Origin of the sequence: Mesorhizobium sp. AR02, from assembly GCF_024746835.1 — a bacterium.
GTDB lineage: Bacteria > Pseudomonadota > Alphaproteobacteria > Rhizobiales > Rhizobiaceae > Mesorhizobium.
In genome coordinates this window covers 115343-230685 of record NZ_CP080530.1, presented here as the reverse complement: position 1 = coordinate 230685, position 115343 = coordinate 115343, and the positions used below count along the sequence as shown (strand labels likewise).

The following is a 115343-nucleotide window of genomic DNA, read 5'->3' as shown; positions in this document are numbered from 1 at the left end:
AGACGCATGTTGCGGCCGACAAGGTCGCGGCAGACGACCAGGAGAACGGCACCATGTTCGCTCATCACTATAGTTGGCTCTGCGCCCGCCAATGGCCGCGGATCGAGTTGAAGAGTGGGTTCGATCAGCATGTGCTTGCCTGTGTGCTTTCGTGTGCGCTCGAGGAGGTCGAGGCCGGCGAGGCGACGGCGACGGAGTCGACTGGCCTTTCGCGCGCAGAGCTGCGCGACGTGCTGACCCACAGTTTCCCCGCTACCGCGATGAACGCCTTCGCCTTGGACGAGCTATGCGACCCCAAGCCGGAAATGGAAGAAGAACTTCTGCACAGCCTGCTGCTGGCGCATGCCCGGCCGGGCGACCCGGCGAGCGCCTGCTTCGCTAAGATCGTCGCCCGGCGTGCCATGCGCAACAACCATCTCTGGCAGGATCTTGGCCTTCTCAATCGGGCCGAGCTCAGCCGCCTGCTTTCCACGCATTTTCCGACCTTGGCAGCCGGCAACACCCAAAACATGAAATGGAAGAAGTTCTTCTACCGCAAACTCTGCGAGGCCGAAGGTTTTTCGCTATGCACCGCGCCCACTTGCCGGGAATGCAATGATTTCGAAAGCTGCTTCGGCCCCGAGCAAGGCGAAAGCCGCCTCGCACACATCAAGAACGGGATCGCTTTGGATTAAGCGCCGCTTTCGTCAGCGCTGCTAGGCCGCGGAGCCTTGATCGCCCTCTAGCCATAAGCGCTTTTCCCGTCGCCGTTGCACAGAGGAGGGGATGTTCATCGCTTCGCGATATTTTGTGACGGTGCGGCGTGCAACATCGATGCCGGTTTCCTTGAGCCGGGCAGCGATATCATCGTCGGAAAGCACGTCAGCAAGCGATTCTCCGGCGACTATCGCTTTGATCCGATGACGCACAGCTTCGGCGGAGTGCGCGTCGCCGCCTTCGCAGGAGGCGATCGCGACAGTGAAAAAGTACTTCAGCTCGAAAACACCGCGTGGGGTAAGCATGTACTTGTTGGATGTCACCCGGCTTACCGTCGACTCGTGCACGTTGATCGCTTCAGCGACAGTCCTGAGATTGAGAGGCTTCAGGTGGGAGACGCCATGTTCCAAAAAGGCCTCCTGCTGGCGCACGATTTCAGTCGCAACCTTAAGAATCGTGTTGGCGCGCTGATCGAGGCTGCGGATTAACCAGTTCGCGTTTTGCAAGCATTCGTGGAGAAATGCTTGATCTTTCGAATTTTGGACGGCCGCGCGCGAGACTTCGGCGAAGTAGGTATGGTTGATCAGCAGCTTGGGTAGCGTGTTCGGATCAAGTTCGATGTGCCACCCACCGCCAGGCGAGGGCATGACCAAGACTTCGGGCATGACGCATTCCGGCCCTCCGGTGTGGAACTGATTTCCAGGCTTGGGGTCGAGAGCACGGATTTCATGCAACATGTCGAGAAGGTCTTCTTCATCGACGCCGCAATGCTGCTTCAATGCCTGAAAATCGCGTCTCGCAAGCATCTCAAGGTTGGCAACCAACGCTGCCATCGCCGGGTCGAACCGGTCTCGCTGGCGCAACTGGATCTCAAGGCATTCGCTGAGCGTTCGCGCAAAAAGTCCCGGTGGATCAAAGTGCTGCAAGATTCCGAGCACCCGTTCCACATCGTCCGCCCGGACGTTTAGGCTGCTGGCCAGTTCCACAAGGCTTACCTGAAGATAGCCAGTATCTTCCAAATGAGTGGCAAGCTGGCCAGCAATCAGCCTCTCCTGCGATGTGAACGCAGTCAGGGCGATCTGACGCGCGACGTGGTCGTGCAATGTTTCGGCGGAGACGGAAAAATTGTCGACTGCATTGCCCGCGCCCGGCGGGGCGTTGGCTGTGTTGCCGGTCGAGTTGCCGGTCGATTTCGATTGCATGAACCTTTCCGGGGCCTCGGCACTGATCGGCTTGTCAAAGTCCTTTTCACGTACGCCGATGTCGGGAACCTCTTCCGGAATCGACCAATCATCTCCAGACGGCCCTTCCTCGCTTGGCGCCAACTCCAAAAGCGGGTTCTTTGCGATTTCCTGCCCCACGTACTGATGCAGCTCGGTATGCGCCAGTTGCAGCAATCGGATCGACTCAATCAGTTGAGGCGACGCAATCATAGATTGCTTCTGACGTTGAAGCAGGCTTGCTGAGGATTGCATGGTGGGCGCGACTCCTGTCGAGCGTTGCTCTGGCGGTGGCCAATGGGATCTGCGAGGCTTTGACGCTGCTAGGTCATGCGGCAGCCTTGAGGGTTTCAAGAACGTTCTGCGGGGATGATACGCCATAGGGGTCGGCCTCGCAGTTGTCGGAGAAACCATCCTCCTCAAACCACTGCTCCACCACGCCATTGTTGATAAGGGCGGCGTAGCGCCAAGAGCGCATACCGAAGCCGAGATTGTCCTTGGCAACCAGCATGCCCATTTTGCGCGTAAACTCGCCCGATCCATCCGGGATGAGCCGTACCTTCTGCAGGCCCAAGGATTTCCCCCACGCATTCATGACGAAGGCATCGTTGACGGAAAGGCAGTAGATGGCTTCAATTCCCTCCTTCTCAAACTCGTCATAGAGGTCTTCGAATTTGGGCAGTTGGTAGGTCGAGCAGGTCGGCGTGAAGGCGCCAGGTAGCGAGAACAGGATGACGCGCTTGCCGGCAAAGTAGTCGTCGGATGTCTTTTCTTCCCAGCGATATGGATTGGGCCCCTGAACTGACTCATCGCGCACACGCGTGAGAAAGGTGACGAAGGGAACCCTCTTGTGCACGGTCATCAGCTTGCTCCTTTAAATGAAAACTTGTGCACGCCTTCTGGGCGTGCCGACATTTGTCGGCCTCGGCGCCCCAGGCACCAGATAAGCCGACCCGCTTTGATTCTCGTGGGATGGGAGCATCTTGGCTTCTGGTCTTCATTACCCGAACGACGTCGACATAGGTGATCTTGGTGGCTTCGGGCGGCGCCGACAGCCTTTTGCGGCGATCGCCTGAAGGGGACATCGACGACCCGCTGCTCGTCATCGAGGAAACAGGCGTGGTGATTAGAAGGGTCAGTTTCGAAATAGGGCTGTGACGCGCCAACTGTTGGGTTGCGAGAGAAAGCCCCGATTTCGGAGTACCGAAGGTGGTTGGCAGTGATGCCCCGACGTCAGCTTGGGCATCCCTTTTTGGGAGTTCTTTGACACTCACACGTTGATCAGGACCGGCCAGCAATTGGGGGAGCGCCATGAATTGGCGCGTCGGTCCCAGAACAGCCATGCGCAAGACAGCTACCGAGCACGGAGGTCTGGAAGGGATGATACTTCGATGTATAGCCGGAATGGGCATAGTTTCCTCAGGCGCTTGCATGCAGCTTCGCGTATAGGCCATGGTTCGTTCGTGGCTTTCATATGTGCTGGATGCGTTCTAGGGACTACATCGCAAGCGCCATGCCATTTGACTTGAAGCAGGGGTTCACTGCTTCGCAGGCAACCGTTCAGCGCGAGCAGGAGCGGGGCGCGCCTTTAGTCGCTTACTCGCCCCTCAGCAAAGGTACTGAGCTCGACCAGGTCACCGTATCAGCGTTCCCTGGATCGAAGTGGTATCGATCGGCTATGTCGTAAAGCTCGGAAATCCGCGGGCTCGCAAGACAGGCAGTTTGCGGTGGGCGTCCAATCACACCCCGAAGGTCGCACAACGGGCGCGTACTGTCAGGCGGTCACAACTTCCGCTCTGGCTCAGGTGGCTGCCGCGTTCGTTCAGGGCAGGTCGGTCCGTTTGCGCGACTGAGGTGGGGTGAGGTGAGGTATCTACCAGCAAACCATGTTGTGTCTGAGACTGGACGAGAATGTCGAAAGCCCGACGAAATCGTGACCTGGCCGGGCCGCGCGCACGGAGAAGTGGTGCAGCATCATCGGCGCAAGTCCGGCACGCAACTTGCTTCGATAATTCTGCCTGTCGGCCGCGCGTCGCGGAGGGCCCAAGCTGCTTGAATTCGCGACCGATCTCATCCGCGCTTGTGGCGGGTGGACTGCCTCCGCAACAGCCGCCTCCGGCGGGACTGTACAACCTACTGGTGACCGACTGTGTGATCTCAATCCGGTGCATGAACACTGACCTCCGAGATAAACCAGATGGCGACCAGACCGGTTTCAGACCATGTTGGGTTCGAAGTAGCGATGGACCCCGACCTGTTTATGTCGCCAGGCATGCCACCGACGCGCAGGAACGCAGCTGGTCGGCGGCGTCCGTGCCCGCCGCCGCCCGTCGCCTTTTTTGTTCGCCGTATAACACGCGCCATCGTCGGGGTGACTAGATCATCACATGCTCCAAAGAGACCAGCGCGGGGTGCTGCAGAACACCGAAACCCATCTTCGCCTCCGCATCCGCCGGATCCTCGCTGCTCATCCGCCGCTGCCGCGGCATTGGTAAGCAGAAAGGCGAACGCGACATCAAGATATCCATCCCGTAAATGTGCCCCATCCAACCAATCGATTTTCCAAAGCTCCGCTGAGAAATATATGAAGGCGCTTGGTTTTGGTGGGCCGTATCACAAGTAGTATTTGGGATAACAATGGGTATTCGGTTAGCTCAAGTTCCGAAACCGTCGGCAGCGAGGGTCACGACGTGCTCTTGGATTTCAAGGGCAATGTCTGGAACGACGTTAGTCGAGGCGATGACGCCACCTTGGCTTGCGAGGGCAAGGATCAATCGGTCGCGAACAAGGCTGGGACGCACTCTCCCGTGACAACGGCCGCGACAAACCGCGTAGTTTCTGTGAGGAGAATGAGAAGTTCTACGATCCCGGCGAAAAAGTCCCCTACGCTGGTGACGGCTGCCGTGGGCGCCATGTTCCAGTTCCACGATCGAATGTCGAAGCACTTTTGCCTCTGCCGCCGCGAATAGCGAGAACAATTCGCAAGATTGTACGCAACCCTAGATGGGGTACCGCCGCGAGTTATTGGTGTGTCACCAAGTTCAGGTCTGCTCAATGTCAATCTGTAATCGGTTAGCCTAAATCAGCGCGGTTGCGGGGTCGAAGCCGCCAGTCTGCTTCATGGACGGAAGCCAAGGCTTGCGCCAGGCGTCGCCCCGCACTTGACCACATGCGTCGCCCTATTGGCGATCAGGGGCCTGCTAGGACAGCCGCAATCGGAAACATCAGTTCGCATTAAGGAGCAAAAACAATATGCATCGTCGTAATCTGATTAAAGGGTTCGTCGCCCTCGGAGCATGCCCGGTTTGCGTTCAAGCCGCGCATGCGGCCAGCACTCATTGGGGATATACAGGCCCGGACGGACCGGAGCACTGGGCCGATTTGGACAAGAAAAATTTCGCCTGCTCGGCAGGCACGCAGCAATCACCGATCAATATCAAGAGCGCAGTCAAGGCCGAGATTCCACATATCGCCATCGGTTGGGGAAAAGGCGGCGGCAAGATGGTGAACAACGGCCACACCATCCAAATCAATATGCCGGAAGGCAGCACGCTGACTCGCGGGGATCGTGTCTACGAACTGGTACAATTCCATTTTCATGCGCCGAGCGAACACCAGATGGCGGGCAAGACCTTCCCGATGGAAGCGCATTTCGTTCATAAGGACACACAGAGCGGTGGTCTGGGTGTGCTGGGCGTCTTTTTGAGGCCGGGCGCGACAAATGTCAGCTTTGCCGGCCTTGCCGCGGCCTTTCCCGGAAAGTCAGGCGAGGAGATCGCGGTCGACGAGGTCGATCCCAACGGGCTCCTGCCGGCGTCGCTTGGCTACTGGACCTACGAGGGGTCATTGACGACACCGCCATGCACCGAAAACGTCGAGTGGATGGTGGCAATGGAGCCGGTCGACGTCGACCCCGCAGACATCGAGCGATTTACCTCACTCTATCCGTTGAACGCGCGGCCTATCCATTCACCTAATCGGCGCTTCATTCTAGGCCTCGGTTGAGTCGGCTCTGTTGCGGTTCCATCCAGCAAAGCTCAGCAAATGGCACGAGCTTTGAAACTTAAGTGCGAGTCGGCGAGAGCTGCCGACCCGCATCACTTCCAACCAGGAGAACGGCCTTGCCCTTTGGAACTTTTTATCGCGTCTGACGCGTCACTGGTCCTATGCAGTAACGCTCTAATTGTCTCGTCCAGCATTCCATCCGCAACAGTCTGCACAACGCTGCGGTTTCGGGCGGCGCATATTCAGCTGGTCGTTTACCCACCCTTTCACCGTTCACGATTATGACCGCACCCTCAAACTGGCAGGCTTCAATAGTCGCTTTCTCGATTGACCGGATATCGTGAACGTGAGGCAAAATCACTTTTGCTGTGAGATCGGCCTGGCGGGCAACACTAATGATCTGCTTATCGGGGAATCGTTCTCTAAACATTTTGGCCGTTGCAACTTGGTCTGAGTCTGCCGTGAGCAGATACCCGACCCGATCACGAACCTGCTGCCCGTTGGTTTGACATAATTTCCTTCTGGCACGTTCGATGCAGGGGACATTCAGAACGCCCCAGCGGATGTCCTCCTATGATCAGCCTCATCGAAAAATACTGTCGCTGCATTCAACACCGCAGCCTTGACGGTCACCAAGCCGGTCGAAGGTCGGCGCATCATGGCCAAGGCGGGCGACTGCGCCGATTAGATACGGGAGGCTTGGAAGCATGTCGCTGACGGCGACGTGGCGGACATACGACAATCCGCCCAAGCGCGACATGTCGCCGGCATGAGTTGTTGATCTTATCACTGGGCTGGATCCACGGGCTTCACACCCGACAACACGAACGCGAGGACAAACTGCTGCAAATCCAGCGGCACCAAGGTCGAGAATCCCTGCTGGAGGGTAAGCCCAACAGCCATGGCCGATACTTGCCGCGAACATCCCTTATTGGGAAACGCTATAGGAGCAAGACAAGTGGAGCACTCTTGCATTGGGGTCGGTGCTGGCCCGTCTAATTTGAGCCTTGCGTGTCAGTTACACGAGGAAATCGGGCAAGGGGCACTGTTCCTGGATCGGCAAGTCGACTTCCGCTGGCATCCAGGCAGCGCATTCGATTCCTCGGAGCTCCAGGTCAGCCACTTCAAGGATCTGGTCACGCTGGTGAATCCGCGATCGGCCTACACTTTCGTAAACTACCTGCACGAGAACGGGCGTCTGTACCACTTCCTGAACGCACAGTTCGAGGCCGTGCTCAGAGCTGAGTTCGAGCAGTACCTGAACTGGGCTTTCCAAAAAAATCCGCTTGTCCGCGGCGGAGAGACGGTGCGCGAAATCCGCTTTGACGGCGAGTTTCGGGTGCGGACGGACGACGCGGTTCTTGGCGCCAGAAACGTGGTGGTCGGCATTGGCAAGCAGGCGCAAATTCCGCCTCAGTTTCAGGGCTGGACTGGGGCCAACCTGTTCCACTCATCTGATGTACTGCACATCCATCCAGAAGTGCGGAAAAAGGATGTCTGCGTGGTTGGCGGGGGACAGTCGGGAGCCGAGGTGCTGTTGCATCTTGTCAGCCGGCCGAACGAACAGCGGCCTGCCTCGATCACTTGGGTCTCACAGCGCGAAAACTACCTGCCCATCGACAACAGCCCGTTCACAAACGAGTTGTTCATGCCCTGCTTTTCGGATCGTTTCGCGGCGATGAGCGAGTCGCAGCGCAAGCTCTTCCTTCGGCGTTTCGTGCTTGCCTCGGACGGCATTTCGGAAAGCACGCTGCGCGCTGTGTATCAGGCGCTGTACCGCCACGAATTTCTCGAGCCAAACCAATGCGACATCGCACTGCGGCCGGGTTGCAACGTCTCGCGCTGCATCAACGCTGGCGCGGGTCACAGGCTGACCCTGCAGCGCGGCATTGACGATATCGAAGAAGTCACGGCCGACATCGTCATCCTGGCCACCGGTTACGAGAACGCGGTGCCAGGCTTCTTGGAACCGATCGCGGACCGGCTGGAACAGATCGACAAAGACATGGTTATTGGCGAGGACTTTTCGGTGTCCTGGGACGGACCGCGTGACAGACGCATCTTCGTACAGAACGCGAACCTCGGCCAGCGCGGGCTGGCCGATCCGAATCTTAGGCTGCTGGCCTGGCGCGCACGTCGCATCCTCAACAGCCTTCTTGGGCGCTCGCCATACGCGAACCCCGAGCATCCTGGATTCATCAGTCGTACCTCCCTCGAGAGCTGGTGCGACACCGCAGGCGAAAAAATGGGCAGCGGGATATGACTCGTCGACTCTTGGTCATTGGCGGTGGCATCCAAGGAATGATGTCCGCCGCGGTTGCGGCCAAGGCCGGCGCCTGACCGAATCGACATGGTTTACCCCCCGGACCACGTACTCACCTCGGGTGATCTGGCTCTTGAGCGCGCCCGTCCGTCCGTCGAACAGGTACAGGTGCTCGTGCCCGTCGCGCTCGGACACCCAGATGATCTCCTTCCCGTCATCGACATCGTGACGAAAGGTTTTTCCGGTACCTTCCTGATCACGCCGCCAGCGGCCGGTAATCGACGGAGGTCTCACTGGTTTCATCGATCAGGCAGCGCGCGCGGCAGTGGCGGCGTCTACCTCGACGAGACTATAGAGCTGATGCCCGCGCTGGTTATATTCGAAAGTGAAGCCGCGGCCGTCCTCCCACCATTGGAGAGAGGAAACTTCGAAAGGGTTCGAGAACAGCGCGTTGTCAATCGCGACCTGGCGCTGGCTGGCAATGTCGAACAGGTCCGGCTGGGGCAGCGGAAGGACATAGCCCGGCTTGGGATAGACCATCGTTGAATATTCGCGCTGCAACTGGTCCGTCGACGAATTGAGGTAGGGGATCTCCCGCTTGTAGCCGGGGCGAACGCGGTAAGCCGCGAGGTGGCGCGAGTCCGGCGACCAGCTCAGTGTCGAAAAGACGTAGTAATTGCCCTCGGATCCGTCCCGGCTCAGCGCAACATCCTGCAATCGATAGAGGCGATCCATTTGCCGTCCGGCGAGACGCTCCTCTGGTCGGGGTTATTCTCAGCCGGTGGCGTGTAGTCATGGCTGAGCTGCGTGTCCGGGGCCTCCACATCCCATGTTGTGCTGGTGCAGGCATAGGTCGCATATCCGACAGCTCGGACAACCTGGGGGGACGGCTGGTTGACAAAAGTGGACCGGCGGGCCGACGGCAAAAGGGCGCACGAGGCGCCCTTAATGTCAGATCGGCTGTCGGAGAGCCACCTTCGCCTTCCGTATCAGAAGCGGTAAGTGACACCTGCGCCTATCAACCATGGATCGAGCTCGGCCTTGCCCGTCAGTTTCGCCCCGGCCACGGTGACGTCGAAGTCTGGCTTCAGGAAAAGCTTCTTCACGTCGAAGTTGACGCCCCAGTGCTGATCCACCATGTAGTCGAACCCGACCTGCAGCGCGGTGCCGAACGTGTTCTTAACCTTGAGAGCATCGGCGCTGCCGGCATGCTGGTTATAGAAGATCGTGTAGTTCACGCCGGCACCGACATAGGGCTTGAAGGCGCCGAAATCGGTAAAATGATACTGCACTGTGAGCGTAGGCGGCAGCAGCCAAACCTTGCCGATGTTGCCCAGCCCCCCGAGCGTTCCTTGGCCGTCGATGTTGGCATAGGTGGTGCCGAGGATCAGTTCGGCGGCGATGTTGTCCGTGAAGAAATAGGTGATATCGAGTTCCGGGATCACGGTGTCCGAATAGGAAAGACCGGAGCCGGGCACTCCGTTGACGTAGCCCGAATCCTTAGTGATGACCCCCAACCCACGCAGGCGGATCTGCCAAGGGCTTGGCGCTTCCGTGACCGAGACCCCTGCCTGCGGGATGCTTGCGGCTACCGGAGGCTCCGCCGCGACGGCCTGCTGTCCCACCATCATCAGGACGACGGCCGCTGTTACTCCCCGCGCCACGCCCATTCGCTTTCTCGCCATGATATTCTTTCCTTTGCCTTCAGAAATGATGAACTGCACTACTAAGAATCTCCTCTGATGAATGTACATTGAAGCAATCTCTCATGCTAACTTGCACGAGACTGTGCCGACATTACTTGCGCCTTCGCGCAATCACCGATCTGTGCTCACTTTTGTTTGACACGTTGCCTTGTTCGGGTTGCGCGCCCACCTATCGAACGCCATCGGCGTGCCAGCCGATGGCACTGCGAAGGAAATTGTTGCCCAGGGCGATGAATGCGGCCCGCTCCCGGTTGTCCTTGCCGTGGCTGTGCCCACCCGCGCTGGGCTCGTAGAAGTAGGCGGGATAGCCAAGAGCCTGCAGCTTTGCGGCCATCTTACGCGCGTGGCCCGGGTGGACGCGGTCGTCCCGCTTCGTGGTGGCGAGCAGGATCGGCGGATAGGGCTGCCCTGCCGTCGCGGCGTGATAGGCGGAGATTTCCTTGAGGAAAGTCCAATCCTGCGGCTTATCGGGATTGCCATATTCGTCAATCCCGCTTGCGCCCAAAAGCCTGGTGTAGCGGCGCATGTCGATAAGCGGGACTGTGCAGAACAGCGCGCCGAAACGCTCAGGATAGCGGGTAAGCATGTTGGCGATCAGCAGGCCGCCATTTGAGCCCCCCTCGGCGGCAATCCGCCCCGGCCGCGTAATGCCCCTTCGCACGAGGTCGGCCGCAACGGCGGCGAAATCGTCATGGGCGAGACGCTTGCCCTGTCTGCGCCCGGCGTCGTGCCAACGGGTGCCGAACTCGCCGCCCCCACGGATGTTCGCCACCACGCACGTGCCGCCGCGTTCGAGCCACAGCTTGCCCAGCGCGGAGTTGTAGGAGGGCAGGAGCGATATGCCGAACCCGCCATAGGCGGTGAGATGAACCGGGGCATCGCCGTTCCCGTTCGCCGGGCCGACCTGCGTATAGGGGATCATCTCACCATCGATCGAGACTGCCTCGTAGCGCGTGACCGTCAGTCGGGATGCGTCGAAATTCTCCGGGTTGAGCTTCAGGATCACTGGCTTACCGAGAGGCGGCGCGGCATTGAGGTCAAATAGGAGAAGCTGCGGCGGCGTGATCGGGTCCTGAGCCGAAACGAGGATCTCTCCATTGGTCTCGTGATCTTCCGCATCGAGGGACCACAGGTGGACAGTCCCTTCGGCGGGCACGGTGTCCAGGGCTCGACGCGTCCATTCCTGCCGGCCCGGAGTGAACGCCTCGAAACGCGGAACGAGGTTCGCCAGATAGGAGATGATGAGCTTCCCGTCGTTCCAGAAAAATGACTGCAGAGAACGCCTGTCGCCAGGTTCGAACAGGGTGACAAAGCCGCGCTCGCCGGCGATGAATGAGGAAAGCGAGATGCCGATCAGTACGTCGGAGGCATAGGTCGTCCCTCCCACCGTCCAGGGTTTGCCCGGCTTTACCGCCAGCCAATCGCCGAAGACACCCCACCAGGCGTCCCGAGGAAAGTCGATTTCAATCTTCGGCCCGCTCTTGTCGCCGGTTCGGACTATCTGCTCGAAGAAGCCAGTATTCTCGATGAACCAAAGGCGCTCGCTCTCGGCGGTGCGGTCCACATGACCAGACACGCCTAGGGATTCGGAACAGCCGGTCTCGAAGATTGCCGGCGCGGTGAGGGGATCCGCGCCACGCTTCCACAACCGCACGGTACGCGCGAAGCCGGAGCGGGTGACCATGCCATCACCAAGCGCACTGGAAAGCAGAAGCGTGTCAGGGTCGAGCCAATCAATGGAGCCCTTGGCCTCCGGGAGATTGAAACCGTCAGCGACAATGCTCAGAGACATCAGGTCGAATTCGCGATGTACGACCGCGTCGCTGCCACCGCGCGATAGGCGCAGAATGGCTTTTTCCCGTCTCTGCGGCTCGGTCGACGCGCCACTCCAAATCCAGTCCTCTCCGTCGCTAGCCGCGAGGGCATCCAGATCGAGCAGTAGCTCCCACTGGGGATCCGCCTTCATGTAGGCGGCAAGGGTGGTCCGGCGCCACAATCCGCGCGGATTTCCGGCATCTCGCCAGAAATTGTAGAGGTACTGACCGCGGCGCGTAATCGCGGGAATCCTGTCGAAACGGTCGAAAATCATCGTCAGAGCCGCGCGGTCGCGCTCGAACCGCGTTCCCCCGCAGTGCTTCAGCGTCCTTGCCGACTGGCTGGCGGTCCAGTCAAGGGCCCGTTCGCCTTCCACATCTTCGAGCCAAAGGTAGGGATCGTCGTCGGGAGCATTCAGAGTTGGACGGACATCGAATGCGGTCATGTCCGGTCAACCCCAGGAATGAAAGCGCAGAGGCTTCCGTCGGCTCGGGAACGCTCAGTGTTCGCGGCGGCGACCGCATGTTCGAAAAGCGTAATCATCAGGTGGGTTCTTCTCAGTCGGTGGGGCGTCGCAGTGCTTTTGCGCATAGGGTTGCATCTGTCGTGCCAACTGGGAAAATCGTTTCAGAGCAATGCGATCACGCTGATGGCGCTGTGTCTCATGTCCGACATCGTCGGAAATCCGACAACGAGTGGGTAACGCCTGATCGGTCTCCTGCGCGAGCTCGTTGGGCATTGCGGAAGACTCAAGCAGTGAGGCTCATCGTGAACTTGGTTGGACGCGACGTCTTGGTTTAAGACGAGCAACTCATCGTCAACTGCATTGCCCACGCCGTCATCCCCGCCGGCATGGCTGGTGGACCGCTGACACCGCCAGCGTACCATCCAGAACTCCAGCACGATCGCCTGGCGCGGCTCGTCGGCTGCCGCTCCTGTCTCAAACCTTGATTATGAGCTACCTATGCTCTACGCTGCCCTATTCAGCCGCACGGCGATCCAGGTTTGGCGCCGGAGATCGTCGCGAGTTCATTGAGCCCGATCCGCTTGCCATTACCTTTGATCCGGCAATCGGGTCATGCTGGTTCCCCCCGGACAACCACACCTTGATCAAGCCATCGCTTTGTCCGGGCAGTATATCGGCACGGCCGTCATGCGCGTCCCTGCCACGCGGTATTCGGATGGGGTAGGTGCTTCCTTGGAGCTGAAGCCCGACCTGGCGGATGCCTGCGCCAACATCCGTATGGCATGGAGCTTTCGGCAAGGCTACGGCATCAACACAGATGGTACGGCAATACGATCGATGAGGGCCTCGACGGGAAAAGACGGCGGAGGGAGCAACGAGGCGATGATAGGCAGCCGTTGCGGTCGACATGCGCGACGAATTCTTGAAGGGGGCGCCGAGATCTGTCTCGTACGATCCGCTTATGAGGGAGTCATGCGCAGCACTTGCCCATTTGAGACCCGCGGCCGAGAAGGCGCAAAGGGCTAAGGCGGGCTAGCTGAAGGGCGTAGCGCCGAGACGCAGCTATCTCGCGAACTGCCCTGTGTCGGTCCTAACTATTCAAAAAGGAAGAACAGGTCGACCGCGAGGGATCGGTGCGCGATTTCTGTGGGTGTTTTAAACCGCCCGGCCAGAATCTGGCACGGTGGTGCCAAAGGAGAACTGAAGCACGGCTCCGGCGCCAAGGTTTCGCTTTGCCCAGCAGCAACTCTCTGCCTAAATCCGATTGAGACGAGGCTTGGCTCTGCCGCCGCGAAGACACGATGGAACCCAGATATTATCCCTCTGCTGATCTGGACGCAGACGGAAAGCCGCCGCCTATCGGGGATCGTGGGGTTTCAATTTACCCGCGGTCCCTGGACAGCCTCTCAACGGGAAGGCGAGAGCCAGCGATTGGAACGTGCGGATGGACGAGTCGCGCCTGCTCGGCCTCGCGGCGCAGGTTCTGGCGCGGGCGCGGGCCGATCTGCTGGATCACCAATCCGGCCGCCAGTGAGCCAAGATCGCCGCAGGTCTTGAGGTCGCGGCCTTGCGTGTAGCCATGCAGGAAACCGGCGGCATAGAGGTCGCCGGCGCCTGTCGTGTCGACCAGTTCCTTGATCGTGGTCGCCTGGATGACCACGGTCTCGTCGCCGCGCACGATGACCGAGCCCTTTTCCGAGCGGGTGACGGCGGCGATCTTGCAATCCTTGCGGATCTGCGCCAGCGCCTCGTCGAACGACGATGTCTGGTAGAGCGACTTGATCTCGTGGCTGTTGGCAAAAACGATATCGACGGTGCCCGAACGCATCAGGTCGAGGAACTCGTCGCGGTAGCGGTCGACGCAGAACGAATCCGAAAGCGTCGTCGACACCTCGCGGCCCGCTGCGTGCGCCAGCTTCGCTGTCTGCCGGATCGCTTCCTTGGCACGCGGAGGATCCCACAAATAGCCCTCGAAATAGGTGACCTTGGCGCCGGAAGCCTTGTCGGCCTCGACATCTTCCGGCCCTAGCTCGACGCAGGCGCCGAGATAGGTGTTCATCGAGCGTTCGCCGTCGGGGGTGACGAAGATCATCGAGCGCGCCGTCGGCGGCAGGCCCTTGAGCGGCCGGGTGTCGAAGGCGACGCCCTGGGCATGGATGTCGTGGATATAGATTTCGCCGAGCGGATCATTCGACACCTTGCCGAAGAAGGCGGCACGACCGCCGAAGCTGGCGACACCCGCCGCCGTGTTGCCGGCGCTGCCGCCGGAGGCCTCGATCGCCGGGCCCATGCGGCTGTAGAGCAATTCGGCGCGCTGGGTGTCGATGAGGTTCATCGCGCCCTTGATGATGCCGTTGGTCTCGAGGAATTCCTCGTCGCACTGGGCGATGATGTCGACAATGGCATTGCCGATGCAAAGCACGTCATATTCCGGCATCAAAGTCTCCGCTTAACGGTCGCTGGCCTTCTGCCATGCCGGCCGGGCGCGGGTCTCGGGAGTTGGAATGGGTTGCCGCATGTAGCTGGATCCAACATCGGCGCCTCACGCAGCTGCCGGTCCTGCCTCACGCAGCAAGTCGTCAGCTCTGTCCGTCTTCTCCCATGTGAACTCAGGCTCTTCACGGCCGAAGTGTCCGTATGTCGCGGTCTTGCGGTAAATCGGGCGCAAGAGATCAAGCATCTTGATGATGCCTTTCGGTCGGAGATCGAAAAGATCGAGAAGAAGGCGCTCGATCTTTTTTTCCTCGATCTTTGCGGTCCCGAAAGTGTTGACGAGGATAGACACCGGGGCAGCCACGCCGATTGCGTAGGCAAGCTGAACCTCGCAGACCTCTGCAAGGCCGCTGGCAACGACATTCTTTGCGACGTACCGCGCGGCATAGGCGGCCGAGCGGTCAACCTTGGATGGGTCCTTGCCCGAGAAGGCGCCGCCGCCGTGACGACCCATCCCACCGTAGGAATCGACGATGATCTTGCGTCCGGTGAGCCCGCAGTCGCCGCGTGGCCCACCGACCACGAACCGGCCGGTTGGATTGACCAGGAACCTGATCCCCGTCGTGTCCAAGTTGGGAGGCAGGACCGGCTTTATGATCTCCTCGATGACGCCTTCGCGGACTGTTTCTTGTGAGACTTCCTCCGCATGCTGCGTCGACAGGACTATGGTATCCAGCGCCACCGGGCGCAAACCTTCATAGCGGACGGACACTTGAGATTTTACGTCCGGGCGCAGCCAGCCAAGCTGTCCCGCCTTCCGCACCTCCGCCTGCCTTTTCGTCAGACTGTGGGCGAGTTGGATCGGCAAAGGCATGAGTGTATCGGTCTCGCTGCATGCGAAGCCGAACATGAGGCCCTGGTCCCCCGCTCCCTGGTCGAGATCCTGCCCTCGTCCCTCGTCAACGCCCTGGCTAATGTCGGGCGACTGCTCGGTGAGAGCCAGAACGACGGCGCAACGGCGACCATCAAAGCCGATGGCATCGTCATCGTATCCAATATCGAGTATCGTCTCGCGGGCAACTTGGCTGTAATCGACCTGCGCATCGCTAGTGATCTCGCCAGCCAGAACGACCATCCCTGTTTTCACCAACGCTTCGCACGCGACGCGCGCCTTCGGATCGGTGCGGAGGATCGCATCCAGGATGGCATCCGAGATGTTGTCGGCCATCTTATCCGGGTGTCCCGCGCCGACGGATTCGGAAGAGAATACGAACTGCCTAGTCATTGAATGTCCTCGCTTCAGATGTTGGAGTTAGGTGGCGACCTTCGATTTGCCCGCCTTACCTGTCGGTGATGCCAGGGACCTCGAACGCAGCGCAGAAGTCGGCGACCTCTCTCCGCACGCAGGCATGGACATCCGGATCATTGGGCTGGCGGCAGACCAGGTCGATGAAGGCGGCAATCTGCACCATTTCCGCCTCGCGCATGCCCATGGACGTCACTGCTGGCGACCCCAGGCGAATTCCGCTTGTGACCGCCGGATGGCGCGGGTCGCCCGGCACCATGTTAAAATTCGTAATGATGCCTGCCTTTGCCAATCGCTCCGCATAGGCTTTGCCTGATAGTGGTCGATCGCGCATATCCAGGATCAGCATGTGATTGTCAGTCCCCCCGGTGACCAGGTCATACCCTCGCTCCAGAAGCGCCTGGGCCAGCGCCTTGGCATTCTTGACGATCTGCTGACCGTAGACACGGAAGGACGGGTTCGCGGCTTCCTGCAAAGTGACAGCTAGAGCGGCGATGATATTCATATGCGGTCCGCCCTGCAGGAGAGGGAACACCGCACGGTCTATACGTTTGGCGAGATTGTGTTTGCTTGTCGGATGATAGAGCGCCTGGTAGCGATCTTCATTCCTTGACAAAATGAAGCCCCCGCGGGGACCGCGGATTGACTTGTGAGACGTGCTGCTGACGACGTCGCAATGGCCGACGGGGTTCGGGTGCGCTCCTGCGACAATCAGGCCACTGATGTGTGCGATGTCGGCCACCAGATAGGAGTTCACCTCCGAAGCGACTTCGGCCATTGCCGCATAGTCAAAAACACGCGGATAAGCCGTTCCGCCGACCCAAATGAGTTTCGGCCGTTCCCGCTTGGCCGTCTCGCGCAAGCGGTGATAGTCAATCTGCTGCGTCTTTTCGTGCAGCCCATAGGGGACGCGTTTGTAGTCAGCGCCGGAGAAGTTGACGGCCCATCCATGTGTCAGATGACCCCCACCGGGGAGAGACAAGCCCATCACCTTGTCTCCCGGGCTCAAAAGCGCGCGATAGACAGCCTGATTGGCCGGCGATCCGGAATAAGGCTGGACGTTGGCGTGTTCGCTGCCAAATAGTGTTTTCAAGCGCTCAATGGCCAGGTTCTCAAGCTCATCGACGATCTCGTTTCCCGCGTAGTAGCGCGCACCGGGGTATCCCTCGGCGTACTTGTTCGTGAAAATCGAGCCGGTCGCTTCCAGCACGGCCGAAGAGGCGAAGTTCTCAGAAGCGATCAGTTTGAGCGTCGTGCGCTCCTGCCGCTCCTGTCTTATAAGCAGTTCGTGAACGCGGCAATCGACCGCGGCTAAGGGAGACCAGGTGTCGGGCCGCGCGATGGCGCCGTCGGCGGAGTTGTCAATGATAGTTTCGCGCTCCGCTTTTTTGGGTTGGTCTGTCTCGACGATTAAGCAGGAGGTCCCCTTCGCCCGAGCGTCTTGCATCGTCGCTTCGAGGCGTTGTAGGTCTCGTTTATGATGGCCATGGTTGGGGGGCAGGAGATCGACCAAGAATTGAACCAGCCCGCCGTCCTTGCCTCCTGCTTTCAGATAGTAGGACCGACGTTGATCGTCGCACCAAAGAAAATCGGCTCTGGCGAGCAGCCTAAGGTGTCGCAGAACGTGCTCGCGACGCAGACCCATAATCTCGGCCAGCTCGCAGACAGTTAGGTCTGCATGCGCGCAAAGGCCCAGGATTCGAAGGCGATCAAGATGCGCTGCCGTCCGCAGACGTCTGACCAGTGTCATCATCGGTCAGCACCAATCCGGGTAGCATAAGCAAACATTGCCACTTCCATCTCCTTCAACCAGGATGAGATCTCTTCTTGGCATTCGCTCAATCGAAGACTAAATGCTGCGCGGCGGCCGGACATATGAAACAAGTAAGGGTTTTGCCGCCAGGGACTTGGATGTTGTGGCGAGCGTATCATTGCCGACAATTTTTTGCACTAAGTCTCTGTGAATTTCGTTGAAGGATATATTTCAACCCCAGAAAATGGACATTGCGATATGCTGGTCAGGCAGTGGCCGGCGAACTGCTTGGCCAGGCAGGTATGCGGAATCAAACGTCTACCTCGTCTGTCGTTTTTGCACGACTGGATCAGTGTTTTTGGAAGCGCCGGCCGGTAAACCTTTCGATGCCGTCCTTAGCCCGGCCAGTAGGGGGCGCCGCGCTGTTTGCGAAACGTCCTGTCACGTTGAGGGAGTGTCTGTTGGGATTGGTGACAATGTGACACGGTTTCGCCACAATTTAGCCGCGCCGATGCCCCAATGTTTGACGAGATACGCGGCGTTGCCTGAGACGGTTCGGTCCGGCACCGGCTCGTAGCCCCCCGCCCACGGGTCAGCGTCGGATCGAACCTCGGCTTTCCTGGAAAATGAAACTACTCCCCAGAATAGCCCTCCCGAAATTGCAGAGGCTTCTTCTGGAGATAATTCGGTCAAACCGTAAGCATATCCGCCCTCATTGTTGTCTCCTTTCTAGAGCTCAAATAGGACGATGAATCCGTGATGCCGGTCCGCGGCAGGTGCCGCCGCACAATGAGAACCTCAAGAGTCATGCCAACCCGCGCAGGAAGCGCCTCAGAACAACCGTTCCGAATGTCTATTCAATGGCTCAACTGAGAGTGCGGCGGCACGCCGACTGAAACATCACCCTGTTTGGGACGCGACAAACCCGACAACACGGAGCGCGAGGTGCGAGAACGGCAACGAGTAGATTGTGCAATCGGGCGAGCCGCTGACGCTTGTGCTGAACCGCGCGGCCCGCGAAGTCAGTCTGTCGTCCGGATGCTCGACCGCAGTTGCCCCCGCCCAGAGGGCCAAATCACCGCGGCCCTCATTGGCCTTCGACGACCTTCGACTCGTCGGCTTCTCGAAAGCGCCAGTTGTCAGAGCAATGAGGAAATTCATGGCAGGGTGGCAATTTACGAGCCTTGATCAACAGAGGGGCCATAACAGTGTCGGCTGTGAGTCCTGCCGGAACGCACACGCCAGACAGTGACCCGCGCAGGGCTGCCGGATCCGCTCCCCCGGAGTGCGCCACCGAACCGGTGGATCTCGGTTCCGGCGGCGACAGGCGTGCCGATCTCGACGGCCGCCACCTCGTTGGCCTCAAGCCCCCCATCTGACCTGCTACCACCACGCGACAAGCGCCCCCGCCATGGAAGAGATCGTCTCGACATCAGGTGCAGTTCCGGCATCCCGCTCGAACACATGCGGTGCTCGCCTCAGCGCCATCGCTTCTCGCGTGCACGCCTCGTGAGGCTAGCAAAGGGGATGGAATGTGCCCGACGGCTCGGCCGCAGCATACAGGAGCAGGAACGACCATGGCTGCCGCGCCCGCGATCGTGCCAGTGCACTCCGCTCGACTTCCCGGAGTGCAACGTCTCTGTTTCGAGAGCTTGCCAAGATAGCGCTTGTGCGCGCCATGTCGCATCATAGATGCGCCCCGCATAACCACCAGGGCGGGGACGCCGCAGCAGATTGCCGCTTCGATGCAAGAGCCGCCGCCCCGCGCTGCAATACCGTCTCAAATACTTTGTCGATCATCGCCTGCTCAGTCGTCGAATGTACTCGATCCGGAACTTCCTGACCCAACGACGGATTGTCTCGTAGGGGACCACAATGCCGCGCTCCAGCAGCATTTCGTCAACCAGACCCAAGCTCAGCGGAAATCGGAATAAAGCCGGACCGCGTGAGCAATGACCTCGGGCGGCGGTGGCGATTGTAGCTAACGGGCGATCCGTTCATACCGTCGCCCTATGCTCCAAAAGCTGACCGCCAGTTAACGTAATACCGCCTGCATACCTGCTGTGTCTGCTTGTGTAGGTCCAATGCCGTCACAGCTCGCGTACAGCGCTCCCGCTATGCCTCTATCGCGATGGTGCCAACGCACTCCGTTTGGACTTCCCGTCAAACGCTAGCGACAAGTCGAGATTATGGTGCAACATCTGATTCTCTGGCTCTGATTCGAGAGCTTGGCGGTATAGCGCTTGTGCCGCGTCATGCCGCCCCTCGTTATCCAAGACAACTCCCTTCGCATTCAATGCACGCAAATTTCCTGGGACGGCAACTAAGACGCTGTCGAGTACCTGAAGCGCCTCATGCGCGCGTTCCTGCGCCAGCAAGGCCTTCGTAAGACGGATTGCCGCATCGACATTGTCCGGATGCTGCTTCAGATCATCCCGCAAAGCCTGCACTTGAGAATCCTGACTGACTGCGCGCCAAATGCGTTCGCGCATAGCCGGATCGATGTTATTGGCGCCCAGCAACTCGGGTGGCGATGTCTCCTTCACTGAAAGACCCGGCTTATTCCAGCTAGTGCAACCCGCGAGAGGCAGAATGGCGAGCACTGCGAAGAGAACTGAGTACGGCGCAGCGACTGCATTCTCATGTGAATTCATGCTTGGTTTTCCCTATCATCGAGCGCTTTGGCTGTCAGTTGGCGGCAACGCCGATATTGCGCGGTTTCCGTGACGTTCCAATATTGGTTCCAGTCGGAGCTTGATCGATCCGGCGGGCTGAATCGTGAAGTCGGAGGCGAGGTCCTGATAAGACAGAACAGCAAGATCGATCCCGTTTCGGCTTAGAAAACCGCGGACGAAACGCCGGACATCCATTGAAGTCAATACGACAGGGAGGGTCTGACCCGGTGCTGCGCTGGAAAGGATCTGACGCACCTGTGACAGCAGCGCTTCGCTTTGCCGATCCTCTAACACGAGATATGGGCCTGCAGCCGAATCCCGAACGGCGCTGCGCATGAAATCCTCAGTCTCACGTTCGATAACGAAGGCGGGCACGATTCCGTGTGTGGCATAGCGGTGACAGATCTGCCGCTTCATGCCAGAACGGACGTATTCCGTGAGCAGTGCGACGTTTTGCTCACGTTCGCTCCATTCGGCCAATGCCTCCAAGACGAGTCGGGTATTGCGGATGGGGATACCTTCATCCAGCAGGCGGCGCAGCACTTCGGCAATCCGAGGGATTGGCGTGGTGCGCAGCACCTCCTTCACCAGATCAGCGTATTCCTGCTCCATGCGACCCAGCAAATGGCGGGTTTCTTGGATGCCCACCAAGCGCGGTGCATAGCGGGTCAAGGTCGCATGGATACGCAACGCGAGGCGTTCGCTGGGACGGTGATGCCCGATGCCGGCGGCATTGAGAGCCGGCGCATGGCTTTGTTCAACCCAGATTTTGTCCATTTCTGGATCATGCCGAAATGGGATGCCGCTCGATTCAATGCTCGCCAGATCGTCTGTGAGGGTGAGCTGTGTCGGATTAATCAAATCCTGTTCGACTGGCACGCCCTCGACATCTATCCTGAATTGCGACTCGGGCAGCTGCTGGTCGACCGCGACTGGGATGCGCGGAACGACAATGCCGAGATCGGCTGAGACTAGTTGCGAAACGCGTGCAATGTGCTGTTGCAATTCAACTTGGTCGATCGCATGCGTAAGGCTCGGCGCAAGGAAGAAGGCGATCGGACATGCCTCTGCAGGGACGGTTTCCTTCTCTACTGGCGCTGCAGTTGCAGCATCGACCTTGCCGGCGCCCGGCACATCACCCTTGACAATGCTTGCCGCGGCGAAGACTGCGGCCAAGATCAGAAAGACGGGCAGGGGGAAACCAGGAACGAACCCCATCACAACCAAGACGCAGGCCGCCAGCCGCAATGCTCGCTTACTGGCGGTGAGTTGCTTGACTATGTCCGTACCAAGGTTGGAACTTGCAGCCCCAGTTACGCGAGTGACGATGGTCGCCGCCGTAATTGAGAGCAGCAGGGCCGGAATCTGCGAGATCAACGCATCACCTATCGTCAGCAGAGTATAGTGATGCAGCACCTCGCCGAACGACATGCCCTTCGAGAGCAGGCCGATCGAAATCCCACCCAGCATGTTGATGAAGATAACCACCAGCCCGGCAATGGCGTCGCCCTTCACAAATTTCATCGCGCCATCCATCGCGCCATAAAGTTGGCTTTCCCTCTCCAATGTGGCGCGCCGCCTGCGCGATTCGTTGGCATCGATGTGGCCGTTGCGTAACTCTGCGTCGACCGCCATTTGCTTGCCCGGCAGAGCGTCTAGCGTGAAGCGCGCCGCCACTTCTGCGACACGTTCGGCGCCCTTCGCGAGGACCATGAATTGCACCATGGTCACGACCAGAAATATGACAAAACCTACGACGATATTGCCTGAGATTACGAAATCGCCGAAGGTGTGGATGATGCTACCTGCCTCCCCCTCGGCCAGGATCAGTCGCGTCGTTGCGATGGTGAGCGCCAGACGGAATACCGTGGATATCAAAATGACGCCGGGCAACGACGAAAAATCGAGTGGCGTGCTGACATACAGGGCGACCAATAGCAGCAGTATGGCCAATCCCATATTGAATCCGATCAGCGTGTCGATCACCATGATCGGGATTGGCATGACCATCATAGCTACGGCTAGAAGCAGCATCAACGCGACCATTAAGTCCGGGTTGGCCGGCGCACGCTCGATGAAGTTACGCAAAACGTTGGCCATCCGAGGCCCCTCTATGATGGTTTGAGAATTGCTCTGCTGCTACGCAGCTTTCGAAGACCCATCAGAGGGCATCGCTTGCGCTTGAGAACGAGAGGCAGGCACGAGGACGGCTTGCCAGGAGGTGTACCCAGTCTGTCCAGAACCGTAAGGGCCTCACCGCCGATGACCTTCGAGATGAACGCATACGCGAAAAGCCGCAGCAGCTGAATATCCCGAGAACTACCGTGGGCAGCGAGCCACAACCGGAGCAGCTAGCCTTTGATCAAGCTGCTCCGGTTCTGCCGGAGCAGCACAATTCGCCGTAACTCGTCCCTCGGGACGACGATGCCTTCACGCAGCGCACGATAGCGAGGCGACAGGATAGGTGGGGCAGCTTGACCATGGCGTTCTCCTTAATATGGCCTGCGAACTTGGAAATCATTAATACGGGAGAGTAGCAAGGCGGCCATTTCGGCTCAGCAGCACACGACGGTCCTCGATCCGATCGACCATCCACCCATCATCCAAAATGGCGCCGACAAAATACTTCTCACCAGCGATTACAACATACGGCAGGGGCCCACGCCAAACAGCTTCAACGGCGATTGCGGATGGCGCCTTCTCCTCTTTGATGACCACTCCATTGACCAGTGTTAGAGCGCCCTTCGTGCGATGATCGAACCACTGCTGAACCTTCTGCCAACCGATGACCGATGCAGACGTGACGGTCCCTTCAGCGGTCACAACACCCTTTGCGGAGCCGATCTTAATATTGAGCAGGCCCGCTTTGTAGACTTCCTGTTGCAGGTCTTTGGCCGCTGCCACGTTAGTCTGATCGTCAGCGCGGTTACTGCTCAGCTTGGACTCAAGGTCGGCACCAGGTGAATTGGTGCTCAATGCCCCAGCGTTGCCGTAGTAGGAGAAAATGGCCGAGAGCGCGCCGATCCCGAGAGAGCCGAGTAACACCAAGGCAAGCACGGAGATGGAAAGACGTGGTATGCCGATCCCACTGGCTGGCGCAGCATCCTGCACTGACCAGAGAATGGACATCGCGCCTGCATGAATGACGACCGGAAGGGGCACCACAACGCACTCCCCTGCCGCAATATTCCTGTTGTCTTCCATCCTGAGGCCGGCTGCAAGCGCCTCGACCTCGATCGAATTGCCAAGAAGAGTCATACGAAAATGATGCGGCGCGAGTCCTTGCTCGACGAAGATTATATCCGCATCGAGGCCACTGCCGATCAAGCCCGTTTCTAGAGCCGCCTTACCGGTCAGTCCGCAATAGAGCCCCGACAGAACTTCGAAATGAAGGGAAACGGCGTCATTCAAGGATGATCTCCCGAACAAGAAGATAAGCCGCACGGCAATTGCCATGCGGCTTATCTTGGTTCCACATCGCGCCACTTGGGGACACGTTCGGGGCTACTCTAGAGCCCCGCTTCCGACACTACTGAACGCGCTCGTCGGCCGCCTTCTTGATTGTGTTGAGGTTGGTCGTAAGAGTGCGCAGCTGTATACTCCTAGCCGTAGCCTCCAAGCTAACCGCCGTTAGCTCCGCGAGTTGCGCCTGGAACGCGGCAGCCCCAGCAGCTTTGGTAGCTACGTCTACAGCACCTGAGGCGGCAGTACCAGCCGCACTAGTAGCAGTACCTACTTTACTCATGTTGTTTTCCTTTCTGTTCAAACTGTGCCGTCAGCAACAGCACGCACGTCCTGACGCGGACCATCCAACGTCAGGCATCCTCTTCAGTTTCTGCCATAGCATCCTCCGCTTCATCCATGGCATCGCTCGCAATTTGCAGCGCAACCGCACGAAGAGTGCTTTCGAACTCGCTTTGAACTGCAGCTTGGTCAGAAATGGTTGGACGATCCGCCGGTTCGCTCCCGCCAACCGGCCTGCTCTGACCAGAAGACCCGGAGGATCCTTGATGCGGCTGTCCATTCGAATGTCCATGGCCCTTTTGGGCCAAGGAAACACCGATGTTGCCACCTCCACTACCAATTGCTGCGACCATCAGTTACTCCGGCATCTGTTTCCATTGGCGGCGACGCGTAACAAGCTCAATCTCCTCAAGCTATGAGCGTGAGCTTTCGAGAAGCTGACGAGTCTCAACAAAATGCGGCGCTACCTCAAAAATAGATGGTCGTGCACGATCTGGCCTTCGTGCGCGGCAAGGTCATGATGTGGACAGTCGGTTCTAGCGCGGCAGTTGTAGTGACGCGAATGATGTTGTCGCCTTAAGAACGCGCAAAGAAAGCCAGGACATGTCATGCCGTGACTGAGCGCCCACCGTCGGTGCGGTCCTCTTCACAGGTGACGCGGTTGCCGCCTGCCATCAGCTGTGCTGTGGCCGTACTCCTGCTCTCCGCTCCCTCTTAGTCACCGATTGCACGCACGCGACGCCTGTTTGTGCCAATATTAAACGTCTTCGATCCGTGCGTCGGCCGCCCAACCTACGGTGCTACTGCGTGCGCATCACCTGGATACCCATTCGGTCGTCCTACGCTTCCGGCGCGTCCAGGCTGCGCCACTGCGCTATCAATAGCCGCTGCCGGTCAGTGACCCGCCGGCCTGAGCGCGTTTGTGCTCCCCGCCTTCGATGCGAAGTTTTTTCAGCGGGCCACCAACGCAGCTTCGGGGAACTAAACGCGGTGTCCACTGGATCATTGCCATCCTTCTTGCGCGAGAGCGTTGACATCAAGCAGGGCACCACGCCGGAATCGACGTGGCACGAAGAGAAGCGGCGGTTGCGTTCATTTGGGCCAGGCAGCGCTCGACGACCAAGCGTCTAAGGATCACCGACAACGCTGAACGTATCTCCTCTGCATCGGAGCTAGACCATGACCGGTATTGGCCGAACCGGGAAATCGGCCATTTGGGAACCTGCAGTCGACCGCATCAGGGGAGGGCACGGCTCTCGCGCTGATCTTGTGAGGAGGCGCTGGGGTAGACGCACGTTCATGGGTTGTGGCGGGCTGTCGAGCAGGACTGATATGTTCTCGACGGGAACGTCCAGGATCGCCACAGTACCAAGGGCGCTAGGCGCCTGCTCATCGTCTGCTGAAGAACAGGCCTGGCACCAACGCGCATCATTACCGACAACTGCGTTCCTACAGAGCGACGAAACGGCAGGTCATCCCGGATGTCGAGCACCGCGCGCACAGGGGCCCTAACATTGGGCCAAGAATTTCCACGAGCCGCTGCGAAAGCGCACGAGCAAGGCTTCCGTTCGCTGGAAAACCTGCAGCACTTCTTCGATCTTCTCAACCTTCCGTAATCTGTTCGCGCGGCCGGCTCAAAGCGCTCCATCGCGTCAACGCTATCGCGGAATGGAAAGTTATGGCCCGAGCCCTCGCCTGACATTTCCGTCTGCGCTCCCTTCACGTCCAACTAAGATACCCCAATCGCTAACGCATGAGCCAGGTCGGTTTTTGCGTCCCGAGGAGCCCTTCGTCAGCTAATCGTCAGCTAGGCGGTCTAGACTTGCCACGCCAAGCCAGCCTGAACTCAATGCGAAACATAGGAGTGCGAATCGTCATGTATGGTCAACTGGTGGCTCGTCCGATGTGCACTACCCCCACTTTGGCTAAGCTGACCTTGGTAACCGCCCGGCGATCGGACGCAGAAGCCAAAGGTTTGCAGACATGGCTGCCCGGATGCGCTTAGCCGGAGCAGGTGCCAGCGGCAGCTCATTTTCGGCGTAAGTGGGCGAACAACCGTGCCGGTGAAGGCAGCAAGCAAGCCCACACTAGTCTCTGCTGAGGACAAAGAGCAGTGGTACAGGGCGCACCAAGCTCCTGCAGGTCAGGGGCCAGATCCACTACGGCTGAGCGACATCAGACCCAACACAATGGGCGCATTCTTGCCAATATCGGAGACATAATATGACGGGCATTGGTCGATCTGGCAGATCGCGCATAGGGAATGCTGGAGCCGACAGCACGTTGGGGGCGAGCAGTTCGCGCTCGCAATCCAGTGTTGCTCCTGGGGAAGCCAGTCAATTGTTCGGATCCGTTGTCGAGCGGATCCGCTCTGGGGCTCAAGATAGAGGGACATCCTCCGCGCGCGGTGCCGATGATGCCTTGGGCGACGGGTCTTCCGGCCACTCCGTTGGCGAACATCGAACCCTGACTGCTGCGCCACGTGAAGCCGCTGCGCCACCTGCAGCGATTGCGCGGCAACGCGATTTTCCCTCAGTCTCGGAGGGTGGAGCCACGGCGTCCGAGGGCGGAGCTACGGCGCCGGTCGCCAGCCAGCCTGCAAGTTCGAGTGTGGCAGTTCCCATTTCTTTGACAGGCGAAGAAATCAACGCGGCAAAGCTACGAATGCTCGGCCTGCTTAACGAGCTTGACGGTTGCCGTGATGCGGCTCTGCGCGGACACAACTCGTGGGAGGAGGCGCAAGATCAGATGGATCGGCTCATCAATGCAGGCTCGACAGTTCTGAACTACTACGCAAGCCTGCCCCCGGCAGTGGCGCGTAGCATTCTGTCCGACGATCGGGCGCGTGAATTCCGCGACGAAACGCTCAATCGGGCGAAGCAATGCAACACGTTGGCCACCAATATACTCCACGACTTGCGCGAAAAAAGGGAGGCTGCGGACGCGGTACTCCACAAGTTGCGCGCATCCAACACTCCCCGCGACCAGCTGAGCCGAGCAGTTTCCAGTGTGGCGAAGCACTATGTGGCCCTCATGGAGTGGTGGGAAAAGAAGCTGCGGCGCTGCGAACGGATGCGGTCCGTCTGCGCCGCCACTGCCAACTTACCGAGCGCAACGGCCGAGATGCGAGAGGGCGAACAGGCCGCACTGCGCCTGCACACCGGCTGGGCAGCGAATTTGAAGGTCATGGTGCTGCAATCGCGGGTCGCTCTCGCGCAGCTCAAGATTGAGCCGCTGGCGAGCACATTCGAAACAGCCGTGAGGGAAATCCTCATAGGTGAGGACCGGAAGGTGCGTCTGCTGGGGACCTTCATCAGCGACGTTTTTCCGGCATTCCACTCGACCCGCGACGCTGTGATGTCCAGCGAAGGGCGCCCACTCGACGCAGAGCACCGCGCCGTGCTGGAAGGAGTCATGGAGCGGCTTTCGGAATTTGGATTGGCGTTGCACGACATGCTTGCCAAGTTAGGCGATGACCGAACAGGTGCCGGCCTCCCATTGGAACTGTTGGGCCAGATCGTGGACGACGCATGGATCACTGCGCACGAGGTCATGCACTTCCTGGAACTGCAGCCGAAGTCGCCAGCCATCATTGCATCGCCGGCAGCCGCTGGTGCTGCAAAACCGGCCGGCACTGCCGGCACGGCTACAATCGCCGAAACCTTGGCACAACAACTGCAGACCAAAGCCATCATTGCACCGCCGGCCGACGCTCGCGCTGCGATACCGGCCGACACTGCCAGCGAGGCTGCAGGGGCCCAAGGCACTGCAGTGGGCAAGAAACGGAAAGCGAACGGGAAAGGGAAAGGGAAAGACAGGCAGGCCGCCGGTGCTAGCTCTTCAGCCGCAGGCCAGCCGGAGCCGCAAGTCGTTGCAAACGACGGCGACCCGGCGCCAGCAGCCAAGGTTGTCGTGCTTTCCGATCTAGGTACGAAAAAGCTCGTGAGTGCGGAGGAGGCGCCGGATGCGAGTGCGTCGGCGGCGGCACGCTTGGCGATCTGGCAGGCCCCGGCTTCGGAGCAGATGCTGGCACGGTTGGCCGAACTCCTGAAGTTCGATCTGGCTGGTCAGCAAAAGGCCGTCTCGCAAGCGCGCAAGATGAAACCCGAGAACGCCGAACACGTCGTGGACACCGTGGTCGAGCGTCTGCAGACCCAGGCCGCCGAGATGCAGGCCTGTCTGGCCGCGTTTAAGCAGCATGATAGTCTCCTCCGACTCTCGCCTTCGCAAGTACCCAAAGTGCACGAAGACACAGAACAGCTCAAGAGAATGTTGGGCCAGGCGCAGGGACTGGCAAAGGCTTTGAAAGAGCAAAAGGCCACGATTACGATCGAATGCATGAAGACCTACGCATTTCCGTCGCAGAAGTACCTTGAACACTTGCGGCAGGCCAAGGAGTTGACGCCTGCGGATCCACCGCAGCCGTTGAGGGGGGAGCCAGGGACGCTGTTCGAAATCCGGCTGCAGCCCAAGGCGCTGCGCAATGGTGCAATGCCGAAACCGATGTGGGTGCACATCCATACGAAGGAGTCGGTACATGCGGGGCAGTTGGCGACGCTGAATGACGCCGACTTCGTCGCTTGCCACGTCAAATCCAATGAACAGCGCGGCCACAATCGCCAGTGGCAGGACGCCCGGGCTGCGATCGGTCACGAGAACGTCGTAATCCACCGCGGCAAGCTCACCCCTGCGTTCTGCAAGTCCCTGTTGACCGGAGGGCTCAGCGGCCACCCACGCCATCCGCTTGCCGCGGTGGAGCACCGGTCGACACCGGCCGCTCGACACGCGATATAGTCGGGGGCTCGCAGTAAAGTGCCGCTTGTGGTGACACCATGAGTCATACCTCCGAAATCTGGAGGCCAGAGGGTCGTTGGTCCAGATGCTGGCAGTTGAGCCTCTCTGGTCTTGAGCCAAACAGCGTATGCCGCGAACTGCACGGGTGGCCGGCCCCGCACCTCAACTATCGCAAAAAGGGCGAGCGGCGCTGGTGCGCGGAACACTCCGGCCAAAACTTGTCTGAAGCGGACGCCCGATTTGAGCTGTCGCGTCGAAGGAATTGCAGATGACGCTTCATGACGTTGCGCTCGACGACAAATTCGACCTTTCCAAGGAGCGCATCTTCCTGTCGGGCGCGCAGGCGGTCGTGCGTATGCTCCTTATGCAGCGCGAGCGCGATCGCCGCGCGGGGCTTAACACCGCCGGCTTCGTTTCGGGCTATCGCGGCTCGCCGCTCGGCGGTCTCGACCTCCAGCTCTGGAAAGCCAAACGCCAGCTTGCCGACGCCAGCATCGTTTTCCAGCCCGGGCTGAACGAGGAACTGGCCGCTACGGCCTGCTGGGGTACGCAGCAGACGGAACTGCTCGGTGAAGGCAAATATGACGGCGTTTTTTCGATCTGGTACGGCAAGGGTCCGGGCGTCGACCGCTCCGGCGACGTTTTTCGCCACGCCAATCTCGCCGGATCGTCCAGGTATGGCGGTGTGCTCGCCCTGATGGGCGACGACCACATGGCGGAATCATCCAGCAACGCGCACGCCACCGAGTTCGTGTTCGTCGATACCATGATCCCAATCCTCAATCCGGCGGGCGTGCAGGAACTGATCGAATACGGCCTTTACGGCTACGCCATGTCGCGCTTCGCCGGTACCTGGGCGGCGATCAAATGCGTCAAGGACAATATCGAATCGACGGCTTCGGTGGATGCGTCGCTTGACCGGCTGAACATCATCATCCCCGAGTTCGACATGCCGCCCAGCGGTTTGAATATCCGCCACGAGCTCGACCAGCTCGGCCAGGAAGCGCGTCTGCACGAACACAAGCGTGCCGCAGCGGCGGCCTTCATCAAGGCCAATGATCTCAATCGAATCGTCTATTCGGGCGGCCGAAATCCGAAGATCGGCATCATCACCATCGGCAAGAGCTATCTTGACGTACGTCAGGCGCTGGAGGATATCGGCGTCGACGAAGCCCGCGCCAACCAGCTCGGCGTGCGGCTGTTCAAGATAGGCTGCCCGTGGCCGCTCGACTTCGAGCACATTGCGGATTTCGTGCGTGGCCTGGAGAAGGTGATCGTCGTCGAGGAGAAGCGCTCGCTGATCGAAGTCCAGCTGCGCGAGAGCCTCTACAACACGGCCATGCAGCCCATGGTGATTGGCAAGAAGGACGAGCGCGGCGGCTGGCTTTTCCCGGCCAAGGGTTCCCTCGACCCTAATGATATCGCGATCGCGCTCGGCGAGCGCATCGTCGAGACGATCGGACCGTCGGAGGAGATTTCTGCACGGGTCGCTCGGCTAAAGCAGTTCCAGGCGATGCTTGCCGACAAGAAGGACATTGGCTCGCGCACCCCCTTCTTCTGCTCCGGTTGCCCGCACAATTCCTCGACCAAGGTGCCGGACGGCTCGATCGCCGCAGCCGGCATCGGTTGCCACTTCATGGCGCTGTGGATGGACCGCAACACCCTTGGCTTCACTGCCATGGGCGGGGAGGGCGCGCAATGGGTCGGCCAGGCGCCGTTCTCGAAGCGCGACCACATCTTCCAGAACCTCGGCGACGGCACCTACAACCATTCCGGCACGCTGGCGATCCGCTTCGCGCTGTCGACCGAGGCCAACATCACCTACAAGATTCTCTACAACGACGCCGTCGCTATGACTGGTGGCCAGCCGCTCGAAGGCAATCTGACCGTCGACATGATCGCGAGCCAGGTGCACGCCGAGGGCGTCGAGCGCATCGCCATCGTCACCGACGAACCCCGCAAGTATGCCGCCGCCGGGATAGGGTTTCCCGCCGGCTCCACCATCCACCATCGCGATGATCTCGACCTGGTGCAGCGGCAGTTGCGCGAGGTGAAGGGCGTGTCCGTGCTGCTTTATGACCAGACCTGCGCGGCCGAAAAGCGCCGCCGCCGCAAGCGCGGAACCTTTCCGGACCCCGACAAGCGCGTCATCATCAATGAGCTCGTCTGCGAAGGCTGCGGCGATTGCGGCGTCCAATCCAACTGCGCCTCGATCCAACCCGTCGAAACTGAGTTCGGCCGCAAGCGCCGCATTGACCAGTCGAGCTGCAATAAGGATTTCTCCTGCGTCAACGGCTTTTGCCCATCCTTCGTCACCGTGCATGGCGCGAAGATTCGCAAGGCCGAAGGCATGGCAGGAAAATCCGATCCGCTCGAAGGCGTGCTGGAGCCACAGCTTTTTGCGCTCAATGGCGACGGCTGGTCATCGATCATCGACGGCGTCGGCGGCACCGGCGTCGTCACAGTCGGCGCCATCCTCGGCATGGCGGCGCATCTGGAGGGCAAGGGCTGCGGCATGATCGACATGGCGGGCCTGGCGCAGAAGGGCGGGGCGGTCTTTTCACATGTCCGCATCGCAAAAACCCCTGAGGATATCCACGCCATCCGCGTCTCGGCGGGCAAGGCCGACCTCGTTCTCGGCTGCGACCTGGTCGTGTCGGGCAACAAGAAGGTGCTGGCGGCGGTGCGCGAGGGCCATACGATTTTCGTCGCCAACACCGCCGAGATCATGCCGGGCGACTTCGCGCGCTCGGCCGATTTTTCGCTGCCCGTGGAGCGGCTGAAGGAGGCCATTCGCGAGGCTGCCGGCGAAAAAAAGGCGCATTTCTTCGACGCCACGCGCACTGCGTCGGAGCTGTTCGGCAATTCGCTCGGGGCCAACATGTTCATGCTGGGCTTCGCCTACCAGCATGGCGGGCTGCCGCTGCCGGCGGACGCGATCGAACGCGCCATCGAACTCAATGGCGAGTCGGTCGCCATGAATATCGCAGCTTTCCGCTGGGGACGGCGCGCGGCGCATCAGCCGGATTTCGTCAAAGGAATGCTCGGCCGGCCTGGCCAGGCGGCGGAGCCCGGTATCGCACAGACGCTTGACGAGATCGTCGCGCGTCGAGTGGAGTTCCTGACCGCCTATCAGAACGCCGCCTATGCGAAGCGTTACGCCGATCGTGTCGCGGCCGTCCGCAAGGCCGAGCAGGCAGTCTTGCCGGGCTCCGCCCCGGTCGCTGAGGCCGTGGCGAAAAACCTCTTCAAACTGATGGCTATCAAGGACGAGTATGAAGTCGCCCGCCTCTACACGGACGGATCGTTCCAGCGCCAACTGGCGGCGCAATTCCAGGAATACGACCGGCTGGAATTCCACCTCGCGCCCCCGATCATGGGCCGGCGCGGCGCGGACGGAAAGCCAAAGAAATCAAGTTTCGGGCCGGGGATGATGAAGGCATTCAGCCTGCTTGCGTCGCTGAAGGGCCTGCGCGGATCAGCGCTCGATCTGTTCGGCTATTCGGCCGAGCGGCGGACGGAGCGCGGCCTGCTCGCAAGCTACGAGGCCGATGTCGACCGCATCGCCCGCATCCTGACGCCAGCGAAGTTAGAGGCGGCTGCTGCCTTGGCGTCAGTCCCGGCTCTCATTCGCGGCTACGGCCACGTCAAGCAGGCCAGCGTGGAAAAGGCTGCGGGAGAGCGGGCCCGGCTTCTGGCGCGCCTTGAAAGCGCAGAGGCGAAACCGGAGCCGGAACGGCGGAACAAGCCGCTTTCTGTGGCAAGTATATCCCTGTACAATCCGACCTTAACGTAAAGATTTCCCTGGTACGCGCATGGTCCTCTTCTAGGCGATTGTGGCAAAGCTTGGCTCCCGGCGAGCTCGAACAATTTGCGCGCGCATTCGCCCTGCTTCGAGTACCGGCGGCGCGTAGCGTTCGCCATAGCCGCCATAGGCGTCGGCCTGCAGGATCGCGGACCAGGTGCCAAGATGGGCCCGTGGATGTTCGGCACGCCGGTAGCGCGAACAATGAAACAGCCCGGCGGGCGGATCGACACCGCCGAACTTGGACATAGACCCGCAGCCTGCCAGTATCGGTCTTGCCCTTGGCGAGGACCGGCACGTTTGTATCGCCGCCGTGCCAGCGGTCGGCGAGGAGGACATGAGGCTCGATCGACGATGGATGGGCACGAGCGCGAATGTGGCCGCGCCAACCTGGTCGGCGAGCGTCGGCAGGCTCAGCGGCACTCCTTCACGCGCAAAACACCCGGTCCTGGCGGTCTAATGGCCAAGGTCTCTCAAGTCGCCGCGACCGAGGTCGATCCGGTGATTGCCCTTCCTGCATCCGTCTGCCCGGTGGCACTACGCGTGCAGGGATATCGGACGAGCCACCAATTCGACCATACGAGGCGGTCGCCTACTAGGCCGGCTTCGGCTACAAGGCGAAAGCCTTCGCGAGGATTGCCGCATCCTTGGGCTCAAGCCCATCCGCATCAAACCTACACGCCAAGACCAACGCAAGGCCGGGCGCTTCATCAAGCGTGGTCTTGGGGAATAGGCCTATGCCGTCCCATGCCCGACTTCCCAGCGCCGTCGAGCCGCCTGCCTGGCTTAATGGCTAGCCCGTCTTATGCACGACGATGGGCTTTTGAGGCTGGCGGATGTAGCTTAAGCGGTTGATTTGGCGTAGGATTCGGTTGCTTAGGCCAACCCTTCCACCTCATTTCGCGAGCCACACCCGCCATGACCGAGAATACGTTGCTGCCGCTGTCTTTTCCAGCCGTCGGACGCAAGAAGATCACAGCTGCGTTTGACGGCGGCCGCATCACCTCGGATGGCGGCGTCATGCTTCTGGCCGCAGCCGAGCGTCGCCTGCAACTGGCCGACAGGCTGGCCGCGGTGATCCACGATCGGCGCGATCCAGAGCGGGTGACGCACGCCATGGCCGACATTCTGCGCGCCCGCATCTTTGCGATCGCGTGCGGCTACGAGGACGCCAATGATCTCGACCGACTGCGTACCGACCCGGCCTTCAAGCTCGCCTGCGGGCGGCTGCCCGACAGCGGGATTGATCTGTGCTCGCAGCCGACCTGCTCGCGGCTGGAGAACCTGCCTGACCTGCGCACCGTCATCCGGCTCAGCTGGGTGCTGGTCGATCTCTGGCTGTCGAGCTATGCCGCGCCGCCCGCAAGCGTCACGCTCGACATCGATGATACGCTGGATGTCGTTCACGGCCATCAGCAGCTCTCGCTCTTCAACGCCCACTACGACGAGCGTTGCTTCCTGCCGATCCACATCTACGACGCCGCGACAGGACGCCCGGTCGCCATGATCCTGCGTCCTGGCAAGACCCCGGCGGGCAAGGAGATCCGCGGCCATCTGCGCCGTCTCGTGCGCCGCATCCGCGCCCGCTGGCCGACCACCCGCATCCTGATCCGTGGCGACAGCCATTACGGCCGGGCGCAAGTCATGGCCTGGTGCGAGAACAATGCGATCGACTACCTCTTCGGCCTACCCGGCAACAAGGTTCTGCAGCGGCTCGTCGACGAGAGCGCCGACGACATCCGCACCCGCCGCGCGCTCGAGCGCAAGCCTGTGCTGCGCGGCTATGCCGAGACCCGCTACAAGGCGAAGTCCTGGAAGGCCGAACGCCGCACCTGCGCTCGCATCGAGGCAACCACCCTCGGCCTCGACATCCGCTTCGTCGTCACCAATCTCGACAAAGGCTCCGCCGAGCACATCTACGACGTGATCTACTGCGCCCGCGGCGGGCCGAAAACCTGATCAAGATGCACAAGAGCCAGCTCGCATCCGACCGAACCTCCTGCCGCTCACCGATTGCCAACCAGGTCCGTCTTGTCCTGCACACCGCCGCATACTGGTTGATGCTCACCCTGCGCGAGGCGGTGCCAACGACCCATCATCTGCGCAACGCCGAGTTCGCTACGCTGCGGCTCAGGCTGCTCAAGCTCGGCGCCCGCGTCATCGAAACCGTCTCGCGCATCCGCCTGGCCTTCGCCGCCGCCTGTCCCGAGGCAAGTCTGTTCCGGGCGATCGCCAGCAATCTGCTACCAACAGGACCATGACCGCCGGGGCAGCAGGCCCCGCCGAAACCACACAGCTTCCACCCTCCAGCGCGTTCACAAGTCCAGACACAGCCGCGGTGAAAAAGACGCCGAGCCGCCACCTGTCCGCCGCTCAGCGGCAAACAAACCCAGATCCGTCAGTAGAGTCGAGGAAGGGCGCGGTGGCTTGGGCCGTGTTGGCATCGCTCCGTTTCCCTTCCCCGCTCATCAAACCGGACGTGCGGATTTCCCGCATCAAATGTGCTCAAACACATTTGATGCGTAATGTGGCTTCGGTAGAGATGTGGCGTCGGCCGCCGCGGGCCAGAAGCGGCAGGCCGGTGAGGATGCCGAGCGCCACATAACAAAGCGGGTTACAGCGACCGAAGGAAGTCCATCAGCGCCGGTTGGTCACGCCATCGTTTTGGGATTTTGCCGAGACTCGGCGCCTCGCATTTTTCGAGCGCCTTAGCCTTGGTCTCGAAGTCGACCTCTGCATAGACGTTCGTGGTGTCCAGCGAGACGTGCCCGAGCCATCCGCGGACTGTGTTGATGTCGACGCCGGCGCGCAGGAGATGGGTCGCCGTGGTGTGGCGGATGGAGTGAGGGCTTACGCGCTTTGTCGCCAACGATGGCATTTTGGCGACGACCTTGAGGCCATAACGCTCGACGGCGGTATGGATCCCGAAGCGAGTGATGGGTTGGCCGCAGCGATTGAGGAAGACGGATCGAGAAGGGGCTCCGTCAGCGACGAGTGCCCGTAACTCGACGACGGTGGCGGTCCACAATGGGCAGTATCGCTGCTTGCCGCCCTTGCCATGGATTTTGACGCTGGGGGCGTTCAGGTCCAGGTCCGCCACCTTGACGCCGACCGCCTCTGACGCTCTCGCACCAGTGTTGTAGAGGAACAGCAGCAGGGCGTAGTCGCGCCGACCCTGCTCCGTCCGCCGATCTGGAGCGGCGAGCAAGGCGTCGATCTCCGCCTTTTCGAGGTAAGGAACGACCGCCTGATCGGTCTTCTTGAACGGGATCGAACGGATCTGGCCCGACCATTCGATGTGGACGGGGCTATGCTCGCCGACAAAGCCAGCGAACGCCCGAACGGCGGCAAGACGTTGATTTCGGGTGGCGATCGAACATCGACGCGTCACTTCGATATCGGTCAAGAAGGCGCGGATTAGCTCGGCCGATAAATCGACGACATTCAGGCGATCAATAGACTTGCCGACCCGCTTCGCAACGAACGGGAGAAGCTGACATAAGCCGTCGCGGTAACCCTGCTGGGTGTTGCGGGCGAGATTGCGCTCGGCAACCACGTGTTCGAGTAGGAACCGCCGGATCCAGGGGCCAAGGAGCGCCTCGTCACGCATTGGGCATCTCCATGGCGTAATGCTCGAAGCGCGCGCTGGCCTCACGCAGAAGGTCCGGGGTTAGGGTTAGGTATCGCTGCGTGCCCGAGATGTTGACGTGGCCAAGGTAGGTGGAGAGCTTGGGCAGAAGCCGTTGGACGTCGGCGCCTTGGCGATACCAGGAGAGGAGGCGGTGAACTGCAAAACTATGTCGCTAATTCCGGGTTCGGAATTAGCGACATAACTCCGAGTGCCGGATTATTCCGAGTGACGCCATCGCCGCGGCGTAATTTTCTCATGATTGCAAGTAATTGGATCAGCGTCGGCCGTTGATTGCGCGACATTATTCGGCTGCTCTTTCTGAGCGTGAACTTTCCCACGATATAGGGAGACAGACGATGATTGATCTGAATGAGGCGCTAGCCAAAGATCGCTGGATAGGCCGATTGGCTAGCCACCTGGATGGTTTCGAGGCTTTGCTCGATGGCCAGGGATACCCCAAAACGACTGTTCAGCAGAAGATTAAGCTCCTGGCTGGTTTCAGTGCTTGGGTGGAGAGGCAGGATGTTCCGCTGAGCTTGCTCGGGGAAGAGGACGCAGATCGATTTCTGACGGAACTTGGTCGGCGCCCGAGGCGTGGCGATGCCTGGACCATTCGGCAGTTGCTCCGATATCTGCGCGACACGGGCGGCGTGCCGGTACCGCTGCTGGAGGTCGATACGAGCGCCAAGGGTAAGCTGATCGACGCATTTGGGGAATTCCTGCGCACCGAGCGTGGTCTCTCGGCATCGACATTGACGAACTATCTGCCGATTGTTCGTGGGTTCCTGGACGAACAGTTTGGCGGCAACGATCCGGATTTTGACCGCTTGCGAGTGGGCGACGTTCATCGGTTCATCGTGCGGCGCGCCCAGGCCGGTTCGCCCGGCCGCGCCAAGTTGGCGGTCACGGCGCTGCGTTCGTTTCTGCGCTTCCTCCAGCAACGCGGGTTGCTTGCCACCGATCTCGCTGTCGCGGTGCCTGGGATCGCCGGCTGGCGCTTGGCACATCTGCCGAAGGCGCTGCCTGCCGAACAGGTCGAACGGCTCCTTGCGTCTTGCGACAGGAGAACACCGGCCGGCCGCAGGGACTACGCGGTTCTGATGCTGCTCGCGCGCCTCGGCTTACGGGGTGGCGAAGTCTCGGCCTTGACCCTGGACGATCTCGACTGGGATTGCGGCGAGATCGTCGTGCATGGCAAGGGTCAACGGCTGGCGCGGCTGCCACTGCCGGCGGATGTCGGTGCCGCCTTGGTCGACTATCTGCGGCAAGATCGGCCTGCTTGCTCAACACGCCGCGTCTTCATTCGCATAAAGGCGCCCAGACGGAGTTTTGTCAGCCCGTCGACTATTTGCTGCATCGTCCATCGTGCGCTCAAGCGCGCCGGTCTGACGCCGGCGTTCAAGGGTGCGCACCTGTTGCGTCACTCACTCGCCACCGATCTGCTGCGCCGCGGCGCCTCGCTCGTTGAAATCGGTCAACTTCTCCGCCACAGCCAGCCGAACACGACACAGATCTATGCCAAAGTCGACATCGCGGCGTTGCGTGCCATTGCGCTACCCTGGCCAGGAGTCGCATCATGAGCGCGTTGCAAGCGGCGCTCGAAGAGTACCTGGCCGCGCGCCGCGCCCTCGGCCATAAGCTGCGTCTTTCCGGACGGTTGCTGCAGCGCTTCGTTGTCTTTGCCGAATCTTCCGGCGCCACCGTCATCACCACCGAGATTGCCCTGGCCTGGGCCATGCAGCCGGCAGAGGCACAGCCCGCCCAGTGGGCCAACCGGTTGGCGATGGTTCGCCGGCTCGCGCGCTATTGCAGCGCCATTGACCCGCAGACCGTCGTCCCGCCGCCCGACCTTCTTCCTCACCGGTATCGTCGGCCATCGTCGCCCTATGTTTACCGCGACGAAGAGATCACCCGACTGATCGACGCGGCAAAGCGCTTGCCGTCGACAGTCGGCCTTCGCCCGCAGACCTATGCCACGCTCTTCGGCTTGTACGCGGCGACCGGCATGCGCTGTAACGAACCGCTGCGTCTCGATCGCGGCGACACCAATCTCGTTGATGGCGTGCTGACGGTTCGCGACACGAAGTTCGGCAAGTCGCGCTACGTGCCGCTTCACCCCTCGACGCAACACGCTCTCAAAATCTATGCGGCCAGCCGAGACCGGTCATGCCCCAATCCCCTGAGCTCCAGCTTCTTCCTTTCCGAGCGCGGCATGCGTTTAACCGAATGGGCCGTGCGGTGGACGTTCGTCAAGCTGTCGCGCGAGGTCGGCCTCCGCGGCGCCAATGACTCCCGCGGGCCACGCCTGCACGACCTTCGCCACCGACTGGCCGTGACAACATTGCTGCGCTGGTATCGCAACGGCATCGATGTCGAACGCCACCTGCCCGAGTTGGCGACCTATCTCGGCCATGCCCACATCACCGACACCTATTGGTATTTGACGGCAACGCCGGAGCTGCTGCAGCAAGCGCTGCTGCGGGCGGAACAATCTCAGCCGGAATCCCGCCCATGAGCGCCGCCCCAACGTTCCCCGCTCTTCTTGAGGCCTTCTTCACCGATCGCCTCATCAGACAACGACAAGCAAGCCCGCATACGCTGGCGAGCTACCGCGATACCTTCTGCCTGCTGCTGGCCTATGCCCAGCGGCAGCTACGCAAGGGGGCCTCGCACGTCACCTTGCCGGATCTCGACACCGCCTTCCTTGGCGCCTTCCTCGATCATCTCGAACACGAACGCGACAACTGCGCCAGGAGCCGCAATGTCCGTCTTGCCGCCATCCATTCCTTCTTCCGCTATGTGGCCTTGCATGCGCCGGAACACAGCGCATTGGCTCAGCGCGTGCTCGCCATTCCGAGCAAGCGTTACGTGCGCCGGCCGGTCGCCTTCCTCAGTAGCGTCGAAGTCGCCGCCTTGCTCGCCGCCCCCGACCTCGGCAGCTGGATCGGGCGCCGTGACCGGGCGCTTCTGTTGCTGGCCGTGCAGACCGGCCTGCGTGCTGCCGAAATCGTCGGCCTTCGCTGCGAGGACATTGTCCTTGGCCCGGCCGCCTATGTGCAATGTCAGGGAAAGGGCCGAAAACTCCGCAATACCCCGCTTCGCAAGGATACGGTCACGGTGCTGCGTGCCTGGCTTGCCGAGCGACGCGGGCGGAGCGCCGATCCTGCCTTCCCGACGATAAGCGGCACGTCATTGAGTCACGACGCACTTCAATATCTGCTGAACAAGCACCTCGCCGTCGCACGTCGCCACTGCCCATCGCTGGCCAGCAAGCACGTAACGCCGCATGTCCTGAGGCATACCCTGGCAATGGACCTGCTCCAGCACGGCGTCGACCGCTCGGTCATTGCTCTGTGGCTGGGCCACGAGTCGGTCGAAACCACCGCCATCTATCTTCAGGCCGACATGAAGCTCAAGGAGCAAGCTCTGGCGAAGACCGACACGGCCGACATCCGGTTGGGCCGCTACAAGCCCGACGACCATCTCCTTGCATTCCTGAAGAGCCTCTGATTATGCCGACCCAACAGCCACAGATCGCCCGCACTCTTTGGCCTCCCGGACCGTCACTCGGAATAATCCGGCACTCGGAGTTATGACGAAGATCATGCAAGCGAGGCTGATGTCGCGGCCCGGCGCCGGCGCACACGACATTCGCTTTGACGCGTAATCGGCAGAACTCCCTCTCAGCGTGTTGCAGGGTCACAGGGGCGCCCTGGCGCGTGAGGAACCAGAGGGATTCTGCAGACTGGCCTTCGCGGCGGCGAGAAGCGTGCCGGGATAAGATGCGCACGAGGTCGTGGCCGATCGGAGCCAGTCTGGTCTTGTAAAACTTGCTCTCGCGGACGCACAGAATCCCTTCCTCGAGGTCGACGTCGGCTAAGGTGAGGGACAGTGCCTCGCCAAGGCGAAGGCCCGCGCCGTAAAGGAGAAGCAGGAGCGTTCGGTATGTGTCCGGATCAATAGGACAGCGAGGATGGTCGATCAGGACGACGGCGTCGAGTAAACGACCGATCTCCTCGCGGGAGTAAATGTAGGGAACGAAGGCTTCCGTCGGCTTGGGGACGGCGCGTGGCAACGGCCATATGTTTGTATGCCCCCGGGCCATCGCGAACCGATAGAAGCCCGCCAGAACAGAATGCTTTCGTTCCCAGAAACGGGTCACCGGGCCGCGTCCCGCCAGAAAGGCCAACACTCGGTCGGCCGTCACCTCCGGCAGAGGTCTGTCGCCGACGAAGCGACAGAACGACTTGAGCGTGCGCACCTCCGTGCGGAAGCGCATTCCGATTGCTTGCCGGTGATCGACAAAGCTGGCGATAATTTCTGAAAGGATCATGCCAGTCCTCCCAGATCGAACGCCCCGACCTCGCGCAGTCCGGCAAGGTCGACCCTGGCGTAGGTGCGGGTCGCAAAGGCGCTGCGATGGCCGAGATGGTCCCCGATTTCCTTCAGGCTCAGACCTTGCGCAACAAGGTGGGTGGCGCAGGCGTGGCGAAGTCCATGAGGGCCAAAATGCATCGACTGAACCCCCAGGGCGCTCAGTCGGCTTGCAACCACATGGTACACTGCGCTCGCCGACAGCGGCCGGAACGGGGCCTTGAGGGTGAGGAAGACCTCATGGCGACGGCAGCGGGGGCGCGCCAGCTGAAGGTAACTCACAACAGCGTCGCCGACGGAGGTCACCAGGGGGTAGTATTGCATCTTGCGCTGCTTGGACCGGGTCACCTTGATGACCTCTCTCGTCCAATCGATGTCTTCGAGACAAAGACCGCGGACTTCGCCGCTTCGCAGTCCGTAGATCGCGAGCAGCTTTAGAATCGCGTGGTCACGGACGTCACGCGCGGTCCTGTCCCTCGTGCTCTCAAGGAGCCGCTGGACATCGGGCCATGCCGGGCCCATCGGCAAAGCTTCTTCCCTGAACAGTCGCGGCGCGTCGATCGCTGCGGCGATTCCGGGGCAACACCATTGTCGACGCTGAGCATGGCGGAAGAACGCGCGCAGGGCGTGCGCGCTCGTCGCTACCGACACCCGAGACCACCCGCCACGACCCTTCACGTCGAGGAAAGCGTCTACGTCTGCAACGGTGATGTCGGCGATCGACGATTTTTCGACGCCTAAATGTTCGAGGAAAGTCTCTACCTGCCAGCGCTGGTTGGCTAGGGTGCTCGCCGACAAGCCACGCTCATCATGTTGATAGGCGATGAAGTCGTCGACCTTTTCACAATGGGCCTTCGGTTCGTTGGGAGCCGGTTCGTCAAGCTGGCCAAGAAAGCAAAGCCACGCTGCGGCGACGTCATGGAACAAACGCCGTGACCACTTCTCACCGCAGGCTCTGTTTCGCGCGTGCTGGTATCGGGCCCAAGATTGAGCGGCCGCGTCGATCTCGGCCTGCCTGACGCACCTGCCGCCGGACAGGTCCAGCCGCTCCGCAATGACCAGCAGTTCGCGGGCCGTGCGCAGCAAAGTCTCACGAGCCGCACGCTGATCGGCGAGATGCTTGAGATAGCGCAGCCGCTTCGAGGCCTCGGGCCCGTCATGGTGACGCGCTACGACCTTCGGGTAGGCGAATAAGTCCTCGAACATGCCTCGGATCTCCAGTGAGGTGGGAAATCCGATCACCTATATCCAGTTTGTTATGTGGCGCTCGGCATCCTCACCGGCCTGCCGCTTCTGGCCCGCGGCGGCCGACGCCACATCTCTACCGAAGCCACATTACGCATCCGGCTTTCCGACTGGTTTCATCGTGAGGCACACGGCGGCGGTCCAATGTGCACGCGTCGAAGACGCAGGACACCAAGTTTTCCGAAGACAATGTCGTCGGAGAAACGCTGTGTGCCGCGTCCCTGCACCTTGTGCCGTTTGCGCAGGAAGGTGCGAACACGGTCATAGACGTGGTTGTCGACCGCTCGATAGGCCGGCAAGCGTGTTCCATAGCCAAAGTAGCCTGACCAGCCGCGCAGAAGCCTGTTCAGCCGGGTGCAGACCACGGGCCACGGCTCTTTGTTACCGTTTACCAAGTGATCGCCAATCTTCGTTTTGATCCGTTGCACGCTCTTCTTGGATGGGCTCGCACCCAGGTACCAATGGCCGTCTTTCCGGTAGCGGTGAGGTCCGAACGTATAGCCAAGGAAGTCGAAAGGCTCCGTGCGGGCATCCTTCACCGAGGTCTTGGCCTCGTTGAGTGTCAGCCCGAGTTTCGTCATCACCGTCCGCGTCCACGCCAGCGCCTCGACCGCGTGCCCGCGGCTGAGGATGACGAAGTCATCGGCATAGGAGATGACATGCGCACGGAACGCCTCGCCGCGTCCGGTGAGCCGCCAATGTTTCAGGAACCGGTTCATGTAGATGACCGAGAGCAGCGGGCTTGCGACCCCACCTTGCGGCGTGCCGCGCGTGCTGCTCTTACCACCGCTCACGTGCCGTTTCCCGTCACCGTCCCGCTCTTCGATCGGCGCTTTCAGCCACAGCTTGATCAGCCGCAGCACGTGCCGGTCGACAATGCGTCGGGCCACCGATTTGAGGAGGTCCGAATGCGGAATCGTGTCGAAGTATTTCGACAAATCGGCGTCTACCACGTCCGTGTGGCCCCGGCAGACAAGCCGGTGCACTTCCTTGATTGCGTCGGTCCCACTGCGTCTGGGCCGATAGCCATAGGCACCATCCTCGAAGTCCGCCTCGAATATCGGTTCCAGCACCAGCTTCGCGACGGTCTGAACCACCCGGTCCCGAATGGTCGGGATGCCGAGCGGACGTTCGCCGCCCCCCGGCTTCGGGATCATCACCCGTCGCACCGGCTGCGGCCGATAGGTCTTCGAGACAAGTTCCTCGCGCAGGCCCGCCAGCCACCTCTCCGCGCCTTCCGCCTCGATCTTCGCGAAGGTCACATTGTCCACGCCCGGCGAACCCGCATTGGCGCGGGCCAGCGCATAGGCATGGCGCAGCATGTCCTCACGGCAGATCTTGTCGTAGAGCACGTAGAAGCGGAAAGCGGGCTCCGCCTTCGCCTTACGGTACAGCTTCCTCTGAAGGTTCCTGATCTTTTCGGGTGTTTCGAGGCTCATCGCCAATCACCCCCTCCTCACCAACGTCAAAAGCACACCAGAAGTCAGGGCCCTTCCCTCCACCGGCATTACCCGGCTTCAGCGGTATTATGACCCTGTCCGACTCCCACCGGCACCGCCGCCCTGACGGCTGCGTTGAGGCCGCTACCCTCATGCCGAGCGGGTCTCCCCCTACCCGTATCACCCTTCCGACGTGCCGTGCCCATTACCCCGGCGGATCGAACGGGTGCACATGTCGATTGCTTCCCCGTTCGCGCGGCCTTCCCCGAAATTCAGGCGGGTCGGCATCCACATCATCACTTTCGAGGCCTGCTCAGGCTTCACTCACGTTACGGCCCATCGGATTGCTCAACCGCCCAAGGCGGCCTTTGTCACGAGGCTTCGACCCGGCCAGTTACCCGACCGAGCCGCTCGTCAGCTACCAGACCAATCGACTACTATCTGGGTGGAACCTTCCTCCACTGGTGATACGCGCCATCGGGGCGCACTGAATAGGACGGGTTAGTGGAACAGACCCGCAGCCTAAACCCACAACGCCAATCAGCAGACTCGGCCTCACCGAGGACAGCCTGTTGAGGCGCCACATCTAGGCTAAGCCTGCGGCGAAGAGTGCTCTCGCGACGGGCTCGAAATGTTGCCTGGGAACGGCGTTGCCCAGTTTCGTCGCGCTGATGAGCCGATGCGCTAGGACATGATCATCGACAATAGTGAGATGTAGCGCCTGCGCCTCACAGAACATGTGCGAAGCGGCCTCGCCCTCGGCGCGGCAAACTAGGACCGGCACCCCGGTCTCACCACGAATGTAGCGAAGACCGACCAGTATCGCCTTTCCTCTGAAGATCAACGTGGCGCGATTCAACCCAAGCGGAGGCTCGCCAGCCGTCTCGTCGCGGATGCGACGCCGTTCACTCTTCAACTCTGGCGTCCCCTGCTGTTCCTTCAACTCGCGCGTCACTTCGGTCTTAGTCATGCGCATTTCGCGCAGAAACAACGAACGCTGCAACAGGAGATCGATCAGCCCGCCCACCAGAAGTGCACCGGCGCCAATCCCCATCAGCAGTTTCGCCTCCGTAAAGACCAAGCCGAGACAGCCCATGCCGCAGACTGGCAGATAGATCACCGTCTTCCACATGCCGAAAAGCAAGATAAGAAAGGTGGTGCTGAGGACCACTACCTTAAACAGTGTCTTCCCAAGCTCGACTGCTGAACGCGCAGACACCATGCGTTTCAGCCCTTGAAAAGGGTCAATCTTCTCAAACTTGGGCTTCATAGGCTCGAGAGAGAAGACAAATCCACCATTGGCTATCAATCCCGCCAAAATTACCGCGGCGACGAGAGCTCCAAGCAGCGGGCCAACGGCCCCCAGGGTGAGTTCGATCAGCAGGACCAATGCCTGGCGGACCGCGATATCGAAAGGAAGGTTCTGCAGCTTGTCGACCAATAATAGCGCTTCCTGGCATTTGTCTTCGATCACGCTCCCTCTCAGCCAAAGGTAGCCGAACCCAGCGCAAGTGCCGGCCGCGCGGACGAAATCGGCGCTGCGCGGTATCTGCCCGTTTTTGCGCGCTTCCCTTAGCTTCGTCGGGGTGGCGGCGTGATTCTTTTCTTCACTCGTGTCGCTCATTTCAGCAACTTGCCGAACCACTCAAGCGCGCCATTCGCTTGTGCAATCTCCAGTTTCATGCCCTCGACCAGATAGGCGGTGTAGGTGACCATGATAATCGGAAAGCCGATATTCTTGAGCGTCGGGGACAGTTGGCTCGACTTGAATTGCGGCGCAAAGCGACGGAGTATCATCATTGATACATCCACCAGCAGCAGGAAGATCACTACAGGGCCGGAGACCAATAATGTCGTGCGCATAATGTGGTCGAGGAGCCCTAATAGCTCCATTGCTCCTTGCGGGCTCAATGTGGGGTGAAACCGAAAAACGGGCCAGATCAGGTAGCTGCCATAAAGAGCACTGATGACAGCCTCCATACCTCCTGATGCGACGAAGATCGTAATTGCAGTGATCCCGAGAAAAACGCCCATAGCGGAAGCCTGGCTGTTCGTCGCGGGGTCGGTCGGAGCGGACGGGCTGGTGATGCCACGTTGGTTATCGATAAACTCACCAGCCGCCTGAAGGCCCCATAGGGGGATGCCGAGCAAAGTGCCAAGTAGCACGCCGACAAAAACCTCCTTCAAACCGAGCAGAGTTACATGGATTAGAACCGTTTCAGGATCCAGCGCGTGCAGCCCGTCGCTCACCTGTGCCAAGCACGGCAGTCCGAAGGCAACAGCCAGGCAGCTGCGGATCAGCCCACCGACCTGAGATCGTGTAAATACAGGAAGTACCAGCATAATGCCTATCGCGCGGGCTGCGCCAAGACTGGCCACAACGACGAGCTCGAGAGCCGCATGGATCAGGATTTGAATCTCGCCCGATGACGCATACATGGCGGAGGCTAGTAGCTTGGTGTCATTGCGGGAAACTCAGTAAAGATCTGGTCGGCAAGCTCTATGAGCGGGGCGCTCAGCACAGGGGCAAACAGGCCAATTACCGCGACAACGACCAGAAGCTTCACCGTGAGCGGCAAGCTTTCATCCTGAATCTGCGTTGCCGCCTGGATGATGCCAATGCCCAGGCCAACAACCACCGATGCAATGAGCGGCGGCAGAATCCAGATCATGAAAACCATCAAAGATTGGCTCATAAGTGTGACAATAGTCGATTCAGTAATAGTTAACCTCCCGGTATCGTGTAACTCAACACAAGTCCGTGCATCAATCTCGACCAGCCATCAATAGCGACAAACAAAAATAGTTTGAAAGGTACAGATATAACCGTCGGGGATACCATTGACATGCCCATCGCCATCAAGATTGTCGTTACGATAAGATCGATGACGATAAAGGGCAGATAAAGGAGAAAGCCGATTTCGAATGCACGCTTGAGTTCTGAAATTAGAAAAGATGGTACGAGAATGGCAAAATCATCAGGTGTGGCTTTGGCGCGCATTTCCTCTGGCCAGACTTTTTCAGTCGAGGAAAGGAAAAATCGCCGCTGCTCTTCGTTCGTGAACTTCTTGAGATGATCGCGCAAGGGTTCACTTCCTTCTTGAGCGGCGCTTATCCAGTCATCGATCGTCTGATAACGCAGTTTCGGATCTGTGAGGCGATCATAGGTCTGTTCAATAACAGGCGCGCTCACGAACATGGTGAGGATCAATGCCGCGGCGTATAGTACCACGTTCGGTGGTATCGTCTGGGTCCCGAGCGCATTGCGGACGAGGAATAGAACAACCGATACCTTTACGAACGCCGTCGTCGTGACGACTGCTAAAACCAGCAGCCCGAGTCCGGCGGTAACCGCAAGAAGCGTCAGGACGGCCGGCTGAATCTCAGTCATTGCATGCCAATCTGCCGCAGAGTCTGATGCCCAGCTCATCTCCGATGCGCACAATGTCGCCACGCCCGATACGCCGACCATTAGCAACTATGTCGACTGGACCATCGATCGGCCGACCAAGTTCGAAAACATGCCCTTCGCCGGCACTCCTCAATTCTCCTAGAGGGATAGGCCAGCGACCGCATTCAAAGACAAGCACGATCTCGATTTCGTCGAGATCGGCTTCCGACGGCCCTAGTTGAGATTCGGGTTGTTTCATATGCGCATTCTCCAACGGGCACGATCGCGGGCGGAAAGGCGCCCGCAGGATTAGGTGGTCGCCCTCATGATCTGCCTCGGTCCATAACTGACCCACTGATAGGGTGATCTGGCCACGGCCGAACGGCGCTATATCTGGTATCAGAGCATCACCGGCACATGCTCTTCGAAGAAGCGCCGCCGGAACGCGAAGCGTGCCGATCTCTCCTGCAACTATGACCGGAAGCTCTGTGGAAAGCCCGCGCGGCTGTCGCGGCAACTGCCCAATCAGTACGCCCAAAGCGCGGAACGAAGACGGCACCAAGCCATCAAGAGGCGAGAACAGGGACAGACGACCCTTGCCACTGACGGGACCGAAGACGATATCCAGCTCGAGATAAGGTGCCGGTGTCATGGCTTCACGCACGCAAAGGAGGTGCACGCTCCGCTGTGTCCTATGCTCCAGGCGAGCTATCAGCGGCTCGAGTGCAAGTTCGAGAATGAGCGAAGCAGTTGGCTCGGAAGGGAAAGCAAGGCCACTCTGCACTGTCGAGACGAGCGCCTCTACAAGCGGTCGGGACAGCGACAAGACGACCATTTCACCTCCCACCCGCCAAATGCAGTCAAGCATCGGAATGGCATTAGGTTCCTGCTGCCACACAACTCCGCCCATCCGCAGCGATAGCGACTTGTCGCCGATCCGGCTCTGAAACGGCGTGCGGGAAGTCGCTATATCATTGAGCCACGAGGCGACCTCGTGGGACAGTGTTAGCGCTGGTTCGAGTATAGCGGGTCTGACCACAGTGGTTACCAAAGCGGCTCTAAACTGCACGAGCGCGTCATTCACAGAACCTGCGGTTATCGGATCTGGCTGCGCGACATCTGGGCGAGAGAAACCCTCCCATACCGAAGCAACATTTCATCGTCGGCCTCTATCTCGCCTGCGGCATCCGACTGAATATCGACGGCGCGCCTGACGTCATCGTCGATTTGTTGCCATTTGTGCGTTGCCGCCGAACATCTGACCCATAGCTCCCTCTTCTCAGATGCCGCTATCTCGGCCTTTTCTTGAGCAAGGCGTGCATCATCAAGCATCTGGCGTTTGAAAGCGATCTCAGCCGCAAGCCGGTCAATACAAAGGTCGTGACGGTCGAGTGCTGCGCTGGACAAGCTGTCGAGCGTCATCAGCTCTTGGTAGAGCGCTGCTTCGGCCGAAGCGCAATGTTGCTGTGCGATTGCAAGCCCCTGCGAGGCATTGTGTACGGCTAAGGTGGCCATATGGCGCTCGGTTTCCTTCCTGGACAGCTCCCTACGGGCACCACGCTCTTGCATTTCCTTCAGGAGCCGTAACCTTGAGGCCTGAACACGATTCACGCGGTCAGACGCGACATCCATGCGACCGTCTCCTCGAAATGCGACGCCTCGCCTTCGGTCTGGCACAAAAATTCCCTCAGCTCGCCAATCGACGCGACAGCCCGGTCAGTTAGGGGGTCGCCGCCTTGCTTGTATTCGCCGACATTGATCAAAAACTCGTTCTCGGCATAGCGCGACAGGAGATCGCGGAAGAAGGATGCTGCCTTGCGATGTGTCCCAGAAACGACCGCATCCATCACGCGGCTGCGACTCTGCAGCACATCGATGGCGGGGAAATGCGATCGCGCCGCGATAGCGCGTGAGAGGACGACATGGCCATCGAGAATGCCGCGCGATTCCTCGGCGATTGGATCACCTGTGCCATCACCTTCGACAAGCACAGTGTAGAAGGCCGTGATCGAGCCGCGCTCACCCATGCCGGCCCGCTCCAGCAGGCCTGGCAGCATGCCAAACACGGAAGGAGGAAAGCCCCGTCGGGTCGGCGGCTCACCAGCAGCGAGGCCTATTTCTCGCATGGCGCGGCAGAAGCGCGTCAGCGAGTCCATCATGAGAGCGACGCGTAGTCCCTGTTCGCGAAAATATTCGGCTAGCGCAGTCGCCATCGGAGCACATTGCGCCCGCTCCACCGCTGAGCGGTCGGACGTTTCAACGACAACGACCGTACGGCGCAGGCCGGCCTCCCCAAGATGCCGCTCGATGAATTCACGAACTTCACGTCCGCGTTCGCCTATGAGGGCGACTATGACAACGTCAGCGGCGGCACCTTTTACGATCTGCGACAATAACGTCGACTTGCCACAACCAGGCTCGCCATAGATCCCGATTCGCTGGCCCTCGCCGCATGTCAGGAGACCATCCAGGGCACGGACTCCGAGCGGGAATGGCCGCTCAACAATGCGCCTTGTCATCGGATTGGGTGCCCTGCCGCGCAGCGGACGAGTTTCGGCCGTTTTAACTTCGCCTTTGCCGTCAAGTGGACGGCAACGGCTGTCAATCACGCGGCCGAGCAAATCGGGGCCGACTGGCACTTCTCGCATTCGTCCGGTGGCCACGACTTCTGTTCGGCTGGACAGGCCGACCAAGTCGCCGATCGGCGTAAGCAACACCCCATCATCCAACAGGCCGATCACCTCGGCTTCCAGCGACAGTCCGGTTCGCGGATCCTGTAGGAGACAAAGTTCCCCAATACGAGTGTCCGGCAAGACAGCATGGACCAGTGTACCGATAGCCCGCGTGATCCGTCCGCGCACCACACGCGTGTCGATTTGCTTTGCTGCAGACCTCAAAGACGAGATCGCCGGATCGGGAGCCCGGATGCCAGCGAAATTACTATGCTCTGGTACCGGTGTGGTCACGGTTCGCCTTCCTCAGACAGCAACCCGAAGCCGAGACGCAGCGCGCGCATCTGTGCGTCAAGTCCCAGATCGACATTGCCATACTCGCTCCACAGCACGCACTGTTGAAGCGACAACGTCGGATCCGGATCGATCCGAACCCTCGGCCGACCCTCCCTTCCGTCGCATCCAGCAAACTCGCGCGCGAGCATATCGACTTGCATGGGGCATACATGAAGGCAAACTTCCGCGCCGCTATATTTGCGCTCAATGGCGTGACGAACAGCCCTCACCAACAGCTCACCCGGGTCGAAAGCGCCCAGAATATCGCTTAGGACCTCCATCACGAGCTGTGGCAGTTCCCGCTCCAGAACCGCCTTTCGTTGCGCCACTTCGGAGACTGTCCCCGCAATCAGCCGTGCCAATTCCTCCGCGCCTGCATTCAAACCCTCGATTTGGCCGCGCGCCCGCTCACGCTGATAAGCGGCGCGTGCCCAACTGCGAACCCGCTGCTGATGCCGTTCTGCCGCAGCGCGCGCCTCTGCGGCGCACTGCCAGATTTCGAGCTCACTTGCCGGTATCAGTGGCCCAACTGGGCGCATTTGCGGTGCGACGGGCGCCGCGGAAACATCGGCTGTCATAGCGCCGGGATCTCCGTCTCAAAATGGGCTAGCACGAGCGAAAACAACTGGCCTGAGGCATTGCCGTGCTCGGGCGCTGGATTCTCGGCGGCTGTCCCGAGGGGCAACCGTAGAAGCACGCGGTTACGCGCAAGCACTGGACTCTGATCGAGCCAAGCACCAAGGCAGGCATGTCCATCGTGTTCAATTTGGAGCGCGAGTTTTTTCGGATCAGCGATCAAACTGCCTGTGATCGCATACGCCAGATGTCGGATGCCAAAAGCGTGCGCATCAGCGCCGATATGTTCAACTAGCAGCGTGAGGTGACGTTGTGAAACAAGCTTCAGCAGCGAACGAGCATGCCAAACACTGCCCGCAAAGAGGGCAGCCCGACGCGGGTCATGCCCCTGCAGAAGATCCTGCCCCCAGCCGCATCCGTTCGAATCCGTGTCATTGTCAAGCAGCAATTCTGCCAATTTTGGCTGCAGCCTGGCACAGGTCTGCAACTGCACCACTGTCGCAGCCGATAACGTCGGATCTAGACAGGCGGCAAGACGAGTCGGATGGGCCGAAGCAGCAAGCTTGCTCCAGTACACGGAACGTAATTGCGACGAATGATCGCGATCGCTAGTCTGCATCGAAATGGGCATTGAGAATATCCCCTATGCCGCACGGCCAATGATTTTTTTTCGAATGGCCTCGACAGCGGAAACACCCGAGCGGCCCCCGATCTTGGATAATTCGCCCGATGATTGTCTGCGCCGATGCCGAAGAACACTTGCTAAGAGATAGCACGCCACAGCGAACACAGCTGCGGCAACACCCATCACGATCGCCAGAAGTGGCGCAGGAAAGGATTTAGACGCTTGGGCCAACGCAGTCGCCGGTACGGAGGGTTGCTCATGTACGGACCGTTCCACTGGCACCAAAACCACTTCGACCTTGTCGTAGGACAAGCCTTCGATGCTGTCGGCGACGAGCATCTTTATTTTCGGCAGCAGAACGGAAAGATTTGCTTTGGCGTCGTGCCGGATAAAGACCGAGGCCGAGGATGGCGTGCCGCCCGCTCGTAACAGGTCGTTATTCGGCAGAACGACATGAACACGTACTGAGAAGACGCCATCAATATCGCTGATCGTGCGCGACAACTCTTCGCTCAGAGCATAAACGTAACGGGCGCGCTCCTCGGTCGGCGAGGCAATCAGTCCTGATCCTTCGAATATCTCGCCGATGTTCTTGAAAGACTGGCGCGGCAGCCCCTTGGCATTCAAGAGGTTGATTGAGAAGGCAAGCCGCTTTTCGTCAACCTGGATCGTGCTGGTCCCGTCCTTAGCGGCAACCCGGACCGCGTCAACTCCGTTGTCTATCAGAAGCGCCAGCATCTCATTCGCCTCGCGCTCCTGCAATTGCGTGTAGAGATCGACCTTGCAACCACTCAAGGCGAAGAGAAGTGGCAGCACGACAAAATGAAGCGATCGCCGACCAGACGGGCGACTACGCATGATTTCGCCATGGGCTAAGCCAATCATTCGCGCTGTTCATCCTTCTTTTATTAGTTTGTTCACCGATGAGGTGATGCCGCTGACACCTTTGGAAACAAGGGCAACCTGGGTGACGCCGTTGTAGAGATCCCGCAGACCAGCAACCATCGCTTCGAAGTCACCCCCTGCTCGCGGAACGTCCGACGTCCCCGTTGCCCCACCTTCGACCGGAAGCCTCTCAGCCGCACCCGGTAGAGCGCCCTTCGGAAGGGCTACCTGATGGTCGGGCGCGGCAGAAGTAACTGCATTGTCCCCGTGCATCGAAGAAATCGCCTGCAGCACGCGGTGTCCCAGTGGACTTGTCTGCGCAGTCGCGCGTTGAACATCCAAGGGCGGAGGAACAGGCGCCGCCGCAGCGGCATCGTTTTTCATCGAGGCAGCCGCCTGGGCTAGAGCGTGGTCAAACTGGGCCTGCTCGCCGAATGACGGTGAGCCAACCCTGGAGAGACTGTCAGTAACACTGGCAGGGATCGACGTGACAGGCATCATCATACAAGGACTCGATTGCTTCTCTTTAACGTGTGATGAGTCCAGCCGGTTCATCGCCCGCTGTTGAGTCAATCCCTTAGGGAGGCGAGCTGACGACAAGCTGACGGGAGCGTCGGTTGGTCACTTAAAGTCACTTTGACGACTTTGGTGACTTGTGAAAATTCCATCCTTTGGTTTATCAGGGCGAGATGCCAAGAACGTTCATACGATCCACCATCCTGCACAGCGTGAAAAGACTTCTCTGTGTCGGGTTGTTTCTCTCCGCCGGCATCCAAACAACTGTCGGCGCCCCCCTATCGCTTCCCTCGACACCCTATAGGTATACGGTTCTAGATCAGGATCTCACTGCCGCGTTGCAGGAATTCGGCAACAACCTGAACGTCAGGGTCAATATCAGCGCCGAGGTGAAGGGGCGGATTCGCGGGCGTATGCCGGATTTGCCACCGCGCGAGTTCCTGGACCGCTTGACCAACCTGTACCATCTCCAATGGTACTATGATGGGCTTGTGCTCTATGTGTCCGCTGCAAAAGAAGCGCAAACTCGGATGCTTGTGCTCACTTCGGTTCGTTTCGATGCCTTCAACGGCGCCCTCGATAGGCTTGGCATCTCCGATGACCGCTATGTAGTGAGACCCACGCCCGGAAATGGCCTCGTCCTTGTTTCCGGTCCACCGCGCTTCATCGCGCTCGTGGAGCAGACGTTCAACGGCCTTGTGGCCGAGGCGCAGGCGCAGCCTCACGTCGCTGAGACGCCGCCAAGGGAATCGGTACTGATATTGTTTCGGGGTTCCTCCACCACGGTCGTCCGTAACGGACAACCGGAAGTCTCTTATTCTTCTGACGTGCCGCAACCGGATAGCGTTGCAGGGAAGCCTGAGCTGAGCCAGAGATGATCTAAGGAGACGCCGCAGCTTCTGGAGAAATCATCACGTCGGCCGCTCCTGATTGTGAATTCTTCTGAAATTCGTCAGTTTCTCGAAAGCTAAGCCGCTCATGATGGGAATCGGAAGCCCCATGTCGCTGGCTTTTGGCTGGAATTGACCTTGGGGCTAACAACGAGCGGAGCAATTAAAGGCACTGCTAGGGGCCATTTTGGCGACCGGCCAACGCTCGGAACGTTCGTGAAACATTGGCTTACATGAGGCCTTTGTTGGGATTTCAACGTCACGTCTGAGGATGCACAATGTCGGCCAGCAACCTTTCATCATCCATCACCTCGAATCTCCCACAGCCCGTACAGGCATGGTCGGGCCTGAAGCCTTCTGCCGCGGTATTGCAGACTCAGCAAAGCGCATCGTCCTTCGAGGCAATGCTGTCCACCTACTTGCTCGGAGACATGACCAATCCTGGCGCGCTCCGGGGTCCGCTGGCGCCGGATGTCGAATCGACGTTGGAAGATTTGCGGCAGCACCCATTGGACCTGCTGCCGTCGCATATGAAGGCGGCAATCGAATCGATGGATCAGGCCCCGCAGCCTCCTGCGATCGCCTCCGATTTCATATCGCCGGCTCCCGTGCCAAGCTCGAGAATTACGTGGAACGGCGGCTCGCTAACCAAGGCCGAGTTGCAGATCGTGGCAGTGCTGAACCGTCACAAGGACCAATGCCCACTCAGTTGGGAGTCGCTTGGCGATAAAGCCAATGATCCCTCTACGCCGCCGGATCTGAAAGCGGCGATCGAAGGACTGCAGCAGGATCCCGAACTCTTTTACGCGATCGGATCGCAGGGCGATGGTCGCTGTGGAGGCAAGATCACGGCGAAGGATTTGTCTGGATTTTCCCACCATCACTCACAAGTTGCCGAATTTCAGGACCAGCAGGCGCAAAGCTACCAGCAGAACTACATTCCATCCGACAGCGCCGGAAATGCTCAGCCTTCGGTCATGACCTTGAGCGATGCATTGCGCGAGCTTTACCGGTACTCCGACGACCTGCCTAAGGATCTAAGCCTGGCTGATTTCAAGCGGATCGTCGACGGCCAAGCGAAAACCGGCAAATGTCCGCCTCAGGTCATTGCGGCTGCTCAACACTTCCTAAATCACCCGGATGTCTGGAAGCAGCTGTGCGGTGGTTCAGATACGGTCCATAAAGACGAGTTCCTCAAAGCCGCTACATCGTCAATGAGCCTCACGCAAACCGAGCTGAACACGCTCAAGATGATTAACAGCAATCAGCGCGCCTTCTTTGGGAGCGGTGACCTGACTCGTGACAAACTGGCGAGCATGGCAGACGACAAGAGCCTCGATCCAAAGGTACGCCAAACGGCCTCGCAGTTACTCTCCGATCCGCTTTTGTTCGGTTTGCTGAACAATTCAATTACGGGCTATAAGACCCACAATGAGTTCTTCGACTTCGGCGGCGGGCATACGGTCGATTCCGGTAACATCAGCAAAAAAGACTTCGCGCAATTCTACGGCAACATGTCTGTTGCGAACAGCACCGTTCAGAAAACGAAAACCCATGTGCCTGAAGCCGCTGCAGAGCAGGAGGCCGTCGCGGACATGATGATGGGTGCGGCGGACCAGCCCGATATCAAGTCTTCCAAAAAGAACGGCGGGGCCTTCATCCACACAGTCGGCGACGTGCTCAAGGTGTACTCGACAGTGGTTGATTGGACTGCGACGGCGGTTGGTCTACTCAGCTTCATTCCGGCCGTGGGCCAAGTGGCCGATCTCGCATCGATGGCGCTTGCGTGCGAGGCGCAAGCGTTAAATGTTGTCCGTACAGCTATTACCGGAGGCAATATGAAGCAGGCGCTGCTGGAAGCTGGCCTCGGTGTCGCAGCGCAGGCGGTCAGTCTTGTCGCCGGCCCCCAGGTCAAACTCGCGATTCGCAACGGGCTCATCAGGAAGGCAATGGAAGAGGCTGCGACGGCCGGCATCAATCTGCCGCTTTCAACGGCGCAAACCTATGCAGAAGAGTATTTGAACAATCTGCAGGCACGCCTGAATGCGGAACCGATCCCCGCCGCAGGTATTCCTAGCCCGATCAGCACGCCGCAATTATCTCAGAACGTCGCCTGATAAACGGATTGCGCTTCCTCGGCGCGCTCCCCCATCCTGCCAATCAGCGGCCGCGTAAACTTTGCTGCCGCGGCGCTATCGATCTGACCGGCGCGCCTGGAAGATCGCCAGATCGCCATCTATTCCAAAGTGTCTAGAGCAGGTCCGGCTTGATCCAGCTGACCTGCGCCTTTGAAGTGGTGTCACACCGGGCAGGTGAGAAGGAGAGCTCGACAAAAGAACCCGGCAGAGGGGATTGTGCGCGCCAAAGCAGAGCGATCATCAAGGCCCAATGCGACTTGGGTTTGACAACGCGTTCTCGATTGCGGCAGAAAATTAAGCGTGGCGCCGGCCAGCTCGGGCGCGCCGACGCACGGCGCCATCAAGCTGAGGCGCAGCGCCCGCTGAAGAAAGTGATCCTCCGGCGGCCATGGGGCACCGCCGGCCCCGCAACACTCGCCGCCTGGAGCACGGCGCCGCGCCATCTTGTTCGACACGAACCGGCCAATATTTGGGCGCCTGGCCATTGATCCAAGCGGTGGCACTTCAGGTACGCGAAGCTTAAAACGCCAACAAAGAGTCCGCTCAGTGCGCATGCCTGCGCCATCGTCTTGCCTCAAAAGGTGCCTTGGAGCGGATCCTCTCAACTCCGTTCACACCATCAGCGTGACAGTAGCGGCTGTCTCACCAAGGAAAGTCGCGAGCCTGCAACGTCCACTCAAGTGCGCCCTAGTGTGGTAAGGGGGCAGCTGTTTTCCATCTGGATCGTCGCAGGTCAACGACCTCGATGAGGCGATGATCCTGCGCCAAATCCGATGGGTCCGCGCGTAGGTGCTGGAGCAGCTGCCAGGGTGTACCAGGTAGAGACGAGACGACTTGACATCAGCCGTCATTGCCCTTCGCGAAGGTCCTGTATCTGGCTACTGGTACAGCCGCACGATCACCATCGCTTGGTTTGACAGCCTTGTTGTCGAGCAAATCGCGCGGATCGCTGACCATTGCCGCCAGGTTATGGCGTATCGAACAGCCAAGCGTCTGGTCGAAGGACTTGTCATTGAGTAAAGGGCCGGAATACGAAGGACAAACAGGAGGGCGGGCACGATAGACAATCGCCTCTATTCGCACTGCGCCGCCGTTGGTTTGGTCGAGCAAATGGATGTTGTAGGCGCCGATGCCCATCTGCCTGGCCTCATGGACGGCCTCTGCGCTGAGCCCGAACGCCCCGCTGATAAGGAGGTGAAGGGCATCGCGCCGGCCGTGACTTGCCGTTTCAAGGAAAACGCGCAAACGCCGCCGTTCGGAAGCGCGAAGGCTGTGTAACGTTAGTACGGTGGTCTCCTGCCCGATAAGGATCGGTGCCAATGGCTCGACAATCGGCGCGGTGCTTGTGCAGCCACTTACGCTTACCGTCAGAGTGACCACCAGACTTATGATCCGCAACGTCATTCGTAGACCGCTATTCAATGATAAAGCCGAGGCCGCCCTTAGCGCCTGACGCACCAGTGCGGGGACTAGGGCGCTGGTCTCCTGGCGGACTTGCCAACGAATTCGTCAGAGTGGCCCCCTGGTCCAAAGGCGACCCCATCCGGTCCGTCGGTGCGCTCATCTGGTTGGGGTTCGATCCTGGCCTTACGATGTAAGGCGTCACCAGAATAACCAGTTCCGTCTCTTGCTTTTGAAATGAGGACGAACGAAACAGGGCGCCAAGGATCGGCAACTCGCCCAGCCAAGGAAAAACACTGATATCAGTGTTGACGCTCCGCCTGATGAGTCCACCAATCGCGAAGCTCTGCCCGCTGGCGAGTTCGACGACCGTGTCGGCACGGCGGGTGGAAATTGCCGGCACGGAGATGCCGTTGATTTGAACAGCCCCTTGAGACGATAGTTCGCTGACTTCCGGCTTTACGCGAATATTGATTTGGTCGTTGTTGAGAACGGTTGGCACGAATTCTAGGCTGACGCCGAAGTGACGGAATTCAACCGAGACTTGCCCCTTTTCCTGCAAGACAGGGATGGGAAATTCGCCCCCGGCCAGGAAGCTGGCAGTTTCACCTGACATAGCGGTGAGGTTTGGCTCGGCCAACACGGAAGCGATGTGCTCCTCGGCGAGCGCATCGAGAACCGCGCCGACGTTCACAGCACCATTGTCGAATCCGATTTCTGCTGTACCGCCCCCATTCGCCGCACCAGCGCCAGCACCTTTGCCGCTTAATAGACCCACTTTGAAATTGCCGACTTGACCGAAGGCGGACAGGTTAATGCCGAGTGCCTTCATCGCGCTACGGGAGACCTCCGCTACGCGGACACTGAGGTTAACCTGCAAGGATCCAGCGACCTTGATGTTATTGACGACCTGCGCACCGTCCCCGAGAAATTGCTCAGTAACTCTTTTCGCCGTGTCGACGGTCTCGGCATCGGGCGCTGTACCGCTTAAGATGGCACCGCGCGGCGTATAGCTGACTCGGATCGGATAGTCGCCGACCTGGTCCCTCAACATGGCGCGCAGTTCCCCGATCGGTTGCGTGACGACGATACGAAACTCAGCGAGAGCCTCGCCGTTTTCGTCCAGGGCGAATAGGCTCGTTTGCCCGGATTTCTTGCCAAATACGAAGATGGTTTTACTTGAGGGTGCCTGATAATCGGCGATCGCCGGGTCGGCAACAAAGATAGTCGCGGCTGCCGCGGGCAAATGAACTGTCTTGCCGAGCGAAGAGGAAAGGTTCAGCGTGGCGTTGATGCTGTTGGAAGCGGCACGCGGTGCCGCTTGAACCTGCTTGTTCTGGGCAGTGGCGGGAAGGGGAGAAAACAAAATGAGCGCGCAGAGGACATGGCTCAAGTAGCGCGAAAAAATAGGTCTCTGGCCGACGATGAGCGGCGGCCGCGGATCAGTGCCCGCATGACCAGTTGGAATGATTTTCAAGGCAGTCTTTTCTTTCAATTCGACCAACTATGCGGATGTCGCGCTAGTCGGACATTCGAGAATGTAACCAATGCCGCGCACGGTCTTGATCCGCGGCGTTGCACCTGACCTATTGAGATGTCCGCGTAAGCGATAGATTCCGACTTCAAGCGCGTTGGCAGATACTTCATCGTTGAACGAATAGAGGTGATCTTCCAAGTGCGCACGCGGCACGATGCGGCCTGCACGGTTGAGCAGATGCTCTAGAATACATAGTTCACGGCGTGCGGCCATCAGCGGATGACCAGCAACGGAAACCTGACGGCCGATCGGATCGAAGTGGAGATTGCCAAATACGATGATCGGGTCGGTCATCTGTGTCGACCGGCGCAGAACAGCTCGCATTCTGGCGATGAGTTCGTCCGTAAACACCGGCTTGACCAGAAAGTCGTCCGCGCCACCATTGAAAACCGCAATTCGCTGCTCAAGATGGTCGATGTTGCTCATCACGACGGCAGGAACTGAATGTCCGTCGCTCCTTAGCTGCCTCAGCCAATCCAGACCATCGCCATCCGGCAGAACCAACTCCAGCAGAAGAATTTCATAGCTCGCGCAACAGAATGCACTCGACGCCTGTTCCAGTGTAACCAACGACGTCAACGGCGAAACCGCTATCGCCGAGCGCAACTCGCACGGCGCGCGTAAGATCCGCATGATGGTCAACGAGCAGCGTTCGCATTTCATCTCCTATCAAGGTAGGACAGGTGACCGACCGCTATGGGATGGCGCGACAGCAGAAGTCGCGCAACTCGTCGCAGTATTCGTAACCCTCTCTCCGACGGGTAATCGCAGGAGCATGCAAGCCGCACTCCTGCAATAGGCGGGGATGGAACATGTGAAGACGAGTTGACGGGCCGAAATGCCGCTTGGTCAACCCAAAATGCCACAACTCCGCCTGCAATTTCTCTGCGCATCGTCCACCTACGTGCGGCCCCTGCATTCGTTAGGCCGAGGTCGCCCCGAGAACCCCATGATTCCGTGGCTACGAAGGGTTAGCTTTCGAGAAGTGACTTGAACAATCGAATGTTCGGATTGTAGGTATACACATAATGGATGCATTCGCATTTCAGCCAGGCGCGGCGAGTCGCACGCTGCCCTGCCGGTGGCATGATGTGTTCGCACCGAAGGGCGGGCCCGATCAAGCTCATCTAGGGTGACACGCCGCGGCCAGAGGCTGATGCTCGTGCCGCGGCCGGGAGCTTGCGCTCGGGTCATCAGAGCGTCGAGAACGGCGATCACTGACCAGGCTGCCGCTCCATCTGAGCGCGGAGAAGCCGGCTCTGGTGGTTTCAAGGCGACCTCGGTGACCGTTTCTGACCAAATATCGAGAGGCCCGCCTGCCTTGGTACACCATCTATCCGACTGTGCCGGAGTTCTCCGCGGCGGTCAGTGCCAGGGCTCATGGTCAATGCCAGGGCTCATGGTCAATGGCTGAGGGACCTGCCGGCTCAGTGTCGCTCTATCTCCACATTCCGTTCTGCCGATCGGTGTGCTGGTATTGCGGCTTCCCTACCACCATCACCCGCCAAGCCCCACTTAAACACCGCCTGTAAGAATATGTTATTATATCAGCACGTTAGGCGCGCGCCGGCGCGTGTTACCACTACATTTTGGGGATGATCTCAGGCGAGTTGTTCGTCGAGGTTGTGTGGCAGAGCGATGCCAGATGCCTTGAAGACGTTGCCTACTTGGCCCGTAACGTGGGTTCTGGTGGTGACGATGCGACCATCCTTTTCGATGGTGGCTTCCTGGAGGCGGTCGAGATCGCGTAGAAGCGGCTGCCATTCGGGCGTCAGGCCTTTGGCCCGGCAGAGGCGGTACAGTTCCTTGCTGAGTACGAGCCCCAGGAACGAGCAAAACACATGCCCGCGGATGGCGGCATCGGATTGGTGGAAGATCGGCCGGGTATTGAAGGTTGCCTTGGCGGCGCGGAACAGGCTCTCGACCTCGAGCAAATCGCGATACCGCAGCACGGCCTGGAGCGGGGTCACCTTCGCGTTGGTCCGCACCACGGTGATGCCGTCGTACCGGGCTTCCTCGGCAAGCTTGCCGACATCGATCTTGAAGTTCTTGCCGCTGGCCTTGAGGTAACGCCGGTAGGCCGAGTTGCCGACCAGTGCCTTGTCGCCCTTCTTGAGCTGCGCCTCGAGGCCGGCGATGATCGCCTGGCGGTCGGCCTTGTCCTTCTCGGCCTCGGCGTCATTGCGGCTGACAATGTAGCGGTCTTTACCGACCTTGACCTCTTTGACCCACAACTGAGTTTCACCGCGCTGGCGCTCGAGAACGAGCGGAACCATCGGTGCCGCGTCATTGAGCACGACGTTGTGGATCACGCTGCTCGAGCGTTCGCGGGCCCCCAGAATGTATTCCATGCCCAGCTTTTCGAGCGCGGCGATGGTATCGGCGCTGATCATGCCGCGATCGGCGACAACGCAGGCGCGTGTGACGCCGAAGCGCGTTCGCAGCCGATCGACCACCGGCAACAGGACGGTCACGTCAGCGGTGTTGCCGGGCACCATCTCGGTGCAGATCGGCCGGCCCTCGGCATCAACGACCAGCGCCAGGATCATTTGCGCCAGATCGGGGCGGAAGTCCTTGGAATGCCCGCGCTTGCCCAGCGTCTCGCCGCCCGCGCCGTAGAAGGACAACGAGGTGGTGTCCATGAACACAAGGCTGAGGTCGGTGAACAGGTCCTGCCGGCGCGCGAAGAGCTTTTCCTCGATCGCGTCTTTCACGCAGCGCGCCACCAGCGCGCCTTGCGCCTTTTCGCCGAGTTCCTCGCCCAGCCACGCCATGGCCCGGTAAAAGTGATGGAGCGCCAGACCCTCGGCGCCCTCGATACCATAATCGGCCATCCAGTTCGCGCAGTCGCGGTCCGAGCCCGAGACGAACAGCCGATGCAACGTGCCAATGAACACCGCCCGTTCCACCGCAAAGCCGAACTGGCGCCCTTCCAGCACCTCTTCCAGCACATCGCCGATCCCGAGCCGCTCCCACAGCCGCCCGAACAACAGCGGACCGCCGATGCGGCGAGAGGCAATTCGCCCCGCGTCAATGTCGGACAGGATGAGGCTGCGCTCGCCATGGCGCGCAATCGAGGCCGCCAATCTGTCAAGTTCGCCGCTGGCAACCAGCGCATCCTTGCGGCCCAGCGCCTTTATCGTGCGCTGGCGAACGGTTTTGCCGTCGCGAACACTTTCCACGAGGTAAAGATAGCGGTGGCCGCGCGCGACTCTCTCAACGACAAACATGCCAGCGTTGTTAGACGAATAAATGCCATAAAATCCATACAACATGCGGCTAGCAGATCAAATGTTGTTACCACACATTTTCGCGCCGAAAACTCAAGGCGAGTGAAGTCAATAGCTTAACGGACAGCGTTCGCCATCCGTTCACCTCCAACTGTTCAAGTCGGGCCAAGATGCGGCGGTGGTGCGTGACGAGATCCGTTTGGCCTCGGAGCAAACACCGCAGCCGCTGCCCGTGAGCGACGTCCATTTCGGCGGCGGAACGCCGGCGCCGCCTGGCGCTATGGCTGCCGCGGCGACTAAGATCCGTAGCACTGGCATCGTTCACTGGCACGAACAGGAACTCGGCTGTGTCGTTACCGTCTGATTATGGGCGACCCGCTGGAAGCGGCTTCTCTGGCCAACCGATTGTCTCCTACGGCGCGCTGTGCTGCGCAGCGGCGTCCCGAACGGGACGGGCCTCCACGCCGACCGCGTCTTCCGGTTGAGCAGCAAGGGCAAATTCTCGCCTGAGTATCACGCGCAGCAGGAACTTCTAAATGAACCAGTACAGCACCGGTCGTCAAGATCGTGCTGCAAAGCAACCAGAGCAACACGGGGTTTTAGAATTCCTGGGACTGAGCTGTCGCACTATCGGCTGAGATCCCGCAATTTCGAGTTCCTCATGCCCCTGCTAACACTCGCTTTCGCTCACACGGACGCGGCAATAGGTCCACTCAATAGGACACCGAGATGCAACTTTTCAGTCCGTTAGAATGAGTATTGGAAACGGACGATGCCGCCGACGCTGTTCTTTTTGTCGGCGTTAGTCCAATTCATGTTGGAAGGGTCGACCATGCCGACGCCGAAATTGCCGTAGTGATAATGGTCGACTTCGACCGTCGCTGTAAAACCTGGTACGACCGTATAGGCGACGTTGGCAGCCAGACCATAGTTCTTGAACTGATCGCCCGATAGTCGCAGGTTCAACGACGTCTTCTCGTTTAGCAAATAGGCGCCGCCGACCCAGAAGGCCCAGTCGCCCCCCCACTGCTTGTAGAAACCACGACCGTGGGCGTCGATGAGGTTAGTGGAGTCATCGTTGAGCTTGCCGTTGGAACCGTAGCCGACCATTCCGAATAGTGAAAGTTCGCTGGTGACATTCACGTCAAGGCGGACCTTGCCGGCCACCGACCCGTAATTGCTATCATAAGCGACAACGCCAGTGATCGCGCCCCAGCCTTGCGTATACCGCATGCCGCCGACGACGTGCGGAACATAGCTGTCGATAGTACCGACTGCGCTCGAGCCCTCCTCGAGTGAAACTAAAGTCGAAAGGCCATTGCTGGCGTCGAAGTAGTACTGAATTACGTTGGTGTCAGCGTCGCCGTAAGGAGCAAGCTTGCCATTGAGAACGTTGCCGGCGTGGCCAATAAAGGTGTCGAAGGCCGACCAGTCCTTACCAACTCGCAGGCCACCAAGCTGAACCCAGGCGAAAGTCAACATGACGTCACTGTTGAAGGCATAGTTCTGAGGACTATCCGGACCCGGATAAATGTTGCGGTTGCCGAAGTTGAAATGGGTTTCGGAATAGGTCTTAAAGGTGCCGAGTTCGGTCTCCTGGCCCGTCCAGGTTTTTAATGCCAAGCGCGTGGTGTTCCACCATGTTCCCCGATCCTCGCCAGTTCTCACAGCTGAAATTCTTGCGCCGTCATTCGAGCCGAGGTCGCCGGCGCCGATGTCATGACGAACATAGCCGCCAATGCGCAGGCAGGTCTCGGTGCCGGGAATGTAGAAGTAGCCAGCGCCGTAGACGTCGCAGATCTTGACGTGTTCAGCGGGTCCCAGCTCGGCGTCGGCGCCGCGCGCACCGGAAATTGCGGTCAGGGCCGCAGCGGAGCCGACAAGAAGGCTATTGATATTCATTCTTGATCTCCATTCAAAGATTAAAAGGGGGCGGGCGACCAAGAATGAGCCCTTCACCAGTCCCATGATCGAAGGAGAATGGCATAGCGCTGCTTCTCCGCCATTATCCGTCACACTGATCTGGGTCGGCGCCCTGCGCTCGACGCTACTCGTCAGCCAAAATTGTCAGTTGGCCCGTGGAATCGCATTTCTGAGCCATGGCCATAGTCATCTCCGCTATTATCGGCAGACCGTCACAACCGCTTTCAGAGTCGATTGTGCAAGTCACGTGCCACGCTGAAGACGTGAGCTGCGCGCTGACCCTCAAATTGGCCAGTCTCATTCGCGTCGCGTTTCTTGTTTTTGGGCGTCAGGCTGAGCACGAAGGGCAAATGTTTGGAATCTGGTTTGTTTGTTCGATATGCGACAGTTTCGTTCAATGGTGACAGCATTTGTTCGGCTTGGAACCTCGGGAGACATCATTGGGCGGAACCGCTCGATGATCAGACGAGACCCCAACGGACCCTGACACAATCCACGAGCAAGGGCGGGCACGCGATTGTCGAAGGACGGCCGGGCCGGTTGGGGCGGAGGACCGCGCCTAGTCAGTATGAAGCCGGCCATGATCGCGTGGAAACCAGTCCGGACAAGGTGGTTTCGCAGGTCTGGGAAGACCGACGCGAACCGTTGTAAACCGCCTCTGGATCGCTGGCCGGGATGGCCCGTTCGGTTTTTGCAGCAGCATGCGAATTCTCGGTGCGATTGTTCAGACCGTGTGAGAACGATGTTCGACTTGCGGCACCACCTGGCGCTTTGCCGATGCATCGATCATCGTGCGCCTTGGGCGCGGTCCTTTTATCGGCAATCAGGTAAGCAGGTGCGTGGCAGTTTCGGCATTGCGGCGGCCTCGATAATCCCGTCGCATTCCCGTCCTGATCAACGCGTGACCACGAGCTCATCGAGATGTCAGATGGTCTTTATAAGCCTCAACCAGCAGCCGGCGAGCAAAGTCTCGTACTTCGTCCGGATTCGGCAATGCCGCGCTCCAGCAACGTTACATTTAGGCGCCCGGCTGAAAATGAGAGCGGAAGTAGAGCCGAACGGTGTGGGCGATGGTCTCGGGGGGAAGCGATAGCGCCGTAGCTAACCGGCTAGGTGTTCATACCATCCCAACGGAGACTCATCGGCGGTGGCATCGCCCCGTGAGCATTGACACTGGCAAAAGGCAAATCGCGGCGAAAAGCGGAACGGACTGACACAGCGCAAAGACACAGGAAAGCGCAGCGGTAAGGATAACTGTTATCAGCATGGGACGGTAACTGTTGCAGACTTCGTTTCTGGCCAAATATCGCGAGGCCCGCCTGCCTTGGTATACCATCTATCCGACTGTGCCGGAGTTCTCCGCGGCGGTCGGTGCAGAGGCTTATGCGGAATGGCTCAGGGACCTACCGGCTGACAACTCAGTGTCACTCTATCTCCACGTTCCATTCTGCCGATCGGTGTGCTGGTATTGCGGCTTCCCTACTACCATCACCCGCCAAGATGCTCCGATCCTCAATTATCTGGCGGTGGTGCGTGACGAGATCCGTTTGGTCTCGGAGCAAACGCCGCAGCCGCTGCCCGTGAGCGACGTCCATTTCGGCGGCGGAACGCCGACCCTCATCGGGCCAGCGGAGTTCTTGGCCATCATGGAGTGTCTCCGCCGCCGCTTCGCGTTCAGGAAGACGACCGCCGTTGCAGTCGAGATCGATCCGCGCACGTTCACGGCCGAGATGGCCGAAGCCTTAGCAGCAGCCGGCGTGAACCGCGCCAGCCTCGGCGTGCAGAGCTTCGATCCCATCGTTCAAAAAGCGATCAACCGGGTCCAGAGTGAGGCGCAGACGGCGGCTGCCGTCGAAATGCTGCGCCGGCATGGAGTAAGCCGCATCAACTTCGACCTGATCTTCGGTCTCCCGCATCAGACGGTGCGGTCCTGCGTCGAGACCGCGACGGCGGCGGTCGCCATGCGCCCCAACCGGCTTGCGGTGTTCGGCTACGCGCACATTCCATCCGCTATAAAGAATCAGTGCCTGATCGAGGAGACAGCGCTGCCGGACAGTGCTGGCCGTGCCGAACAGGCTGCGGCCGTGGCCGAGACGCTGGTTGCCGCCGGCTACCGAGAGATCGGGCTCGACCATTTCGCCTTGCCCGACGACGAACTCGCGCTGGCGCAGAAAACCGGGCGCCTGCGGCGCAACTCACTGGGTTACTCGGCCGATACCTGCAAAACCCTGATCGGTTTCGGCGCGTCGGCTATCGGGCGCGTCGGCGAGGGTTACGTCCAGAACGAGGTCACACGGGATTGCTACAGCCGTCATATCGTAGCTGGCCGTCTGGCGACGTCACAGGGCTATCGTCTCACCGACGAAGACCGCGTGCGAGCCGCAATCATCGAGCGGCTGATGTGCGATTTGGAGGCCGATGTGCCGGCAATCTGTGCCGCCCACGAATTTGATCCGATCCGTTTTCTCGATTCCGCCGAACGCTTGGCGATGCTGGTCAAGGACGGGATCGTCGACATCGAAGATGGTATCATCCGCGTGCGGCAGCAACATCGCTTTGTGATTCGCGCTGTTGCTGCCGCCTTCGATGCCTTTCTCGCAAATCGCTGAGCGAAGGCTGCGCATTTCGCTGATCGTGGGCAGTGATTTCACGCGATCGTGGGCAGCAGAAGCCTGACCGACGGTTGCTATGAGTTCACTGGTTTTTAGTCGGCGTCAAGCGCTTGCTTGCCAGCTATTTTCCGCAAGCTTTCGCCGGTCATGTTGATGCGGTGAGCATTGTGAACGAGGCGGTCGAGGATGGCGTCGGCAAGGGTGGGATCGTCGCCGATGACTTCGTGCCACTGATCGACGGGCACTTGGCTTGTTACGATGGTGGAGGCCCGCCCGTTGCGGTCTTCAAGGATCTCCAGCAGGTCGATGCGCTGGCTTTGAGTGAGCACCGAGATCCCCCAGTCGTCCAATATCAGCAGCTCGACGCGAGCGAGAGACTTGAGCATGCGGGCATGGCGACCGTCGCCGCGAGCCAGCGCCATTGCCTCGAACAGGCGCGGGACACGCTGGTAGGAGACGGAGCGCCCGTCCCGGCACGCTTTGTGGCCCAGGGCACAGGCAAGCCACGATTTTCCCACGCCGCATGGGCCTGTGATTGCCAAATTATTGTGCCGAGAGATCCAGTCGCCGGCGACAAGCCTGGCTAGAAGGGCGCGGTCGATGCCGCGTGGGATGCGCAGATCGATATCTTCGACGCAAGCATTCTGCCGCAGGGCGGCAAATTTGAGACGGGTGGTCATGCGCTTGGTGTCGCGTTCCGCCGCTTCCCTGTCTGCCATGATGCCGATGCGCTCCTCGAAGGTCAGGGCCGCGAGATCGGGCGAGTTTCTCTGTTCCTCGAAGGCTTTGGCCATGCCGGCCAGGCCAAGGGCGATGAGGCGTTCATGGGTAGGGTGTATGAGCATTTTTCTCTCCTGATGATGAGGGTCAGTGGAAGTAGGAGCGGCCACGGATGTTGCCGTGGCGCAGGGGTTGGGGCTCGGGTTCCGGGTCCGCGAAGGCGCGGTCCAGGCCAGACTTGAGGATGGAGCGAATGGAGCCAACAGAGCGGGCCTGGATGGCGTTTCCACGCCGGCAGGCTGCTTCCAGACAGGCAGCGCCATAGGTTTTCTGCAGGGCGAAGATGCCCAGGCAAGTGCGGAACCCTTGCTCGGGATGAGGCCGAGCCATCATGATCGCCGTGGTCAGGGCTGCTGTGGACGGCCCTATTTTCTCCGCTACGAAGCTGATCCGGGTCGGCGTCCAGGAGGCGTGCCGTCGATGAGCGCTGGGCATGTGATCGGAAAGCGTAGTGTGGTTGCGCCGGCCCGGGGACTTGGCGTGGCTGGCAACCCGTTCACCCTTGTAGAAGGCTTCCACAGTGCGATCGGCTATGCGGACATCGACGAGCTCGCGGATCAGGCGATAGGGCACCGAATACCAGTTGCCGTCGACTTCGACATGATAGTCGGGCGCCACCCGACAGCGTTTCCATAGGGCGAAGGCATAAGGCTCGGCCGGCAGAGGTCTCAGCGCTGGAGCGTCCACCGCGGCAAACAGTTCGGCCCGGCTCATGCCATAGGCCCGCATGATCCGCCCATTGAGATCGGCGACCAGCTCACCGATCGCCTGATTGAGTTCAACCAGGCTGAAGAAGCGGCGGTTGCGAAGGCGCGCCAGCACCCATCTCTGGGCAATTTGAACCGAAACTTCGACTTTTGCCTTATCGCGGGCCTTGTACGGCCGTGCTGGCAGGATTGTGGTGCCATAGTGCCTGGCCATATCCTGGTACGTACGGTTGAGGCCGGGATCATAGCGGTCGGGGTTGGTCACAGCCGCCTTGAGATTGTCGCAGACCGTGATGGTCGCCACTCCGCCGAAGGCGGCGAACATGCCGACATGGCAGCCGATCCAGTCGCCGAGCCCTTCGCTCGGCCGAGCCTCGCAGTAAACATAGCTGGAGGCTCCCAATGCGCCGACGAACAACTTCATGGCCTGAGCTTCGCCCGTTATCGGGTCGACGATATCGATGGTGTCGCCGGCGTAATCGACAAACACCTTCTCACCGGCGGCGTGGCGTTGGCGCATCGTTGGCGACACGCGCTGCTTCCAGGCCTCGTAGCTCGTGCAGAACCAGGTATAGCCATAGCCGTTGGGACGGTCCGTGCGATATTCCACCCAGAGCAGGGAACGCGTCACTCCGGGGCGGCGCAGTTCCCGATCGACATGAGCCCAGTCAGGCTCGGGGCCGCGGTCGGTCTTGACGCAGACCTGCCCCGGAAACAGCAACCGTTCCAGGCTCGTGTCGGTCATCGCCTCGGGCAACGGCCAGGTTAGGTTGGCTGCATTGGCCCGGTGAAGGTAAATTCCCACGGCCCCTTTGCTGATCCCCAACGACTTGGCAATCAGCCGGCTGCTAAGCCCGCTCTCGTACTTCAGTCGCAATAGTTCGCGTATGCGGCGCATCGACAATCTCTCGGTCGGCATCTGGATTCCTCGTGTCAAAACGAGTGTGTCCATAGCCCAGTCAGATTGTCGGTCGGGATCCCTTCACCCTTGCTCTAAAGGTGCCCACGATCGCGTGAAATGTAAGCGGTGCGCCAAGGCGCCTTTCCCGAAATCGTCTGGTGCGCCTATAGTACATCAGCCGTTGGTCCGCGCGCCGGCGCCGATCACTCCGGGTCGTCATAACGGGTGACGTAGTGGAGTTCGCGGAGGGCGGGGATGACGAGGGCGATGTCTTTGTAGGCCTCGTGTTCGATGAAGTGCGCGGTCTCTGGCCCCGGCCTGGGCTTGCCGAGGACGGGCCTGCCCTTTTTGTCGACGCAGTAGATCAGGATCGGCAGCAACAGGCCGTGGTTGGGGTTGTCGAGGTCGAGTAGCGATTTCCAGCTTTTGATGTTGAGAGTCATGGCCGCATAGAACCCCTGGCACCACGGCCGGGGGTCGATGCCGCCGCTGGACTTTGTGGCGAATCGAGGCGCATAATCCTGCGGTCTGTCGAAGAGCGTCTCGTTGATCCGGTTGTGGATCCTGGCGACGCTGGCAAACACGGCGTGATCGGTTGCAGACCCTTTGGCCAGGACGTCGCGCCGCAACCCCATGAGCGGGCACATCCAGTCTTGCGGGTCCGGGTAGCGCGGCCCGGTGACCGCCGCCGTTACGAAGCCATCCAGCGCCGACATGGTCCGCACCAGCGGGCGGTTGGTCTTGGCAGCCATCCAGGCCTCGAGCGCCTCGTCCGACAGCGCCATGTCATCGAGCGCGCTCATGCCGCCAAGGAGAGCTGCATCTCTTCGCGGCGCACCCAATTCCACGGCATCAGTTCGTCCCAGCGCGAGGCTGGCCAATCATTCTGGATGCGCTCGGTGACGTCGGCCATGTAGGCTTCGGCATCGACGCCGCAAAGCTTGCACGTCTCAATGATGCTGAGCACGACCGCTGACCGCTCTGCCGCGGCGAAGCTGCCCGAGAAAAGCCAGTTGCGTCGGCCGACTGTCATCGCAGGGTCATTCTGCCCATGTCGGGCAGATGGTAGAGTTTCATTATCGCTGGCATCCATATTACGGCGGCCGATTCCGGCATGAAGGTCGGGAGGATCGGGCTAACGGTTCGATCATTCGGGTCGAGATTAGGCCGGGTGAGATCATTCAGGTCGCAGAGTGGATGCTGGATCGGGCGTTTTGCGCCAACATGGAGATGGGCGAACCGCGCGTTGCGGTGATTGGACTTGTAGAGCTTCATAGACTGCTTACCGAGCGCGGTTTCAGGCAGACTTCGACGGATGGACTCACGGCCATCCAGGAGGCGCGCCATGAAGGCTTTACCACCACCACCCTCGACATTACCGGTGCTGACCCAGCAGCTGAGCATGCCGCTCGATACGCCGCAGATGCGAGGCCTGAGCGACCCGGAACGAAGCGTTGTTGTCGCCAGGCTGGCGACCCTCCTGATGGCCGCGGCCGGCGTCGCGACGAAGGAGACGAGCGATGACGGGCAATGATCTCCTTCCAGCGACGGTGCTGAAGCGCAAAGCTGTGGTCTACGTTCGACAGTCGACCCCCGGTCAGGTCCAGAACAACCTGGAAAGCCAGCGGCGACAATATGAACTTGTGGATGTTGCGCGCCGCTGGGGATTCCATGATGTCGAGGTGATCGACGATGACCTTGGTCGGACCGCCAGCGGCGCTGTCGACCGCCCTGGTTTCGAGCGACTGGTGAGCGGCCTGTGCACAGGCAAAGTTGGCGCAGTGCTCTGCCTCGACGCATCGCGCCTTTCCCGTAACGGCCGGGATTGGCACCACCTCCTGGAACTGTGCGGCCTGGTTGAAGCGCGCGTCATAGATCTCGACGGGGTGTACGATCCTTGTCGGCCTAACGATCGATTGTTGTTGGGTATGAAGGGCAGCATCAGCGAGTTTGAGCTCGGCATATTGCGAACGCGCATGCTTGACGCGGCTCGCGCCAAAGCGCGGCGGGGGGAACTGCGCCTCAGTGTTCCGATCGGCTATATCTGGCATCGTGAATACGGTCTGGGGCTTGATCCTGATCTTCGGGTACAGCAGGCGATCCGCCTCATCTTTTCGCGCTTCCGCGAGCTTGGCAGCGCCCGCCAGGTGCTGATTTCGCTGACGGCTGATAATTTCCATTTTCCCCGCCCTTCTGACGGGCGCAAAACGGTGTCCTTCGACTGGGTGCCGGTTCGCTATCGAAGTGTTATTTCGATCCTGAAGAACCCATTCTACGCCGGGGTCTATGTCTATGGTAAAAGCGAGAAGCGAACGGAGATTGTCGATGGCAGGGCTCGCAAAAGCTACGGCCACAACAAGCCCTTTGGAACGTGGGAAGTGCTGCTCCAGGATCATCATGAAGGTTATATCGATTGGAGTGAGTTTGAGCGGAACCAGAGCCATATCGCCGTCAATGCCTTTGGACAGAAAGGCGGCATCAAGTCGGGTCGTGGCGGCCGTGCGCTGCTTGCGGGCCTGCTCACCTGCGGCCGATGTGGAAGGCGGTTGGGCGTTGTCTATTCGGGCCGGCCTCCGGGTCATCCCTATTACCGCTGCGAACGTATCAACCAGATGCTGGCCAAGCCGCGATGCATGACTTTTGGCGCATCTCGCATCGACCCTGCCATCGGCAAAGAGATATTGAGAGCCGTGACGCCAATGGCGATCGAGGCCGCAATGGAAGCTGATCGTGCGCATCGGGATAATCTGGAAGAACGACACCGTATGGTGGAGCTGGACTTGCAGCAAGCTCGATACGAGGCATCTCTCGCTGAGCGTCGCTATGCCGCTTGCGACCCCGACAACCGGCTGATCGCTGCCCAACTTGAGAAGAGCTGGGAGGCAGCGCTCAGGCGCGTGGAAGCCTGTGAAGCGGGTTTGGCCCAAGCGCGACAAATCGATCTTGTCACCCCAGTTCCCGATTTTGCTGGCATTGCCACCGACCTGGAGGCTGCCTGGCGCGCGCCTGACGTCGATATGCGTTGCCGTCAGCAGCTCCTCCGCACCCTCGTGTCGGATATCATCGCTGACGTCGATGAAGAGCAACGTGAAGTTATTTTGACGATCCACTGGAGGGGTGGCCAGCACTCCCAGCTGCGTATTCGCAAACCCAAAGCTGGCGAACATGGCCAGAGTACTCCGGAGGCCGCCCTTGCCGTCATGCGGTCTATGGCTACCCGCTGGTCCGACGCAAACATTGCCGCCACTCTCAACCGGATGGGAATGCAGACCGGACAAGGCAAAACCTGGACGGCGCGCCGTGTCGGGGCACTGCGCACGGTCCATAAAATCCACGGCTACCGATCCGCCGAAAAGAATGGCGAATGGCTCACGCTGACCGAAGCTGCCAAAAAGCTTGGAGTTACAGCCCATCGTGTCCGTCGACTGATCAAGGAGGGCGTGCTCCCTACCGAGCAGGTTGTTCCGGATGCGCCGCACCAAATACGAGCCACGGACCTGGAAAAGGATCAAGTAACCCAGTTTCCGCGTCACAGGGGCCCGTGTCGCATCAAAATGGAAAACCAAAAGTCCCTGTTTCCGGACGTTTGAGGAGGAGGTGCAGTATGAATCGGTCGTTGCAAATCCACGAATGGCCCGCTCCGCGATCAGGTTGTCGGGCTCGAGCTGGCCATCGTAGAGGAAGCGATTGAACGCGCGCCATCGTCTGGTGCCATAGGCGAAGGCCTTGGCGATATCGGCATGGCGCGACAAACCGTTGCCCTGGCGCGTGAGCTGTCGTCGCAGCGCGCGGACCAGTGGTCGGGTCCGACTTCGTCGTGCGGCCAATCTCTCGGCGGGCGGGAGTCCCCGTATCTCTTCCTCGATCCGGTAGATCGCCTGGATACCGGCCATCGCCGTCGTGCTGAGCGCGGTCGGCTGGCTGTCGTGAACGTCGAATATCTTGCGACGCAGATGGGCCAGGCAGGCAGCTTCTCGAATGGCGCCGCCCTTGTAGATCTGGTTATAGCCGCTGAAACCGTCGGCCTGGAGCGTGCCGGCAAATCCGGCGAGCTCGGTCATCACGCTCTCGCCGGCGCGGCCCATGGTGGCGCGATACCAGGCGATCGGCGGCTCCTGCGAACCCGAGTTGCGGTCGTCGGCGACGTAAACCCAGAGCGCGCCCTTGTGTGTCTTGCCGTTGCCGGGCGCCAGGATCGGAAGCCGCGTGTCGTCGGTGTGGATCTTGGTGCGGGTACGGCCGATCTCGCGGATGCGGTTGTAGATCGGATCGAGCAAGGCGGCGGCGTAGCCGGCGCTGCGCGCAAGCGTGGAACGCTCGATATCGACGCCCTTGGCGGCCATCATCTGGGCCAGACGGTAGAAGGGCAGATGATAGCCCCACTTCGCCATCATGATATGGGCGAGCGCGGCATAGCTGAGCTTGCCGCGTGCAATGGCCTTGGCTGGCGCCGGCGCCTGGATGATTTTATCGCAGGTCCGGCAGCTGTACTTGGGTCGAATGGTCTCCATCACCTGCCAGGCCTGGGCAACCAGATCGAGCATCTCGTCGCTATCTTCGCCCATGGCGCGCAGATCGCCGCCACAGCCCGGGCAACATGCGCAAGACGGCTCGCGAACGACCCGCTTGCGCGGCAGGTTCGGGTTGAGCTTGCGCACCGGCAACACCCGCACCTTGTCGGTGTCAGCGACGATGGGCAGCTCGATATCGGGCACGCGGGCGGCGAAATCGGTCTCGAGATCTTCGAGTTCGAGCCGCATCTGGCCCAGCTTCTCGGACGAACGGCCGAAGGCCTTGCGGTTGAAGCGATCGATCCGCAGCTGCAGGCGCTGGATGCGAAGTGCGGCCTCGGCGCGCTCTCTTCGAAGCTGCTCATCGCGTTCGGCGATGGTGATGTCACGGGCAGAAACGGCCGCCTCCAGAAGGGCGATCCGAGCGAAGAAATCAGCGATTGAGGGAGCTTGTTCCGACACCCAAAACCTATACCCGAAAGACCCTCGTTACGGAAGAAGAATCAACACAAAATCAATAAGAAACATCAAAATCAGCCAGCCAAACGCGGTCGATAAATCTTGCTCGGCCGGCGCCAATCGATCCCGTCCAAAAGCAGCGAAAGCTGCGCCTTGGTGAGCGACACGGCGACCTGATCCTTGGTGGTTGGCCAGGCAAAACAACCATCGGTAAGCCGCTTGTAACTCACTTGGAAATGCAGGCGGTTCATCGTCCCCGTTGCAGTTTGTGATGGTGACTCACCCCTTTCATCCGTATTCCGGGCAGCACGGTGCCTGCGTTGGGAAGCGCGGTAACCGAGCGGGCAAGCTGTTGCTGCTGCGCTTTGACGATGGCCGGATTTGCTCTGTTCCGCCGCAATGGACCGATGCAGCCGTGCCCAGCCTTGAGGTTGTCGCGGGAAACGGGCGCGCACTGTGCAGCCTCACCGACCTACTGGAACTCAGCAGTCTCGTAGAGCGCCTCATATCGCAAGGGAGATGCGCAACGCCGCAAGATTGTAAAGGAAATTTCGCCGATGTTGTAAGGAAAATAACGCCGCAAAATCCATGGGGGCTTCGCTGAATGTGCTGTATTAGTAGAGATTATATGCGATTGGTTGGCAGATACACGCTTGACAGTTTAATCATACGCGGCATATTTATAATTACGATAATTGAGTCGACATCGGGGGGCAGCGCAGGTGTCGGACAGCGTCAAACACAGGCAATCGAAAGCCAGCGCTTTGGCCGAGGATGGCACGCTCAATCCAGCCCCGGAAAAAATCGGCGATCAGAAGTTCCGGGAGGACGGCTTCTTCGATCCGCGCGACATCGTGCAGGTGAAGTACGAGATGCTGCGGCGCGTATCCGTCGACAAAATGTCGGTAACGGAGGTGTCCGACGAATATGGCGTCTCCCGCCCGACCTTCTACCAGGCCAAAGCGGACTTCGAGGACGCGGGTCTGGCCGGCCTAGTACCGAGGAAGCGCGGCCCGCACGGCCCGCACAAGATCCAGAGCGAAGTGCTGGCCTTTCTCAGGGCCCAAGTGGTTCCAGGCGAGCCCATTCGGGCACGCGAACTGACGAACCGGCTCTGGACAGAGTTCGGCCTCGATGTCCACCCCAGAACAATCGAGCGTGCGCTCGGCGTAAAAAAAACGGCGTAACCATCAGTGGTGGTGCGCAATTGCATTGCGCGATGCAGTCCCGCGCCACGGAGCGATACGAAATACTGCGCGCCGCCGCGCTTGGTGCCGCGCTCCCTGTGGAGGCACGCAGTGGTCTTAGCATCCTTCTGCATCGCGGCATGTGGGCCTGGGTTAGCGCGATCTTGCGTGCGCCGGGCTGGTCCCCACCCGCGGCTTCGCCGCCTGTAGCCAGGCTGCCGATCGCGGACGAAACGTCCGAGCGACGCACAATCATCCACTTGCTCGCCGCCATCGTGATGGCGGCCCCTGAACGGAGAACAGCATGAACGAAAAGCTCAAGGTCCAATCGCATCATCTCGAGCGGAGCGCTTACCTCTACATCCGACAGTCATCGATGCGCCAGGTCATGGAGAATGTCGAAAGCACCAAGCGTCAATACGATCTTCGTGGTCGCGCGATCGGGCTTGGATGGCACGACGACCAGATCACCGTCATCGACAGCGACCAGGGCGAATCCGGCGCTTCAGCGTCGTGGCGCGAAGGCTTCCAGCGCTTGGTGTCCGATGTCGGCATGGGGCGCGCGGGGATCGTCATGGGCCTGGAAGTCTCTCGCCTCGCCAGAAACAACGCGGACTGGCATCGGCTGCTGGAGATCTGCGCTTTGGCCGACACGCTCATTCTCGACGAAGATGGCGTCTACGATCCGGCTAACTTCAATGACCGGCTTCTGCTGGGCCTCAAGGGCACGATGAGCGAGGCCGAGTTGCACGTTATCAAAGCCCGGTTGCGCGGTGGCATTCTCAACAAAGCACGCCGCGGCGAATATCGCTGTCCCCTTCCGACCGGCTTCATCTACAACGAGGTTGGCGATGTGGTCCTTGATCCAGACGCTCAGATCCGGGAGATGATCACCCACTTCTTCGAGACGTTCTCGCGGGTCGGGTCGGCCACGCAGACCGTCAAGGCGTTTGCCAGGGAAGGTCTGCTCTTCCCATCCCGGTTCCGCAACAGCAAGCGGGTGGTCTTCCAACCGCTGACCACATCGGCGGCCTTACGCACGCTGCACAATCCTCGCTACGCGGGCGTCTATGCCTATGGTCAGCGTCTTTACCGCAGAACCGTCGACGGAAAGAAACAGTTCCGCAAACGTGAGCCCAATGAATGGCTCGCATGCATCCCGGACGCACATCCCGGCTATATCAGCTGGGAGCAGTTCCAGCACAACCTCAAGGCGCTCGAGGCCAATGGCCAAGGCTACCAGACCGCGCGCATCTCGCCACCGCGCGAAGGCGCGGCTTTGTTGCAGGGGCGCGTCATATGCGGGCGGTGTGGCTGTCACATGAGGGCCCGTTACGTCACCCGGCGCGGTCAGGTGGACACTTGGTACGTCTGCAGCCGCGCCTACGTCTCTCGGGGTGAGCCTCACTGCCAGTCGATCGCAGGCTGGCCCGTCGACGCGGCGATCGGTGAACTGATCGCTGCGGAAATGACGCCCGCCGCCGTGGAGTTAGCTCTGGAGATCCGAAAAGAGATCGAAGCGCGCTATGACGAAGCGGACAAACTCCGGCTCCGTGCCGTCGAACGCGCCCAAATCGATGCCGATCTTGCACAGCGGCGGTTTATGCTGGTCGATCCGAACAACCGCCTGGTCGCCGACACCCTTGAACGCGAATGGAACGACAAACTGCGCATGCTGTCTGATCTACGAGAAGAAAGAGAGAGTGCTCTGCGCGCAGACCGAGCGACACTCGACGATGCAATCCGCGATCGATTGATCGCCATGACGGCCGACTTCAAAACGGTCTGGCGCGACCCCGCCTTGCCGAACCGAGAACGCAAGCGGCTCCTTGCCTATCTCGTCGAAGACATCACATTGCTCAAGTTCCAGGCCGAGGGAGAGACACGGATACACATCCGCTTCAGAGGCGGAAAGACCGAAACATTGATCACTCAGAACCCGAAAACCTCCGCACAGCAGGTAAAGACCCGGCCCGAGGTGGTCGAATTGGTCGACAAGCTTCTCGACGAGCATATCTGCGCTGAAATCGCTGACATCCTGAATGCAAGGGGAATCCGTCCCGGCGGCTCAGCGCGGCGCGGTAAGGCTGACACCCAGTTCAGCGACTTGCGCGTCATCTATCTCGTCAAGCAATATGGTCTGCGCTCGCGCTACGACCGGCTGCGCGAGCGGGGAATGCTGACAAAAGCAGAAGCCTGCGCAAAACTTGGAATCACCGAATGCACCCTGGTCAGATGGGCGAAATACGGCATCGTGAAAAGACATGCCTACAACGGCTATATCGGCCTCTATGAACTGCCCGGACCGCACGTCCCAGCCAAACAGTGCAGCCGATGGAACCAGCTTGCCCATCGGGCAGAGGCCATCCGCCAACTCAACTCCTCAAAATGCTCCGATCTCAAGGAAAGGGCTGTAGTATGAAGCCAGTTAGTTGGTGAACAGGCAGAACCCCTGGTCGTCATGCGCCAGAATCTTGATGATATGACCCTTGCGTCCACGGAAGCAGAAGATCGCGCCAGTGTGCGGGTTGAGCGCGAGCACCTGCTGCACCATCCGCGCCAGGCTATTGATCCCGCGACGCATGTCGGTCGCGCCGCAGCACAGGTAAATCCGGTCGGTCGGCACAACCGTGATCACCTGGTCAACTCCGCCAGGACGATGCGCAGTGCTGTCGGATCGATGGTCCCGTCGATCCGCAATCGCGCGCCATTCGGAAAGGCCACGACGATCCTGCCGGCCGGGTCCGGGCAATCGGCGACGGGGCGTTCGACACCCGGCAGATCGCTCACGTCGATGCGCGCGAAGGTTGCCATCGCCTGATCGGCATTGAGCTCGCCGCCGGCCATCTGCTTGCGCCAGGCATAGAGCTGTGACGGAGCTACGCCGAACGCTTCCGCGACCTCGGTCACCGACGACCCCGCCGCGCTCGCCAGGTCGACCAACGCGCGCTTCTCAGTGCAACTCCACAGCCTTCGTTGCCGCACGCGCCCGGGCACCGTTTTAAGATCTTCGGCCGCTGCGGCGCCGCTTAACTCGGCGACCATATCGCCCGTTGCATGTTCCAATGTCATGGCCCGAAACCTCCATGTTCATCGGCATCTTGCAAGGTGCCTTGGCGCACCGCTTACCGTGAAATCACTGCCCACGATCCTCTGAAATGGGTGCCCACGATCCTCTGAAATCCGCAGCGAAGGCCAAGCGGGAGGCCGCGCGGGGAAAAGGCCCGCAGGTTCGCACTCCAGAGGCAATTGGTCTTCAGCGACACGCACCGAGGTGCGGCTGACAAACCGTCGAGCTCACCCGCATCGCGGCGCGGCCACGACAACAGCGTTGGCGCCCATCTCGGCCACAGAAGGAGGGCGTCTCTAAGCGCAATATGGTGGGAGTCTGTGGATTGTCATTCCACACTGCATCTACGGGACTTTTGGCCATAGGTCAGTCTCAGCAAAGCTGAGAGGGCCATGATAACCCTCACCTGGCCAATCGACATTCACGATTCAAATCTGCGTTGAGATTCGATCTGGAGCGAGGGATGGCCCGGCGATATGAACTGAGTAGCGAGCAATGCCAGCGCCTCGAAAGCCTGCACACTTCAGGCGCGGTAAGGCCGGTATGGGAACGGATATTCGCTGACCTGATCGGGATCCTCAGAATTACTAAGTGATGCTCGACAGCACATTGGTTCGTGCCAACCAGCAGGCGGCGACCGGGAAGAAGGCCCATAACCAGCCTTCGATTACCAAGATCCGAATGTCGGTAGACGGCCAGGGGCGCCAGATCACTCACCGCAGCCAAAGCGAAAGCGGCCAGCGGTCCAAAGAATGCCAGGATTACGCCGCCAAAAGCCGGACCAACGCTGCGCACAATATTGTATCCGACAGACATAAGCGGTGATGGCAACCATTTCAGCGTCCGATTTGATGGTTGCGCTCGTGCAGGCCGCATCCACATTGCCAGTATTCTTCCTCTCAGCCCTTGCCCAACTGATGGCAACCGTTTGCACGAGCCACCCGAGGCTGGATATTTGTGTGGCCGTCCAGATCGGGCGAAACACCTGGTTTCGAAATGGAGCGAGCGTCGTTGAAAACGGGCATATGGGGATTTTTTTCGCACTGCATGACGTTGCCGGGTTCAGCCACCTCCACGCCGGCAGCCAGCGCCAGGCAGACCTCGCCCAGTCAGGTGGCCTTGCCGCTCGTCCTGCTCGAAAAAGGTCGTCGGCACGGTGATTGGCTCTCGCGTCAGGGAACCAGAGCCATGGAGCTTGCAGGCGACTATTTTCGCATTGGGCCATCCTAGCTTCATTCATGACAGTCCTGTGCGTGGCCGAGCGTTCCGCTAAGTTCCAACGATGAGGGCCCCGCCGCTGAGACCCGCACCCGCTGCCGCCAGAAGGATCTTCTCGCCCTGCCGGAACGGCTCCGCTTGGTTGGCCAGCGACAGCGACAGTGGGGTCGTCGCGGCGGAAGAGTTGCCGTAGTCGACGATCGTCTTGACGATCGCATGATCTGCTATGCCGAGGTTTCTCCCAACGGCATCGAAAATGCGCGCGTTGGCCTGGTGCGGCACGAACCGGTCGATGTCCTGCGGCCGCATTTTGGCCGCGGCGAGCGCGTCCTGCGAGCAGGCAGTCATCATGTCCACGGCCTTGGCGAACACTTCGCGGCCGTCGGTGATCGTCATCCGCGTCTGCTCGGGGTCGAGGTCGCGATGGAACGGCGTGTTGCTTCCGCCAGCGGGAATCTGGATCAGCCCGTAGCGTGAGCCGTCGGAATCCACCGAAGCGCCGAGAATGCCTCGATCCGGGTTATCGCACGGACCAATCACCACGGCGCCGGCGGCATCGGCAAACAGCACGGCGCTGGCGCGCTCGGCCGGATTGATGCGGCGGCTAAGGATGTTGGCGGCGATGACCAGGCTCGCCTTACCGTGCAGCCGGGTGAACCCGTCGGCGAACATCAGCGCATAGATGAAGCCTGCGCAGGCACCGGTCAGGTCGATCGCGCCGGCCCGGCCGAGCCCCAGCCGGTGTGCTACCAGCGGCGCGCTGGGCGGAAGAAGGTGGTCGGGGGTCGAGGTCGCAAGCAACAGCAGGCCGATGTCGCTCCGGTCGATGCCGGCATTCGCCAGCGCCATGTCGCCGGCAGAGGCGGCAAGGCCCGATAACGTGTCTTCGTCCGTTGCCCAGAAGCGTGACCGTATCCCGGTCCGCCGCTCGATCCAGCCGGGTTCGAGCCCGAGCCGATTTTCGATTTCCGGGTTCTCGACCTTTCGCGACGGCACATGATGACCAAACCCGAGAATGCGCGATGATCTGCTCATGGCTTTGAGCCGAAGCGTTCGCCGGCCTCCTCGATAGCGTCATGGAGTCCGACCAGCTCGTCGCTGGTGATGCAATAAGGCGGCAGAAGATAGAGGACATTGCCGAGCGGACGCACGAGCAGCCCCTTGTCGAGGAAGAATGCGCGCAGCTTCGGCCCGATCTCGGCAAGATAGCCGGCTGAGCCGGTGCGCAGATCGAGAGCCACTATCGTCCCGGTCGCCCGGATGTTGGTGAAGAACGGATTGTCGCCAAAGCGCCGAAGCCCGGCGGCCTGTCGCGCGCTCAGGGCCGCGATACGCTCGGCCACCGGTTCGTCATGCCAGATCTCGACGTTGGCGAGTGCTGCCGCGCAGGCAATCGGGTTGGCGGTGTAGGAGCTCGAATGGAAAAGCGTCTTCGTCCGGTCCTCGGAGTAGTGAGCCTGGAAGATGGCATCGGTGGCGAGCGTGGCCGCCAGAGGGATCACGCCGCCGGTCAAGCCCTTCGAGGTGCACAAAATATCAGGAGAGATGGACGCCTGCTCGCAGGCGAACATGGTTCCTGTTCGCCCCCAGCCGGTCATCACTTCGTCGGCGATCAGCAGCGTGCCGGAGACTTCGGCGATTTTTTTCAGTTCCGTCAGAACCGAAGCCGGATACATCAGCATGCCGCCGGCGCCAAGCACCAGCGGCTCGACGATCAGCGCGGCGGCGCGCAGGTCGCGGGCAACTGCCTCGAACCGATCCAGCGTCTCTTGTTCGCGTCCCGCGGCCGGGAAGGGGATGGTGTCGACTTCGAACAGCAAGGGTTCGTAGGCGGCGTTGAACACGCCGCGGGCGCCGACACTCATCGTGCCGATCGTGTCGCCATGATAGCTGTGCTCCATCACGACGATGCGCGAGCGCGGGGCGCCGATATTGCGGAAATAACCGAGCGCCATCTTCAGCGCGACTTCGACGCAGGTCGAGCCGCTGTCGGAATAGAACACCCAATCGAGTCCGGCGGGAGCGAGGCCGACAAGCGCCTTGGCCAAGCGCTCTGCCGGCTCGTGCGTGAAGCCCGCAAAGATAATCTGGTCGAGGCTCGACGCGGTTGTTTCGATAGCCTTCATGATGCGCGGATGGCGGTGGCCGTGCGTGACGACCCACCAGGAGGAGATAGCGTCCAGGATACGCGCGCCGTCGGCCTTGTGGAGATAGGCGCCCTCGGTCATGACGATTTCAGGGATCGCCGGCTCGAGCGCGTGCTGGGTGAAGGGATGCCACACACGGGACTGCGACATCAGTGATCTCCCGTAATCGAGGCGAAGGCGAAGCCGGCAATCATTGCGTCTCTCAGCGTCTTTTCCGTCAGCGGGTCGAGATACGGCAGCCTGCCAAGCTGCGGCACCCCGCCGAATTCCACAACTGTCCTTTGCGTGTCTGCCACCTCGTCGCCGACAAAAGCGACGCCGATGATTGGGATAGAGCGGGCTCGCAGAGCTTCGATTGAGAGGAGCGTGTGGTTGATGGTGCCGAGCGCGGTGCGGGCGCACAGGATGACCGGCAACTGCCACTGCTCGAATAAATCGATGAATCTTGTGCGCCGGTTGAGCGGCACCATCAGTCCGCCCGCGCCCTCGATGACGAGCGGCGTCGGCAGGACCGGAAATGAAAGATCGGCAGCCTTGATGGCGACGCCGTCGATTTCGGCCGAACGATGCGGCGACAGCGGGCTCTTCAAGCGGTAGGCTTCCGGCAGCACGCGCCCCGGCGGCAGGCCGGCAAGCCGCCCAACCACCTCGCTGTCGGTCTCGCCGTCGAGGCCCGATTGCACCGGCTTCCAGTAGAAGCCGTCGAGCAGGCCGGCGAGCCCAGCCGCAAACACGGTCTTGCCAATTCCGGTGTCTGTTCCGGTGATGACGATGCGTTGGGTCATGCCGCTCCGGTCATGTTTGGGCCAACACCTCAACGAGCGCCTCGACCATGGCCGAGATGGCAGCTTCGTCGACGTTGAGCGTCAGCGAAATGCGCAGGCGCGATGTGCCCTCTGGCACGGTCGGCGGGCGGATGCCGCGGATGTCGAAGCCGCGGGCCCGCAGTGCCGCCGCCACCACCATGGTGCGCCCGACATCGCCGATGGCAAAGGGCTGTATCTGCGAGCCGCTCGGCTTCACGCCGCAGCGCTCGGCCAATTGACGGCCGGCGAAGGCAACGCGATCCTGCAGCTGAACGCGGCGCATGGGCTCGTCGGACAGCATGGCGAGCGCTTCGCGCACTGCCACCGCCATCAGCGGCGATGGCGCGGTGGCGTAGATGAATGGCCGGCAACGGTTGACGAGATAGTCGCATAGCAGTCCCGGCCCGGTGACGAGCGCGCCGGACGCGCCGAGCGCCTTGCCGCATGTGTGGAGCGCGACGATGTTGTCGCGGCCCTTGAATGCGGCGGCCAGCCCCCGGCCATCCGGTCCCCAGACACCGGTGGCATGCGCTTCGTCGACGACAAGGAATGCCTCGTGCCTATCGGCAAGCGCGACAAGACTTTTTAGCGGCGCGCGGTCGCCATCCATGCTGTAGAGGCTTTCGATCGCGATCCAGACGCGTCCCATGCCGCCTTCGGCGCGCCAGCGCGTGATCGCGTCCTCGCCAGCATCGACGTCGTTGTGCGCAACCAGCTTGAACTCGGCGCGTCCTGCCCGCGCGCCCTCATGCATGCTGGCATGGGCGAGTTCGTCGAGGACCAGCAGGTCGCCCTTCTGTGGCAGCGCGGTCAGAAGGGCGAAGTTGGCGATGTAGCCGCTGCCAAAGAACAGCGCGCGTTCGGTGCCGAAGAACGCCGCGGCGTCTGCCTCCAGTTGCTCATGCTCCGGCGCGTTGCCGCGCAACAGCCGCGACCCGGTTGCGCCAACCGGCGTACCCCGCGCAATGGCAGCCGCAACCGCCTCGCCAAGTCTCCTGGAGGCGGCCAGCCCGAGATAGTCGTTCGACGAGAAGTCGAGCCCGGCGCGTGGCGCAAGTGTGCGCAACCGGTCCCTGCGCGCCAGTCCCTGCAAGGTCGATTCATAGCGGGCAAGCGGCGGCTCGTTCATTTCGCCTCAGGCGCCATCGGCTCGATGCCAAGGCGCCGGAAGAGCAAAAGATCCTTGTCCTCGCCGGGATTTTCTGCCGTCAGCAGCGTGTCCCCAACGAATATGGAATTGGCGCCGGCGAAAAAGCACAGTGCCTGCATTTCGTCGCTCATCGCCGTCCTACCGGCGGACAGCCTTATAAAGGACTTGGGCATCATGACGCGAGCGAGCGCAATTGTACGCACGAAGTCGAGCGGGTCGAGGGGGCCGGCCTCGGCAAGCGGCGTGCCCTTGATGGGGATCAGAAGGTTGATCGGCACGCTTTCGGGCGGCTCAGGCAGGTTGGCCAGCGTGACCAGCATGTCGATGCGGTCGGCCTTTTCCTCGCCCATCCCGAAAATGCCACCGCAGCAGACCTTTATGCCAGCCTCGCGCACGTGGCCAAGCGTTTGCAGCCGGTCGGCAAAGGTGTGGGTGGAGACAACCTCTGGGTAGTAGCGCTCGGAGGTGTCGATGTTGTGGTTATAGTAGTCGAGGCCGGCCGCCTTTAAGCGTTGCGCCTGGCCAAGTTCGAGCATGCCGAGCGTCATGCAGGTCTCCATGCCGAGTGCCTTTATGCCCTCGACCATGGCGATCAGGGCGTTCATGTCACGCTCCTTCGGGTGGCGCCAGGCCGCGCCCATGCAATAGCGGGTGGCGCCGGCGTCACGCGCCTTGGTCGCCTCAGTGATGACCCGCTCGACCTCCATCAGCTTCGTGGCCATCAAGCCGGTGTTGTGATGTGCAGACTGGCTGCAATAACCGCAATCCTCCGGGCATCCGCCGGTCTTGATGCTGAGCAGCCGCGACAGCTGCACCCGGTTGCGATCGAAGTTCTGGCGGTGAACCGTCTGAGCCAGGAAGAGCAGGTCATTGAACGGCATGCCGTGGATCGCCTCCGCCTCCTTGCTGCTCCATCGGGGTAGCGCTACGTCGATGGTGTCCACAACCTGGTTCACATCGGTTTCCGCGTTCATTTCAATCGTCATCTTCAAAAGCCTTGTTGCTGGTCGGCGAGCGCGTGCAGGGGTCAATCGACCGGCGGGGCTCGCAGCACTATGACCGTCGTCAGCGCAATGCGCCTCGAATCTCACGTTGTTGAACGGTAACAGGCTCGCTTCGAGCACCTTTTCGCTGCGTGCAGGTCCGAGGGGTACTGCTCTTCATTTCGTCTCCATCAGTTCAAGCGGGTGCCGATGTTTCCCAGGGCTGGCATGTCCAGGCCGATATCGAGGATCGGCGCGCTGTGTGTCAGCCAGCCCATGGAAATGAGATCGACACCGGTGGCTGCGATTGCGGGAGCCGTTTTCGGTGTCACCCGACCTGAGGCCTCGGTGATTGTGCGGCCGCCGACCGTTGCCACGGCGCGGGCAAGGTCCTCGACTGACATATTGTCCAGCAGCACCGCGTCGACTCCAACTGTAAGCGCGATATCCAGCTGTTCCAGCGTGTCGACCTCAACCTCGATCTTCACCATGTGGCCTGCGGCGGCGCGCGCCCGCTCTATAGCTGTGCGGATGTCACCGGCGATCGCTATGTGGTTGTCCTTGATAAGCACGCCGTCGTCGAGCCCGAAGCGGTGATTGGCGCCGCCGCCGACGCGCACGGCGTATTTCTCCAGCGCGCGCAGGCCGGGAGTCGTCTTTCGAGTGCATACGATCCTCGCCTTGTGGCCACGCACGGACTCCACCATCGCCGCTGTGGCTGTGGCAATGCCGCTCAGGCGACACAGGAAATTGAGCGCTGTGCGCTCGGCTGCGAGCAGGCCGCGCGCCGGTCCACACAGCTTCGCGATGGTTTCGCCCGCCCCGACATCACTGCCGTCAGGACGCCAAATGTGAATGTCGATCGCGGGCTCCACGAGCAGGAAGGCGTACGCGACCAGATCGAGCCCGGCAACGATGCCCGCCTGTCGCGATTTGAGCACCAAGGTGGCAATGCAATCGTGGGGGATCACTGCATCGCTGGTCAGGTCGCCGCATCTGCCAAGGTCTTCGAGAAGGGCACCGCGCACGATCGGTTCGATCAGTGTCGAGGGGAGGGGTGAGAATGAAACCATATCACGTGCTCCGTATCGGTGCCCGGCAACTGAGTGCGGCGGCGGCCTGCATTGCGCTGTTCAGCGTCAGCCGTGACGTACACGCGTCTGCATCGCGCCGGGGGAAATCGGATCGACAGTGCGCGCCGCGGCTCTCTTCTCGCCGTAGGGCTGCAACGGCCAGCATCAGTGAGACCAAAGCCGGGCCGGACTTGGGGCCGTCGTGACCTGCCATCGGCAGCAGGGTCGCCACCGCTTCGCGCATCGTCTGGCCATCGCGGATGATGCCGAGTGCGGCGGAGACGACCGCCCTGATGCCTGAAGCGTCTGGCCGTGGAGGCACCAACGTGGAACATACACGCCGGCGCCGGGTATACGATGCGCCGGCAACGCTTTCAGCAACCCAGCTCGCGGTGACCGCCGCTTCGGTGAGCGAGTTGCTTGCGAGACGATTGGCGCCGTGCAGGCCAGTACAAGCAACCTCGCCGCACGCCCACAATCCCTCGACGGAGCTGCGGCCGCCGGCGTCTACGGCAACGCCGCCCATGTGATAATGTGCCGCTGGGCGCACCGGAATCGGGTCGGTCGCAGGATCTACGCCTGCCTCGCGGCACAAACCGGCAATGCCTGGGAAGCGCTTTTCAAAACTAGGGCCGAGACATCGCCGCGCGTCCAGGAACACGCGGCCCCCGGCAGCAAGCTGATGCCAAACGGCGCGCGCCACCACGTCGCGAGGCGCAAGCTCGCCGCCAGGCGTTTCAGCGAGGAAGCGCTCTCCTCGCTCGTCAATGAGCATCGCGCCTTCGCCGCGCACTGCTTCGCTCACCAGCGGCATCGGCCGACGCGGGGTGTCGAGGGCGGTCGGATGGAACTGCACGAATTCCAGGTCGGCGAGCTCTGCCCCGGCCCAGGCAGCGAGTGCCAGCCCGTGTCCCCATGAGCCAGGCGGGTTTGTCGTGTCGCAAAACAGGCCGCCGATGCCGCCGGTTGCCAGCACCGCGCGGCGCGTGGGCAAAGCGACCGCACCCGCGTACCCGACCGCGACCACGGCGATGACCGACCCGTCTTCCACGATCAGGCGGCGGACCTCCACGTTTTCGAGAATAGTGATCGAGGCTGTCCGGCGCGCTGCGGCGATGAGTGCGCGGACCAGCTCCCGACCCGTGGCGTCGCCGCCGGCATGCACGATCCGCCGTTGCGAATGTGCTGCCTCAAGCCCGAGCCGCAAAGCGCCTTCAGGGTAGCGGTCGAAGGCGACGCCGAAGCGGTCCAGGGTCTTGATCGCATTGGTTGCAGCCCGGACCACTCGCCGCACCGTCGCCTCGTCGCAGAGGCCGTCGCCGGCTGCAATTGTGTCGCAAAGATGAAGTTCGGGGTCGTCGTCGCCGCCGAGACTTGCCGCAAGACCACCCTGAGCGAGCTCGCTGCAGACTCCGGTTCCAAGCGGCGCATTGGACAGAAGCACGACCGGTTCCGGCGCTAGATGAAGCGCCGTCATCAGGCCGGCAATGCCGGCGCCGATGACGACCGGCGCTCCGGCGATGTCGAGGACATCAAGGTTCATATTGAAAGCATGCGCTCGACCGCGCGGCGGGCGGGGTCGGCTATCCCGGGATCGATCCGGATCTCGTACCGGTTCTCCTCGAGCGCAGCGCGAATGTTGGCGAGCGTGATGCGCTTCATGTGTGGGCAAAGATTGCAGGGGCGAACGAACTCGACGGCGGGATGCGCGACCGCGACGTTGTCGCTCATCGAACATTCCGTCATCAACACGACCCGTGCCGGTTTCTCCCGCTCGACATAATCCGACATGGCGGCCGTCGACCCCGAGAAATCCGCCTCTCTGACAACGTCGGGTGGACATTCGGGATGGGCGAGCACGACCACGCCCGCGTGTGCAGCGCGCAGCTCGCGGATATCGGCCGGGGTGAAGCGCTCATGCACCTCGCAGTGACCCTTCCAGGCGATGATCTCGACCTTCGTCTGGGCGGCGATGTTCTTCGCAAGAAATTCATCGGGCAGCATGATCACACGCGGCACGCCGAGCGATTCCACTACCGCCTTGGCGTTGCCCGAGGTGCAGCAGATGTCGGATTGGGCCTTCACGGCGGCGGACGTATTGACATAGGTGACAACCGGGACCTCCGGATAGCGCTGCCGCATCAGTTGCACATCTTGTGCCGTGATTGAATCCGCCAGTGAGCAACCGGCGCCCATGTCCGGGATGAGCACGGTCGTGTTCGGATTTAGCAGCTTTGCGGTCTCGGCCATGAAATGCACGCCGGCAACCACGATGATGTCGGCATCCACCGCCATTGCTTTACGGGCCAGTGCGAGGCTGTCGCCGACGACGTCTGCGACGCAATGGAAGATCTCAGGCGTCTGATAATTGTGCGCCAGGATGATGGCGTTGCGCTCCCGCTTCAGCGCGAGGATGGCATCAATGTCGTTTGCAAAGGCCGACCATTCGACTGGCGGGACCACGCGCCGGACGCGCTCGTACAAGGACGCGGCAGTAGGTAACGCCCCAGTCATCAGCGCCTCCGATTATATTCGATCTGATAATAAGGGGATATGTCTACCTTGACTATAAGGTTGTCAAGCCCGCGTCAGCGGCAATTTCGTGCCCGCGACCGCCCTTTCATCGAGGACCCCACGGCGGAAACGATAGAGCTTTGCTGGTCGCCCCCCCGTATCAACGGAAGTCTCGCCAGTTTCCTCGACCAGCTCCTGCTGCTCAACAAGCCTGCGGAAGTTCGGCTTGTTGATGAGCCTGCCAGCTAAGGCTTCCACCGTTCGCTGCAGCTGCAGCAGTGTGAAAGTCGGCTGCATAAGCTCGAAGACGACCGGCCGGTATTTGATTTTGGAGCGCAGCCGCGCAATGCCGGTCGCCATGATGCGGCGATGATCGGCGACCATGGACTCGCTGGGCACCAGGGGAAGCGGGGTCGCGTCCGTTCCGCTTCCGGCCTCCTGAACCAGGCCTGCTTCGTAAAGCAACTCATAGCGTTGAAGCGCGAGTTCCTCGTTCCAATGGCGATCATCGAAGCCGAACGCTATCGCCGACCGCTGACGGCGTTCGCGTCGCGTGGCTGCGTCGCTTGCGCCATCCGCCCACTCGATCAAGCGCGGTCGCACAAAATCCAGCATCACCGGCGGCGTGCCGGAGCGGTGATCCTCCCATGGAAAATATTCGTACCAACTTCGCCAGCCGCACTCGGTCGAGCTCTGTTCCTTGCGGGTCAGTGCGAGATAGCTGATGGAGATGGCGCGCTCGCGCTCGGCGCCGATGCGGTCCCGATCCGCGAACGTGTAGAGTTGCTCGGTGTACCCAAGCGGATGGCCGGTCTGATGCTCGACCCACCCCCTCAGGCCGGATTGCAGCGATCGGTGCTCGAGCGCAAACGGTCCGGAGGGAAGGGTGTTCATCCGGCCGATTGTTAGGACACAGGGTTCACTGTCATTGACGGCGACGACAACGGCGATCAAATCGACTTTGACTTGGCCGGCCTTGATGGCGGCTCTGTCTTTCCTGGTTCCTGTTTTCTTGTGGTCCATGTCCGCGAAGTGGTTGGCCCAGAGCTAGGGGCGCCTTAATCGATTTAGTGTAAGCGTGGAGGTTTGCGCGTCAACACCGCAGATCCGCAAGTCCGCTTTTTTAGCTCTTCGCATTTGCACAAAAATATGCCAAACGCGACACCCGCAGCGGGTAACGCCAGGGAAGGAGGCGCGGGTTGAGCGCAGCTGGCTGTCGATGGTGTGGCGACGGTCGTGGCCAAGCTCTTTCCGCAGACAGGCGCTGACTTCGCGTTTTTTGGCGAGAAGGATTTCCAGCAGCTTCAGACTGTCAGACGCATGGTGAGGGACCTTGATATTGCGCAACGTCCGGCTCTCGCCAGCGGAACGCGTCATCGCCGCAAAGCTGGCATCGGTCCTCTTCGATACGGCCGAGCGGCTTGAGCGCGGCTCTCCCGTCAGCCAACGCTTGATGGAGCGCGTGCAACAATTCTGGCCGCCGGCTATCGCGAGGTCGAATACCTGGAACTTCGCGCGGTAACAGATCTGCGAGCTTTGGCAAGCCTTGACCGACCGGCACGGCTGCTTGTCGCGGCTTGGCTGGGCGACACACGGCTCATCGACAATGTGTCAACGTCACCGCCTGGCAATTGGTCAGGTTCGCGGCGTTGTCTTCAAGCAGAGGCAGGAAAGTAATGGGAGCGATGATGGGGACGAGATCCTGCGCGTCGCTTCGATTCGCGATCGTTTAGCCCGAGCCCCGCGCCTGGCATCGAGGAACATCCGCGGAGTTTACGCAAAACCAGATGCATCGGCTATTTGAAAAATTCATCGAGCAACTTTCGGCAAGCGTCGATGCTGCGGATCTCCACGAGGCAATCCCTCGGCCGCCGCCGGCTTGGAATTTCCGCTCTTCGCTTACTTCACTTACCCGCCAGCCTTCAGCGACACGCCGCTAGTGATCTCGAATTATCCTTCTTCCTGGACCTCCAATTATCTGCAACCGCGCTACCACAGCGGCGATCCGGTGATCCTGCGCGGGCTGCGAGGCTGGGATACTTTCGACTGGGGGCTGGATCGAGATCATCGGTATTTGCCAGCCTCGCAGCAAGAAGTTTTGGAAAACGCAGTTCAGTTTGGCATTCGGTGCGGCTTGACCATGTCCATGCATGATCATCGCGGCCGCTTTGCTGCGCTGACCTTCGCTTCCGATGAGGCGCGTCCGCCTGTCTTGCGGTCGCTGGAATGCTACGAAAAAGCATTGCAGTTGGTAGCGATCAACTTCCACATTCATGTCCGGCGCAGGCTCGCCGGCAATTGCGTGGTGGATGGCGCAAAGACGCGGGAGTTCGAAGCTCTGAAATGGGCGGCGCGGCGTGGGATATCAGCCAGATCCTCGGCCTCTCGAAACGCACAGTGACCTTCCATCTGGAAAACGCCAAGGCAAAGCTTGGCGTGCGAACCATCAATCAGGCTGTAGCAAGGATGGCCGCTTCCGGTCACGCCAGAACCTGATCGTCTCGTTCGCCTCTATCTGAAGCGAGCATCGTCCGCCCCAGTCTCCCTAATTCCGGCAGTGAAGGCGCCCGGGGGGCATGCATCCATCAATTGGATGGGGCCTCATAAACAAAATCGATTTGCTCAATAGCGCGAGGAGACGTTAGTCCGCCGCCGACTGAGTTTTGGTGCCGATTTTTGGAACGGACTACGCAGCATCGCAATGGATCCTCATGCTTCGAAATCACGTCAGGACACCTGGCACAGGATGTTTCTTGGTTCGGCGGGTCAATAGCAGAGAACGCCTTAACCCGAATGCCTTCCCCGAAAATGTCATTGTCCCAGCGAAGGAGGCTGGCGTCGATGACATGGTCATACACGTCCGGAGAGCTTTGCGGGCGACCGGAAGGGGAGGGGCCGCCAAGGGCTGCGGGTACCGACGCCAGCCCAAACTGTGTGCTGCCGACACTCGCCGTGGCCTGTGAACAGAGGACTTTTTTAATGACATACAGGCGTGATATCGATGGCCTTCGGGCCCTTGCGGTGCTGCCGGTCGTACTGTTCCATTTCGGAATCTCGGCAATTCCCGGCGGTTTTACCGGTGTGGACATCTTCTTCGTCATATCTGGCTACCTGATCACCGGAAGCCTTCTGGACGACCTTGAACGCGGCGAGTTTTCGATCGTCAGCTTCTACTGGCGCCGTGCCCGACGCATTCTGCCGGCTCTGATCTTTGTCACGCTCCTCACCTGCATCGCGGCATTGTTCATTCTTCTGCCGTCAGATCTGCATGAATTCAGTCTCAGCGTCATAGCGGCATCGACTTTCTGGTCAAACATCTATTTTTGGAAAACGTCAAATTACTTCTCCATCGATGCCGAGCTCCGACCGCTGTTGCACACGTGGTCGCTTTCGGTCGAGGAGCAGTACTATATCTTTGCCCCAATCCTGATGTTCCTGATCTATCGCTATTTTGCGAAGCGCTGGCTGACAGCACTCCTACCGATCATTGTCGGCAGCTTCGTGCTCGCGGTCATGGCGACATGGCTGGCGCCAAGCGCTGGATTCTACCTGCTGCCGACACGAGTCTGGGAACTCATGCTGGGCGCCGTGCTCATGCTGAAACGGCCCCCGCCGTTGAACAATCGATTTCTTATGGAAATGGTGGGGCTGGCCGGATTTGGCCTTCTCGCCATCGGGTTCTTCGCGATTTCGGAGAGCGATCCGTTCCCGGGCTACAACGCGCTGTATCCGTGCATCGGAACGGCCCTCCTTATCTATGTCGGCCAAAATAGCCCCTCGACGATTGCTAGCCGCATACTCGAAGTCCGGCCACTGGTCTTGATCGGCCTCATCTCCTATTCGCTGTATCTTGTTCACTGGCCGATCAATGCGTTCGCGCACTATCTTTCGTTACAAAATCTCGACCCGTCGATAATCATTGCGATGACGGTTGCAAGCTTCGCATTGGCTGCATTCTCCTGGAAGTATATCGAGCAGCCGTTTCGGCAGAAAAGGTCCTTCACCGCCCCGTTGCCGATCTTCGCCTTTTCAGCGGGTGCGATCGCTCTTGTTTGCGTTGGCGGGGCGGCCGGCGCGCTCGGCAACGGCTTTCCGCAACGGTTCCCGGAGTATGCCCAGCAGCGGATTCCTGCCGGGGACTGGCTCGAGGGGACCTGTTTCAACGAGGGCTCGAGCCGGATCGAAAGCTGGAACATCGAGGACTGCACACGCACTCGCGGCTTCGCTACGACCGTTTTGTTGTGGGGCGACTCCTTCGCCGCCCATTATGTTTCAGGGCTGGAGGCCAACAAAAGGAAAATTCAAGCCAACGTCGTGGAATATACTTACGCAGGCTGTCCACCGATTCTCTCTTACTTCTCGTATGCACGCCCGGATTGCATACGGTTCAATCAGAAGGCCCTGGAGATCATCCGGGACGCAGGCATCAAGACGGTTGTCCTCAGCGGGCGGTGGACCGACTACGAGGCGAGAAGTTTCGACGGTCTCCAGCAAACGATCGATACGCTTCGTGGCCAGGGTGTGCGCGTGTTCGTCATCGGCCAGTCTCCGCAATTCATAACCGACGTTCGGATAATCGCATTCTTCGCAAAGCGCAGAAATTCGGATGATACATACTGGCCAATGGCCATGGATCCCGACATCAACAATCGTGTGCGCTCATTTACCAAAGGCGCCACTTTCATCGATCCGCTGAAATTCCTCTGTAGCGCAGGACGCTGCCCCTACGCCGACGCAGGCGAGTTTCTCTATTTCGACTACGGTCATTTTTCTTCCGTCGGCGCAATTCTGGCAATTTCGAAATACTGGCCGGTTCTAGCCACAGACAATGCCCTTGCTGTGACGAAATAAGCCCGCGGGCGGTTGGCAAAGCACGAGTGCGAGGTGCATTCGCGCGCGTAGCAAAGCTCACACATGTGTTGGGGCAAGTTTGGAGACACTGTCGTCTATTAGGCTTCGTGGACAAAGCTTGACGCTAGACTCGGTCGCTGATTCAAGGCTGTCTTTTGGAGGCAGCGTTGGGCGCGCGGATTGGGGTATCGGACGAGGAATGGGCACGGATCGGGCCGCTGCTGCCAGCAGAGTGGGGTCGAGGGTGCCGTCCGGCGCAGGATAATCGGCGCTATTTCGAAGGCAGGATGTGGATGGCCCGAACCGGGGCGCAATGGCCTCATCTGCCTGATGCCTGATGAATAGGGCAAGTGGAACAGCGTCTTCCGCCGATACCGGCGATGGGTCGCGACGGGGGTGTTCAAGCAAGAACCATTCCTCGATGGAGGGCTTCAGAATACGCCCGAACCTGACCGAGACGTGCCTCATCGACATGTATCTCTCGAACGTAAGCTGCCGGACAGCTGCTTGTGGTAGACAGCCATAATCGAGCACTGGATGTGCAGAGATCGTCGCGAACCGCGGGGGCAAGTGCTGCCGCACGCGGGGTCACAAAACGTTCGCGGCCGCTCGTCGTAAACAGTTCATCGCCGAAAAAATCGCGCAGCGGGGGCGACGGCCGCACTCATGGCCGGCTGACTGAGGTTGATGGGGCGGGCCGCCGCCGAGAGGCTGCGCTCCACCAGCAGCGCGTCGAGCACAACGAGGAGATTTAGGTCAATCCCTTTGAAACGCATGTCTTTAGCTATCCATAGCGTGGATGCCGTTAATCGAAACAAACGATTTTACCGATTCTGGAGAACGTCGCATAGGGAGAATTCAAGGAAGCACTAAAGGAAAATCGTCGATGTTTGCGTTAGCTCCAAGGAGCATTCTCGGCTCCGAGGAGCATCTTCTGGTGTACGCCTTCCGGTATACGCCGAAACATCAATCAACTCGCATGTCGGTTGCGGCTTGGTTCTTCGGTGATCCGCGCAAGGTCCATCGCGTCAGCTCGACGCGACAAGCTCTCCATGCGTAGGCGCTTATCTCAAAAACTGCAATCAAGATGAGGTATTTCCATGGGCTCTGACGTACGGTGGAAGTTGTGCTGGGAAAATGAATTGCAACTGGCCGACCATGTCGAACTCTCCGATTTCTTTCTAAAGACTTATGGACGGCATGGGGCCTTCCTCGCGAAGCCATTCGAAGGCGGCCGTAGCTGGGCCGGTGCAAGGCCGGAATTCCGCGCAATCGGTTACGACGCGCACGGCATAGCGGCTCATATTGGCATACTGCGCCGCTTCATCAAAGTTGGCGAGGTCGATCTACTGGTGGCCGAAATTGGCTTATACGGGGTCCGTCCGGATCTTGAGGGACTCGGAATCAGCTTTTCACTGAGCGTTGTGTACCCATTGCTGCAGCGGATGGGGGTTCCATTTGTGTTCGGCACGGTTCGGCAGGCAATGCGGAACCACGTTGAGAGGTTCTGCCGCGGCGGTCTGGCGAGCATTGTGTCGGGGGTTGAGGTACGGTCCACCCTCGCAAATATACATCCCGACCTGCCGCCCACCCGCGTCGAGGACTTGATCGTCTTCGTTGCGCCAATTGGACGCTCGATGGACGAGTGGCCGTCCGGCACCCTGATCGACCGAAACGGTCCAGAATTGTAAGCAGGACTACACATGTGAGTGCCGGGTGATGCGCTGACGCCACCTTTGAGGACTGGCCCAACCCACATTGCATACCGCAGATCCGTCATGTGCTGGCGCCACATCGGGTGCCGGCGACCTTCTTCGTCATCGGAGCCTACGCCGTAGATCGGCCGGAACTCAGCCCGCCCTTATGAGCATGAGCTTTGTCGGTGGCTATTTTCGCAACGCGGCCCGTAGGAGTTGAGCCGCGTCCACGTCAAACCAGCTGAAATCGAAAGGAACAGACAGAATGGCTGATCAACTCGCAACGGAAATCATTACCATAATCAAGAAACGCGTCGAATCTGAGAACTTTGCGGGAGCGTTTCGACCCATAGTCGGCGAAATAACGACCGAGACGGAAGTGACCGCGCTCGGCATCGATTCGCTGGGACTGGCGGACGTGCTCTGGGACCTCGAGCAAGCCTATGGCATTAAGATCGAAATGAACACATCGGAGGCGTGGTCGGATCTCCAGAATGTTGGCGACATTGTGAAAGCCATCCGCGGCTTGCTTGCTGAGGCAGCTTGAATGGACAGGCGGGTCGTCATCACCGGAATAGGCGGGCTGTGCGGGCTGGGCACTGATGCCCCCTCCATCTGGAAAGAGATGCGCGAAGGTCGCTCAGCAATCGGCCCGATTGTCACTTCAGAGCTTCATGGGTTGACCGGCACGATCGGTGCCGAGATCAAGACGCTCCCTGAGCACGACATCGACCGCAAGCAGCTCGTCACCATGGACCGCTTCAGCCTGCTTGCCGTGCTTGCAGCGCGGGAAGCCATGCGACAGGCCGGACTTTCCTCCGATGAACGAAATGCCTATCGCTTCGGTGCGATAGTGGGCGTCGGCGGCAGCGGCTGGGAAGCGATCGAGGCAAGCTACCGCGCTCTCCTTTTGAACGGCGCGCGCCGTGCTGGCGTCATGGACGTACCCAAGGCGATGCCGAGTGCCGCTGCCGGCCAGGTCAGCATGAGCCTCGGCCTGCGCGGGCCGGTCTTCGGCGTCACCTCCGCCTGCGCCTCTGCCAACCATGCGATTGCCTCAGCCGTAGACCAGATCAGGTGCGGCCGGGCCGACGTGATGCTTGCCGGAGGCAGCGACGCGCCATTCGTATTTTGTGTAGTGAAAGCGTGGGAAGCAATGCGCGTGATTGCGCCAGATACCTGCAGGCCCTTCTCCTCCGACAGGAGGGGCTTGGTGCTGGGCGAGGGTGCGGGGATGGCAGTGCTGGAAAGCTATGAACATGCCACTGCTCGCGGCGCAACGATTATTGCCGAGATCGCCGGCATCGGCCTTTCCGCTGATGCCTTCAACCTCGTCGCGCCGGCTGTCGAGGGGCCGGAGGCGGCGATGCGCGCCTGCCTTGCCGATGCCGGGCTGAATGCCCAGGATGTCGACTATATCAATGCGCACGGCACCGGCACCAAGGCCAATGATCGGATGGAGACGGAGGCGATCAAGCGAGTCTTCGGTGGCCACGCCAACTCGATGTCCATCTCTTCCACCAAGTCCATGCACGCGCATTGCCTCGGCGCCGCGAGCGCGCTTGAAATGATCGCCTGCGTGATGGCAATCCAAGAGGGTGTCGTGCCGCCGACCGCCAATTATCGCGAGCCCGACCCCGATTGCGATCTCGATGTCACGCCCAACGTCGCGCGCGAGCGCAAGGTCCGCGTGGCACTGAGCAACGCCTTCGCCATGGCCGGCATGAACGCAGTTCTGGCATTCAGGCAGGTGTAGGACGACATGCCGGCAAGGTCACCTTCTGTATCCCGATGTTTGCGGAATCCCCGATCGGTCCGTAGCGGCCTCCTTGCTCAGGTGGGCTGAAGGGTTGGAGTGCAAGTACTTGCAGTAGCCCAGTGAAGCAGCAGATTGAGGTGACCACGTCGGTCATCCGGCGCCTAGAATTATCGTGGCCGAGACCTCTGCGCTGCGCGAGTTCGCGGCGAGGAAGCTGCCACGAACCGAGACTTCTGGCGCGGCGATGCTGCAGCATTTGAAAAGAGCATAATAAATGTTGGAACTGACTGGCCGCAAGGCGCTCGTCACCGGCGCATCCGGGGGCATCGGCGAGGCGATCGCCAGGATGCTGCATGCGCAGGGCGCCATCGTCGGCCTGCACGGCACGCGTGTCGAAAAGCTCGAGACGCTGGCCGCCGAGCTTGGCGACCGGGTCAAGCTGTTCCCGGCCAACCTTGCCAACCGCGACGAGGTCAAGGCGCTCGGCCAGAAGGCCGAGGCCGACCTCGAAGGCGTCGACATCCTTGTCAACAACGCCGGCATCACCAAGGACGGGCTGTTCGTGCGCATGTCGGATGCCGACTGGGACACCGTGCTCGAAGTCAACCTGACAGCCGTGTTCACGCTGACCCGCGAACTCACCCATCCGATGATGCGCCGCCGCCACGGCCGCATCATCAACATCACCTCGGTGGTCGGCGTCACCGGCAATCCCGGCCAGACCAACTACTGCGCCTCCAAGGCCGGCATGATCGGCTTTTCCAAATCTCTGGCGCAGGAGATCGCCACCCGCAACATCACCGTCAACTGCGTCGCCCCGGGCTTCATCGAATCGGCAATGACCGGCAAGCTCAACGACAAGCAGAAAGAGGCGATCATGGCGGCGATCCCGACGCGCCGTATGGGCACCAGCGTTGAAGTCGCGTCCGCCGTCGCCTATCTCGCCTCCAACGAAGCCGCCTACGTCACCGGCCAGACCATCCATGTGAATGGCGGCATGGCTATGATCTGAGCACGGGCTGACCGGAGCTTACCTGTTCCAAAACGCGCTTGCGTCACGGTCCGCGACCTGCGCAACCAGCTATCTGCCACGAATATCTGGGATTCATCCAGCATCACCGAAGGGGCAGCAATATGCGTGATTGAGCAGATAGCCCAGCAGAGCAGCGTGATCACCCTTGGCCGTCGGCCGCCCCGATGGCCAAGAGCCACAGGTAGTGGCGGCCGAGATTACGCGGGAGATGGCCACCGTGCGGGTTGGCATCACGCGAGAGGTCGCCACTCTAACGAACTTAAGGGGCGAGTGCTTCCGCACGCGGTATTAGAACACGTTCGCGGCTGTTCATGGCAATATTTCATCGTGGAAAGAATCGTGCAGCCGCACGACGACATGGCCGGTTGGCTTAGAGCATTTTGATAGAAGCATGCCCACGAGGGTTTGCGAGGTAGTTTGCGCATTCGGTGGATGTGGTTGTGTGGATGAGCTGGCGCATCTCAACCCCTCGCGCCTGAGAAACTGCCAAACCGCATTACGGGACACTAAGATACCGCGTGCGGCCAGCTTCTGCCGATGCAGCGTCAGATTCGAGGTCTGCTCGATCCGCTCGATGATGATGAACGCCCGATGCTCCAGAACGCTGCGGCGATGGCCACCCCAGGCCGAGCGCTACCGTAGCTCGATAGCGCTGGACCACACAATGCGACGCGCCAAAGCGCGCCGCAAGCTGGCGGGCTAGTCACGAAAATTGTTCGAAAGGGCTCGTGTCATCCGATGCTTCGGCTTGCCGCGGCAGTAAGGCCGCGCCCGGCGAGCGCGCGTCGTACACCACGAGGAGATTTACATCGAGCCGTTTGAAAACGCATGTCATCAGCTATCCAAAGCGTGGATGCATCTGATCGAAACAAACGATTTTACCGATTTTGCAGAACGTCGCATAGGGAGAATTCAAGGAAGTCCTAAAGGAACGTTGTCGATGTTTGCGTTAGCTCCGAGGAGCACTTTCGGCCCCGAGGAGCATTTTCTGGTGTACGCCTTCCGGCATACGCCCAACATCAATCAAGTCGCATGTCGATTGCGGCTTGGTTCTTCGGTGACCCGTGCAAGGTCCATCGCGTCGACACGACGCGACAACCTCTCCATTCCATCCGGCACGGTTCGGCAGGCGATGCCGAACCATGTTGCGCCAATTCGATGCTCGATGGGCGAGTGGCCGCCCGGCACCCTAATCGATCGGAGCGTTCCGAACCTATGAAAAATGTGGACTACATGTGCGAAGTGCCCAGTGACTGCGCTGACGGCACTCAAGATCGCAGCGTCTATTTGACGTTTGACGACGGGCCCAATCCAGTTTGCACACCGCAGATCCTCGATTTGTTGGCGCAACATCGGGTGCCGGCGACGTTCTTCGTCATCGGCGCCCACGCAGCAGACCAGCCGGAACTCATCCGACGAATGATTGCAGAAGGGCACGAGGTAGCCAATCACACGATGACTCATCCGGACCTGTCCAGATGCGGACCCGGCGAAGTCGAACGTGAAATAGTCGAGGCAAGCAACGCCATCAGGATGGCGTGTCCCCAGGCCACGGTGCGGCGCATGCGCGCGCCGTATGGGGTCTGGACCGAGGACGTGCTCACTACGTCGGCGCGCGCTGGATTGGCATGCGTCCATTGGTCAGTTGACCCGCGAGACTGGGCTCGCCCTGGCGTCGACGCGATTGTCGATGAGGTGCTCACCGGTGTTGGGCCGGGCGCAATTGTGCTCTTGCACGACGGGTGGCCCGAGGAGTTGAAATCGGCCACTTACGCCAGTCTGCGTGACCAGACTGTCACGGCGCTATCCCGTCTGATTCCAGCGCTGCATCACCGCGGTTTTGTAATCCGCCCGCTCCCTCAACATCACTGAACATACGAGATCCCATGGACCTGCTTACCACGACCAGTACTGTCGCCGTCGCGTGCTATGCACTGCTCTCGACTGTTTATAAGGGCATGCAGGCGGTTTATTCCCTGCCGCCAACCGTTGCACCGGCGTCGGAAGACCTGGTCGGCTCCGACCTCTGGCCGAGCGTGGATGTCATCATCCCCTGCTACAACGAAGGCCCGCTTACGCTCTCGGCGTGCCTAGATTCCATTGCAAACCAGGAATACGCCGGAAAGCTACGTGTCTACGTGGTTGATGACGGTTCTGGAAATCGCGACGCCGTCATTCCCGTTCACGACAATTACGCCGGCGACCCGCGATTCGACTTCATTCTGCTCCCAGAGAATGTCGGCAAGCGCAAAGCGCAGATCGCCGCGATACGTCGCTCATCTGGAGATTTGGTGCTCAACGTCGACTCGGACACGACACTTGCGTCCGACGTCATCAGGAAGCTTGCACGGAAGATGCAGGATCCAGCAATCGGCGCTGCCATGGGCCAGTTGACGGCAAGCAACCGGAGCGACACTTGGCTGACCCGATTGATCGATATGGAGTACTGGCTGGCCTGCAACGAGGAGAGGGCGGCGCAAGCCCGCTTCGGTGCCGTCATGTGCTGTTGCGGCCCCTGTGCTATGTACCGCCGATCTTCGCTGCTTTCGCTGCTAGACCAGTACGAGACGCAGATGTTCCGGGGCAAGCCAAGCGACTTCGGTGAGGATCGCCATCTTACGATCCTCATGCTGGAGGCAGGCTTTCGAACCGAGTACGTTCCGGACGCTATTGCTGTAACGGTGGTTCCCGATAGGTTAGGACCTTATCTGCGCCAACAGCTGCGCTGGGCACGGAGCACTTTCCGCGACACGCTGCTTGCGCTGCGCCTGTTGCCCGGCCTCGATCGCTATCTTACATTGGACGTCGTCGGACAGAATCTTGGCCCGCTACTTCTTGCCCTGTCGGTAATAGCCGGGATTGCGCAGTTTGCACTGACAGCCACGCTGCCGTGGCCGACAATCCTGGTTATTGCAGCAATGACCATCATTCGGTGCACCGTGACAGCATGTCGAGCTCGGCAAGCTCGATTTATCGGCTTTTCTCTGCACACTTTTATCAACATCTTTCTGTTACTCCCCTTGAAAGCCTATGCTTTGTGCACCTTGAGCAATAGTGATTGGCTTTCACGCAAGACTGCCACCCTGCCCAACGCAGACAAAAAGCAGATCATCGTCGCAAACCCGATTGCCGGAGTTGGTACAGGCAGTTCGGGAAGTGCTGAGGCAATTCGAAGAACGGATCTTCCGCGCGATTCTTCAAAGTTGGTGAACGCGGACAGCGTTTGCAGCGCTGAGTGATCGAGTGCGTTGGCTGGATGGACACGTTGTGAGCTTGGGCAACATCCATCAATTGTCAGCAACGGCGATCGATTGCATCTCGACTTTAATCCGTCCGGTGAGGGCGACACACGCTTGCTTCGGCTGTGACTATCCAAAGGGGCCGTCACAATGCGATGGCCGGTTCTGCCAAGAAATATTCGCAAATTAGCTACCGGCCGGCTGATCGGCCTCTTAAGACTGAGATAGACACATGTCCAAAGTAGCAATCGACCTTGCCGGCGTGAAGAAATCCTTCGGCGACAAGCTTGTTGTGAACGGGCTGTCGTTCACCGTTGCGTCGGGAGAGTGCTTCGGCTTGCTGGGGCCGAACGGTGCGGGCAAGAGCACGATTGCGCGTATGCTCCTCGGCATGACAGTGCCTGATGCGGGCAAGATCACGGTTCTTGGAGAGCCAGTGGGTGCGCGGAGTCGCTTGGCACGCAAGAGCATCGGCGTGGTTCCGCAGTTCGACAACCTTGACCAGGAATTCACCGTACGAGAGAACCTGTTGGTGTTCGGGCGCTACTTCGGCATGAGCACACGCAAGATCAAAGAGGTCATCCCGTCGCTCCTCGAGTTCGCCCGTCTTGAGAGCAAGGCGGATGCACGTGTCGGCGAACTATCCGGCGGCATGAAACGGCGTTTGACACTGGCACGTGCGCTGATCAACGACCCCCAGCTACTCGTGATGGACGAGCCGACGACCGGCCTCGACCCGCACGCGCGACACCTGATTTGGGAGCGTCTGCGTTTCCTGCTGGGGCGCGGTAAGACGATCATTTTGACTACCCATTTTATGGAAGAGGCCGAGCGTTTATGCGATCGGCTGTGCGTTCTGGAGCATGGACGCAAACTCGCCGAAGGCAGCCCTCATGCCCTGATTGAGGAACACATCGGGTGCCAGGTGATCGAGATCTTCGGCGGGAATCCCCAGGAGTTGGTTTCGCTGATCAGGCCATACGTGCAGCGCGTCGAGGTGAGCGGCGAGACGCTCTTTTGCTATACGGCCGATCCGGAGCAGGTTCGCGTACAACTGCGCGGGCGCGCGGGTCTGCGCCTTCTGGAGCGTCCACCCAGTCTGGAGGACGTTTTCTTGCGGCTGACCGGACGCGAGATGGAGAAGTGAACGATGGGTAAAGGTTTTTCGGCGGCTCTACCCGCCAACGCTTGGAACTGGATTGCGGTATGGCGCCGCAACTATCTGGCATGGACGAAGGTCGCGCTCGCGTCGATTCTCGGTAACCTCGCCGATCCTATGATCTACCTGTTCGGACTCGGCACTGGTCTCGGAATGATGGTAGGTCGCGTTGAAGACGCGTCGTACCCTGCTTTTTTGGCAGCCGGCATGGTCGCGACAAGTGCGATGACCGCGTCCACCTTCGAAACAATTTATGCGACTTTCCCTCGCATGAACGAACAGCGGACCTGGGAAGCGATCCTGCACACACAACTTACCCTGGGCGACATCGTTCTCGGTGAGTTGGTGTGGGCAACCACAAGGGCCTTTCTGGCCGGTACGGCAATTGCGATGGTGGCCGTCATAGCGGGCTACTCAGCATGGTCGTCCGTCCTCTATGTGCTACCAGTCATCGCTCTCACTGGGTTGGCCTTTGCGAGCTTGGCGATGATCGTAACCGCGCTTGCGCCCAGTTACCACTACTTCATATTCTACCAGACGCTCTTCCTCACACCCATGTTGTTCCTGTCCGGCGCTGTCTTCCCGGTCACTCAACTGCCAAGCACCTTTCAGCACATAGCGGGCATCTTACCGCTGGCGCATTCGATCGACCTGATTCGTCCGGGCATGCTTGATCGCCCGGCTGGGGACATCGCCCTGCACATTGGTGCGCTTTGCATATACGCGGTAGTGCCGTTCTTCCTCTCGATGGTGCTGCTTCGCCGGCGCCTGCTGCGTTGATGCTGCTTTCGAATACAAGAAGGAGAACGAGAGTCAGCATCGCGAACGGCTACAGCCGCGAGCGTGCTTGGCCCAGCGACTGTGAGTTGGGGACAGCAGAACACACAAGCTGAGGCGCACACGCGACTGGACGCAGCCTTGCACGCCGGTCTGCGATACCAGAACCTCATGGCGCGATCCGGCTGCATGAGCGCGGATTGCATCCGTCCGCGTCTCAAGAGATCACATCCAGTATTCTTGTCCTGGGCGCCCCTGAACCGTCGAAACTATCATCAGCTGGAACACACACCATGACCCACATTTCACCGACACCTGAGCCTTTTGCCATCCTTGCTATGCCAAGGACCGGGACACACTACCTGGAAGTATTGCTAAACGAGCATCCGAACATATTGAGTAACGGTGAGTTGCTCAACGAGTACGACACCAACTGGCCCGATAAGGATCGCTTGCTGCTCGGCGATCGCGAGCTCCTAGATCTTGCTTACGTGCGCTGTCCCACTTGGAGCGACAAGACGGTGACGCATGTTGGCTGCAAGGTCAACGAACCTCAGTTTCACGATCATCCGGGCTTTTTTGCGGAACTGGCCCGTTGGCCAGGACTAAAGGTCATCCTCGTGGTCCGGAGAAACATACTGGAATCGCTAAGGTCGCTGGTGCAGGCACGGCAAAGCGGCCAATGGCTGAAGTTCAGTTCGGACAAGGATGCGGCTCCGCCACCACGGGTCAGATTGCCAATCGCCAACTGCGAGGCGTACTTCAAAACCGCCGACGCTTTCTACGCTCGAGTAGCGCACGCCTTCGCGCCGTCCAACGTGCTGGTAATCGAATATGAGAGCCTTCTTCAAGAACCCGCCACATGTTTGGGAGCGGTTTGGGATTTCTTGGGGGTTCCGGGGCTTCAGCTTTCCGGTCGCGCCATCCTTCAGCGCCAGGAAGCGCGACCGCTCGACGAAACGGTAGAGAACTTCGACGAGTTGCGGCTTCACTTCGCAAACGGACCTTATGCGAGGTTCTTTGACGTCGCTGCCGTGTGACTGGCCTTCGCAGCCAGTAGCGGGCTTGCTCCACGACGGGGCTGCCACTTGGCCGCGATTGGCATCAACTAAGGGCGTTCTTGTTGCAGACTTGCCAAGAAGGGCATGACCGCCAACGTACTTCCTCCCGACCTGATCGACAGGCAGGATCAAGAACGTTCCCACCATCAAACCAAGCTGACCAAATCAGGTCGGTTTTGACGTCCTCCTGGAGCGATTGCGCATGTTCATTCCTGTTCCCGAGACCCACGGCAGATCCATAGCCAAGGCTGTCAGTTGGCGCATCACAGGCAGTGTCGATACGTTCGCGCTGAGCTGGCTCATAACTGGAAACGTCGTTTCCGCGGGATCGATCGCCAGTGCTGAAGTTATTACAAAAATCGTGCTGTACTATCTCCACGAACGGGCATGGTCGTTCATTCCGTTTGGCCGGCGCATGATATTGCCGGCTGATTAAACAGCACACCATTGGGGCAATCTCTCGGATGTCTCAGATCGTCGCGATGACGAAAGCTGTGATCATATGGTTTCAGCAAGCGTCGAACGTCCGGCGCACATTCGCGCTTGCAAGGGCCCGCTTCGGGGATGACTGGCAGTTCTGCCCGGGGCGGCGCTTTAAGCGCCGTCAAAGGCTGGATTAGAAAGTGCCGACATGAATGTTCCTTTGACGCACCTGCAACGTCTGGAGGCCGAGTCCATCCACATCTTCCGCGAGGTTGCGGCCGCCTTTGCCAAGCCGGTCATGCTCTACTCCGTCGGCAAGGATTCATCCGTGCTGATGCATCTGGCGATGAAGGCGTTTTATCCGGCCAAGCCGCCGTTCCCGTTCCTTCATGTCGACACGACGTGGAAATTCCGCGAGATGATCGCATTTCGCGATCAGATGGCACAAAAACTCGGCTTCGACCTTTTGGTTCATGTCAACGAAGACGGCGTGCGCGACAACATCAACCCGTTCGATCACGGTTCGAACACCCACACCCATGTGATGAAGACCGTGGCGCTGCGCCAGGCGCTCGACAAATACGGTTTCGACGCCGCTTTCGGTGGCGCCCGCCGCGACGAGGAGAAATCCCGCGCCAAGGAGCGCATATTCTCTTTCCGCAACGCCCAGCATGTCTGGGATCCGAAGAACCAGCGGCCCGAAATGTGGAAGATCTTCAACACCCGCATCGCGTCGGGTGAATCGATCCGCGTCTTCCCGCTATCGAACTGGACCGAGCTCGATATCTGGCAGTACATTCTGCAAGAGAATATCCCGATCGTGCCGCTTTATTTCGCCAAGGAACGGCCGGTGGTGGAACGCGACGGCATGCTGATCCTCAAGGATGATGAGCGCATGAAACTGCGCCCCGGCGAGACAGTCGAGAACCGGCTGGTGCGGTTTCGCACTTTGGGCTGCTATCCGCTCACTGGCGCTATCGAATCCGATGCCGATACGCTCGAAGCCATCGTCGGCGAGATGCTGACCGCGCGTACCTCCGAACGGCAAGGTCGCATGATCGACCGCGATGAAGCCGGCTCCATGGAAAAGAAGAAGCGCGAGGGGTATTTCTGACCATGCGCCACATCATGGCAAAGAGCCTTGCCCCCACCGACGGCGTCCGCGACTATCTGGCGGCGCAGGAGAAGAAGTCGCTGCTGCGCTTCCTCACCTGCGGTTCGGTCGATGATGGCAAGTCGACGCTGATCGGGCGCCTCTTGTCCGACACCAAGCAGATCTTCGAGGACCAGCTTGCCGCGCTCGAACGCGATTCGCGCAAACATGGCACCACCGGTGACGACATCGATTTCGCCCTGCTGGTCGACGGCCTCGAGGCTGAGCGTGAGCAAGGCATCACCATCGACGTCGCCTACCGCTTCTTCGCCACGCCGAAGCGCAAGTTCATCGTCGCCGACACGCCCGGCCACGAGCAGTATACGCGCAACATGGCGACCGGCGCCTCGACCGCCGATCTGGCGATCGTGCTGATCGATGCCCGGCAAGGTGTGCTGCGCCAGACCAGGCGCCATTCGATCATCGCCTCGTTGCTCGGCATCCGCCACATCGTGCTGGCCGTCAACAAGATCGATCTCGTTGATTTCGATCAGGCGGGTTTTGACCGGATCGTCGAAGAATACCGGCAATTCTCGCGTGATCTCGGCTTCCAGACCATCGCGCCGATCCCGATGTCGGCCCGCTATGGCGACAACGTCAGCAGCCGCTCGCAGAACATGAAATGGTATTCCGGCCCGACTCTGATCGAGCACCTTGAGACCGTTTCGGTCGAAGAGGCTGCCGTCGAGCAGCCGTTCCGTTTTCCGGTGCAATACGTCAATCGCCCCAATCTCGATTTCCGTGGTTTTGCCGGCACGATCGCGTCCGGCGCCATCGCGCAAGGCGACGAGGTCGTTGTCGCCAAATCCGGCAAGTCGTCGCATGTCAAACGCATTGTCGCTTATGGCGGCGATCTTAAACAGGCGGTGGCCGGCCAGGCCATCACGCTCGTTCTTGACGACGAGGTCGAGGTCTCCAGAGGCAACATGCTGGTTTCGCCGGCCGCCCGGCCGCAGGTCGCCGACCAGTTCGCAGCCAACATCGTCTGGTTCGACGAGCATGCGCTGCTGCCCGGCCGTTCCTACATCCTGCGCACTGAAACCGATCAGACCAGCGCCACCGTCACCGACCTGAAATACCGCGTCAACGTCAACGACTTCGCCCATGAGGCTGCCAAGTCGCTGGAGATGAACGAAGTCGGCATCTGCAACATCTCGACGCGGGCGCCGATCGCCTTCGATCCCTTCGCCGAGAACCGCACCACCGGCGCCTTTATTCTGATCGACCGTATCAGCAACGCCACCGTCGGCGCCGGCATGATCCTGCATTCGCTGCGCCGCGCCGAAAACATCCACTGGCAATCGCTCGATGTCGGCAAGCGCGTGCGCGCCGACATGAAGAACCAGCGGCCAGCGGTGTTCTGGTTCACCGGGCTTTCGGGTTCCGGCAAGTCGACCATCGCCAATTTGTTCGAGAAGAAGCTGTTCGCCACCGGCCGCCATACCTACATCCTGGACGGTGACAATGTGCGTCACGGTCTCAACCGCGACCTTGGCTTTACCGACGCCGATCGTGTTGAAAACATCCGGCGCGTCGCCGAAGTGGCGCGTTTGATGGCCGATGCCGGGTTGGTCGTCATTGTTTCATTCATCTCGCCGTTCAGTGCCGAGCGGCGCATGGCCAGGGAGTTGATGGCCGATGGCGAGTTCATCGAGGTGTTTGTCGACACGCCTTTCGAGGAATGCGCCAGGCGAGATCCTAAGGGCCTCTATGCCCGCGCGCTGAATGGCGAGATCAAGAATTTCACCGGTGTCGATTCACCTTATGAAGTACCGGAAAAACCAGAAATCCATCTGAAGACCCTCGGCAAATCGGCCGAAGAGATGGTAGACGCACTGGAACACTGGCTGATCGAGCGCGACATTGCGCAACCACCTCCTGCCGACAATGGTGGATCCATCTGATGACAAGGCAGTCGTTGCCCTGTTCGAAGGGTCGGCACTGGCCGCGAGTGGCGCCATCGGCTGTCTTTGATTTAGCCATGAGAGGAAGGCGGACGCCTCGCCCCCACCCGCAGGGATTGTTGAGCCGGGGTCGCACACAACAGTTCGATGTCGGTTGCAAACTCAAAAACAACGAAACAGCCGGAGACCACCCACCTGATCACGCAGCATCGCCCTGAACTATGCGCTTCCCGACCAGATGGATGGAGCTCGTGGGTTGCTGCCGACATCGTCAATTTTGCCGGTATGTGGCAATCGGCCATGGTTTGTGCCACAGGCTGACATAAATCCGATAGGCCGAATTCAGATCCAACAAGTGCATTGCATTACGATATCGGACCGGGAACCGTAGACTGTGTTCCAGGCTGATGCGGACGCATAAAAACGAGGAAGAAGGATGGGAGCTGGAGCCTTGACCAGGGATGTTGAACCCAAGAATGCCGAGCGCCAGCGATGGCTGGCCCTGGCGGAAAAGGCGTTGGCCGGCGCATCCTTCGAGGAAAAGCTGGTCTCGCACACCGACGACAACATCCGCATCGAACCGCTCTACGACCGCAGCACCGCAGCGGAACCGATCGTGCGCGCAAACCCGAAATCGCCCTGGATCGTCAGCCAGCGCGTCGACGATCCAGACATCGACCGCGCCAGAACCCAGGCCCTGGAAGATGTCGCACAAGGCGCTACGGGATTGTCGCTTGTCTTCGAAGGAGCGCCGAACGCGTTCGGCTACGGCCTGCCGAGAACGGCGCAGACGCTGGAGACGGTGCTGGACGGTGTGCCGCTCAACCGCATCCAGATCCGTATCGATGCGCATCCCTGGAGCCGCGCCGTGGCCGACTGGCTGGTGGCGTTCCTGAGCAAGCGCCGGTCGGACCCGGCAAAACTCAACCTCTCCTTCGGCATCGATCCGGCGGCGATCTTTGCCGGAACCGGCCGGCTGCGCATGTCGATCGAGGCTCTGCAGGCCTCGATGCCGCAGTCGCTGGCGCATTTCTTCTCGATGGGCGTTCCGGGCGTGCTTCTGGAGGCGGACGGGCGCGTTTTCCACAACGCCGGCGCCACGGAGGCGCAGGAGCTTGGCATCATGCTGGCATCGGCGGTTTCCTATCTCAGAATGTTCGAGACGGCGCGGCAGCCGCTTGTCTATGCCGCACCGCATATCGGCTTCGCGCTCAGCGTCGACCAGGACCAATTCCTGTCGGTGGCCAAGGTTCGGGCACTGCGCAGGCTCTGGGCAAGGCTGCAGGAAGCCTGTTCGATCCCCAATTCCACCGCCAATATCCACGCCGAGACGTCGTTTCGCATGATGACGGCATCGGACCCCGAAACCAACATCCTGCGCACCACGATTGCCTGCTTTGCGGCAGCATCAGGCGGCGCCGATTCGATCTCCATCCTGCCGCACACGATCGCGCATGGCTTGCCGGCGGGTTTTGCCCGCCGCGTTGCCCGCAACGCGCAACTGATCATGGCCAATGAAAGCCATATCGATCATGTCGCCGATCCTGCCTACGGATCCGGCGCGGTCGAAGCGCTGACCGCGGAACTGTGCGAGACAGCCTGGACGGAATTGCAGACGATCGAGGCCGAGGGCGGCGTCTTGTCCAGCCTTCAGGGCGGGCATATCCAGGCACGCGTTCATGCCGCGGCAGCGCGGCGCAACGCAGCCTATCAGGCAGGCGAGCGGGCCATCATCGGCACCACGCTCTATCCGTTGAAAAGCGAACGTCCGGTCGAGACGCTCGCAGCGGAACGGCGGCCCGCCTTCACCGAAGGCGTTGCCGTCTGCGAGCCCCTGTTTCCGGTCCGCATCGACCAATCAATCGGAGCCGCCTCTTGATCCCGGATTTCAGCCAGATCGGCTGGGTGCCGCCACGCCGCGCACCCATCGAGGTCAAAGGCCAGCGGATGACGCCGGAAGGCCTTGTCAGCATTGATGCTGTCTCCACGATGGAGGCTCCGGTCAGGCGAAATCTTGACCGTGTCGTTCGCTAGCAAGCTGTAAAGGTCTATAGGCTGCATCAATGAGGGCTTTGCCCTTCGATGGCGGAAACACATCCCGCATGGAGGCGACGCATGCGCCAACGACGTCCTGCTGACCCGAGCAGGGATGCAGCACGTGCTGCTGCGACAGGATTGCCAGAGTTTGCAGATCGCCGTTTCCGGCGCCTCCGTGCTCCGCCCGTTGCGGCTATGCGTCGACGCCATCGTGCCTACGCGGCGTCTGAAGTACCATCTTGCTGCCCTCCGGTGGCTGAATGACATCCACGGCGGCAGCCGCCCGATGGCCAGTGCCTCGCCAGCCGGTCGCTGTCACGGCCGATGGTGATCACTGTCGATGTTCAAGCAGGCGATCAAGGACACGGTTGCCACCAGGGTGTCGCCAGGCACGCTGCCCCACGACTGCAGCTTGTATCTGCTTCCGAAATTGAACGACCTCCATTTTCGACGATTTCGTTTCGCCCGCACGGCCAGCGAGCCGCCGCCGATAGAGAGTGCGTTCGCTTACCGCTGCCTCCATTGGGCGAGGAACGAACCCACCGGTAACAGCTTATCGCGGACAAAGATCCTAAGCCGCGCGATGATGACCGGCTTGGACAGTTTGATGCTGCGCGGTTCCATATCCGCAGCGCTGATGGTCCGTATCAATACAATCGATTTGCCCTATTTTTCGAAATGCTGGAAAGCATCGCTCTTTCACTCCTATCTGGTACCACCTAAGGACCGGGCAATGCCTTACGAAGCTATTTTTAGCCTTGGATCTGACTGCACTCCTGCGACGCAAATCAGACGCTATTTCAAACGGCGCCCAAGCAGCTGTTTTGATTGGATTGTGACACCTATAGCCTCCATCCAGGAAATAATGGCAGATGATGGAGCGCGATTTGGGCTTCGTGTATCAGCCTGCTTCAATGGGACGTCAGCTTTTTGCGAAAATTACGGGGTAGTTTACCACCATGAATTCGATCGGACCACGTCCAAAGCAGTGATATTCACGCCGGAAGCGTTACGGTCCTGCCGAGAGAAGCTGATTTACAAATACAATAAGATGCTCGACATCGCTCGGACACGAAAAACGTTGTTTGTGCGTTATGTCTCGGCGACGGATGCTCCGGGGGATCAGCAGATGGGAAAGACGTTTGGCGTAGACGATCTCCAGGAGATGGTCACTCTACTTGAGAAAAAATTGGGACACTCAAGGTTCCATGTGGCCTATTTCCGCGCCCTCGGGAATGCATATGATAGGTCGAAGTTCACAGGGCCAGTCCCGGAGCGCTGCAGTATCCATCAGGAGAACCATGTTCCTGATCAACTGGGCGAGGTTGAGGTATGGAACGTGTTCTTCTCGAAAATGGGTCTTTCGCCAGACCATCCACCGTTGCTGTAATCTTCAAGAGTTCACCAGAAGCATCTTCGCGGCCATCCAAGGCGGATAGTCGGCGCGTCGATGTGGACGGATCCTCGACCTCGCCGAAACGATCGGTTTTCGATCCACATGAAATATTGCGCATGCTGGGCGAAGATTTCGAGCACAGGATCAAGCCCCCAAGCCCCACTATCGCAAACCCGTCCTATTGACGTTGGCGGGCGCCCGCGCGCCTCATGACGCGCGCGGGCTCTCGTGAACCGAGCCCGCTTCATTCGCTCTGCTCACGGCGGTCTCGGCCCTTCGGGCTTTGATCCCTGGCCATAACAACCCTTCGGTTATCCAGCGGAGCCGCTTTCGTGTCACTCCGAAGAACACCGAGCCAAAACAGGTTGACCGTACGATCGCGGACATCGTGGCCGCCCATAACGGGCGCTACAACATCGACATCCATCTGAAGCATGACCCGTCGGTCACCGAACCTTTCGCCGAAACGCAACGTCCGGCGCCTTGAAGCGATCCGCCACGCCACGGGTGGAGTGAAGCGCGAGCCTGACGGCACCTGGGTCATCGGGCCGGACGATCCCAAACGCGTCGTCGTCTACGAGTGTCAGCGTGCCAGGGAAGAACCTGTCACGGTCGAGAAGCTCTCCTCATTATCGCTTGAGCAACAGATTGGTTTCGACGGCGCCACCTGGATTGACCGCGAGCTGGTCTCTGGCAGACCGGAGGCTTTGCATGCCTCGGGTTTCGGCCGTGATGTGCGGGCGGCGCAGGCACGCAGGCGGCAGTGGCTGCTCGTGCAGGGTCTCGCGAGTGAAGAGCAGGACCGGATAGTTTATCGCGCCAACATGATTTCGACCCTGCGTCAGCGTGAGCTGAACCGTGTTGTCGGTCAGCTTTCGCAGGAACTTGGGCTCTCGTATGCCGAAGCCCGGGCAGGAGATCGAATAGAGGGTATGCTGCGCCGATCGGTTGAGCTCGCCTGCGGCAAATATGCCGCGATCGAGAGGTCGCGCGAGCTCACGCTGGTGCCATGGCGGCCGGTGCTCCATCGGCACATCAGCAAGGAGGTTTCTGGCGTGGTTCAGCGCGAGGGTATCTCCTGGAACATCGGTCGGCAAAGGGGTGGGCCCAGCGTTTCATGACGACGCAGCAGCGATGCTTCATGCAACGCCCGATCGACCCGTCGCGCCGCGAAGCGCGGCGGGTTTTTCTCTTGAGCACTTGTTTTTGGTCGCGGGACGTTTGCTGCCGTAGTGTCCAGCCTGGACCTTGCAATAGCGCCCAACTATCGATTGTGCTCGACGGAGCCGGCCAATTTCGTCGAAATGCGCGCGCCATCCGGCGTCTTCAATCCCTCCGATCTGGCGTTGCTGGGGCGCGTCTTCGATCATAAGACATTGAAGGCCAATCTGCGCAATCTGCGTGAGGCGTTCGCGTCCCGGATCGTTCAGGAGGCCCGTATCGCCGAAATGAGCTGTCTCGCCGCCGGATGATCGAGGACGTCGCCCAAACGCGTCCTACCCCCATCCACTGGGTGGATAACAGTTATCCCAATAATCGATTTTACCAGTCGTACCGAATTCCCCTAGGAGGCTCTCAATAGAAACGGCCGGGCGGGTGTCCTTCCGGTCGACCCAGGCTGCCGGGAGAAATCGGAGACGAGCATGTGCGGGATTGTTGGCATCGTGGGGCAACAGCCAGTGTCGGAGCGGTTGGTCGACGCGTTGAAGCGTCTGGAATATCGCGGCTATGACTCAGCCGGCGTTGCGACGATCACCGAGGGCGCCTTGCACTGCCGGCGCGCCGAGGGCAAGCTCGTCAATCTCGAGGCGAGGCTGAAGGAAGAGCTGCTGGGCGGCACCATTGGCATCGCCCACACGCGCCGGGCAACCCATGGGGCACTGACTGAACGCAACGCGCATCCGCACTTTAGCGATGGTGTGGCCGTCGTCCATAACGGCATTATCGAGAATTTCGCCGAGTTGAAGGACGAATTGGCGGCTGCGGGGGCTGCCGGCAGTCGACGAGATAGTCGCGCCGATGATTTTCTCGCTGCCGATACAGCTTCTTGCCTATCACACGGCGCTGGTCATGGGCACAGATGTCGACTAGCCGCGCAATCTCGGAAAATCGGTCACCGTCGAATGATTGTGGGAGCTGACATGGCTGACTGGTCCGCCGCCCTCTATGTCAAATTCGAGGATGAGCGAACGCGGCCGGCGCGCGAATTCGACGCCCACGTGAGAGCCGCAGCGCCTGCGCGTGCGACGGACTGAAACATGCATCGCGTCATCATCAGCGGCATCGGCGTTGAAGTCCCTGAAGCCAAGATCACCAATGAAGAACTGGTCGCCAGCTTCAATGCCTGGGTCGACATGGAGAATGCGCGCCGCCAGGAGACCGGCGAGCCGCCGCTGCCGAAATCGGACAGCGACTTCATCGTCCACGCTTCGGGCGTGCGCACCCGCCATGTGATCGAGCGCGAAGGCATTCTCGACCCGACCCGCATGGCCCCGCGCATTCCGGCGCGGCTCGACGATGCGCTGTCGCTCGAGGCCGAGTTCGGCATCGCCGCGGCGCGAAAGGCTCTCGACCATGCCGGACTGAGCCCGTCCGATATCGACCTGGTGATCTGCTCGGCCTCGCATCACCAGCGGCCTTATCCAGCGATCGCCATCGAAATGCAGCAAGTGTTGGGGACAAAGGGCGCCGGCTTCGACATGGGGCTTGGCTGTTCTTCGGCGGCGGCCGCCCTGCACATCGCCGTCAACCTGGTGAGGTCGGGCGCGCACAAACGCATTCTGGTGACGACGCCGGAGATCATCACCGGCCATCTCAATTTCCGCGACCGGCAGACGCATTTCATCTTCGGCGACGCGTCCGTGTCCATGGTGGTGGAGGGGCTTGCCCAGGGCGAGAAGCGGCCGGAACGATTCGAGGTGCTCGACACGCGCATCTGGACGCAGATGTCGAACAACATCCGCACCAATCTGGGCTACCACACCCGCACCGCCTTGGATGATCCTTACATGATCAATCTGGAAGGTAATCTGATCAAGCAGGTCGGCAACAAGGTGTTCAAGGAAGTCACCGTCGCCGGGCAGAAGTTCATCGTCGAATTCCTCGCCGAGCACGGGCTGACGCCGCAGGCGGTCCGGCGGTTCTGGCTGCATCAGGCCAATGCGCGCATGAACGCGATGATCCTGAAACTGTCGTTCGGCCACGAGGTCGACCACGACCGTGCGCCGATGGTGCTCGAACGGCTCGGCAACACCGCCGGCGCCGGCGCCATCATCGCGCTGTCGGAGAACCACGCCGACATGAAGCCCGGCGATTTCGGCCTGATCTGCGCGTTTGGCGCGGGGTATTCGATAGGAGGCGCGCTGCTGAGGATGCTCTAAGATCGGCGGTTTCAGGCTGGTGCGAACGGCACCAGCATGGGCACCGCTCCTCCAGTCTTGCCTTCATGCAGCTTGCGGATCGCCAGATCCTCCATTGGAAGGGCGGCCCGTTATGCGGGAGAGAGAGGGCGAATACATCCCAAGGCTGCATGCGGAAACTAGCGGGATCGGAGGCGCCACTGCGCAGCACAGTGCCCCGCATGAAGCTATCGCTTTGCCACCCATGAAAGATTACGATCAGGATCTGCTTTGGGGGGGATTGGATAAGGCCGGCCCACAGCCATTTCTCGGGTCAAGCGCGCGCCATCATCAGCCGCCGGATTCCGCAGAAGCCGTTCATCCTTTGAACTGGCGCAACGACCACCAGTCGGCCGCGGAGGAGTTGGCCGGGAGCAACGTCCTGCCAAGCCGGCAGGACGGCGGGTTTGAGGCAATGGTTCATCAGAACCCGCCCACATCATTCGAGCTCAACGCTTGGGTTCCATCGCCTGACTTTCCGCCGCTGTTTACCGGGCCAGTACCGGGTCGTTACCAGGGCGCTCGACAGCCCGGCTCACCGCAGGAGCTTTCTCTTGTGCCAGCCTCCTCGGACGATGAAGCTTTGGCGTGGTTGAGCGAGGAGTTGGTGCGGCGGCGGATGCAAGAACCGGCGTCGCCATCAACTGCCAGAGCTCAGGATCTCTATCCCGGCTTTGAAGCATTGGTTGATCCAGATCCGGTTGAGTTGGGTTACAATGCTCACTTTGCGCCGGCGCCTTCTGCCAGAGCTCCCTTAGACATCTACGGCGATCTTGATTCTCTAGTTGATTTGCCGTCCACACCGGTCGACTTGCGCGACGATGCTCATTCTGCACCGGTGCGTCCGCGCGGGCAGATGGTCGAGACGGAGTGGCAGCAGATGATGCAAGGGACAGGGTCCGCCGCCGTATTGAGGCAGGGAGGCCCCGATGGCGTTCAGCTCATCCATCACACTCGACCTCGGCCCATGAGTGAAGCTGCGCCAGCGGCACCGGCAAGGGCTCCAGGACCCGGCTGGCCAGTCACCGCCAAGCTGCCAGACACCTACCGCGGTCTTCCAGTGGTTGATGTGATTACGTCCACGACCACCTCCTCCGATGCCCAGATCGGGGCGTTGGATCCGACAGCCTCGTCCAATGTCACCAACGGGTCGGTGCTCGGCGCCACCGAGTGGCTGAGCGACGCCCATGTGCAGAGGGATTACGATTTCGTAGAGCAGCAGCTGCAGGGGATCAATCCGATGCTCGCCGCCCGGACACGGCTAGTCAGTCCGTCGGTGTCCCATCTACTGCGCCACATGGAGCCGCAAAACGCGCGAGGCACATTGCAGTCCATCTATAATCAAAACGACGCTCCAGCCGACTTCCTGTTCCTGCCATTGAACAATGGCACTCCCAATAGCCCCGGCACCCATTGGTCGCTGCTGCTCGTTGATCGCCGCAACCCGGAAAGGCGGTTCGCCTATCACTACGACTCCCTTCAGCGAGAGGGATACAACGACGTGCCTGCAAGACAACTCGCAAGACTGCTGAACGCCACCTTGACGCCAGCCCGCATGCCGCGACAGCCGAACGATTACGATTGCGGCGTTTTTGTGCTGGAAGGCACGTGGGCGCTGGTTGGACGATTGGTGGACGGGCAGCGGCCGGACCTCGAGCCGCTGCACCTCGACAACCTCATCGCCGATCGGCAGGCGCTGCAAAACCGACTGAGGGGGCTCATGCCGCAGGAGGAGGAGCCTCGGCAGCTGTTGGATGATGAACCCGCCTCCCCACCAATGATGGCATTCGACCCAGCGGAACTCCGGCTACTGTTGGATGATGAGCCTGCCTCCTCTTCGCCAAGAGT

87 protein-coding genes and 17 pseudogenes (2 of these 104 running past the window's edge) are annotated in these 115343 nt (G+C 60.2%); 47 read left to right on the top strand and 57 right to left on the bottom strand.

All coding sequences use genetic code 11. From position 1 onward, the window contains the following. Both fdxB and DBIPINDM_RS00960 read left to right on the top strand, forming a co-directional pair. Window positions 1–32: pseudogene (gene fdxB / locus DBIPINDM_RS00965) on the top strand (ferredoxin III, nif-specific); its annotated part reaches 265 nt to the left of the window's first position; the annotation flags it as partial. Between the two features lie 21 nt (window positions 33–53). Next, window positions 54–674, top strand: a complete 621-nt coding sequence (locus DBIPINDM_RS00960) for a nitrogen fixation protein NifQ (RefSeq protein WP_258581233.1) — start codon at window positions 54–56, stop codon at window positions 672–674. A 21-nt stretch (window positions 675–695) separates the two neighbouring features. Here DBIPINDM_RS00960 and rpoN read toward each other — a convergent pair whose 3' ends face one another. From rpoN to DBIPINDM_RS00945, 3 genes are all read right to left on the bottom strand, one after another. After that, a complete protein-coding gene (rpoN, locus tag DBIPINDM_RS00955) occupies window positions 696–2171 on the bottom strand; it encodes an RNA polymerase factor sigma-54 (RefSeq protein ID WP_258581043.1) in 1476 nt (491 codons plus the stop codon). Window positions 2172–2244: 73 nt separating this feature from the next. Next, complete coding sequence (locus tag DBIPINDM_RS00950) at window positions 2245–2778, bottom strand: peroxiredoxin (RefSeq protein WP_258581042.1); 534 nt, start codon at window positions 2776–2778, stop codon at window positions 2245–2247. Between the two features lie 1513 nt (window positions 2779–4291). Continuing rightward, window positions 4292–4432, bottom strand: a complete 141-nt coding sequence (locus DBIPINDM_RS00945) for a hypothetical protein (RefSeq protein WP_258581041.1) — start codon at window positions 4430–4432, stop codon at window positions 4292–4294. Window positions 4433–5168: 736 nt separating this feature from the next. Here DBIPINDM_RS00945 and DBIPINDM_RS00940 point away from each other — a divergent pair. Continuing rightward, on the top strand, window positions 5169–5921 hold the full coding sequence (locus DBIPINDM_RS00940; protein ID WP_258581040.1) for a carbonic anhydrase: 753 nt from the start codon (window positions 5169–5171) through the stop codon (window positions 5919–5921). Window positions 5922–6921: 1000 nt separating this feature from the next. After that, window positions 6922–8184 carry a lysine N(6)-hydroxylase/L-ornithine N(5)-oxygenase family protein gene (locus DBIPINDM_RS00935; RefSeq protein ID WP_258581039.1) on the top strand — a complete coding sequence of 421 codons (1263 nt, stop codon included), beginning with the start codon at window positions 6922–6924 and terminating at the stop codon, window positions 8182–8184. A gap of 60 nt (window positions 8185–8244) precedes the next feature. On the opposite strand, the pseudogene DBIPINDM_RS00930 reads toward DBIPINDM_RS00935, so the two are convergent. The 3 genes and pseudogenes from DBIPINDM_RS00930 to DBIPINDM_RS00920 form a co-directional block, all read right to left on the bottom strand. Further along, window positions 8245–9041 (bottom strand): annotated as a pseudogene (locus DBIPINDM_RS00930) (DPP IV N-terminal domain-containing protein); the annotation flags it as partial. 132 nt (window positions 9042–9173) lie between these two features. Next, complete coding sequence (locus DBIPINDM_RS00925; RefSeq protein WP_258581232.1) at window positions 9174–9869, bottom strand: OmpW/AlkL family protein; 696 nt, start codon at window positions 9867–9869, stop codon at window positions 9174–9176. Window positions 9870–10059: 190 nt separating this feature from the next. Beyond that, window positions 10060–12150, bottom strand: coding sequence for a prolyl oligopeptidase family serine peptidase (locus tag DBIPINDM_RS00920; RefSeq protein ID WP_258581038.1), 2091 nt, complete (start codon window positions 12148–12150; stop codon window positions 10060–10062). A gap of 633 nt (window positions 12151–12783) precedes the next feature. Between DBIPINDM_RS00920 and DBIPINDM_RS43530 the strand changes: the two genes are divergently transcribed. After that, window positions 12784–13197 carry a hypothetical protein gene (locus DBIPINDM_RS43530; protein ID WP_416361692.1) on the top strand — a complete coding sequence of 138 codons (414 nt, stop codon included), beginning with the start codon at window positions 12784–12786 and terminating at the stop codon, window positions 13195–13197. 421 nt (window positions 13198–13618) lie between these two features. On the opposite strand, the pseudogene DBIPINDM_RS00915 reads toward DBIPINDM_RS43530, so the two are convergent. The 8 genes and pseudogenes from DBIPINDM_RS00915 to DBIPINDM_RS00880 all read right to left on the bottom strand — a co-directional run. Continuing rightward, window positions 13619–14608 (bottom strand): annotated as a pseudogene (locus DBIPINDM_RS00915) (adenosine kinase); the annotation flags it as partial. Between the two features lie 105 nt (window positions 14609–14713). Further along, the gene (metK, locus tag DBIPINDM_RS00910) at window positions 14714–15889 is read right to left on the bottom strand and encodes a methionine adenosyltransferase (protein ID WP_258581037.1); all 1176 of its coding nucleotides are present in this window, start codon (window positions 15887–15889) and stop codon (window positions 14714–14716) included. Window positions 15890–15944: 55 nt separating this feature from the next. Further along, window positions 15945–17276 (bottom strand): serine hydroxymethyltransferase, encoded by a 1332-nt coding sequence (glyA, locus tag DBIPINDM_RS00905; protein ID WP_258581231.1) that lies wholly within the window; start codon window positions 17274–17276, stop codon window positions 15945–15947. A gap of 2186 nt (window positions 17277–19462) precedes the next feature. Beyond that, a pseudogene (locus DBIPINDM_RS00900) lies at window positions 19463–19617 on the bottom strand (IS6 family transposase); the annotation flags it as partial. A 169-nt stretch (window positions 19618–19786) separates the two neighbouring features. After that, entirely contained in the window at window positions 19787–20317 is a 531-nt protein-coding gene (locus DBIPINDM_RS00895) for a tetratricopeptide repeat protein (protein ID WP_258581036.1), read from the bottom strand. Window positions 20318–20332: 15 nt separating this feature from the next. Continuing rightward, window positions 20333–22438: a type III secretion system export apparatus subunit SctV gene (sctV, locus tag DBIPINDM_RS00890; RefSeq protein WP_258581035.1), complete on the bottom strand. Its 2106-nt coding sequence runs from the start codon at window positions 22436–22438 to the stop codon at window positions 20333–20335. A gap of 420 nt (window positions 22439–22858) precedes the next feature. Beyond that, entirely contained in the window at window positions 22859–23749 is an 891-nt protein-coding gene (locus tag DBIPINDM_RS00885) for a hypothetical protein (protein WP_258581034.1), read from the bottom strand. 404 nt (window positions 23750–24153) lie between these two features. Next, window positions 24154–24435, bottom strand: a complete 282-nt coding sequence (locus DBIPINDM_RS00880; protein ID WP_258581033.1) for a nodulation protein NopC — start codon at window positions 24433–24435, stop codon at window positions 24154–24156. Between the two features lie 2311 nt (window positions 24436–26746). On the opposite strand from DBIPINDM_RS00880, the gene DBIPINDM_RS00875 reads away from it, so the two are divergent. Together DBIPINDM_RS00875 and DBIPINDM_RS00870 are read left to right on the top strand one after the other, a co-directional pair. After that, on the top strand, window positions 26747–28876 hold the full coding sequence (locus tag DBIPINDM_RS00875) for a hypothetical protein (protein WP_258581032.1): 2130 nt from the start codon (window positions 26747–26749) through the stop codon (window positions 28874–28876). A 268-nt stretch (window positions 28877–29144) separates the two neighbouring features. Beyond that, window positions 29145–32672 carry an indolepyruvate ferredoxin oxidoreductase family protein gene (locus DBIPINDM_RS00870; protein ID WP_258581031.1) on the top strand — a complete coding sequence of 1176 codons (3528 nt, stop codon included), beginning with the start codon at window positions 29145–29147 and terminating at the stop codon, window positions 32670–32672. A 23-nt stretch (window positions 32673–32695) separates the two neighbouring features. Here the strand turns inward: DBIPINDM_RS00870 and DBIPINDM_RS00865 are convergent. Beyond that, a pseudogene (locus tag DBIPINDM_RS00865) lies at window positions 32696–33119 on the bottom strand (IS66 family transposase); the annotation flags it as partial. Window positions 33120–33599: 480 nt separating this feature from the next. Here DBIPINDM_RS00865 and DBIPINDM_RS00860 point away from each other — a divergent pair. Beyond that, window positions 33600–34942 (top strand): annotated as a pseudogene (locus tag DBIPINDM_RS00860) (IS1380 family transposase). Between the two features lie 353 nt (window positions 34943–35295). On the opposite strand, the gene DBIPINDM_RS00855 reads toward DBIPINDM_RS00860, so the two are convergent. Next, window positions 35296–36291 carry a tyrosine-type recombinase/integrase gene (locus DBIPINDM_RS00855; protein WP_258580648.1) on the bottom strand — a complete coding sequence of 332 codons (996 nt, stop codon included), beginning with the start codon at window positions 36289–36291 and terminating at the stop codon, window positions 35296–35298. Then, window positions 36284–36484 (bottom strand): annotated as a pseudogene (locus DBIPINDM_RS00850) (integrase); the annotation flags it as partial. The gene DBIPINDM_RS00855 and the pseudogene DBIPINDM_RS00850, both read right to left, overlap by 8 nt. 184 nt (window positions 36485–36668) lie before the next feature. Between DBIPINDM_RS00850 and DBIPINDM_RS00845 the strand changes: the two are divergent. From DBIPINDM_RS00845 to DBIPINDM_RS00835, 3 genes are read left to right on the top strand one after another with little or no spacing between them, the layout of a single operon-like run. Next, window positions 36669–37892, top strand: coding sequence for a site-specific integrase (locus DBIPINDM_RS00845; RefSeq protein ID WP_258580651.1), 1224 nt, complete (start codon window positions 36669–36671; stop codon window positions 37890–37892). After that, a complete protein-coding gene (locus tag DBIPINDM_RS00840) occupies window positions 37889–38827 on the top strand; it encodes a tyrosine-type recombinase/integrase (protein ID WP_258580807.1) in 939 nt (312 codons plus the stop codon). Before DBIPINDM_RS00845 ends, DBIPINDM_RS00840 begins: the two co-directional genes overlap by 4 nt. Continuing rightward, window positions 38824–39822, top strand: coding sequence for a site-specific integrase (locus tag DBIPINDM_RS00835; protein WP_258580649.1), 999 nt, complete (start codon window positions 38824–38826; stop codon window positions 39820–39822). Before DBIPINDM_RS00840 ends, DBIPINDM_RS00835 begins: the two co-directional genes overlap by 4 nt. Here the strand turns inward: DBIPINDM_RS00835 and DBIPINDM_RS43525 are convergent. The 14 genes from DBIPINDM_RS43525 to DBIPINDM_RS00770 all read right to left on the bottom strand — a co-directional run bounded on the left by DBIPINDM_RS43525 (window position 39725) and on the right by DBIPINDM_RS00770 (window position 52359). Then, complete coding sequence (locus DBIPINDM_RS43525) at window positions 39725–40417, bottom strand: tyrosine-type recombinase/integrase (RefSeq protein ID WP_416361698.1); 693 nt, start codon at window positions 40415–40417, stop codon at window positions 39725–39727. The two genes, DBIPINDM_RS00835 and DBIPINDM_RS43525, sit on opposite strands and share 98 nt — an antisense overlap. Window positions 40418–40641: 224 nt before the next feature. Then, window positions 40642–41892 (bottom strand): site-specific integrase, encoded by a 1251-nt coding sequence (locus DBIPINDM_RS00830; protein ID WP_258580653.1) that lies wholly within the window; start codon window positions 41890–41892, stop codon window positions 40642–40644. Window positions 41893–42047: 155 nt separating this feature from the next. After that, window positions 42048–43370: a group II intron reverse transcriptase/maturase gene (ltrA, locus tag DBIPINDM_RS00825; RefSeq protein ID WP_258581230.1), complete on the bottom strand. Its 1323-nt coding sequence runs from the start codon at window positions 43368–43370 to the stop codon at window positions 42048–42050. Window positions 43371–43956: 586 nt separating this feature from the next. Beyond that, entirely contained in the window at window positions 43957–44994 is a 1038-nt protein-coding gene (locus tag DBIPINDM_RS00820; RefSeq protein WP_258581030.1) for an EscU/YscU/HrcU family type III secretion system export apparatus switch protein, read from the bottom strand. Further along, on the bottom strand, window positions 44991–45809 hold the full coding sequence (sctT, locus tag DBIPINDM_RS00815) for a type III secretion system export apparatus subunit SctT (protein WP_183465588.1): 819 nt from the start codon (window positions 45807–45809) through the stop codon (window positions 44991–44993). Before sctT ends, DBIPINDM_RS00820 begins: the two co-directional genes overlap by 4 nt. A gap of 8 nt (window positions 45810–45817) precedes the next feature. Next, window positions 45818–46066: an EscS/YscS/HrcS family type III secretion system export apparatus protein gene (locus tag DBIPINDM_RS00810; RefSeq protein ID WP_183465589.1), complete on the bottom strand. Its 249-nt coding sequence runs from the start codon at window positions 46064–46066 to the stop codon at window positions 45818–45820. A gap of 29 nt (window positions 46067–46095) precedes the next feature. Beyond that, window positions 46096–46761 (bottom strand): type III secretion system export apparatus subunit SctR, encoded by a 666-nt coding sequence (sctR, locus tag DBIPINDM_RS00805; RefSeq protein ID WP_258581029.1) that lies wholly within the window; start codon window positions 46759–46761, stop codon window positions 46096–46098. Then, entirely contained in the window at window positions 46754–47596 is an 843-nt protein-coding gene (sctQ, locus tag DBIPINDM_RS00800) for a type III secretion system cytoplasmic ring protein SctQ (RefSeq protein ID WP_258581028.1), read from the bottom strand. Before sctQ ends, sctR begins: the two co-directional genes overlap by 8 nt. A 260-nt stretch (window positions 47597–47856) precedes the next feature. Next, on the bottom strand, window positions 47857–48393 hold the full coding sequence (locus tag DBIPINDM_RS00795) for a hypothetical protein (RefSeq protein WP_258581027.1): 537 nt from the start codon (window positions 48391–48393) through the stop codon (window positions 47857–47859). Further along, window positions 48369–49727, bottom strand: coding sequence for a type III secretion system ATPase SctN (gene sctN, locus DBIPINDM_RS00790; protein WP_318036880.1), 1359 nt, complete (start codon window positions 49725–49727; stop codon window positions 48369–48371). The genes DBIPINDM_RS00795 and sctN overlap by 25 nt, the downstream gene beginning before the upstream one ends. After that, window positions 49724–50347: a type III secretion system stator protein SctL gene (sctL, locus tag DBIPINDM_RS00785; protein WP_258581026.1), complete on the bottom strand. Its 624-nt coding sequence runs from the start codon at window positions 50345–50347 to the stop codon at window positions 49724–49726. The genes sctN and sctL overlap by 4 nt, the downstream gene beginning before the upstream one ends. Then, window positions 50344–50976 carry a nodulation protein NolU gene (locus tag DBIPINDM_RS00780; protein ID WP_258581025.1) on the bottom strand — a complete coding sequence of 211 codons (633 nt, stop codon included), beginning with the start codon at window positions 50974–50976 and terminating at the stop codon, window positions 50344–50346. Before DBIPINDM_RS00780 ends, sctL begins: the two co-directional genes overlap by 4 nt. A 12-nt stretch (window positions 50977–50988) precedes the next feature. Further along, window positions 50989–51855, bottom strand: coding sequence for a type III secretion system inner membrane ring lipoprotein SctJ (gene sctJ / locus DBIPINDM_RS00775; protein WP_258581024.1), 867 nt, complete (start codon window positions 51853–51855; stop codon window positions 50989–50991). Between the two features lie 9 nt (window positions 51856–51864). After that, window positions 51865–52359: a nodulation protein NolB gene (locus tag DBIPINDM_RS00770; protein ID WP_258581023.1), complete on the bottom strand. Its 495-nt coding sequence runs from the start codon at window positions 52357–52359 to the stop codon at window positions 51865–51867. A gap of 185 nt (window positions 52360–52544) precedes the next feature. On the opposite strand from DBIPINDM_RS00770, the gene DBIPINDM_RS00765 reads away from it, so the two are divergent. The 3 genes from DBIPINDM_RS00765 (at window position 52545) to DBIPINDM_RS00755 (ending at window position 55887) form a co-directional block, all read left to right on the top strand. Then, a complete protein-coding gene (locus DBIPINDM_RS00765; protein WP_258581022.1) occupies window positions 52545–53249 on the top strand; it encodes a secretin N-terminal domain-containing protein in 705 nt (234 codons plus the stop codon). 290 nt (window positions 53250–53539) lie between these two features. Then, window positions 53540–55378, top strand: coding sequence for an HrpF/NolX family T3SS translocon protein (locus DBIPINDM_RS00760; protein ID WP_258581021.1), 1839 nt, complete (start codon window positions 53540–53542; stop codon window positions 55376–55378). Window positions 55379–55527: 149 nt separating this feature from the next. Then, complete coding sequence (locus DBIPINDM_RS00755) at window positions 55528–55887, top strand: hypothetical protein (protein ID WP_258581020.1); 360 nt, start codon at window positions 55528–55530, stop codon at window positions 55885–55887. A gap of 352 nt (window positions 55888–56239) precedes the next feature. On the opposite strand, the gene DBIPINDM_RS00750 is transcribed toward DBIPINDM_RS00755, so the two are convergent. From DBIPINDM_RS00750 to DBIPINDM_RS00740, 3 genes and pseudogenes are all read right to left on the bottom strand, one after another. After that, window positions 56240–56803, bottom strand: a complete 564-nt coding sequence (locus DBIPINDM_RS00750) for a CpaD family pilus assembly lipoprotein (RefSeq protein ID WP_258581019.1) — start codon at window positions 56801–56803, stop codon at window positions 56240–56242. A 10-nt stretch (window positions 56804–56813) separates the two neighbouring features. Continuing rightward, window positions 56814–58277, bottom strand: a complete 1464-nt coding sequence (locus tag DBIPINDM_RS00745; RefSeq protein ID WP_416361697.1) for a type II and III secretion system protein family protein — start codon at window positions 58275–58277, stop codon at window positions 56814–56816. Window positions 58278–58304: 27 nt separating this feature from the next. Further along, window positions 58305–58995, bottom strand: a pseudogene (locus DBIPINDM_RS00740) (response regulator). A gap of 634 nt (window positions 58996–59629) precedes the next feature. Between DBIPINDM_RS00740 and DBIPINDM_RS00735 the strand changes: the two are divergent. Next, a pseudogene (locus DBIPINDM_RS00735) lies at window positions 59630–59866 on the top strand (coproporphyrinogen III oxidase); the annotation flags it as partial. Window positions 59867–59938: 72 nt separating this feature from the next. On the opposite strand, the gene DBIPINDM_RS00730 reads toward DBIPINDM_RS00735, so the two are convergent. Both DBIPINDM_RS00730 and DBIPINDM_RS00725 read right to left on the bottom strand, forming a co-directional pair. Continuing rightward, window positions 59939–61567, bottom strand: a complete 1629-nt coding sequence (locus DBIPINDM_RS00730; RefSeq protein WP_258581018.1) for an IS1634 family transposase — start codon at window positions 61565–61567, stop codon at window positions 59939–59941. Window positions 61568–62314: 747 nt separating this feature from the next. Beyond that, window positions 62315–63469 carry a porin gene (locus DBIPINDM_RS00725; RefSeq protein ID WP_258581017.1) on the bottom strand — a complete coding sequence of 385 codons (1155 nt, stop codon included), beginning with the start codon at window positions 63467–63469 and terminating at the stop codon, window positions 62315–62317. Between the two features lie 1301 nt (window positions 63470–64770). Here DBIPINDM_RS00725 and hemN point away from each other — a divergent pair. Beyond that, entirely contained in the window at window positions 64771–66099 is a 1329-nt protein-coding gene (gene hemN / locus DBIPINDM_RS00720) for an oxygen-independent coproporphyrinogen III oxidase (RefSeq protein WP_258581016.1), read from the top strand. Between the two features lie 95 nt (window positions 66100–66194). On the opposite strand, the gene istB is transcribed toward hemN, so the two are convergent. The 5 genes from istB to DBIPINDM_RS00695 form a co-directional block, all read right to left on the bottom strand. Continuing rightward, a complete protein-coding gene (istB, locus tag DBIPINDM_RS00715) occupies window positions 66195–66947 on the bottom strand; it encodes an IS21-like element helper ATPase IstB (RefSeq protein ID WP_258581227.1) in 753 nt (250 codons plus the stop codon). A 22-nt stretch (window positions 66948–66969) separates the two neighbouring features. Next, window positions 66970–68508: an IS21 family transposase gene (istA, locus tag DBIPINDM_RS00710; protein ID WP_258581014.1), complete on the bottom strand. Its 1539-nt coding sequence runs from the start codon at window positions 68506–68508 to the stop codon at window positions 66970–66972. Window positions 68509–68693: 185 nt separating this feature from the next. Further along, window positions 68694–69293, bottom strand: a complete 600-nt coding sequence (locus tag DBIPINDM_RS00705) for a UPF0149 family protein (RefSeq protein WP_258580933.1) — start codon at window positions 69291–69293, stop codon at window positions 68694–68696. Beyond that, complete coding sequence (locus DBIPINDM_RS00700) at window positions 69290–69523, bottom strand: IS66 family transposase (protein WP_258581013.1); 234 nt, start codon at window positions 69521–69523, stop codon at window positions 69290–69292. The genes DBIPINDM_RS00705 and DBIPINDM_RS00700 overlap by 4 nt, the downstream gene beginning before the upstream one ends. Further along, entirely contained in the window at window positions 69520–69765 is a 246-nt protein-coding gene (locus DBIPINDM_RS00695; protein ID WP_258581012.1) for a hypothetical protein, read from the bottom strand. Before DBIPINDM_RS00695 ends, DBIPINDM_RS00700 begins: the two co-directional genes overlap by 4 nt. A 245-nt stretch (window positions 69766–70010) precedes the next feature. On the opposite strand from DBIPINDM_RS00695, the gene DBIPINDM_RS00690 reads away from it, so the two are divergent. Then, a complete protein-coding gene (locus DBIPINDM_RS00690; RefSeq protein WP_258580692.1) occupies window positions 70011–72080 on the top strand; it encodes a recombinase family protein in 2070 nt (689 codons plus the stop codon). Window positions 72081–72164: 84 nt separating this feature from the next. Here DBIPINDM_RS00690 and tnpC read toward each other — a convergent pair. Together tnpC and tnpB (DBIPINDM_RS00680) are read right to left on the bottom strand one after the other, a co-directional pair. Continuing rightward, a pseudogene (gene tnpC, locus DBIPINDM_RS00685) lies at window positions 72165–73463 on the bottom strand (IS66 family transposase); the annotation flags it as partial. Window positions 73464–73534: 71 nt separating this feature from the next. Beyond that, on the bottom strand, window positions 73535–73711 hold the full coding sequence (gene tnpB, locus DBIPINDM_RS00680) for an IS66 family insertion sequence element accessory protein TnpB (RefSeq protein WP_095090153.1): 177 nt from the start codon (window positions 73709–73711) through the stop codon (window positions 73535–73537). A gap of 20 nt (window positions 73712–73731) precedes the next feature. Between tnpB (DBIPINDM_RS00680) and DBIPINDM_RS43520 the strand changes: the two genes are divergently transcribed. From DBIPINDM_RS43520 to DBIPINDM_RS00670, 3 genes are all read left to right on the top strand, one after another. Then, on the top strand, window positions 73732–74064 hold the full coding sequence (locus tag DBIPINDM_RS43520; protein WP_416361686.1) for a DUF5372 family protein: 333 nt from the start codon (window positions 73732–73734) through the stop codon (window positions 74062–74064). A 160-nt stretch (window positions 74065–74224) separates the two neighbouring features. Next, window positions 74225–74647 (top strand): helix-turn-helix domain-containing protein, encoded by a 423-nt coding sequence (locus DBIPINDM_RS00675; protein WP_258580931.1) that lies wholly within the window; start codon window positions 74225–74227, stop codon window positions 74645–74647. A 304-nt stretch (window positions 74648–74951) separates the two neighbouring features. Continuing rightward, a complete protein-coding gene (locus tag DBIPINDM_RS00670) occupies window positions 74952–77069 on the top strand; it encodes a recombinase family protein (RefSeq protein ID WP_258580930.1) in 2118 nt (705 codons plus the stop codon). 6 nt (window positions 77070–77075) lie between these two features. Here DBIPINDM_RS00670 and tnpB (DBIPINDM_RS00665) read toward each other — a convergent pair whose 3' ends face one another. From tnpB (DBIPINDM_RS00665) to DBIPINDM_RS00655, 3 genes and pseudogenes are all read right to left on the bottom strand, one after another. Beyond that, window positions 77076–77285: an IS66 family insertion sequence element accessory protein TnpB gene (tnpB, locus tag DBIPINDM_RS00665; RefSeq protein ID WP_258580929.1), complete on the bottom strand. Its 210-nt coding sequence runs from the start codon at window positions 77283–77285 to the stop codon at window positions 77076–77078. After that, window positions 77282–77719 (bottom strand): IS66-like element accessory protein TnpA, encoded by a 438-nt coding sequence (tnpA, locus tag DBIPINDM_RS00660; protein WP_258581011.1) that lies wholly within the window; start codon window positions 77717–77719, stop codon window positions 77282–77284. Before tnpA ends, tnpB (DBIPINDM_RS00665) begins: the two co-directional genes overlap by 4 nt. 682 nt (window positions 77720–78401) lie before the next feature. Then, window positions 78402–78702 (bottom strand): annotated as a pseudogene (locus tag DBIPINDM_RS00655) (MFS transporter); the annotation flags it as partial. Here DBIPINDM_RS00655 and DBIPINDM_RS00650 point away from each other — a divergent pair. Beyond that, window positions 78590–78877 (top strand): annotated as a pseudogene (locus tag DBIPINDM_RS00650) (hypothetical protein); the annotation flags it as partial. The pseudogenes DBIPINDM_RS00655 and DBIPINDM_RS00650 overlap by 113 nt on opposite strands. A gap of 109 nt (window positions 78878–78986) precedes the next feature. On the opposite strand, the gene DBIPINDM_RS00645 reads toward DBIPINDM_RS00650, so the two are convergent. From DBIPINDM_RS00645 to DBIPINDM_RS00605, 9 genes are all read right to left on the bottom strand, one after another. Beyond that, the gene (locus tag DBIPINDM_RS00645; protein WP_258581009.1) at window positions 78987–79970 is read right to left on the bottom strand and encodes a beta-ketoacyl-ACP synthase III; all 984 of its coding nucleotides are present in this window, start codon (window positions 79968–79970) and stop codon (window positions 78987–78989) included. Next, window positions 79967–81232, bottom strand: a complete 1266-nt coding sequence (locus DBIPINDM_RS00640; RefSeq protein WP_258581008.1) for an adenosylmethionine--8-amino-7-oxononanoate transaminase — start codon at window positions 81230–81232, stop codon at window positions 79967–79969. The genes DBIPINDM_RS00645 and DBIPINDM_RS00640 overlap by 4 nt, the downstream gene beginning before the upstream one ends. Then, window positions 81232–81867, bottom strand: a complete 636-nt coding sequence (bioD, locus tag DBIPINDM_RS00635) for a dethiobiotin synthase (RefSeq protein WP_258581007.1) — start codon at window positions 81865–81867, stop codon at window positions 81232–81234. The genes DBIPINDM_RS00640 and bioD overlap by 1 nt, the downstream gene beginning before the upstream one ends. Window positions 81868–81877: 10 nt before the next feature. Continuing rightward, window positions 81878–83017, bottom strand: coding sequence for an 8-amino-7-oxononanoate synthase (locus DBIPINDM_RS00630; RefSeq protein ID WP_258581006.1), 1140 nt, complete (start codon window positions 83015–83017; stop codon window positions 81878–81880). After that, on the bottom strand, window positions 83014–84024 hold the full coding sequence (bioB, locus tag DBIPINDM_RS00625; RefSeq protein WP_416361691.1) for a biotin synthase BioB: 1011 nt from the start codon (window positions 84022–84024) through the stop codon (window positions 83014–83016). The genes DBIPINDM_RS00630 and bioB overlap by 4 nt, the downstream gene beginning before the upstream one ends. A 188-nt stretch (window positions 84025–84212) precedes the next feature. Continuing rightward, window positions 84213–85094, bottom strand: coding sequence for a carboxylating nicotinate-nucleotide diphosphorylase (gene nadC / locus DBIPINDM_RS00620; protein WP_183455240.1), 882 nt, complete (start codon window positions 85092–85094; stop codon window positions 84213–84215). A gap of 1 nt (window position 85095) precedes the next feature. After that, a complete protein-coding gene (locus tag DBIPINDM_RS00615) occupies window positions 85096–86637 on the bottom strand; it encodes an L-aspartate oxidase (RefSeq protein WP_258581004.1) in 1542 nt (513 codons plus the stop codon). After that, on the bottom strand, window positions 86634–87608 hold the full coding sequence (gene nadA, locus DBIPINDM_RS00610) for a quinolinate synthase NadA (protein WP_258581003.1): 975 nt from the start codon (window positions 87606–87608) through the stop codon (window positions 86634–86636). Before nadA ends, DBIPINDM_RS00615 begins: the two co-directional genes overlap by 4 nt. A gap of 63 nt (window positions 87609–87671) precedes the next feature. Continuing rightward, window positions 87672–88631, bottom strand: a complete 960-nt coding sequence (locus DBIPINDM_RS00605; RefSeq protein ID WP_258581002.1) for an NUDIX hydrolase — start codon at window positions 88629–88631, stop codon at window positions 87672–87674. Window positions 88632–88826: 195 nt separating this feature from the next. On the opposite strand from DBIPINDM_RS00605, the pseudogene DBIPINDM_RS00600 reads away from it, so the two are divergent. The 5 genes and pseudogenes from DBIPINDM_RS00600 to DBIPINDM_RS43510 form a co-directional block, all read left to right on the top strand. After that, window positions 88827–89285 (top strand): annotated as a pseudogene (locus DBIPINDM_RS00600) (pantoate--beta-alanine ligase); the annotation flags it as partial. Between the two features lie 202 nt (window positions 89286–89487). After that, window positions 89488–90009, top strand: coding sequence for an autoinducer binding domain-containing protein (locus DBIPINDM_RS00595; RefSeq protein WP_258581001.1), 522 nt, complete (start codon window positions 89488–89490; stop codon window positions 90007–90009). Beyond that, window positions 89952–90104: a LuxR C-terminal-related transcriptional regulator gene (locus DBIPINDM_RS43515; RefSeq protein WP_416361690.1), complete on the top strand. Its 153-nt coding sequence runs from the start codon at window positions 89952–89954 to the stop codon at window positions 90102–90104. Before DBIPINDM_RS00595 ends, DBIPINDM_RS43515 begins: the two co-directional genes overlap by 58 nt. Before the next feature lie 483 nt (window positions 90105–90587). Continuing rightward, window positions 90588–92459, top strand: a complete 1872-nt coding sequence (locus DBIPINDM_RS00590; protein ID WP_258581000.1) for an acyltransferase family protein — start codon at window positions 90588–90590, stop codon at window positions 92457–92459. Window positions 92460–92614: 155 nt separating this feature from the next. Then, entirely contained in the window at window positions 92615–92797 is a 183-nt protein-coding gene (locus tag DBIPINDM_RS43510) for a transposase (protein ID WP_416361689.1), read from the top strand. Window positions 92798–92989: 192 nt separating this feature from the next. On the opposite strand, the pseudogene DBIPINDM_RS43505 reads toward DBIPINDM_RS43510, so the two are convergent. After that, window positions 92990–93235, bottom strand: a pseudogene (locus DBIPINDM_RS43505) (helix-turn-helix domain-containing protein); the annotation flags it as partial. Between the two features lie 324 nt (window positions 93236–93559). On the opposite strand from DBIPINDM_RS43505, the gene DBIPINDM_RS00580 reads away from it, so the two are divergent. From DBIPINDM_RS00580 to fabG, 5 genes and pseudogenes are all read left to right on the top strand, one after another. Beyond that, window positions 93560–94150, top strand: coding sequence for a NodA family N-acyltransferase (locus DBIPINDM_RS00580; protein ID WP_258580999.1), 591 nt, complete (start codon window positions 93560–93562; stop codon window positions 94148–94150). Between the two features lie 41 nt (window positions 94151–94191). Then, a pseudogene (locus DBIPINDM_RS00575) lies at window positions 94192–94311 on the top strand (polysaccharide deacetylase family protein); the annotation flags it as partial. A gap of 110 nt (window positions 94312–94421) precedes the next feature. After that, window positions 94422–94703 (top strand): acyl carrier protein, encoded by a 282-nt coding sequence (locus DBIPINDM_RS00570; RefSeq protein ID WP_183455234.1) that lies wholly within the window; start codon window positions 94422–94424, stop codon window positions 94701–94703. Further along, window positions 94704–95912 (top strand): beta-ketoacyl-[acyl-carrier-protein] synthase family protein, encoded by a 1209-nt coding sequence (locus DBIPINDM_RS00565; RefSeq protein WP_258580998.1) that lies wholly within the window; start codon window positions 94704–94706, stop codon window positions 95910–95912. 277 nt (window positions 95913–96189) lie between these two features. After that, on the top strand, window positions 96190–96927 hold the full coding sequence (gene fabG, locus DBIPINDM_RS00560) for a 3-oxoacyl-[acyl-carrier-protein] reductase (protein ID WP_258580997.1): 738 nt from the start codon (window positions 96190–96192) through the stop codon (window positions 96925–96927). Window positions 96928–97410: 483 nt separating this feature from the next. On the opposite strand, the pseudogene DBIPINDM_RS00555 reads toward fabG, so the two are convergent. Beyond that, a pseudogene (locus DBIPINDM_RS00555) lies at window positions 97411–97645 on the bottom strand (IS630 family transposase); the annotation flags it as partial. Between the two features lie 518 nt (window positions 97646–98163). Between DBIPINDM_RS00555 and nodB the strand changes: the two are divergent. The 16 genes and pseudogenes from nodB to DBIPINDM_RS00475 form a co-directional block, all read left to right on the top strand. Next, window positions 98164–98820 carry a chitooligosaccharide deacetylase NodB gene (nodB, locus tag DBIPINDM_RS00550; RefSeq protein WP_258580996.1) on the top strand — a complete coding sequence of 219 codons (657 nt, stop codon included), beginning with the start codon at window positions 98164–98166 and terminating at the stop codon, window positions 98818–98820. A gap of 14 nt (window positions 98821–98834) precedes the next feature. Next, window positions 98835–100187, top strand: a complete 1353-nt coding sequence (gene nodC, locus DBIPINDM_RS00545) for a chitooligosaccharide synthase NodC (RefSeq protein WP_183455229.1) — start codon at window positions 98835–98837, stop codon at window positions 100185–100187. A gap of 232 nt (window positions 100188–100419) precedes the next feature. Next, window positions 100420–101334, top strand: coding sequence for a nodulation factor ABC transporter ATP-binding protein NodI (nodI, locus tag DBIPINDM_RS00540; protein ID WP_183455228.1), 915 nt, complete (start codon window positions 100420–100422; stop codon window positions 101332–101334). Between the two features lie 3 nt (window positions 101335–101337). Next, entirely contained in the window at window positions 101338–102126 is a 789-nt protein-coding gene (locus tag DBIPINDM_RS00535) for an ABC transporter permease (RefSeq protein WP_183455227.1), read from the top strand. Between the two features lie 290 nt (window positions 102127–102416). Further along, on the top strand, window positions 102417–103163 hold the full coding sequence (locus DBIPINDM_RS00530; RefSeq protein WP_258580995.1) for a sulfotransferase: 747 nt from the start codon (window positions 102417–102419) through the stop codon (window positions 103161–103163). Between the two features lie 223 nt (window positions 103164–103386). Then, window positions 103387–103620 carry a DUF2061 domain-containing protein gene (locus tag DBIPINDM_RS00525; RefSeq protein ID WP_183455225.1) on the top strand — a complete coding sequence of 78 codons (234 nt, stop codon included), beginning with the start codon at window positions 103387–103389 and terminating at the stop codon, window positions 103618–103620. Between the two features lie 195 nt (window positions 103621–103815). Further along, entirely contained in the window at window positions 103816–104721 is a 906-nt protein-coding gene (cysD, locus tag DBIPINDM_RS00520; protein ID WP_258580994.1) for a sulfate adenylyltransferase subunit CysD, read from the top strand. A 2-nt stretch (window positions 104722–104723) separates the two neighbouring features. After that, window positions 104724–106664 (top strand): sulfate adenylyltransferase subunit CysN, encoded by a 1941-nt coding sequence (cysN, locus tag DBIPINDM_RS00515; RefSeq protein WP_258580993.1) that lies wholly within the window; start codon window positions 104724–104726, stop codon window positions 106662–106664. 436 nt (window positions 106665–107100) lie between these two features. Then, entirely contained in the window at window positions 107101–108543 is a 1443-nt protein-coding gene (locus DBIPINDM_RS00510) for a methylmalonyl-CoA mutase subunit beta (protein ID WP_258580992.1), read from the top strand. Next, a complete protein-coding gene (locus DBIPINDM_RS00505; protein WP_258580991.1) occupies window positions 108540–108698 on the top strand; it encodes a hypothetical protein in 159 nt (52 codons plus the stop codon). Before DBIPINDM_RS00510 ends, DBIPINDM_RS00505 begins: the two co-directional genes overlap by 4 nt. Window positions 108699–109041: 343 nt before the next feature. Continuing rightward, window positions 109042–110091, top strand: coding sequence for a papain-like cysteine peptidase (locus tag DBIPINDM_RS00500; protein ID WP_258580990.1), 1050 nt, complete (start codon window positions 109042–109044; stop codon window positions 110089–110091). Between the two features lie 440 nt (window positions 110092–110531). Next, window positions 110532–111218, top strand: coding sequence for a DUF3363 domain-containing protein (locus DBIPINDM_RS00495; protein WP_258580989.1), 687 nt, complete (start codon window positions 110532–110534; stop codon window positions 111216–111218). 111 nt (window positions 111219–111329) lie between these two features. Beyond that, window positions 111330–111569 (top strand): hypothetical protein, encoded by a 240-nt coding sequence (locus DBIPINDM_RS00490; RefSeq protein ID WP_258580988.1) that lies wholly within the window; start codon window positions 111330–111332, stop codon window positions 111567–111569. 171 nt (window positions 111570–111740) lie between these two features. Continuing rightward, window positions 111741–112088: pseudogene (locus DBIPINDM_RS00485) on the top strand (glutamine--fructose-6-phosphate aminotransferase); the annotation flags it as partial. Window positions 112089–112355: 267 nt separating this feature from the next. Then, window positions 112356–113477, top strand: coding sequence for a beta-ketoacyl-ACP synthase III (locus tag DBIPINDM_RS00480; RefSeq protein ID WP_258580987.1), 1122 nt, complete (start codon window positions 112356–112358; stop codon window positions 113475–113477). Between the two features lie 223 nt (window positions 113478–113700). Beyond that, a protein-coding gene (locus DBIPINDM_RS00475) for a C48 family peptidase (protein ID WP_258580986.1) crosses the window boundary here: on the top strand, window positions 113701–115343 show its 5' portion. It continues 85 nt past the right edge of the window; 1643 of the gene's 1728 nt are visible here — the first part of the coding sequence; the start codon lies at window positions 113701–113703; its stop codon lies off the right edge, out of view.

Bases quoted from the DNA above. Each gene is read 5' to 3' on its own strand.
- DBIPINDM_RS00960 (WP_258581233.1), top strand. From the start codon at position 54: ATGTTCGCTCATCACTATAGTTGGCTCTGCGCCCGCCAATGGCCGCGG.
- rpoN (WP_258581043.1), bottom strand. From the start codon at position 2,171: ATGCAATCCTCAGCAAGCCTGCTTCAACGTCAGAAGCAATCTATGATT.
- DBIPINDM_RS00950 (WP_258581042.1), bottom strand. From the start codon at position 2,778: ATGACCGTGCACAAGAGGGTTCCCTTCGTCACCTTTCTCACGCGTGTG.
- DBIPINDM_RS00945 (WP_258581041.1), bottom strand. From the start codon at position 4,432: ATGTCGCGTTCGCCTTTCTGCTTACCAATGCCGCGGCAGCGGCGGATG.
- DBIPINDM_RS00940 (WP_258581040.1), top strand. From the start codon at position 5,169: ATGCATCGTCGTAATCTGATTAAAGGGTTCGTCGCCCTCGGAGCATGC.
- DBIPINDM_RS00925 (WP_258581232.1), bottom strand. From the start codon at position 9,869: ATGGCGAGAAAGCGAATGGGCGTGGCGCGGGGAGTAACAGCGGCCGTC.
- DBIPINDM_RS00920 (WP_258581038.1), bottom strand. From the start codon at position 12,150: ATGACCGCATTCGATGTCCGTCCAACTCTGAATGCTCCCGACGACGAT.
- DBIPINDM_RS43530 (WP_416361692.1), top strand. From the start codon at position 12,784: ATGCTGGTTCCCCCCGGACAACCACACCTTGATCAAGCCATCGCTTTG.
- metK (WP_258581037.1), bottom strand. From the start codon at position 15,889: ATGACTAGGCAGTTCGTATTCTCTTCCGAATCCGTCGGCGCGGGACAC.
- DBIPINDM_RS00895 (WP_258581036.1), bottom strand. From the start codon at position 20,317: ATGAATTCACATGAGAATGCAGTCGCTGCGCCGTACTCAGTTCTCTTC.
- sctV (WP_258581035.1), bottom strand. From the start codon at position 22,438: ATGGCCAACGTTTTGCGTAACTTCATCGAGCGTGCGCCGGCCAACCCG.
- DBIPINDM_RS00880 (WP_258581033.1), bottom strand. From the start codon at position 24,435: ATGGTCGCAGCAATTGGTAGTGGAGGTGGCAACATCGGTGTTTCCTTG.
- DBIPINDM_RS00875 (WP_258581032.1), top strand. From the start codon at position 26,747: ATGCTCGGCCTGCTTAACGAGCTTGACGGTTGCCGTGATGCGGCTCTG.
- DBIPINDM_RS00870 (WP_258581031.1), top strand. From the start codon at position 29,145: ATGACGCTTCATGACGTTGCGCTCGACGACAAATTCGACCTTTCCAAG.
- DBIPINDM_RS00855 (WP_258580648.1), bottom strand. From the start codon at position 36,291: ATGCGTGACGAGGCGCTCCTTGGCCCCTGGATCCGGCGGTTCCTACTC.
- DBIPINDM_RS00845 (WP_258580651.1), top strand. From the start codon at position 36,669: ATGATTGATCTGAATGAGGCGCTAGCCAAAGATCGCTGGATAGGCCGA.
- DBIPINDM_RS00840 (WP_258580807.1), top strand. From the start codon at position 37,889: ATGAGCGCGTTGCAAGCGGCGCTCGAAGAGTACCTGGCCGCGCGCCGC.
- DBIPINDM_RS00835 (WP_258580649.1), top strand. From the start codon at position 38,824: ATGAGCGCCGCCCCAACGTTCCCCGCTCTTCTTGAGGCCTTCTTCACC.
- DBIPINDM_RS43525 (WP_416361698.1), bottom strand. From the start codon at position 40,417: ATGGCCCGGGGGCATACAAACATATGGCCGTTGCCACGCGCCGTCCCC.
- DBIPINDM_RS00830 (WP_258580653.1), bottom strand. From the start codon at position 41,892: ATGTTCGAGGACTTATTCGCCTACCCGAAGGTCGTAGCGCGTCACCAT.
- ltrA (WP_258581230.1), bottom strand. From the start codon at position 43,370: ATGAGCCTCGAAACACCCGAAAAGATCAGGAACCTTCAGAGGAAGCTG.
- DBIPINDM_RS00820 (WP_258581030.1), bottom strand. From the start codon at position 44,994: ATGAGCGACACGAGTGAAGAAAAGAATCACGCCGCCACCCCGACGAAG.
- sctT (WP_183465588.1), bottom strand. From the start codon at position 45,809: ATGTATGCGTCATCGGGCGAGATTCAAATCCTGATCCATGCGGCTCTC.
- DBIPINDM_RS00810 (WP_183465589.1), bottom strand. From the start codon at position 46,066: ATGAGCCAATCTTTGATGGTTTTCATGATCTGGATTCTGCCGCCGCTC.
- sctR (WP_258581029.1), bottom strand. From the start codon at position 46,761: ATGACTGAGATTCAGCCGGCCGTCCTGACGCTTCTTGCGGTTACCGCC.
- sctQ (WP_258581028.1), bottom strand. From the start codon at position 47,596: ATGGTCGTCTTGTCGCTGTCCCGACCGCTTGTAGAGGCGCTCGTCTCG.
- DBIPINDM_RS00795 (WP_258581027.1), bottom strand. From the start codon at position 48,393: ATGGATGTCGCGTCTGACCGCGTGAATCGTGTTCAGGCCTCAAGGTTA.
- sctL (WP_258581026.1), bottom strand. From the start codon at position 50,347: ATGACAGCCGATGTTTCCGCGGCGCCCGTCGCACCGCAAATGCGCCCA.
- DBIPINDM_RS00780 (WP_258581025.1), bottom strand. From the start codon at position 50,976: ATGCCCATTTCGATGCAGACTAGCGATCGCGATCATTCGTCGCAATTA.
- sctJ (WP_258581024.1), bottom strand. From the start codon at position 51,855: ATGATTGGCTTAGCCCATGGCGAAATCATGCGTAGTCGCCCGTCTGGT.
- DBIPINDM_RS00770 (WP_258581023.1), bottom strand. From the start codon at position 52,359: ATGATGATGCCTGTCACGTCGATCCCTGCCAGTGTTACTGACAGTCTC.
- DBIPINDM_RS00765 (WP_258581022.1), top strand. From the start codon at position 52,545: ATGCCAAGAACGTTCATACGATCCACCATCCTGCACAGCGTGAAAAGA.
- DBIPINDM_RS00760 (WP_258581021.1), top strand. From the start codon at position 53,540: ATGTCGGCCAGCAACCTTTCATCATCCATCACCTCGAATCTCCCACAG.
- DBIPINDM_RS00750 (WP_258581019.1), bottom strand. From the start codon at position 56,803: ATGACGTTGCGGATCATAAGTCTGGTGGTCACTCTGACGGTAAGCGTA.
- DBIPINDM_RS00730 (WP_258581018.1), bottom strand. From the start codon at position 61,567: ATGTTTGTCGTTGAGAGAGTCGCGCGCGGCCACCGCTATCTTTACCTC.
- DBIPINDM_RS00725 (WP_258581017.1), bottom strand. From the start codon at position 63,469: ATGAATATCAATAGCCTTCTTGTCGGCTCCGCTGCGGCCCTGACCGCA.
- istB (WP_258581227.1), bottom strand. From the start codon at position 66,947: ATGCTCATACACCCTACCCATGAACGCCTCATCGCCCTTGGCCTGGCC.
- istA (WP_258581014.1), bottom strand. From the start codon at position 68,508: ATGCCGACCGAGAGATTGTCGATGCGCCGCATACGCGAACTATTGCGA.
- DBIPINDM_RS00705 (WP_258580933.1), bottom strand. From the start codon at position 69,293: ATGAGCGCGCTCGATGACATGGCGCTGTCGGACGAGGCGCTCGAGGCC.
- DBIPINDM_RS00700 (WP_258581013.1), bottom strand. From the start codon at position 69,523: ATGACAGTCGGCCGACGCAACTGGCTTTTCTCGGGCAGCTTCGCCGCG.
- DBIPINDM_RS00695 (WP_258581012.1), bottom strand. From the start codon at position 69,765: ATGAAGCTCTACAAGTCCAATCACCGCAACGCGCGGTTCGCCCATCTC.
- DBIPINDM_RS00690 (WP_258580692.1), top strand. From the start codon at position 70,011: ATGACGGGCAATGATCTCCTTCCAGCGACGGTGCTGAAGCGCAAAGCT.
- tnpB (WP_095090153.1), bottom strand. From the start codon at position 73,711: ATGAACCGCCTGCATTTCCAAGTGAGTTACAAGCGGCTTACCGATGGT.
- DBIPINDM_RS43520 (WP_416361686.1), top strand. From the start codon at position 73,732: ATGGTGACTCACCCCTTTCATCCGTATTCCGGGCAGCACGGTGCCTGC.
- DBIPINDM_RS00670 (WP_258580930.1), top strand. From the start codon at position 74,952: ATGAACGAAAAGCTCAAGGTCCAATCGCATCATCTCGAGCGGAGCGCT.
- tnpA (WP_258581011.1), bottom strand. From the start codon at position 77,719: ATGACATTGGAACATGCAACGGGCGATATGGTCGCCGAGTTAAGCGGC.
- DBIPINDM_RS00645 (WP_258581009.1), bottom strand. From the start codon at position 79,970: ATGAGCAGATCATCGCGCATTCTCGGGTTTGGTCATCATGTGCCGTCG.
- DBIPINDM_RS00640 (WP_258581008.1), bottom strand. From the start codon at position 81,232: ATGTCGCAGTCCCGTGTGTGGCATCCCTTCACCCAGCACGCGCTCGAG.
- bioD (WP_258581007.1), bottom strand. From the start codon at position 81,867: ATGACCCAACGCATCGTCATCACCGGAACAGACACCGGAATTGGCAAG.
- DBIPINDM_RS00630 (WP_258581006.1), bottom strand. From the start codon at position 83,017: ATGAACGAGCCGCCGCTTGCCCGCTATGAATCGACCTTGCAGGGACTG.
- bioB (WP_416361691.1), bottom strand. From the start codon at position 84,024: ATGACGATTGAAATGAACGCGGAAACCGATGTGAACCAGGTTGTGGAC.
- nadC (WP_183455240.1), bottom strand. From the start codon at position 85,094: ATGGTTTCATTCTCACCCCTCCCCTCGACACTGATCGAACCGATCGTG.
- DBIPINDM_RS00615 (WP_258581004.1), bottom strand. From the start codon at position 86,637: ATGAACCTTGATGTCCTCGACATCGCCGGAGCGCCGGTCGTCATCGGC.
- nadA (WP_258581003.1), bottom strand. From the start codon at position 87,608: ATGACTGGGGCGTTACCTACTGCCGCGTCCTTGTACGAGCGCGTCCGG.
- DBIPINDM_RS00605 (WP_258581002.1), bottom strand. From the start codon at position 88,631: ATGGACCACAAGAAAACAGGAACCAGGAAAGACAGAGCCGCCATCAAG.
- DBIPINDM_RS43515 (WP_416361690.1), top strand. From the start codon at position 89,952: ATGGGCGGCGCGGCGTGGGATATCAGCCAGATCCTCGGCCTCTCGAAA.
- DBIPINDM_RS00590 (WP_258581000.1), top strand. From the start codon at position 90,588: ATGACATACAGGCGTGATATCGATGGCCTTCGGGCCCTTGCGGTGCTG.
- DBIPINDM_RS00580 (WP_258580999.1), top strand. From the start codon at position 93,560: ATGGGCTCTGACGTACGGTGGAAGTTGTGCTGGGAAAATGAATTGCAA.
- DBIPINDM_RS00570 (WP_183455234.1), top strand. From the start codon at position 94,422: ATGGCTGATCAACTCGCAACGGAAATCATTACCATAATCAAGAAACGC.
- DBIPINDM_RS00565 (WP_258580998.1), top strand. From the start codon at position 94,704: ATGGACAGGCGGGTCGTCATCACCGGAATAGGCGGGCTGTGCGGGCTG.
- fabG (WP_258580997.1), top strand. From the start codon at position 96,190: ATGTTGGAACTGACTGGCCGCAAGGCGCTCGTCACCGGCGCATCCGGG.
- nodB (WP_258580996.1), top strand. From the start codon at position 98,164: ATGAAAAATGTGGACTACATGTGCGAAGTGCCCAGTGACTGCGCTGAC.
- nodC (WP_183455229.1), top strand. From the start codon at position 98,835: ATGGACCTGCTTACCACGACCAGTACTGTCGCCGTCGCGTGCTATGCA.
- nodI (WP_183455228.1), top strand. From the start codon at position 100,420: ATGTCCAAAGTAGCAATCGACCTTGCCGGCGTGAAGAAATCCTTCGGC.
- DBIPINDM_RS00535 (WP_183455227.1), top strand. From the start codon at position 101,338: ATGGGTAAAGGTTTTTCGGCGGCTCTACCCGCCAACGCTTGGAACTGG.
- DBIPINDM_RS00530 (WP_258580995.1), top strand. From the start codon at position 102,417: ATGACCCACATTTCACCGACACCTGAGCCTTTTGCCATCCTTGCTATG.
- DBIPINDM_RS00525 (WP_183455225.1), top strand. From the start codon at position 103,387: ATGTTCATTCCTGTTCCCGAGACCCACGGCAGATCCATAGCCAAGGCT.
- cysD (WP_258580994.1), top strand. From the start codon at position 103,816: ATGAATGTTCCTTTGACGCACCTGCAACGTCTGGAGGCCGAGTCCATC.
- cysN (WP_258580993.1), top strand. From the start codon at position 104,724: ATGCGCCACATCATGGCAAAGAGCCTTGCCCCCACCGACGGCGTCCGC.
- DBIPINDM_RS00510 (WP_258580992.1), top strand. From the start codon at position 107,101: ATGGGAGCTGGAGCCTTGACCAGGGATGTTGAACCCAAGAATGCCGAG.
- DBIPINDM_RS00500 (WP_258580990.1), top strand. From the start codon at position 109,042: ATGTTCAAGCAGGCGATCAAGGACACGGTTGCCACCAGGGTGTCGCCA.
- DBIPINDM_RS00495 (WP_258580989.1), top strand. From the start codon at position 110,532: ATGACCCGTCGGTCACCGAACCTTTCGCCGAAACGCAACGTCCGGCGC.
- DBIPINDM_RS00480 (WP_258580987.1), top strand. From the start codon at position 112,356: ATGCATCGCGTCATCATCAGCGGCATCGGCGTTGAAGTCCCTGAAGCC.